Origin of the sequence: Fluctibacter halophilus (assembly GCF_020687825.1) — a bacterium.
Taxonomy (GTDB): Bacteria; Pseudomonadota; Gammaproteobacteria; order Enterobacterales; family Alteromonadaceae; genus Fluctibacter; species Fluctibacter halophilus.
The window spans coordinates 173,015-288,357 of the sequence record NZ_JAJEWP010000002.1 but is presented as its reverse complement, the minus strand read 5'-3'; the positions used below and the strand labels follow the sequence as shown (position 1 = coordinate 288,357).

Genomic DNA, 115,343 nt, shown 5'->3' with positions numbered 1-115,343 from the left:
TCAACGAAAAGACACGATTTTTCAACCAACACGGTTTTTGCATATTTACCATGATTAAGAAGGCGGCCAACCTGGCCAACTATCGCTATCAAAATTTCTATTTGTCGGAGTGGTTCGACGAATAGACCTTCCTTCGTCTGTTCTGCAGTCAACAGCGCTGCACCTATGGATTTGTTGCCCGTTCTATTGACGACGCAACGACATAACCTTCTGAAAAAACTATAAAAAATGTCTTTCTGCTGTGCAGGGGACGAAGGAAATCATGATGAAACTGACCCAAATTGCGTCTGCTGTCGCCCTGTGCGTCGGCGTACTTCCTGCTGCCGTCATGGCCCAAGCTCAAACCGCTGAAGAACAATCCGTCGAAGTGATCGACGTCACCGGCACCTACATCAAAGGTGTCGACCTTGAAGGTGCCCAGCCACTGACCATACTCGATGCTGAGTCCATCAGCCGTAGTGGAGCCAGCACACTGGCGGAGTTGATGAGCACAGTATCCCAGACCCGCGGTGGCACCAGCTCCTTTGACACCGCACAGTCAGGTGCCACCTCGACCTCAACACCCGCCGGTCAGGCCGCCGCCTCCCTGCGAGGTATGGGCCCCGCGTCGACCCTGACCCTGATCAATGGCCGCCGTATAGCCGCCAGCTCATTTGCCGCCGGAACGCAGAACTTTGTCGACATCAACAGCATTCCCCTGGCCGCCATTGAACGGGTTGAAATTCTGGCTACCGGTGCATCGGCAACCTACGGTGCGGATGCGGTGGCGGGTGTCATCAACTACATCCTCAAAGATGATTATGACGGTGCCGAAATCAACCTGAGCTATGGCAACTCCACCGCCAGTTCAGACGAAGGGAAGTGGTCAATCAACGCCTTGTGGGGCGGTGAAGTGGCAGATGGGCATCTGATGCTGTTCGCTGACTACTTTGACCGTAACGCCTTTAAAGCCACCGATCGCGCGTACCTGCCCGGACGTACGTTGGTCAACAGTTACTCCTATCTGCCCGCTGGCACACCGAATATTTACTACTATTCAGACCGGGACGGTCTTGAGCGCCCCAGCCCGGATTGCCAGAGCCCATTGGTAGAAACCGAATATGGCGAAACCATCTGTCCCTACTACGGCTATCAGCACGACTACCTGCAAACACCGACCGAAAATCTGTCTGCAGGCTTGTCGTACACCCGCGATATCGGCGACATCACCTGGCAAACTGACCTGTTTTATTCCACCAGCGATGCGGTAGCCTACTCAACACCGGCTCCGATCAACCAGATTGATGACAGCGAAGGGCCGTTTACCCACGAATTTTCATTGGACATTTACCCCGCTGAAATACGCGATCCGCTGCTGGACAATCTGTACATCGACCCGTTCACCACCCCTGCTGGTCGCACCCTGTATGGCTTTCAGTTTGACGCCCGATTTGCCACCCCACGTACGGTTGAAATAGAAACCGACAACGTGCGCCTGGTTACCGGCCTGTCCGGCGTTTATCGGGACTGGGATTGGCAAACCGCCATCACCCTGTCGCGCTCAGAGTCCAGCCAACGTGCCACCCAGGGCATTTACAATCGCTATAAATACCATGCAGCCATTGCCGGAGAGCTGTGCGCCGACGGTAGCATTGCCGACTACAACACAACGACCGATGCCCTGACCTGTAACAGCGGCGATCCATTGGCAATGTACAACCCATTTTTACAGGGCGATGCACAGAATGATGCCCTGCTGGCATTAACTCAGGAAGTGCCGACCCGTGAAGGCGAAAGCACCGTGTACGGTTGGGACATTCGCGCCAGCGGCGACTGGTTCGAGTTCAATGGCGAGATGGTCAAAGCGGCGGTTGGTGCCGAAGTGCGCCGAGAGGAAATCACCGACGTGCCCTCTCTCAATGCCCGCGCCCGGTTCGAAAATGACTACCTGGTCGACGTGTTTGGTTTCGGTTCCAGCCTGTCTGAAGCCAAGCGCCAGCAATGGGGCGTGTTCGGGGAAGTGTTTGTGCCCCTCAGTGACCAGCTACAGCTGCAGCTCGCCGGCCGTTATGATGATTACGATGATTTCGGTGACACCTTCAACCCGAAAGTTGCCCTGACCTACCGTCCCAGCGACGATTTGGTGTTGCGCGCTTCATGGGCAACGTCTTTCCGGGCACCATCTTTGACCCAGGCAGGGGTGCAGTTGCGTACCACCACCGCCAGTTATGACTGTACCAGCGATCAGACCATCAATGATCTGTTCTGCGGCGGTAGCGGCGGCGTGTTTGGTAACAACGTCTTGGAGCTGGGTAACCCCGCCCTTAAGCCGGAAGAATCTGAATCCATCAGTGTCGGCTTTGGCTATAGCCCCACCAAAAATACCACCATTACAGTGGATTACTGGGCGTTTGATCATGACGACATCGTCGATACGGACATGACCGCGGTAATGATCCGAGCCCTGGATGATGCCAGTTTGCGCCATTGTGGTCTGGTACCGGAAGGGGCACTGGGGATCTCATTTGACGAGGCCACTTGTGATTACACCGATGCCAACGGCCTGACCCTGTTGGATGATGGCGTCAACCTGGTCGAGATCCGGGATCAATACGCGCTGGACTACGGGCGCCTGGATGATGATGGCAACGTCGAGGCAGGCGACAACCGCTTTGACTTGTACCGCGACCACGTCCTGCAACTGGAAAACCCTGGTCAGCAGGAAGTCCGGGGGATCGATTATCACCTCGAACACCGCTTCGAACTGGCAGCCAGCGATCTGACCCTGACCCTCAGTGGCACCCACTACGTTTCCTTTGAACGCAATGTGCCGGGATTGAATGAGATTGAAGAATTGGCCGGCCAGTTCCGCTATCCCAAAGACATCGCCAACGCCAGTGTATTCTGGGACACCGATGACTACTATGTGGGACTGACGGCGCTGTACACCAGCGGCTATGCCGACGAAATTGATCGCCTGCGCGGTCGGGAGTTCGATGAACTCGACGCCATGGGAGCGCTGGACAGCGATGGCCAACGGGACGTCAGCAGTTGGACCACACTGCGCGCCAGTGCCGGTTACTTCTGGGATAAGGCCGCTGTGCGTGTGACCATTGATAATCTGCTGGATCGGGATCCTCCGCTGGTATACGGCAGCGCACGGGGATTCGATGCCTACAATCACGACGCTAACGGTACATACGTTTCCGCCACCTTTACCTACTCTTTCGAGTGATCTCTTTGACAAGGTAAAGCGCCCACTCCATGCTGGAGTGGGCAGTCCTTCTTTTTTGAGCGAGAACGTCTATGAACCACAGCAATCCGGCCCCCAGCCGGATCCCTGATGCTTTTGTCATTCTGTTTTTTGTGATCCTGCTGGCTACGGCGCTAACCTATTGGGTCCCTGCCGGTCAGTTCGACGTCCAGACTGTCACGTCGACCCAGGGCGACACCAGCATCAGTCGCCAGCAATTGGTCCCCGGCAGTTTTAGTTATGCAGAGACAGACGCCCCCGGCGCCCCGGTGTTTGCCGATGATGGCTCGACCGGTATGCTCAACTATGCCTTCGAGGGCCTGGTATCGGGGGATAAATGGGGCTCCGCGGTTGGTGTGATTGCCTTCATCCTGATTGTCGGCGGTGCCTTTGGCATCGTGATGAAAACCGGTGCAGTCCACAATGGCATACTGGCGTTGATCCAACGCACCCAAAAAGCCGATGCGGTGATCCTGCCGCTGATGTTTGTGCTGTTTTCACTCGGCGGCGCGGTTTTCGGTATGGGTGAAGAAGCCATCGCGTTTTGTATCGTGCTGGTACCGGTGGTGATCGCATTGGGTTATGACAGCATTACCGCAGTCTTGATCACCTATGTGGCCACCCAGATCGGTTTTGCCACCTCATGGATGAACCCTTTTTCAGTCGCTATTGCACAGGGTATTGCCGATGTTCCGCTATTTTCCGGGCAGGGTTTCCGTGCAGTAACTTGGGCTGTGTTTACCGCATTGGGACTGGCTTACACCCTGCGCTACGCGGCGCAGATACGCCGTCAGCCACAGCAGTCTCTGAGCCATGCCAGCGATGCCCACTTCCGCCAACAACAACAGGCCATCAAGCCTGCCTTCACAGCGTTGGACAGCGCGATTTTGCTGACCTTTGCCGCGGGGATCGGTTGGGTGATCTGGGGCGTCACCGTGCATCAATACTATATTCCACAAATCGCCAGTCAGTTTTTCACTGTCGGCATCCTGTGCGGGGCGCTGGCCTGTCTGGGCAAAAGACTGACGTTAAACGGCTGTTCCGAAGCATTCCAACAAGGTGCCAAAGAGCTGCTCCCGGCTGCCCTGATTGTTGGCATGGCCAAAGGGATCATCTTGATCCTTGGCGGCACCGACGCAGCCACGCCCTCCGTGCTCAATACATTGCTGCACCATGCCAGCAGTATGATGGACGGTGCCGGTGCGATGGCCAGTGCTTCACTGATGCTGGTGTTCCAGTCGGTGTTTAATTTCTTTGTCGCCTCCGGCTCAGGACAGGCCGCCATCACCATGCCACTGATGGCGCCATTGTCGGATCTGGTCGGTGTTTCCCGTCAGGTTGCTATCCTCGCCTTTCAGTTGGGCGACGGCCTGAGCAACATCGTGATCCCAACCTCAGCGTCATTGATTGGATGCCTTGGGGTCGCCCGACTGGACTGGTCGATTTGGATCCGGTTCGCCTGGAAGTTATTTGCCCTGCTGTTTATCAGCGCTATGGTCACCATGTGGGTGGCCGTTTCAACAGGATTACAATGATGAGTATTACGCTGATCCGCGGGGCACAGGTCTTTGCCCCACAACCGCTGGGCGTACAGGATGTTCTGATTGCCGGCAGCCGCATTGCCGCTATCGGCCCCAGCATTGATCTCCACGGCGAGCCTGTGCAGATTGTCGACGCCACGAATTTTCTGCTGTTACCCGGCCTGGTTGATAGCCTGGTGCACTTTGCCGGCGGTGGCGGCGAAGGAGGGTTTCATACCCGTACCCCCGAAATGCATCTGAGTGAAGCAACCCTGGGCGGTGTCACCACCCTGATAGGTGCGCTGGGCACCGATGCCACCACCCGTAGCCTGCCAGACCTGCTGGCTAAGGCCAGAGGGTTGGACAACGAAGGTCTCAGCACTTACTGCTATGCGGGTTCATACCATCTTCCGGCATGCACTTTCAGCGGCAGTATTACCGATGATCTGGTGTTGATCGACAAATGCATTGGTATTGGTGAAATTGCCATTGCTGATCATCGCGGCGCCCAGCTGTCGGCTGCTGAACTGGCCCGCGCGGCGTCGCAAGCCAGGGTTGGCGGCATGTTGGCCGGAAAATCCGGTATGGTCAGTATTCACGTCGGTGACGGCGACAGCAGATTGCAGTTATTGCACGAGGTGGTGGATAACAGTGAACTGCCGCCAAGCCAATTCTATCCTACCCACATTAACCGTAACCAGACCTTGCTGGATGCGGGGATTGTCTGGTGTCGCCGGGGTGGACTGATTGACATGACCACCAGTACCAACGAAGCCTTCATTGCAGAGGGAGAAATTCCCGCCGCTGCAGCCATCGCCCAATGCCTCGCCAAGGGCGTCGACGTGCGCCAGTTGAGCATGAGTTCGGACGGCAATGCCAGTCTGCCGGTGTTTGATCAACACGGTGAACTTATCGGTTTGGAAGTCGGCCGTACTGCCAGCCTGTACGACGCGTTTACAGAGCTGGTGCAACAACATGATGTGGCGATAGAAACCGCCATTCAGGTGGTCAGCACCTCCCCTGCCCGACACCTGAAACTGGCTTCAAAAGGCCAGATAACGGTAGACGCCGATGCCGATGTGTTGCTGGTCAATCCCGACACGCTGGCAATTGACAGTGTTTTCGCCCGCGGCAAGTGCCTGGTGCGCAATGGACAGGCCCTGCGCCGTGGCACCTTTGAGACCCTTTGACCCCTTTCCTGTTGGTGCGTTTATTGGGGGCGTTAGCCCCCTTTTTTATGCGCTTGGCGCTGTTGATAGAGTTTGATAAATATGCTCGCCAGATTGCTCAGGTTGAACACCGTACCAAACACCGACCCTACCGCGACGGCATACACTAACCCCAGCCCTTCGGCGAGAATAAACCAGCGGCGTATGGCATCCGCCTGGGTCAGCACAATGGAACCCACAGTGAAGATCAGGGCCGATGCATAAGCAACAAAAATCAGTGGACCATGGGCCAGCCACCACCATTCATAGGCGAAGAAACCCAGATTCAGGGCAACAAACCCCCATACGACACTGACATGCTGGGTGCGTAAGGCAACCAGGTTGCGCAGGGCAGCCAGCCAGCACGCCACCCCTGCCGCCATGGCATCAATCAACAGGAAGTGGCTGCCCAGGCACATCAGGGCCAGCGCCGACACGGCGCGGTAGCGGTTTACGGTCGGTTGTCGATAACCGACAAAATTGAGTAATACTGCCAGCCCTGCCAGCGCTTCTGCGGCCACATTCATTGCTCAGTTCACACTCCCTCAATCAGTCAGCGCCGTTCGACGCCGCCCCCTCATGATGACCGGCCAGGGGGGATAAATTCAAGCGTTGTTGCTGCAGCCAATCGGCAACCGTTTGCACGTAATTGTCAGGCAGAATGTGTCCCCCAGTGGCCACATGAAACCGATTGTGGCGACCAGGAATGGCCTCAAATACCGCGCGGCTATCCTCAACGTCAGCGTGCTCGTCATCATCCGCGACGATCATCAGTACCTTGGCCTGCTGAATCTTAGCAACCGCGTTTTTAGGCGCAACCACGGCCATGGTGTCATCCAGATAAGGCGGTACAATCGACACAACACCGGTGATGCGTGGGTCATGACCCGCCAACAGTAAACTCATCTGCGCCCCCATACTGTAGCCGGTCGCCACCAGGTGACCCAGGTCGAACCGTGGATCAACCGCCAGCGCATTGATCAGCAAGCGGTAGTCTTTGACAGTTCCCACGATCATGTCCTCGTACGCGGCGCGATCCCCCCACAGGTGCAGGTTGCGCATGATTTTAAACAAATCCATGTCAGGATCCTTGCGCTCACCGTGATAGCGGGCGTCCAAAGCAATCACGGCATAGCCCAGCCGGTTGGCGTGCTCGGTGATGTCATTCACATGGGTCAGGGTTGGGCTGCCACGCAGACTGTCAGTCCACCAGCGGGGATAGCTTCGTCCCATGGCATGCAGCCCCAACATGACCGGATAAGGGCCCGTTGCATCGGTCGGCAGGCTGATTTGTCCGACGACTTTCTGCCCATCATAGCTGTCAAAAGACAACGCGAAAGCCCCCGCTTCCAGTGGCTCAAGGTGCAAGGTCGGTACACGGTTGTCCATCCCGTAGCGCTGCGCCAGTTGCTCGGATGAAACGACCTGTGTTTTAAGGCTGAAAATGCCATACCACAAGGCCCCAAGCACTAATCCAAAGGCAACAACAATGTAAAAAACACGTTTGGCGGTTTGCATGACGATACTCCATTTCAAGGTTTAATCTGCCTGATACATGAGGCAATTCAGTGTGATAGAGTCTAACCTCCGCCATGTAACCGCCATGTAACCTGGGTAAAATGGCATGTAAAACGGGGTTACATTCGGGTTACCCTGCACAGGTATAGTGACACGGGTACAACACGGCAAACCCATCCCCCAAGATTGGGATTTGCACCACCCAACCAAAACAAACACAGGTTAACCAAACGACAACATGACCCATGTGCTTATCGTCGAAGACGACATTGATATTGCCGAAGGATTGGCCGACACCCTCGAGCCCCTTGGCTACACACTGGATTTTGCCTACCGTGGCGACCATGCCCTGCAACTGCTGGAACAGAACCGCTATGATTTGCTGATCCTTGACATAAACCTGCCTGGTCAGGATGGTTTGTCCGTGTGCCAGAGCCTCAAACTGTCGTCGCCGCTGGCGTGTGTACCCGTACTGATGATCACGGCCAATAACAGTGAACAGGACAAACTGGACGGTTTTTCCCACGGTGCGTGGGACTACCTGACCAAACCCTTTTCAATGGCGGAATTGGCGGCAAGGGTCAGCGTATTGTCTCAACGTAGCCAGTTGCCCGGTGATGAACGAAAATTTGGCGACCTGTCAGTCAATGCCAACAAAACCGCCGCCTTTGTGAACGGCAATCCCCTACCCATCCACAGCACCGGGATCGCACTGCTCAACGAATTGATCCGCCAGGCACCGCAACCCGCATCAAGCGCCCAGTTGTGTCGCGCGCTGTGGCCCGACGAAACACCGCAGAGCGATCCCTTGCGAGCCAATATTTACCGTGTCCGCAAAGCGCTGCAAACTGCCGGCAGCAATGTCTCGGTGGCAACGGTTAAAGGCATTGGCTATCAATTGGAACAGGTGAGCTGAGATGGCCAGGAGCCTTAATCAGAAACTGCATCGCGCCATGCTGATGTTGGTGTTGGGTATGACGGTGGTGTTTGCCGCACTGTCACTGGTCAGTCTGTTTGTGGTGGAAGACAATTTTTTCGATCATGAACTGGCCCGCCAGGCTGACCACATTACCAATGCACACCCCGTACTCGTGAACGGTCAGGAAATCAGTCAAGACATGGTGTTTTATCGCAACGTCGAACAATCCCCTTTTGCCGATGTTGTCACGCCGGGACGACTCACCTACGAACTGGCGCGGGACAGTGAATACTATCATTTGCGCGTGGTTCCCCTGCCGGACACAACATCAGCATTGTTGGCATTCAGGGTAACCGAACGAATGCTGGTCAATCGCAGTCTGCCAGAACTGGCCACGGTGTACACCTTGATATTTCTGGTGGTTGCGGGCATCGCTGTACTGATTGCCCGCCGCCTGTCACGCAATGTGTTAACCCCGTTTAATCGCCTGGTCGATGCGGTTAAGGCCCCACACACCAGTGGTCGTGTCAATGAACTGGAGATGGACATCGCTGAGCAGGATCTGCACGCCGTGATACAAGCCTTGCAGCAAGCCTGGACGGAGCGGGAACAATCGTTGTCGGAGCAATTGGCCTTCAATCGCGGGATCAGCCATGAACTACGCACCCCGCTGCACGTCGCCAAACAAGCGCTGGAACTGCGCCAGACCTATCCACAGCAGGGTGACAAAGCCGACGCCAGGCTGGACAAAGCGTTGCGCCGTATGGAGAACATCAGCAATGCATTCCTGTGGCTGAGCAGCCAAAGCCAATGGACCGACCCAACCGCGCTGAAGCCGGAATTGGATCAGGTGCTGGAGACTTACCACAACGAAATCCAAAAGCGAAACCTGTCCGTTCAGGTACAGGACACGGTCACAACATCGCTGATCTTACCGCCCGATGTCGTAACGGTGGTACTAAGCAACCTGCTGGCCAATGCCTTTTCCCATTGCAATTGTGGCCCCGGTAACCCCGGCACCATCAGCATTAGCGCCACCGAACAGGGCGTGATCGTCAGCAACCCCTTTGATCCCGCATCACCAACGCCGGGCTTTGGTCTGGGCATGCAAATCGTCGAACAGTTACTGGCGCGTTTTGATTATCAGTTGCTGACGCACCGGGAGCAACAGCAGTTTCATGCCACCGTGTGCCCGATAACGATGACTGGATGAGGAGCAACAAAAGGTTATTTTTTTAACCGAAATGACATGACATTGTCACACCGGTGACGTAGGGTTGTTTGGTGGTTTTTTGATCACATAACAATAATAACGAAGAGACGTCTCATGAAAACAACCCCTATTTTGTTTGCTGCAGCCCTGCTCAGCAACACCGCATTCGGCAACCTCCAAAACGGCCATTTCGAAGACTGGACCGGCAATCAACCTGACGGCTGGACCACCATCGACAGTGGCATTTCTGTGCAACCGGATGCGTCAACCGTATACCAGGGCAGCCTGTCTGCACAGGTTTGGGTCAATACAGCGACCCAGGGCAATACCGATTTACGCCAAACCGTCAGTGTCAGTGCCGGGCAGCCACAGACCTTCAGCGTCTGGGTACGCCACACCGAAGGCGGTATCAAAGCGCGCCTTTATGTCGATGGCTACCTGAGCTATTCGGATCCGACGCTGCTTAATCAATGGCAGCAACTCAGCTACACCTACCAGCCCGCCAGCAGTGGCAGCATTGAAGTGGGTCTGCGCTTCTACGATGTCAGCGGGTTTGATGGCAGTGAATTGGTGTGGGTCGATGACTACATGCCACACAACGGCGGCACAGGCGGCGGTGGCACAGGCGGCTGTGCCAGCAACGGGCTGACCTTCAACCTGACCACCGATGACTACGGCAGCGAAACCAGCTGGCAAATCGACGATGGTCAGGCAGTGGTTGCCAGTGGCAGTGGTTATGGCAACAACCAAACTGTCGAAGAGTCTCTGTGCCTGGCAGACGGTAACTATACATTGTCGGTACTGGACAGCTACGGTGACGGCATTTGCTGCAGCTATGGCAACGGCAGCTATTCACTGACGCATGGCAGTACCGTGCTTGCCTCGGGCGGTAGCTTCACCAGCGCCGACATCACGGCATTCAGCCTTGGTGGCGGTGGGTCAACGCCCCCGCTGGACAGTTACTACCAGAGTGCCGAGGGACTCAGCGGTTATGCGCTGAAAACGCAACTGGCAACCATCATTGGTAATCACACGGCCCAGGGCTATGGCGCGCTGTGGACCTTCTATGCCAGTCACGAACTGGATACCACATTTGAGCAGGATGGCAGTATTCTGGACATTTACTCGGAAAACCCCATTGGCAGTGACCCGTATGTGTACACTGCGGTGAGCGATCAATGTGGCACCTATAATAGTGAAGCTGACTGCTACAACCGTGAACATAGTTTTCCCCGTAGCTGGTTTGGTGGTGCCATCGAGCCGATGAATTCAGACGTACACCATATCTTCGCCAGCGACGGCTACGTCAACAGCAAGCGCAGCAGCTTCCCCTATGGCCTGGTCGGCAGCGCCACTTTTACGTCCATGAATGGCTCACGTCTGGGCAGCGCAGCGAGTGGTATTGGATACTCCGGTACCGTGTTTGAACCCATCGATGAGTACAAAGGGGATCTGGCGCGCGCCTACTTCTACATGGCGACCCGCTACCAGAGCCAAATCGGCAGCTGGCAGAACAACAGCAGCTATGGCGATGCGGTCCTCAATGGTTCTTCCGATCAGGTGTTCGAAAACTGGTTCCTGACGCTGCTTAAACAATGGCATGCCCAGGACCCGGTCAGTCAGAAGGAGTTGGATCGCAACGATGCCGCGCATACCTTCCAGGGCAATCGCAACCCCTTCGTAGACCACCCGGAATTTGTCACCCAAATCTGGGGCAACTGATCCGTACGACAACCCGCCAGCATCGGCGGGTTGTCACTTTATACGCCCATCGATTGCGCATTTTCTGCTCCTCACTGCTAGTCTTAACTGATTGAAAACCTTCACAACATTGACTGATCAGGTCAATGAGCTTGATGTACATCAAGGGTACCCATGCCAAGACGCGGTAACGTGAAGTGTATGACGACCATCGGAGCACGCCATGGGGCAAAATTTTGATAGGGATACGTTCAGCGAAGCAGAACGACAGCAGTTCAACGGCCGTTTACAGGCTCAGTTGGCTGCATTGGAAGACGCCATGCAGCACCCGCAATGCTCGGCCGATACGGTGTCACTGGGTGCGGAGCTGGAAATGTACCTGGTGGATGACAACCTGTTACCGATGCCGGTTAACCAGGAAATCCTTAACCACATGGCCCATCCACAACTGCAGGAAGAGCTCAATCGCTTCAATCTCGAGTACAACCTCAGCCCGGTCAGTGCTACCGGGACACCGTTTCAGGCCATGCAGGACGAATTGTCCCCGATCATGACACGGATCAGCGACTATGCAGCCTCCATTAACACCCAAATCGTGCCGATTGGCATTCTGCCCACCCTCAAACCCATACACCTTGAACGCCGCTTTATGAGCGATAAACCCCGTTATCGCGCCCTGACCCGCGAGCTCAGAGTATTGCGGGGGGGTCCCTTTGCTATCCACATTCGTGGCGAAGACTACATCAATATGCACAGTGATGAGGTGACCCTGGAAGGTGCCAACACGTCTTTTCAGGTCCATTTGCGCGTCCCCCGACAACACTTTGTCGCCCAGTACAACGCCGCCCAACTGGTCACCCCGCTTGCCCTTGCCGTGGCGGGCAACTCGCCGTTATTTCTCGGTAAACGCTTGTGGCAGGAAACCCGCATCGCATTGTTCAAACAATCGATAGATCACCGTGCCCGAGGCCTGAGTGAATGGCGACATCCGGCACGGGTGTGTTTCGGGCATGGCTGGATGCGTCACAGCCCGGTAGAGCAGTTCGCTGAAAGTGTGAATCTGTATCCACCTATCCTGCCCTACCTGTCCTCGTCTGATCGGGACGACTTCGCCGAGCTTAACCTGCATCATGGCACCATATGGCGCTGGAACAGGGCGATATTCGATGCCCAGCACGGCCCCCACCTGCGGATTGAATACCGTGCCTTGCCCGCCGGCCCCACCAACATTGATATGATGGCCAATGCAGCGTTCATTATCGGCTTGACCATCGCCCTCAGTCAGCGCATCGATGCGGCCATTCAGGCCCTGCCGTTCAACTATGCCGAGTACAACTTCTACCGCGCAGCACAACACGGATTGGACGCTGAACTCATCTGGCCACAGGTTGGTCAGCATCACCCCCAAACCCGCAAGGCGCGGGACATTGTACAGACGCTATTGGGCGATGCCGCAGACGGATTGAGCAGCATTGGGGTGGTGCGCAGTGAGGTCGACCGTCTTATGCAGGTCATTGAACAACGTGTTGCAAACGGACAGACCGGTGCCCAATGGCAATTGCGCACATTGGCAGGTTACAACCAAACCTTTGACGACGAACAAAGCCTGAAACTGATGCTGACCGACTATGTGCGCCATTGTCGCAGCGGTGAACCGGTGTCTACATGGCGGTGATCACGGTAAGCCCTCTGGTCGAGGGGCAATGGACAGCGCTAAGGATCCCATTAGGCGACTCCTATCATGACTGGCTCGAGCACCTGCCCGGCCCGTGTTATTTTGATCTGCTCGGCTCCCAGCCAGGTCCGTGGCAGGCCATGGTCACACTGTTGCATGGTAATGAACCGTCCGGCCTCAAAGCCCTGCACAAGGTATTGCACAGCAACATTGCGGTGCGTCACACCACCCGGGTTATCATCGCCTCGGTCGAGGCGGCTCGGACCGAACCTCGCTACACCCATCGCATGCCGCCAAATGCACGCGACCTGAATCGCTGCTTTGATGGGCCAATCGAAGATGCGCAAGGGCAGCTCGCAGCGGACATACTTTCCTGTTTGCGCCAGGCGCAACCGAGCTGGATCATTGATGTGCATAACACCTCCGGAAGCGGGCCAGGTTTTTGTGTCAGCACCGCGAATACGCCACACATCCAACATTTGGCCAGCGTGTTCGCTGAACGGTTGATTGTCACCGACATCCGTCTGGGTTCGTTGATGGAACAGTCGCTGGGTTGCCCGATAGTCACCGTTGAAGCCGGCGGCGCCAATGACCCTCACGCCGATTTAAATGCTTATCAGGGCATCGTTTCACTGCTCAGCAATGGATTACCTTATCGACATCAACGCCCCCTTGAAGTGCTGCACCATCCCCGTCGCCTGGAGATCAAACCCCACGTGCGCATCACCTACGCTGAACGCAGAGAGCCGGGGTTCAATATGACGTTTTGTCGCGACATCGAACGGTTTAACCATGGCATCACACCTGCGGGACAAACCCTGGCCTGGCTGGACAGACAGGAACTGAACGACTTGTGTCACCTGGATCGCAGCGACATGGACGTTGGGCAGTTTTTCAGCGCCGCAGAGGGCGTATTGCGCCCCACCCGCGACCTTAAACTGTTTATGATCACCAATCGTGCTGACATCGCCTTGTCAGATTGTTTGTGTTATTTCGTACCGGCCTGACTCAGGCCTCGTGTCGACGCTCAACGTCAATGTCCTTAAAGCCAAGTCGACTGCTGCTTTTTAGCACCGCCAGGCCCATGAGCAGGCGCTGCTGGGACTGCTCAAAAGTCTGCTGGTCGCTCAGATAGCCCGGTTGTTGAGACAACCTCTCCAACCGTTCTGACAACCGTCGGGTATAGCCCTCGGGTTGATTTCCCAACACAGCAAATAAGGGCCGTAGCACCCATCGGCGCAACAGTCGATAACCTTCCCGTATTACACGGTACGCGGGCTTACGCCGCAAACGCAGTTGCCGGTTGAAATCTGCGACGCAAGCCTGAACATCAATTCCCCGGTTGAAATCACTGCCGCGCAACCGACGACTGTTAAACACACTGAAGCGGGTAAACAGGTTATCCAGCCGGGCCAGACGACTGGGCGGTGGCAGTGCTTCTGGCAACACATCAGCCCCCACGCTCAACGCCCAATCATTCCAGGCGAAACGGTGAATATCATGACGACTCCACACCGGGATCCACGGAACCCTGTAAGCGTCAGCGATGACCACGGCTTGCAGTGATTCGGCCAACACCAGGCGGGCACCCGCAATCACATGCACGAAACTGGTGGGCGTAAGACCCGGGTCCACATGGGTAATGCCCGCACGCTGGCATATACGCTGCCAGTTAACACTGTCACGGCCCCGGTGACTGGGAACAAACACCACCGACTGACGGGAAGACGGGATCACCGGTTTGGGCAGTATCTGTGGCAACAAACCGGCAGGGTCAGCCAACACCTTGGTGGCGGGCAAGCCCAGCATTTGGGCGCTCAGCGGACCGCGCACACCGTACACATGAGCCTGTTGCAGCAGAATCTCCTTTGTCGGTGGATCTGCACCGATACCGGCCCCGAACACCACGTTCAGTGCATTTGCCGACAATCCAGCGCGGGTTAGCTGCTGAGCACCACTCAACAGACATACCTCAGGGTTCAGTGGCCACATGGGCCCCAACAGGGCACTCCAGAACCAGGCTCCCACCGGAGAATCGGCTCGATTTGGCTTGGCACCATTGTCCATTGACGGCATTGTCTGGCTTCCTGTCAGCGCGGAGGGACCGTTAAGTGGTGTAATCGAGTCGTGCCTGTGTTTACTCATTCGGGTCTGAGCACAACATGCCTGACAACGGTCACAAGGGGTTAAAATATTAACCGCCTTGATGACGGATCACAATGTTAATCTGAGTCGCTTCAGTACAGTTCGTGAGCAATCAACGCTGGTCGATGCCATCTGTCCCCTAATCTGTTCTGACCAGGATCCAAACGTGCACATCAGCCGTATACAATCAGGGTAACGACAACTACAAGGAAAACCGACCTTGCCTCAAAGCACGACCCTGATGTGGTTTCGGCAGGATTTGCGTTTGCGCGATAATCCAGCCCTGCACTACGCCGCTCAACTCGGCCCTGTTATGGCGCTGTTCATTCAGGACACTGCTGCCCCCGACGGGTTTCACCCCGGCGCCGCCAGTCGTTGGTGGCTGCATCAGTCATTGCATGCCCTGAACCAAAGCTTGAACGATAAACTCCATGTAAAACAAGGTAATGCCACTGACATCATCGTGCAGTTGGTCAAGCAGCAAGGCATCCGACAGGTGGTGTGGAATCGGCAGTATGAACCCTGGCAGATTGACCGCGACACAGCGCTCAAAGCCGCCCTCAAAGCGCTCGGCGTTGAGGTCAAAAGTTTTAACAGCTTGTTGCTGTGGGAACCCTGGAATGTACTGAACAAAAGCGGCGAACCCTACAAGGTGTTTACCCCCTATTACCGCAAAGGCTGCCTGCAACAACCGGCGCCACGTCCGCCGCTCGGCGCCCCTGACGAGCTGCATCTTGAGCACGAACCGTCGCTGGATGACGGCATTGATGCCCTGCAACTGATGCCGCAGATAGATTGGTATGAGGGCATGGCCGATGCCTGGACGCCCGGTGAAGCCGGTGCCAGTGAACGCCTGAGTGCATTTCTGCCCCAACGGGTTGCCGACTACCGTAATCACCGTGACCAGCCCTCGCTGCCTGGCACCAGCCGCCTGTCACCCCATCTGCATTTTGGTGAAATCTCTCCCCATCAGATTTGGTACGCCAGCCTGGGAGCGTTGCACGGCGATTGGGAACAACCCGGGCTCGACACGTTTCTCAGCGAACTGGGCTGGCGAGAGTTCTCCTACTACCTGTTGTACCACTTCAACAACCTGCCACAGACCAACTTTAACCGTCGCTTCGATGCTTTCCAGTGGCGAAATGACCCAACCGGATTACGCGCCTGGCAACGGGGGATGACCGGGATCCCCATCGTCGATGCGGGTATGCGGGAGTTGTGGCACACCGGCTACATGCACAACCGGGTACGCATGGTGGTGGGCTCTTTTCTGGTCAAAAACCTGCTGGTGGATTGGCGCCAGGGAGAACGCTGGTTCTGGGACTGCCTGGTGGATGGCGACCTCGCCGCTAACAGTGCCAGTTGGCAATGGGTGGCGGGCTGTGGTGCAGATGCTGCACCCTACTTTCGGGTTTTTAACCCGGTATTACAGGGCGAGAAGTTTGATGCCAAGGGCGACTATGTGCGGCGCTGGTGTCCGGAGCTATCAAAATTGCCGAACAAATACCTGCATCAACCCTGGCAAGCCAGTGACCAGGTGCTGCGCGACGCCAACCTGACATTGGGTCAGGACTACCCACACCCGATCGTCGATTTAAAAGCATCCCGTCAGCGGGCGCTGGACGCATTTGCGGCATTGAAGGAAACCGCCTGATGGGCAAAACATTGCGTCTGGTATTGGGCGATCAATTGAGCCGTGATTTGGCCAGCCTGCGCGATGCCGACAAACACCATGACATTATCCTGCTGGCCGAAGTGCGTGAAGAAGCGACCTACGTCCAGCACCACAAACAAAAAATCGTGCTGCTGTTCAGCGCCATGCGTCATTTTGCCAACGCCCTCAGGGACGAGGGCTTCACCGTCATTTATCGTCACTATGATGATGCCGACAATCAGGGCAGTCTGTTCGGTGAAGTACAACGTGTGTGCGAGCAGCACCCTGTCGACGCCGTCGCACTTACCCATCCGGGGGAATACCGGCTGCTGCAAGCCATGCAGACCTGGCAATCCAACCTGGATATTCCTGTCACGATACGCGAAGACGACCGTTTCCTGTGCCCGTTGTCTGATTTTGCCGCATGGGCCAGGGATCGTAAGCAACTGCGTATGGAGTTTTTCTACCGGGAGATGCGCAAACGCTGGAATATCCTGATGGATCAGCAGCAACCCGTTGGCGGCAAATGGAACTATGACAGCGCCAACCGTAATCCATTGCCCGAAAACGTGTCAGTGCCTTCGCCGACCCAATTTGCCACAGATGACATCACCCGTGACGTGATGGCGTTGGTGGAAAATCACTTCAGTGATCATTTTGGTCGCCTCGACGGCTTTCATTATGCCGTCACCCGGGCGCAGGCATTAACGGTGCTGGACGAGTTTATCCGCCAGCGGCTGGTGCACTTTGGCGATTATCAGGATGCCATGGCCACCGACCAGCCCTGGCTGTTTCACGCCCACATCAGCTTCTATCTCAATTGTGGTCTGCTGCTGCCCAAGGAAGTGATCGCACAGGTTGAGTCCGTGTATCGGCAGGGTCAGGTACCACTGAACGCCGCCGAAGGATTCATTCGTCAGGTGCTGGGTTGGCGGGAGTATGTGCGTGGACTGTACTGGTTGAAAATGCCCGACTACAAACAACAGAATTACCTGCACGCCAAACGGGCATTGCCGTCGTTTTTCTGGGACGCGGATACTGACATGGCCTGTTTGTCCCAGTGCATCGGCCAGACCCGGGATACGGCTTATGCCCACCACATTCAGCGTTTGATGGTGATCGGTAACTTTTCCCTGCTGGCCGGCTTATCGCCGGATGCCGTGAATGACTGGTATTTGCGTGTCTACGCCGATGCCTATGAATGGGTAGAACTGCCCAATGTGACCGGCATGATACTGTTTGCTGATGGCGGCGTATTGGCCAGCAAACCCTACGCGGCCAGCGGTGCTTACATTCACCGCATGTCCGATTACTGTCAACACTGCCATTACAACGTAAAGCAAAAAAACGGACCACAGGCCTGCCCGTTCAATTACCTGTACTGGCACTTTCTGATGCGCAATCAGCACCAGTTGAGCAACAATCCACGACTGGGCATGCCGTATCGCACATTGGCCAACATGGACGACGACAAAGTGCGTCACATTAACGAGGACGCAGAGCTGTTTTTGTCACGATTGGATCAGGGGGAGCGGGTGTAATGCCGCCGGGCGTCAAGAAGCAACACCTGCCGGAAAAGACCTGTCCGGTGTGTCAGCGGCCTTTTCGCTGGCGTAAAAAGTGGGCTGATCACTGGGAAGCGGTTAAATACTGCTCCCGACGCTGTGCCGGCAATCGCTCATCACTGCCCAATCAAGGTCACTAGCGCCGTAAACTTTCATTTAATCGAATATTATCTGCCATATTTAGCACTTTTTGTTCGATTTACCCTACTCTACACTGTGACGCCTGACTACGGAGGTGTACATGACACTGAACATTTTGCACAGATTACATGCCCGGCCAACCGCCGATGGCGACGGCGTCAACATCAAACGCATCGCCGACTTTTCCGGCCGTCACCTGGATCCGTTTTTGATGATCGATGAAATCCGCTCAAACGATGAAAGTGATTATGTCGGCGGTTTCCCGCCCCATCCTCATCGCGGTATCGAAACCTTTACCTACATGAAAACCGGTGGCTTTGAGCACCGTGACCACATGGGCAACCGCGCAGCCATCGTGGCCGGTGACACCCAGTGGATGAGTACCGGGCGCGGCGTATTGCATTCCGAAATGCCGTTGCCGGATGAAACCCACGGTATTCACGGTTTTCAGATTTGGGTCAATATGGCCGCTGCCGACAAGATGCGTGAACCCCGTTACACTGATAGTCGCGCGCAGGGGAACCCCCAGGCCAGCAATGCACAGGGAGCAACATTGCGCGCCCTGGCCGGTGGCTGGCAATGGCATGATACCCAACTGGAAGCGCCCATCAACGGTCTGTCGGCCAACGCCCGCATTGCCGATCTGATGCTCGATCCCAACGGTCAGGGCCAGCTTGAAAGCCTTGAGGGTGAACGACTTATCCTGTTTGTGTATCAGGGCGAACTGAGCAATCCTGCCCTCATTGAAGGCACCGCCGTGGTGGCTGACAATCCTGATTCAGTGACATTGCAGGCCGGTGCTCAGGGAGCCGGTGTATTGGTGTTCACCGGGTCGCCACTCAACGAACCGGTGGCGCACATGGGACCCTTTGTGATGAACACCGAGCAGGAATTACGACAGGCGGTAATGGATTACCAAGCGGGTAAATTTGGCCGCATGTAGCGGCTTCAGACCTGCCGGGGCCTGCCCGGCAGAGTATGGCGCGCCAGGATCCGACGTCCCTCCTGGCGCACATCTGCCCGCTTGGCAAACGCGAACAGCATATCCCTGACGGCCCGGGCCTGGCGCTCCGGCTCGACCACCGGTTGCGGGTAATCCTCACCAAGGGTCACCCCATGCATGGCCTGCTCCATCGCTGTCATCGTCCAGGGCGATGCCCGCAGTGGCATGGGCAGTGCTGACAGTTCCGGCACCCAATGGGCGATAAACTCACCGTCGGGATCATGATCCAGCGCCTGTTTGACCGGGTTGTATAAACGAATGGTATGGATACCGGTGACAGAGGCCTGCATCTGAAATTGGGGATAGTGAATACCGGGTTCAAAATCGACGAACTGGCGAGCCAGGTGCACGACCCCCTGGCGCCAGTCCACTTGCAACTGATGGCACAGAAAGCTCACCAGCATGGCCCGTAGCCGGAAATTCAGATACCCGGTTGCAATCACACACCGCATCGCCGCATCCACCAAGGGCACCCCGGTGTGACCGGTCTTCCAGCACTGTAGCCGGTGCGCTGCGTCGGCATCAGACAAAAACGGAAACTGCCCATAGGCACGATTGAGAGGACGATGCTGCATGTCACATTCGCTTTCAAATTTCTGAATGAAGTGGCTGTGCCAGCGCAGACGGGATTTCACCGCTTTGAGTGCCTTTGCCCATCCCGGCGCGCGATGGGCGTCAACCGCTTTTACCGTCTGACGCAGGCTGATGTTTCCCCACGCCAGATAAGGCGACAGCCGGGAGCAGGCCCTGCGGCTGGCAACCGGTTTCGAAATGCAGCGGGCATAGTCTTTGCCGCGTCCGGCAAGAAAATCATGCAACGTAAACCAGGCACGTCGCTCGCCGCCGGGTTGCATGTGCTCGTCCCGTTGCAACCACGACTCAGGCGGTGAAAATGCCGGGATATACTCACCGCTCAGCCAGTTGATTTTATCAAGCGCAGGATCAGCCGTGGGTGCGCCCATGCGGGCATACCAGGTCTGTAGCCAGTAACGTCGATGGGTCAGCCCGCGCACCACACCGGCGTAGTCAAATTCCAGCCATGGGATCCCCTGCTCTGCGCACCACGTCGCCACCTGTCGATCCCGTGCAAAGGTATTGGCCAGCCCCACTTCCTGATGTGACAACAAGCGCCCAATCCCCCAATGCCGATGAAGATGCTCGAAAACCTGCACTGCATCGCCTTTAGTAACCCAGACCCGGGTATTGAACGGCGCAAGCTGCTGATCCAGATCCTGCAACGATTGCCAGATAAATCGCCAGTGCCGCAGGGAGTAATGGGGGTCCGCCAATAACATGGGTTCGACAATGAACAGCAGCACCACATTACCACGCCGTGCGGCCTCCAGCAGTGGCGCGTGATCGCGAAGACGCAAATCACGCTTTAACCACACCAGTTGCAGCGGCTGATGTTGCTGTCCCATCAGGATGATGTCACCGGCCAGTCCGACGCATCCACACTGTCACCCTGCAGGTGCCCGGTGGATTGCCAATGGTGTACGTAGGCGCCGTCAGGATCGTATTGTCGGGCCTGCTTTTGCAGATCAAAATGTCGATGCCCGCGAGGATCGGCACCGACGCCGGCCAGGTACTGCCAATTGCCCCAATTGCTGGCAACGTCGTAATCGAGCAATTGTTGTTCGAAATAGGCAGCCCCGTAACGCCAGTCCAGTCCAAGTTCATGCACCAGGGCACTGGCGGCCCATTGGCGGGCTCGATTGGACAGATAGCCTGTCTGGTTCAGCTCACACATTGCCGCATTGACGGTGGCATAAGCGGTACTGCCTGACCGCCAGCGGGCAAAGCGCTCGGCCATGAAGGTCGTCAGTGGCTTGCGCCCGCGCTCGCCGCCAAAGCAAAACAAATCCCCCTGCAACCGCCAGGCGTTCCAGTAAAAAAACTCCCGCCACAACAATTCAAAGTACAGCCACTGGGTGGACGGGTTTTCGCCATAGCGTTGCTCATGGGCAAACAGTTCATCCGCCACCCGCCGCACAGACACACACCCGTTCGCCAACCACGGCGATAATTTACTCGAATAGTCCCACCCCAACAGGCCATTGCGGGTTTCTTTATAGTGCCGCACTGCCCCACTGGCGCCCAGGTAGCGGGACAGATGTTGCAGCGCAGCCGTTTCTCCCCCCTGCCATTGACGGGTCACCGGCGCCTCGGCGCACAACGCCTGTAGCTGCCAGGGCGATGCTGTGGATACACCCTGCGGCAAGTGTGAAGGTACCGACAACGGCGCATGAGGCTGACATGACGAAACCTTGTGTCGAAACGGGGTGAATTGTGATGGCACCTTGTCCGTTGCAAATGGCAGGTCACAACTGTCAAACAGGGAATGCCCCTGCAACTGCAGACAGTCGACCCCGGCCAATGTGTGCTTAAGGCGCTGCCACTGCTGTCGCTCATACACCCCGCAATGGGCATTGCAGGCCAGATGAGTGACCGGAAATTGCTGACACAACCGGGAAATTGCTTCGACCGGTTGCCCTTCAATGACCCACAACCGCTGCCCACGTTCTTGCAGTGCGGTGTTCAGCGCTTCAAGGGATTGACGTAAAAACCGTTGCCGGTGAACACCCATCGGGGCGGCATGGAAATGGGTTGGACGAAACCAGCGAGGATCAATCACATACACACACACCATTGCGTCAACGCAACGGGACAGTGCCGCCAGGGCGGGATTATCATGCAGGCGTAAGTCGTGTCGAAACCACATCACGCCCAGTGAAGAGGTCGCAGGCATACAACCAATATGCACTGAGCCGTGATTCGGATCAGTGCATTAACGGATCACGGTGCGCGACGTCGGCTCCGATTGGGCTTAGACGGTTTTTTGCCACCGTGGGACTGATTGTCGCTAAAGCGGGTTAAGGCCGGTTGAGAGCGGCCTTTGGCAAGCGCCTTGTTACCGGCACGGCGTGCATGGGCTTTGGCCGCTTTGCCGGATTTTTCACCCGGTCGGGGCGGCGGCACCAGGTGCTTACTGCCATTGCCGATCAAATGGGCTTTACCCATGTTTTTCAGCGCTTCACGGATCAACGGCCAGTTGGCTGGATCATGGTAACGCAGCAACGCGCGGTGCAAACGGCGCTGACGCTCGCCTTTGGCCACATCCACGGCTTCACTCTTATGACTGATCTTGTGGATTGGGTTTTTCTGGGTGTGGTACATGGTGGTGGCATTCGCCATCGGCGACGGATAGAAGTTCTGCACCTGATCCAGCTTGAAGTTGTTTTCCTTCAGCCACAACGCCAGATTGAGCATGTCGATGTCCCGGGTTCCCGGATGGGCCGAGATAAAATACGGGATCAGGTATTGCTCTTTGCCCGCCTCTTTGGAGTATTTATCGAACAGCTCTTTGAACCGATGATAGGTGCCCATACCGGGCTTCATCATCTTACTCAACGGGCTTTCTTCGGTATGCTCCGGGGCAATTTTCAGATAGCCGCCCACGTGATGGGTGACCAATTCGCGCACATAATTCGGGTCTTCGATCGCCAGATCATAGCGAACCCCGGAGGCAATCAGGACTTTTTTCACCCCCGGCACGGCACGGGCTTTGCGGTACAGGTTGACCGTCGGGGTCTGGTCGGTGTCCATATGGCCGCATATGTCAGGCCACACGCAGGAGAGTCGTCGACAGGTCTGTTCCGCCTTGGCACTTTTGCACCGCAGTTTGTACATGTTTGCGGTGGGACCACCCAGGTCGGAAATCACGCCGGTAAACCCGGGCACTTTGTCGCGAATTTCTTCAATTTCCCGAATGATCGATTCTTCCGACCGGCTTTGGATCACGCGCCCTTCGTGCTCGGTGATTGAGCAGAAAGTACAGCCACCAAAACAGCCGCGCATGATGTTGACCGAGGTTTTGATCATGTCATAGGCCGGGATCTTGGCTTTGCCATAGCGCGGATGAGGCACCCTGGCGTAAGGCAAGGCAAATACTGCGTCCATTTCCTCGGTTTCCAGCGGAAACGCCGGCGGATTGATCCAGACAAAGCGATCGCCATGCCGTTGCATCAACGCCCGTGCACAACCGGGGTTGGTTTCCTGGTGGAGGATCCGTGACGCGTGTGCGTAATGGGTTTTCTGCGCCCGCACGACATCATAGGGCGGCAACAACACATAGGTTTTTTCCCACGGTTTCTGACGTCGTTCACGAGGATTGAAGGTCTGTACGGTGATAGGCTGTGGCGCGCTATCCTGGCCCTGCTCTTTACCATTGCTGGCGCAGGTCTCTTCCACCATCTGATACGGGTTGGGCAAGGGATCAATTTTACCGATCACATCCACTTCGGTGGAATCAACACCACGCCAATCGGGCAAGGGCTCTTTACGGATAACCGCAGTACCGCGGATATCATGCATCTGATCGATACTCTCCCCCTGGGCAATGCGATGAGCCACTTCCAGCAACGGACGCTCAGCATTCCCATACATCAGCAAGTCTGCTTTGCTGTCAAACAGTACGCTGCGGCGCACTTTGTCAGACCAGTAATCATAGTGGGCGATGCGGCGTAAACTGGCTTCTATCCCGCCAATAATGACCGGCTTTTTATACGCTTCCTTACACCGTTGGGTGTACACGGTCACCGCCCGATCCGGCCGCTTCCCGCCCTCGTTGCCGGGAGTATAAGCGTCGTCGTGGCGCAATTTACGGTCTGCGGTGTAGCGGTTGATCATGGAGTCCATGTTGCCGGCAGTGACACCGAAAAACAGGTTCGGCTCACCCAGTTGCATGAAGTCGTCTTTGCTGTGCCAGTCGGGCTGAGCAATGATACCCACGCGGAATCCCTGGGATTCCAGCACCCGACCAATCACCGCCATGCCGAAACTGGGATGATCCACATAGGCATCACCAGTGACCAGAATGATGTCACAACTGTCCCACCCCAGCGCGTCCATTTCTTTGCGTGACATTGGCAAAAATGGCGCAGTACCAAAGCACTCCGCCCAATATTTAGGATAGGAAAACAGCCCCCGCTCAGCATGCATACGCTGAACCGGTTGACGAACACTCGACATGTGACTCCGCAAGGTAAATAACAGGACCGGCGATTATACCAGAAGCCGGGACAGCAAACAGCCGATTATTCGTCGTCCCGATGGGCGCTGATGTCATAGGCGCCGGGTTTACCACTGATACTGACTTCAATCGGCTGACAACAGACCTGGCAGTCAATGATTTGCTGTTGACCCGGGTCGGCGATGGGATCCACCATCAGGGTGTTGCTGGCCATACAATAAGGGCAGGTAAAGGATAACGGCTCGGTCACACTCATGGATCAGCTCCTTGGCATTGCTTCCCCGAGAGTATAGTGCCAGCCAACCATTGACGTCGACTTTTCACATGCTAACCTGTACAAATAACCAGTATCCAACATGCCGTCGTGAAAACCTTACCGGAAAAGTATTACCTGACCCACTTTGAAGAGTTTCTGGCCTACATTGAGCAGGCCTGCAGCCACTTGCTGGGTGACGCAGAACAGCGCTTTGTTCAGCAGGTGCAAGGATTGTGTGAGGATACCCGCTGCATGCTGGTGCGCACCGCCACCCGAAAGCACCCACTGATCAAAGCCGATACCCTGCAATACGATGAGATCCCGGATTGTCCGGGCGCACTGACACAACTCTGCGATCTGGGTCTGATCCGGAGACCGGATGCTCGGGACTGGCCAACGATCCTGCCGCTGCTGGGTAAGGACGACGTCGCCGAGATGCTCGCCCGGCACCAGTTGGAGCTGCCCCGCAGTGCCCGCAAAGACACACTGATCAGCACCGCCATTGCCCACCTCGACGGTAAAGTGGTTGATCAAGCGCCCTGGCAACAGCGCTACTGGCTGCGTAGCTACGACAGCAGTTGGCGCTTTTTGCTGTTTCTGTATTTTGGTGATTTACGCGGCACGCTGAACAAATTCTCGATGCGCGACCTTGGTGTGATGCGTACCGCCGACAACCAGACCACACACACAAGCGCCCGTTTTTCCAACGCTGAAGAAGCACGCCTTGCCTTTGAATGGTCATTGGCACGCCAGCAGCTCAAAGAGGCTGAGCGGGAAGACCGTGTCAACACGGCGTTGACCTTGTTCGATAGCCTGCACAGTCGCCTGGATACGCCAGCACCGCCCCTGGGCGAACGTGCTCAGCACATTCGCGACCGGTTGATACTGCAACTGGCCGCCACACTGAACCCAGATCACCCCGAACGGGCGCAACGGCTATGGTCGTTCAGCCAACACCCGGATGCGCAGGAAAAGCTGATCCGGGCCCACTACAAAGACGGCCACCGGGACGATGTCGAACAGGCGCTGCAGCGGATCATCGATGATCCTCCCAGTGAGCACCTGCTGCTGTTTGCGGAGGATTTTATGGCGCGCAAATTCCACGGCAAGCGCACCAGTACACTGACCGATATGTTGCGCCAGCATAGCCAGTCGGTTGCCGTGGATGAAATGTACCGCAACCGTGTTGAACAAGGGGTGATCAAACATTACCGCCAGCAAGGAAAAACCGCCTGGCACACTGAAAACAACGTCTGGCTGGCCCTGTTCGGCGTGGTGTTCTGGGATGAACTGCACACCGGCAGTCAAGCCAGCCGCGTCACCGAATTCGACTGGCGGCCCCGGGCCCTGGTGGAAAACACCTTTTATGCCCAGGCGTCCGAAGCCATCGAGCAACGCCTGGCAAGCCTCGATACCCAGGCCGCGCTGAGTCGCTACGTGCAACAACAGGTCACCCGCCACTATGGTACTCCCAGTGGAGTGTTCCGCTGGCATAGCGACATCCTGCAGTGGCTGCACAGCGGCATCGCCCACATCGACATCCGCAGCCTGCATCACATACTGCGGGCCATGAGTCAGGACTACCACAGCTACAGTGATGGGTTTCCCGACCTGATGGTGGTGGACAATGGCCAGGTTCGCTTTGAAGAAGTCAAAGCACCGGGCGACCAGTTGCGTAAGAATCAGTTGATCAGTATTCGATTGCTGCAAAACGCCGCTATCGATGTGCGCATCACCCGGGTTGAATGGACCCTTGATCCCTTACAGCCCTATGTGATTGTGGATGTTGAAACCACCGGTGGAAAAGGAGACAACCATCGCATCACCGAGATTGGCATGGTTAAGGTCATTGATGGTGAGGTGGTGGATAAGTGGCACAGCCTGATCAACCCGCAGCGCAACATTCCACCGTTCATCACCCGTCTGACCGGTATCAGCCAGGAAATGGTCGCGGACGCGCCGACCTTTGCGGAGGTGGCCGATGATGTGTTGGATTTTCTCGATGGGGCGGTATTTGTGGCCCACAATGTCAGTTTCGACTACGGTTTTTTCCGCGCCGAGTTCAACCGCCTGGCGCGCAACTGGTACATGCCACGACTGTGCACCGTGCAAGGCATGCGCAAAGCCGAACCGGGGCTGTCCTCCTACGCGCTGAAAAACCTGTGTGCCCATTTTGACATCCCGTTGACCGATCACCACCGGGCGTTGGCCGATGCACAAGCGACCGCATCTCTATTTCAGCACATTCAGGCCCATCGGCTGGCCACCCATCAACGGGGGCCTTCAGACACCAGCGTGTCATAATGCTGTTGCCATTGGGCCGGTAGCCAATCGACATAGAAACGCACAAAGGCAGCCTGATCCTGCGCCGTGATACGCTCGTTTAGCCGTTGAATAATTTCACGTCCGAGTACCGAATTACGGCAACTGACCGCCGGATGCAACAACGCCGCGGATTGATCGATCAGAAAAAAGCGTAGCCGTTGGGACTGACCGTTGTTGTGCATGTGCCAGCCGAGCTCCGCGGCACTGCCGATGGTGCCATCAAAGCGCTTGGCCAGTAGTAAAGGAATGGATTGCCGTTCACCGTCAATGCCTACCACTCCATCACTATTGGCTGCCAGCAGACCGTCGATATGCGCCCCGTAAACCCGTTTCTTATTCACTCCGATTAACCAGTTTTGTTGCAGGGCGTCAGACAATGACACCCGCTGTTCATCGAGCATGATCCCTGGCAGACGTGGGTCATCTGCGCGGGCGATAAAGCCATTGGCGATGATGCCCAAAATAGGGCGGGAAAAATGCATATAATTGGCCCGCTCAGGGCTGTGCAGCAAGGTCAGGGTGCAGAACTGCTCATCGGTTTTCATCAGTTGTTGAATACGTTGCAAACTCGCGTACTGCTGACGGTGGGTGTACTCAGGAAGGCGTTGTTGGATCAGGGCCTGTGCTTTATCGCAATAACCCTGCTTGTCAGGTGCGCCCGGCATGTGGCAAGGAGGAAATTTAGACGACAGCCACAGTACCGAAGGTTGGGCTTGCACCACCGCGGTCATCCCCAGCAGCATTGCTATACCCCAGCGTTGCATCAATGACGCCCATCGGCCCATGCCTGACTCTCTCGTGTAACCGTCAATAACGTCTAGGCTAGCGGGTGTTCAGGATTTGAGCAATGCTTTAATACAACTGGGGGTGTAGATAAGGGGCCAGCGCCATGATCATCGCCTGCTCGTAAGCGCCTTGTCGGCTCTCCAGACCATTGGTGAACAAACTGATCGCGCCGCCTTTTTGTTTCACATTGGTGGTGCCAAACATTTCATCCATCAATGGACCTAATTCGGCCCCTTGTTGCAGCGCTTCAAACACCGAGGCAGGGAGCGGCAGGTTGGCACTGCGACCGACCACCGTGCGGGTATCGTGGGCAATGACCACATAGGCGAAGGTTGCCGCGCCGTATGCAAACCCGTCAACGCCCCCTTCGATGGCGACATAATAGTCAGCGTCAAAATGTTGCTGGCAAAACACCACCCGATTGCGGGCACCAGTGAGGGTCTCATCGCCATTGAGCGGTTGGTCGGCAACACCGGACGGTGCCGACACGCCCTGAACATCAAGATCAGACTGAGGCCAGGCGGCCTGGAAGGCATTGGCGACCGCCTGCACTTTTACCGGGTTTTTGGAACCCACCACAATGCGCAGTTGCTGGCCGTTTGTAGGTTGTTTGGATACGTCTTGCATAAGAGGATTAACTGGCCTCGTCGGTCATGGCAGACATGACGCGATTGCGGCCGGCCTTTTTGGCCTGATACAGCGCCCGATCGGCCCGTTGAAACAGTCCACTGAAATTGTCACCCCGTTGTAGCTGGGCAACACCGAAGCTGGAGCTGATACGCAAACCGTTGAGCTTTAACTCCTCCAGCCCCATGCGAATACGATCGGCGATGTGCTCAGCGTCTTCTTCAATGGTGCGCGGTAGCAGCAGTACAAATTCATCGCCACCAAAGCGTCCGATCATGTCACTGGGACGCAAACACTGGCGGGCCACATCACTGACCGCCTTGAGAGCATCATCACCGACACTGTGGCCATGTTGATCATTGATCAGCTTAAAGTGATCGATATCGAACACCACCAGCGACAAGGGCAAATCAAAGGTCTGGCTGCGATGGATTTCGGACTCTGCTTTGAGCAACATGTGTTCGCGGGATGCCGTGCGGGTCAATGAATCGGTATCGACTTTGCGGCGTAACTTGCGCACATCGGCAGTCAGCGCCGGCACAGCCACACCAAATAACGCGTTAGCGGCCACCACGTTGATCGCGAACTGATACACCATCACGTATTCCATCAACCCGAGCACATGTACCAGCAGTGCGATCAGAAAGCTGCTGATGGCCAGACTGAGGGTATTAAAAAACGCACTTTCACTGCAGGCGATCCACATGTGGGGCACGGCAAGAAAGAATATCGCAAATGCACTTTCCGGTGCCTGACTGTAGTCAGCCAGCAGCATAGAGGCCACGATCATGGTGACCACGGTCAGTAGCTTAAACTTGTATTCCCGGCTGGGGCGATACTGACGCATGCCCAGGTAGCCATCAAGGCGAAAGTTGGGCTTGGCATGCACCAGCGCCAGCAAAGCGGCGAACAGCGGTGCCAGCACAATCACGCCGGCCATATCGCCGATCCAGAACGGCAGCCAGGTACTCGACAATGCACTTTCGGGCATCATACTGGTGACAATCAGCACACCCAACACCAAAAAGGTCGCTGCCAGCGACACCAACGCCGTCGACACCAGGAAGGTAATAATAAGCTGTGGAAGACTGAGACGGTTACTGCGCGCCAGCCAACTGACCAGACTGGCCCCCAGATAATAGGGCGCTATGTGGGCCACGGAAAACAACCCGCCGGCCAACAGCAGTTGCTCGAGGGACATGCCCAGCTCGTAATACTGCCCGGTCCAGACGGTGATAAGGGTGCCCGCCAGCATCAATGGCAACACCGCACTGAAACCCATGATCAACAACGCGGCGTAGGTCAGCCCGGCAGCAGGAAACCACACACTGGCGTGATCGGTGTACTCCACCAGACGACCCAGCTGCCAGACCATCAACCACATGAGGGCAAGTACCCCACTGCGCAACAGTGTAGAGTTCTTAAACCCGTTCAGAACCTTACGGCGTAAGGCGTCACTTGTTAGCATGTAGTGCTGGCACTCCAGTAAAACACCTGACCGCTGTCGCTACCGCCCAGTATGGCTGTACCATCCGGCGTGATTTGCATCGGCCAATTCATTAGCGTGGTGTCATATTGCCACACTTTTTCGCCGCTGACACCATCATAGAGGTAGAAGTGGCCTGCGCTCTCAGCGGTACTGGCATCACCGGTGCTGGAATAGGGTTCGCCATCGGTGGCGGTGACCTGGGTTGCGTTGCGATCCAGACTGACACCCGGATTCGCCCCCAGGTTCAACAAGCTTTGCCAGCCACTGGGTTGGGAAGCGCTGGTCACCGGCGTAGCAAAACGCCGCACATACAGCACGCCCTGCTGAACATTGGACTGATTGGCGCCAATCGCGGCCACCACATCACCGCTATCGGTACGGGTAATGTCGGCGCCATAGGCCACCGACAATGACAGATTATTCGGTGCCAAAAGCGCTGCGACCTGTTCAGGATTAGCGGCGTCAATCAGCGCGCCCTGACCACTGTGCAATGCGGCAACCCAGTATGTGCCGTCATCCGTGGTTGCCACACGCATGCTACCACTGGGCAATGCGCAATGGCTTTGCACCGTTAGCCCGGTGCTTGTCGATGGGTCGACGGCCAGGCGCATGACCCGTCCTTGGGTAGAGGACGTTGTCGCTTCCCCCTTCCAGCGACGGGCATTGTCGGCGTAATCGATTGCCGACACCAGCATACAGTCACCGCCAGCATCGATGGCACAACTGTTGAGGTACCAAGGGCTACAACTGATACTACCAACACGGGAAGCCTTGTCATCGTCCACCAGGTACAGATAGGCACTGTCACCGGCCACCACCAGCAAGCGCTCACCGTCGGCACTGAAGGCCACCTGATTGACCCGTTCGCTGAAATACTCCACCAGCAACTGCTTACCCGAGGTGCCGTCAAAAATCTGTAAAAATCCCTGCTCTTTGCTCAGTGCCCCGCCAGCCGCGACGGCCCTTGCGGTATCATTCACCGCAACCCAGAACACTCCCTGCTGCGCCTCGTTTTGTGGGATGGGATGCTGCCAGCGCTGACTGCCGTCTCGGTTGTAGGCATACACTGAAAAATGGCCATCGCCGTATTCCTGGGATGTGCCGAACACGCACAGACTGCCATCGGCGCTGATGGCGACCGAATTAACCTGTGTATCAGCGTGTTGAGGAACCTGCCAGCGGGGTTGTTGGGGAATGCTCGTCATTGTGTAGCTCCATGTCATCAAAGGTGGACGCGGACTCATCGGCCAGCAACTGCAGACGGGCAAAATCCCGGTACAGCGGACTGCTTTTGAGTAACGCGTTGTGGGTGCCTTGCGCCACCAATTTTCCGTGCTCCAGCACCAAAATCCGATCGGCATTGACCACGGTGGTCAGCCGGTGAGCGATCACCAGCGTGGTCCGGGTTGCCATTAATTCTTCCAATGCCTGTTTGACGGCATGTTCGCTACTGGCATCCAGCGCACTGGTCGCTTCATCCAGTAACAGAATGGGTCGGTCTGCCAGCATTGCCCGAGCAATGGCAATGCGTTGCTTCTGACCACCCGACAATCTCACCCCCCGCTCACCCAAACCGGTCTCATACCCTTGTGGCAATGCCTGGATAAATTCATCGGCATGGGCGGCCTTGGCCGCGGCAATCACCGCCTGCTGAGATGCCTCTGGGTTGGCGTAGGCAATGTTATCCTGTACCGATGCGGCAAAGATCACCGGCTCCTGAGGAACAAGGGCAAATTGTTGACGCAACGAGGTGAGAGACAATGAAGTACAGGGCTGATCGTCGAGGTAAATCTGCCCTTGCTGCGGGGTATAGAAGCCCAACAACAGTTGAAACAAGGTGCTTTTCCCTGCCCCGCTGGGCCCTACCAACGCCACCCGTTCGCCGGGGTTGATGGTAATATTCAGACCATGAAGTACCGGCAATTCCTTATCACCGGGATAGGTAAAATGAACGTCTTCAAAACGCAATGCCCCTTTTACCGGTTGCGCCACCATACCCTCGCCCCGGCCGTCCAGAAGCGGGTTTTTCTCCGCCAACAAGGCCAGCAGACGTTCACTGGCACCGGCCGCTTTTTGCACTTCACCAATCACTTCACTGAGGGTCGCCACACTGCCACCGGCCATGACCGCATAGAACATGAAGGCGGTGAGTTCACCGGCGCTGACGCTGCCGGACAATACCTGATGAGCGCCCGACCAGGCCACCAAAGTTATGGCTGTAAGGCTGATCACCATCATGCTGGCCATCAACCCGGCGCGGGCACGGATGCGTTGCTGGGCAGCCCCCATGATCCGCTCAATACGATCGGTAAAGGCTTGTCGGTCCCGCGCTTCATGGGTGTAGGCCTGCACCGTATGAATTTCGTGCAAGGTTTCATCCACCTGCGCGCCCATATCCGCAACCCTGTCCTGGCTGTTACTGGCATAGCGCCGTACCCTGTCGCCCAACAGGCGAATGGGCAACAGCACCAACGGCACAGCGATCATCACATACAGCGTCAGACGGGGGCTGGTGATCAGCATCAGCAGCAATGCCCCGATGAAAGTGATAGACGCGCGCAGAGACATGGACAGGCCCATCCCGACGATGTTCTGCAGCAAGGTGGTGTCGCTGGTGAAACGGGAAATGATGTCGCCGGTACGGGTTTGGGCAAAAAAGCTTGGCGGCAACGACAGTAAATGATGATAAACCGCATTGCGGATATCCGCGCTGACCCGTTCACCCAACCAGATCATCCAGTAAAAACGTACAAACGCAGCAATACTGCCCACAATGCCAAGGCCAATAACGACCAACGCATAGAAATTGAGCTGTTCTGGGTTCTGGGCTGAAAAACCCTCATCGACAATGCCTTTGACCCCCTGCCCCAGCGCCAACCAGCACGCGGCCCCCACCAACAGCGCCAGTAGGGCCATCACCACCCGCCATTTGTAAGGGCGCAGATGACCAAACAGCCACGCCATGACGGCGCGGGAAGAGACAGATTGGGAGGCGTTGACAGACATATGCCCTGAAACCGGAACTGAACTGAGACTACCCTAGCAGGTCGGTGTTATGCGGGCAATCCCATTGAGCCTGCCGCAAGGTTCTGGTAGGTTGCGTTGTTTTTCCCAGTATCGGTGACCCCATGCCCATTGTTGAAGGCAATATCCGCAAAATGCACGCCAGCGCTGTCGATGGCCTCGCCTCCTATTCTCTGCCGATTGGCGAGCACAACCTGGCGATCGATCCCTTAATCGGGCAGACCCTGAGCGTACGCTGGAATGGCGATATTCATTGCGTACATTGCAACCGCAAAACCCGTAAAAGCTTCAATCAGGGCTATTGCTATCCTTGTGTGATGAAACTTGCACAGTGCGATACCTGTATCATCAAGCCGGAACAGTGCCACTATGATCAGGGCACCTGCCGGGAGCCTGAATGGGGTGAAGCGCACTGCCTGACCGACCACTTCGTGTACCTGGCCAATACCGGCACGGTTAAAGTGGGCATCACCCGTCATGTCAGCGACGGCATTTCCAGCCGCTGGCTGGATCAGGGTGCGACTCAGGCAATTCCCTTGTTGCGGGTCAAAGACCGCCTGACCAGCGGCCTGGTTGAAACCGCCTGCAAACAACACATCGCCGACAAAACCAATTGGCGCACCATGCTCAAGGGCACGCCGGATGACGTCGATTTGGCCGCGCGCAAACAGGAGCTGCTGGCACTTATCGCGGATGACATTGCAACCATCCAGCAACAGCAAGGGCTGCAAAGTGTTGCCGAGGTCGACGGACCGGCGGTGGCTATCCGCTACCCGGTGAGTCACTACCCGGAGAAAATCAAATCCATTAACCTCGACAAAGACGGCGAGTTTGCAGGACAATTGCAAGGCATCAAGGGCCAATACTGGCTGCTGGATGGCGACCGGGTGATCAACCTGCGCAAATATGCGGGCTACCACCTGCACATCGAATATCAAGGAGCATAACCATGCAACGCATTTGCGGTGTGGAACTGAAAGGCAACGAAGCGATCATTGTATTGATGGCAATGGACAGAGGTTTATGTCAGGTGCCCGATTGTCGGGTGCGCAAAGTGGTGCTGGCCTCCGACGATCCCAAAGGCCTCAAGCACTTTCAGAAAACCTTTGCCAAACTGATGAGTGACTATCAGATCACAGACGTTGTCATCAAACAGCGTGCCACCAAAGGCAAGTTCGCCGGTGGTGCAGTTGGCTTTAAACTGGAAGCCTGTATTCAGCTCATCGACGAGTTAACCGTTTCACTGCTGCACAGCAGCGCCATCGGACAAACCCTCAAACGCCACCCACTGGCGGTTTCACTGGCCGACGCCGGACTGAAAGGCTTCCAGGATGGTGCATTTCAGACCGCTTATGCGGCGCTGATGGGTAGTGCCGAGCCGGATTCAGTGTCATGAGATTAGAGATCTGGTGAATAACATGGGGACCAGGCAGTCCCCTGTGACAAGGACGTCATTGTTCATTCACACCCCCGCGGCCCGTTCTTCGTCCCGCAGGGTCAACACCTCTGCGCCGTCTTCTGTCACCAACACCGTGTGCTCCCATTGAGCCGACAGGGTTTTGTCCCGGGTCACCACGGTCCAGCCGTCCTTTTTGGTCTTGGTCCTGTGGCTGCCCTGATTGATCATCGGCTCGATGGTAAATGTCATCCCGGCTTGCAGACGGATACCGACGCCGGGTGACCCGAAATGGAGAATATCGGGCTTTTCATGCATTTCACGGCCAATCCCGTGACCACAGTACTCCCTGACCACACTGTAGCCCCGTTGCTCGGCATAGGTTTGAATGGCATGGCCGATATCACCGGTGGTTGCCCCCGGTCTGACACAGCGGATCCCCTGCCACATGGCCTCATAACAGGTATCTACCAGCTTACGGGCAATCGGTGTGGTTTGGCCGACCAGATACATTTTGCTGCTGTCAGCAACAAAGCCATTTTTCTCCAGGGTGATGTCAATGTTGACGATGTCGCCTTGCTTCAATCGCTTGGAGGCGCTGGGTATGCCGTGACAAACCACCTCATTGACTGAGCTGTTCAACACGTATGGGTAGTCGTACTGCCCCTTACTGGCGGGCCGTGCCTGCAGCGTGTCAGTAATATAGGTCTCAACAAAATCGTTCAGTTCCAGCGTACTGCTCCCCACCTCAACCCGTTCATCCAGCGCGGCAAATACCTGCGCCAACAGCTGACCTGCGGTGCGCATCAGGGCTATTTCATCGGCGCTTTTGAGGATAATGTCACTCATTGACTAACTTCACCGATGCCACCTTCTGGTTACGCATCTCCCGGCTCAGGATTTGTTCGTAGGTCAGGTTGGGATTTTGCTCAGCCAGGCGACCGATTTTCATCCAGAATTCCGCCTGTGAATTGATTGAGCGCTCCATCACAACGCTGTTTTTGCGCACATCCTCGTGCAGTTCATCGGAAATTTTGACAATACCCATAACATACTCAAAAAGAACAATTTGATACAATATGCTACATATTGCTACAAAATGCAATTTTTAACTGTCATGAATACCTGCGGTCACGGTTATCCGGCTGCCTTGTTGCTGGCGGATATGCTGACCAGTAACCAGCGACCGTCACGCTTGGACCACACCTGCGTTCCACCACCGGCCGCGGTGAATTTATCGCCGCTGTGCAGCGTGCCACGCTGGCGGTATTCATTGACCAGGATCACCGTATAGGCATCAATCACCGACAGGCTTATCCGGGTAAAGATCAGTTCATCAATGGATTTCACCGCTCCAAACCCCTGCTCGATCAGTGGCCGCAAGTCATCTACCGATGTCCAGACGCTGCCATCGGCGTTCAGACCGACAAACTTTTGTGCATCGACAAGACGAAAATAGGCGTCGGCATTCAGCGCAATGGCCGCCGCTTTCAAGGCTGAGAAGGCCTCAGTGACCTCGTTTTTGATGGTCGCCACTTCGGCGTCGGATAGCAGTTGATCGTGGGCAGTGGTGCTTAAAGAGAACAGCAGACAAAGCGTGCCTGCACACAGTCCTTTGATGTTCATTCAGAAGTGTCCTTGGTTAGAAGCGTGTGTCTGTTAAATACGGGTATAACGAATTTCCATCGAGGTTTGCCACTGTTCAGGCTGGCGGGCAAGTTGAATGGTCATCTGGTACTCGTTGGCATTATCCACGTTGATCAGTGAACGCTTGAACAATGGCTTGCCACTGTGGGGGTCGGTCAGCTCACCGCGCATATCCCAGCACCAGTCGTTAAATGTGCCTCGCTCCACCTGCAGCATGGTACTCACACTGTCTATCCAGACAATTTCAAATACCTTGCTGACCGTGTTATAGCCCCAATAACCTTCGCCATTGAAGGCCGGTTGGCCGGGAGCCATCGGGCTGGCCTGAAAATGCTGGTGCAAGTAGCGGCCATCAAACAACAAACGGTTATGCATCGTGCCCTGGCCACGCAACGGTTGCTCCTGGCCCATGAACATCTCCATCTCGGCGCTGAATTCTCCGGCCAGACGGTGCAACAGTCGGTGCTCCTCTGTTATGGGCATACCGGCTGGGGTTTGATCATTCATCGTTATCAACTCCGTTTGGGGTGAGCAGCCCGCGTTGGCTCGTCAGCCGGTGCAGGCTCGGTTTTAACTGCGGCGAGCGCGGGAGCACCACGGCCGCGGGCAACACAGACCTGATTTTTACCGCCATGTTTGGCGTCATACATGGCATTATCCGCGCAGTCGATGAGGTGCTCCAGAGGGCTTAACGCCCGACTGGCAACGCCAATACTGACCGTAAGAGGCACACGTTTGCCCTGATAGCGTAACGGATTTTCCTCCACCAGGCGACGCATACGCTCCGCCACCTGATGAGCGCTGGCCAGGTTGGTGTCCGGCATCAGCAGTGAAAACTCTTCCCCACCAGTACGGGCCAGACAATCCTGTTGTCGTGTTGCCATTGCCATGGTTTGCACGCAGTGTTTAAGGGCTTCATCACCGACCAGATGGCCATAGGAGTCATTAATTTGTTTGAAGTTGTCCAGATCAATCACCAGCACACTGAAGTCCTGGGCGCGGCGCTTGGCATCCGCATCGACCAGCGCCAGTTGACGCTGAAACGCCCGGTAATTTAACAGGTCGGTCAGACCATCATAGTCGGCCTGGTACTGGATACGCTGGATCATGCGCCACAGCACCTGCCCCACCAGGGCAATGTTAAAAAACACCGCCGCGGCGATGAAAAACCACAAAATGCTGACACCGAAAATCTCATCATTGTGGGTGAAATACACCGGCCGGACATTCGACAGTTGGGTGATCACGCGGATCCCGTTCAGGCCAATCGCAAGCACAAACGGCCACCCCAGCAACAATGACCGGACCAGTCCTACCCGTTTGCGGTTGGCGGCCACGATATCCCGGGCGATAAAGTAAAACAGCGCACTGCTGAACACCGAAAAGGTCAGTGCAAACCAATAAGCGGAACTGAGCTGGCCGGGGATCACCGGGTACACCAACAATACGGTCATCGCCAGCAGCCCGTAGTGATACAGCCTAAGCGGCTGATGGTACAGGGTTCGGACCCCGAGACTGAACAGGGAAAAGCCCACCAGGGTAATGATGTCTGCCAAATTCCAAATCAGAAAGCCGGAGCGACCGAAGCGAGCGGCCATCAGCATACAGGACACAATGAACAATAAATTGGCGGAGAAAAACAGCAGCGATGCCCGGCGGGCTATACGCAGATAAACCAGCATCAACCACGACGCACTGGCGGTCGCCAGTACCATGATTATGAATGAAAAGATGACTTCGCGCGCTTCAACCATCGCTGTCAAACTGCTAGTTGTTTATAAATCACACGATTACTATACCTGATAATCCGCGGATGACCACTTAGACATTGGATTGATTTTACCGCATTAAAAAGGGGCCGCCCGGCCCCTTTATGACATGTCAGGTATCAGTTACTGACCTGTAGCATGTATTCTGCCACGGCCAGACGGGTCTCCTCGTCCAGGTAATTCTGCGGTGGCATTTGCGGATAGTCATCACGCTTTTTGACCGGATCAGCGATGTAGTCCGCCAGACCTTGGGGATTGTCCATGTACAAAGCCTGAATAACCTGTACCGGTGGACCAATCATACGACCGGAATAGGTGTGGCAACCGGTGCAGATCCCCAGGTAGGCAATTTTGCCCCGTTCACTGGGATCAATCTCGCGGGGCGGCACCGGCGCATCGAGCAGATAGTCATCAATGTCGTCGGTGTGGGTCACATCACACTCGGCCCAGTCACTGACCCCAACGGTAACGTACTGATGGCGGTTGATGATGCAGCTGTCGCGGGAAACACCCACCCGCACGATATCCGGATTACCCTGTTTAAATTCGGTCAGCATCAGGGCTTTGGCCTCATCGATAGTGTCGTAGCCGTTATTCAGCATCAGGTTGTTAAGGATTTTGACCCGATCCGGCGCAGGATCCGATTCCGGATCGATGGTGGTATTGGGCGCGTTATTGTGATCGGTAATGATGATGCCGGCGGTCTTGTTGTCGCGGATAATGTTGTCTTCAATCACCACATCGTCGGCGGCCATGATCAGAATGCCCGTCCCAGCCGGAATGCCCGACACCGTCGAGCCGGGAATGGCAAAATTGGCGGTGTTGTTATCAACAATAAAATTATTGCGGATGATCACATCATAGGTGGTTTTGATTGGCAGTCCCGGGGTGATGAACGCCAGGATCCCGCCGGTGTTATGGTGCACGTAGTTGTTTTCAACGATGGCGTGACGGCTGTTTTCAATTTCAATCCCGGCCACCGAATCAAACACTTCATTGTGCGCCACGTGCACATTGTCACTCATGCCCACGTAAATGGCAGCATCTTCAATGCCTGAAATGATATTGTCTTCGACCACGCCGTTTTTTCCCAATTGCGGAAAAATCCCGTACACCCCGGTGTCGATGATCAGGTTGTTGCGGATGACGAAGTTGTTGCCCGCCTGCCCCATGATCCCGTTACCTTTGTACCCTGTGATTTTAAGGTTCTCCACCACCACCCCATTGCCGGAATACAACACCGCATCATTGAGCTTTTTTTGCCCATCCAGAGTTGGCCAGCGTCCTTGTTCGATAACCCCCACCAGGTGTATGTCATCTTTGTCGATGTACACCGTTTCATGATAGGTGCCTGGCTGGATCTGAATCGTGTCTCCTGCTGATGCGGCTTTGACCGCCGCCATGATGCTGTCCCCATCATTGACAATGTGCACCTGGCCCTGTGCTCTGGCCTGAGCGCCGCTGCCCTGATTATCCTGGTCTGCCTGCTTGTCGTAGCCGCCGGCATAGCCCGCGCCGCCCTGACTCAAGGTAATGGTAGGCGCAGGCGTGCGGGTAGTCCCCATTTGCCAACCGATCAAAAACGCAATCACGGCGCCCGCTGCGGTAAAAACGAGTCCTTTGTTCATGTTATTTCCCCGTCTGAGTGTGTGTTTGTGGTGCGCGGTAATCGGCATCCACCGGTGGCAGTCCCGACGGCACGGCGACTGGCACCGGTGGCATGAGACTTTCATCATCCAGCGCGCCCAAAAAGGTCACGATGGCATCCAATTCATCATCAGTCAGTTGCGGATCCCAGATATGCCAATGGATCTGCAGCGACTCTTCGGGCGGTACCGCATGGCCCCGCCCCTTATTGTAAAATTCCACCGCATCGCGCAACCCGGCAAAATTACCGGCATGCATGTAAGGTGCGGTTTTGGTCACATTGCGCAAGGTCGGCACTTTGAATCCACCGCGCAATTTGGCCGCATTGAACGGCACCTGGGCGCCCGGATCCAAGGGTTGACCCGGCGCTTCCGGCACACCAATCACGGCAATTTGATTGTTGGTAAACAATGGGGGCTGATGACATTCAGCACAGCGCGCCACAAAAGACCGGAACACGTTCAGGCCCTCAATTTCCCGCTCGCTGAGCGCCTGATGATAACCATGGGCATACTGGTCGTAACGGCTGTTGAGCGATACCAGGGTGCTCTGAAAGGCCGCCAGCGCCGTCATTACGTCAGCCAGGTTTGGTGATTCAGCGTGCGGAAACGCGGCCTTAAACAGAGCCGGATAAATCTCACTGTTGGCCAGATCTGACAGCAGTTGCTGTGGCGTGTTACCCATCTCATTGGGGTCGAATAACGGACCGGCGGCCTGCTGCTCAAGGCTGTCGGCACGGGCATCCCAGAACAGGTGATCAAGAAAGCCCACATTCCACAGTGACGGCGCCGATCGTTTGACCGGTTTACCGGTTACTCCGATACTGTGCGCCCTGCCATCCGCCAGGCCCTTGTCCGGGCGATGACAACTGGCACAGGACAACTGGTGGTTGCCTGACAACAGCGGATCAAAAAACAGCCATTTTCCCAATCCTATCTGGGCCGGGGTAAACCCATCCCGATGCGCAGGTAACGCCGTTTGGGTACCGCCAACGCCGCGGTTCTGCACCGAGTCGTAAAACTGATACAGCGACACCAGATAGCAACGTCCGTCATCCCGCAGCTCAAAGCTCGGCGGGCAGGTTTGAGGCAAAGAAAAAGTGGCTGCCTGGGCGTCCCCTACGTAACGCGAACAGGCGGCCACGACCAACAGCAGGAAAGTGCAGGTTGGGTTAAAACGCATCGTCTTGTCGTTGTTGAATGAACAGCAAAATATCGCGCAATTCCTCGTCAGACACGGTGTTGGCCATCATCGCCATTTGCCGGCCTAACCGATCATCCGGGTGACTACCACGAATACCGTTGCGAAACTTGTCCATTTGGGTCATCACGTACGCCACCGACAGCCCTTGCAAACGTGGCGCATGAAAGGTGGGATTACCTTCTCCCTGCGCGCCATGACAGGCACCACACTTGCCCTGGTAATACCGTTCACCGTTCATAAAACTGCCCTCTTCAACCCGGGCGGTAGAGACAGGCGCAAGGGAGGCCAGCCATGCCACCAGTTCGGTCTGGTCATCGGGCGCTAACCCACTGACACTGGCCGCCATGATTGCACCCTGGGTATCTTCCGGGTGACTACCGCGGGCACCTCGACGAAAGTCATTCAGTTGTTTGTCGAGATACCAGTCATACTGACCGGCCAACGCCGGTGCCTGCAGGGTGTCATTACCCTGGGCGCGATCACCATGGCATGCAGCACATTGGGTGTAGGTGGTTGTGCCACTGTCTGGTGTCGCCTGTGCCCGCCATGCAGCGCAACACAGCAGTACAAGTGCAGACAGGGTAACGGCAATCCGTAACGGCATGGCATTCTCATCGTTGTGTATGATGGAAGCACTTTACGCAGTGGCGGCGCAGACCGTCATACGCATTGCTGAAAAAAGCTGACGAATTCTGAAATGAGTTGGCTTTTTCAGCTATTCGTCGGTGTTATTCGCCGATTTGCACCGCACTGCTGCGGTATTCACTGGGGGTAACACCGTAAGTTTGTTTAAAGGCTTTATTGAACGAACTCAGACTACGGTAACCACAGTCCAGTGCCAGGGTCAGGATCGGGGTGCGACTGTGTTGAGGTTCACGTAAGCGCAGCGCAACATCCTTGATGCGATAGTGATTCAGAAAGTCATTAAAATTGCGGTAGGCCATCTCGCCGTTGATCACCTGACGCAGGCGATACTCGTGAATGCCCAAGGTACGGGACAAAATGCTGATGGTCAGGCCTTCCTGACGGTACAACAAATCGTTTTCCATCGCCGCGATCACCCGTTGCAATTCCGCCGAGGCTTCGGGCGCAGGTGCTTGGCGGGTCGCCGTTGTACTGGTCCCCTTGGCAGCATCAAACAGGGTGTTTTCACGCAACGCGAAAAACCAGAAATTGATCCCGGTTAGCAGCACACTCAGGCCCACGTATTTGGCCGTTGTCAGTCCGTGCCATTCAATGCCCAGCACCTGTTCGACCACTATGATCATGAACAGATAGCTGGCCACCAGTCCAATCACACCGGCTCGCATGTAGCGCCGTTCCTGAACCAGATCATCCTGCCAGTGGCGCAGCGCCACCAACAGCGCATGGCAAATCAGTACCAGCTCCAACGCCATGGCACCGTACACCACCAGACCATACAACGAAGGAAATTGACGCAAGTCGGCGTTAAACGCCAGTTGCAGTAACGTCGAGGACAACGGGATCAACAAGGTCAGAGACGCCACCGCCCACTGCCAGGGTTTGATCACCTGGCGGTCGGCAAATACGCACAGTGACACCAGCCAAAACACCCCGGGTAGCGCATTACCGCCAATATAGGCCACCCACCACAACACCGACATGTGGGTCTGGATCCCGGCGACGTCAGTCAGCACATAGGCGGCCCCACACCCCAGCAAGGCGATGAACAATCCGATCGCCCGATTGGTGGCCGCGCGGGGAAACAGCAACAACATGCCGGTCACCAGCTGGGCAAACGCGAAGTGGCTGAAAAAGGTTTCCAATGAGGTCACTGTGGTCTGTCTTAACGAAGTGGTATTGGCCAACCTTACCACTGAGGTAAAAGTCAGCTCAACCGGATTGACCGGCGAATTCGCCGGCCAATCGGTTTGATAGGATTAAAAGGTGATTTTCAGGTCGACACCAACTTCTCTTCCGCGGTTGACCCGACCAAAGGGAGTGCCCAGGATTGCCGCGGTGCGGCCGCTGATCCCTTCAACATAACGCTCGTCCAACAAGTTCTTGGCCCAGATCCCCAGGGTGTATTTGTCGTCTTCGCTGGAAAAAGCCACCCGGGCATTGAGATCTTTACGGTCGGCAAAATAGGCATCCACCGCGCGTTTGTAGGACTCCAGATCCGGATCCTGGTCGCGGATATTCTCCACAAACACATAGTCCACGAACACATTGACCTGGGCGAAATCCACATCCGGATACCAGTTGGCCGACAGGGTGTAGTTGGTGCTGGCATCAAAGGATTCGTTGCGCGCGTCCACCAATACACCTTCGGCATTGTAGAACGCAGGCGTTTCCACATCGGTGCTGCGAATTTCAGACACCGCTGACAAGATCAGGTTGGGGGTGGCCTGCCAGCGCAGGTCAATCTCCAGGCCGTCAATGCTGCGGTTCTCGTTGATGATACTGGGCACTGCCTGGCTGTTGCCCGGCGGTTTTGACTCCACCGAAATCTGGAAATTGTCCAGTTCGGTGCGGTATACGGTCAGGTTCATCACCAGCTGGTCGGCCAATACCGCCTTATAGCCCACTTCAAAGTTGGTGGTATCTTCCGGCTCAAAGGCTTGCTGTCCCTGGCTCTGATCAATGGGCACCAGCGAGTCAAAACCACCGGATTTGTAGCCCGTCGAATAGGACACAAACAACATCTGGTCGTCATCAATCTCAAAGCTGGTCACCAGGCGTCCGGTGACCTTGCTCCAGCTGTCGGATGCGGCCAGGTCCACTTGGGGGAACAATGCATTAGAAACCCCGGGCCGCACTGACGCGAAGCTTGTCGGCGGGATATACCAGGTAAAGTCCTTCTGATCATGGGAATAGCGTAAACCGCCAATCACATGCCAGCGATCGGTGACCGCAAAATCCACGTCGGCAAACACACCCCAGTTGGTGAAATCACCGGTATTGAAAATGTTTTCCTGCCAGAACTGGCCGGAGTAACTGGGCCCGAAAATTTCCGCCACGCCCAGCTCCTGTGACACGATGTCATAGGTCAGGTCACCGGTGGCTCGTACTATGTCACCGTCGAGCGGTAAACCGCCCAGGCCGATGGCGGCCATGATGTCGCCCCCCACGCCCAGCGCATTCAGGGCGCCGGCCCATTGATCGGCATTCCACATGTGATCCATTGGCAGGCCGAAAGAGTCCAGGGTCTGCTGTACCGCTGCATCGAAGGTCACTCCGGGACCAAACACCGCTTCAGCCGCGGCATCTGAAGTACCACCGAGCATTTGTGCAAGCTGCGCAGATACGCCCTGTGTGAGCTGACCGTTGAGCTCGGCCGTGGTCAGGCGGGCCAGCGTATCGGCGGTCAGGTTCAGCTCGGTCTGCTGACTGACATCCTCTTTCGAGTAAGACACCCCGGTGACCACGTTGACCCGCTCACCGCTGTAATTCAGCTGCCATTCGGTGTAGAAGATGTCCGAGTCTTCGTTATTGGAGGTATCGAAATAACGGGTGATGTCGGCGGTACCGTCTTCGTCCTCGCGGTTGACTGTCTCCCATTGGCGATGACTGACCACCCCTTTCATTGACCAGCGCTGATCAAAGGTGTGCCACAGTTTGGCGGTCCAGGCCGTCATGTCACGGGATTCAACGCCATTGCGCACATCGTTTTGTGCCGCCGATGCAAAGGGATCCGTACCGCCCTGGTAAGCCCATTCACTTAGCCCAACCGCCATTGGTGGCGCCTGTTCCAGGTCATCCACCTCCAGCGCCAGTTGCAGTTGGGTTGCGTCGCTGGGCTCCCAGCGCAGGGCAATACGGGCAGCTTTGTGATCACGGGCGCCCAAGTCGTAGGGCTCGCTGTCATTCCAGTCCGGCGATGACAGATTGTTGATAAAGCCGTCCTGCTCCGTGGTCAGTGCGTTGACCCGCACAAACACCTGGTCGCTTAACGCCTTGTTAAACATGCCTTCGGCGCGCATCAGGTAATCGGTACCGGCGGTCAGGCGCACAAACCCTTCGTCATAGGCACCGGGCTCGTTAGGGATCACGCTGACCACCCCCATCGCGGCGTTGCGGCCAAACAATGTGCCCTGCGGGCCTTTGAGGACTTCGACCCGCTGAATATCGGAAAACAACACGTTCTGCGCGGCGCGGGGCATGTACACATCATCATAAAATGATGCAGAGGACGGGTCACCTCCGACGGTAATGCCGGGGCTGGAAATGCCGCGGATCTGCACACCCGCCTGGGTCATGCTGCTGTCATCAAACGAGAACCCAGGAATGTACTTGTCCACATCCGACAGCAGTACCGCGTTGTTCTTTTCAATCACATCGGCACTGACCGTGCTGACCGTGACCGGTACTTTCATCACGTTCTGGGTACGCTTCTGGGCGGTCACTTCGATGACTTCCAAGGCGTTGTGGGCCGGTACCGTCTCATCGGTCTGTGCCACGGCAGTGGCGCTCCAGTATAGGCTCCCCATCGCCAGGGCCATGGACAAGGTTAATCGAGACAACGTCGTGGGGTGACCCGGGTGTGCAGCGGCGTCTTTGGCAAGCATGGGCAGTTCCTTGTTGTGTGTTTTTGACGAACATTCTTGTACTTGTGCCACGAGTATAAAGAGCCAATCACAGCGCTGACTTACGTAATGCTGCAAATGGCTGACGAATTTATTCGCGGGGCTGACGTATTTTTGCAAATCCCTTGCCTGACAAGGTGTTCAGGCCCATACAACCGATCACATTTTTTTAACAACCGTCAGACACCGCGCTCGTCGCCAGCGGTTCAATTCCTCCTGAAGGTCGGGTAGAAAGATAAAATCGACGTTCTACAGGATGTAACCAAGCCAAGTGCCCACGTCATCGCTGCTGTTTTTATTTACACATTGGTCAGTGCCAACCGCGAGCGGAATGCAGTGCTGGCAATAGCCTGACTCAGTCGGTGGGTTCCTGCAGGCCACTGCGCGCCACGATATCGGTGTCAAAGCCGTCAATGGTTTGCTGATTGCGGTTTATCCAGTAACGCTCGATGCCGTCAGGGCCCTGTTTGTCTGACCATTTGGCCAAATCATCCCGGTCAGCCACATAGTCAAAATAGGGTACCGACATGCCACAGGAGGTTTGCACCGTCTCGATGTGCTGAACGAAGATCTGCCGCGATGCCACACTGGCTGGAAACAAATCCACGTATTCCTGCCACTGGGCATCGCCACGGTGCAGTGCAGTGGCCTTGCCGTAAGTACGCAGGATCATGGGCGGCCCTTCAAAGGCACAAAACATCACCGTCATCCGTGGGTCAAGCTGCACATGACCCGCCGACTCATTGCCACTGCCGGTCAGGTTGAGCCAGATCAGCGTGTTGGCATCGAGCACCCGCAGAGAATCGCCCCCTTTGGGCGACACATTCACACTGCCCTGCGGCCCCGCTGTGGCGACAAAATACAACTTCTGCCGTTGAATAAAATCGATGTGCTGTTTGGTTAAGTGCTCGAATCGTTTGCCCATGAGGGTTCCTTTTAAATGAGTCCGTTGCTCTTCGTCAGGTCCGGTGTTCAGGGTCGGTCAGAGAAGCGAGAATGGCGCAGTCGGGATCGTCATCGCCCCGACAATCCGCTTCCAGCGCCGACAATGTTTTTTCCAGTTGTTGCAGTTCGGTGATCCGCTGGCGGATCGCCTGTCGGTGTCGCTCAGCGAGGGCTTTCACGTCTTTGCTGGCCCGGGTTGGATCGGCCCAGAGTTGCAGCAATGCGTCGATTTCACGCAGTGAAAAGCCCAGGTAACGGGCTTGTCTGATCAAGGTCAGTTGCTGCACCTGATGGCAGTCGTACAACCGGTACCCTGCGTCACTGCGGTGTGCATCACGCACCAGTCCCCGGGCTTCATAATGACGGATCTGCTTGGCCGACAGACCGGTCTGCTCAGCCGCTTCACCGATGGTCAGCCAATCAGTCATGTTCGCCTCCGGAGACACGCCAGCGCTGCAACAGCAACGCATTGAAGACCACCAGCACGCTGGAAAAGGCCATTGCGCCGCCGGCAATCAGCGGACTGAGGTAACCCAGTGCCGCCAATGGAATGCCAAGGGTATTGAAAATAAACGCCCAGAACAGATTCTGACGTATTTTACGCACCGTCAACCGTGCGATGGTCAACGCATCAGCCACCAGCGCCGGGTCGGCACGCATCAGGGTAATGGCCGACGCGCTCATCGCCACGTCCGTGCCACTGGCCATGGCAATCCCCAAATCGGCCTGCGCCAGCGCCGGCGCATCATTAATACCATCGCCGACCATGGCAACCTCAAAGCCTTGTTGCTGCATCTCCTTGACCGCCGCAATCTTGTCTTCGGGCAGCAATTCAGCGCGCACATCATCCACCCCCAGCTCCCGTGCCACCGCCTTGGCACTGTCTCGGTTGTCGCCGGTCAGCATGGCGACCTTAATATTTGCTTTCGCCAGCGTTTCAATGGCACGGTGTGCCGAGTCTTTAATGGTATCGACAAACGCCAGAATACCCACCAGCTGATAATCATCGCCCTCGCCTCTGGCCACATAGGACACCGTAGCTCCGGCAGGTACCGACAGATTATCAGGGATCCCGATGTGCAATTCCTGTATCCAGCGCTCACTGCCGAGCAACGCCGTCTGGCCCTCTGCGGTCTTCCCCTGAATACCACGACCCGCCTGGGTTTTCGGCTCATTGATGTCAACCGGAGTGACGCCTTTTTCCTCGGCACAATCTAGCACTGCCGTGGCGAGGGGATGTTCGCTGTGTTGCTGTAAGCCGGCCGCAAGCGCCAGCAATGCCTCGGATTTACCGTCCACCGCTGTCCAGTCCACGAGGCGGGGCTTACCTTCTGTCAGTGTGCCGGTCTTATCAAACAACACCCAGTCGATGTGCAGGGCCTGTTCGAGCGCTTTGGCATCCTTGACCAGAATGCCGGCCCGGGCGGCACTGCCGGTACCCGCCATGATGGCGGCCGGCGTGGCCAGCCCCAACGCACACGGACAGGCAATCACCAGCACCGCCACGGCATTGAGGATCCCGGTAGTCCAGTCACCGGTCATCAAGCCCCAGCCCAACAAGGTCAACAAGGCAATGGCCAGTACCACGGGTACAAACACGGCACTGACTTTGTCCACCAGGGCCTGCACCGGCGCCTTTTCACCCTGGGCTTCACTGACCAGACGTATGATCGCCGACAAGGTCGACTCTGCGCCAATGCGGGTTACCCTGACCGTCAGGGCACCATCGAGGTTGTAAGCCCCGCCGGTGACCGGGTCATCTTTTTGCTTGCTCACCGGCGCACTTTCACCGGTCAGCAACGCCTCGTCCAGATGACTGCGTCCTTCGAGAATGACACCATCGCAGGGCACTTGTTCGCCGGGCTTGATGGATACCTTGTCATCCACCTGCACATCGTTGATGGCTACCTGTTGCCACGCACCGTCACGCCACACGCGGGCCTGTTCAGGGCGCAGCTTTTCCAGCGCCCGCAAGGCTTCGGTGGTACGACGCTTGGCCCGGTGTTCGAGGAATTTGCCCAGTAAAACCAACGTGATCACCGCGCTGGAGGATTCAAAATACACGGCCGCATCAGCCGCACCGGGAAGCAACGTATGATAAACCGACAAACCGTAGGCAGCCGTGGTGCCCAGCGCCACCAGCACATCCATATTGCCCACACCGGCCTTGAGCGACGACCAGGCTCCGCGGTAGAAACGGCTGCCGGCGATAAACTGTACCGGCGTGGCCAGTATCCACTGCCACAATGGCGGCAACATGGCATCCATTTGAAAGATGGCCAGCACCATTGGGGCCACCAGAGGTACGGTAAACACCGCTGCCAACACCAGCAAACCATCAACACCTGGCTTTATTGTGGTATCCGACGATTGCTCAGGCGCCTGAGGCGTTCCAGCCAGGGCATAACCCGCCGCGCTTAATTGTTGCCCGACAACCTCGGCCGAGATGCCTTGAGTACTGATCAGCGTGAGTTGCTCAGTGGCCAGATTGACACTGGCTTTCAATACGTCGGGCAGTGCTGAAAACGCCTTTTCAATACGCCCGGCGCAGGAACCACAGTGCATGCCTTCGACCGCAAATTGCTGATGCTGCACGGTGGCCGGATAACCCGTGGTCCGAAGGGTTTGCAAGACACTTTCAATGTCAAAGTCGCCCTGTACCGACACCTGCTCGGTGGCCAGGTTGACAGCCACCTCTTTTACGCCGTCAAGGGGCTGCAGGGCGCGTTCAATTCGCGCCACACAGGATGCGCAGCTCATACCGCTGACCGGTAAATGTACTGTTGAAGACATGATCACTCTCCGTTCATTGTTGGACCATGGCCAAACATAAAGGTTACCACAAGGGTAAGGTCAAGGGTCTTTATGCCGCGTTTGCCAATTGTCTCTGGGCTGCGGTTACTTGCCCTGTCCTGCCTGACGTTGGTCGCATTCCCTCTGGGCCGGTAACATCGCCTGCCGTACAGTGCGATCTTTTCATGTTAAGGATAAACCATGACACTTTTACGCGGCATATTATGCGCCACGGTATTGTTCAGCAGCGCAACGATGGCGCAAGATACACTGACCAATCACTGTGACAACACCTGCCAGACCACGCAAATCAACCAGTATTATCAGCACATCAGCCGCATCCTGATGGCTGGCTCCAGCGCCGAGGACGTAGACAGGTTCCTTGGCGGCCTGCACGACGACGTGCGCTATGTGCACGCCGAGTACAGCGCCGATTTCGACAAAGCAATCTGGCGCCGCGCCTTCCTTCGTCAACTCGACAAAGGCCGTTACACCAACAGCAGCGATGCCACGCCTACCATCAACCGCATCATTCACGGCTTCAACACCGCGGCAGTGGAAGTGGTCAGCCGCTACAATGACGATGACAGTGGCGAGCTGCTCACTTCCCCTCCGCGACTGGCGATCTTCACCTTTGAAGACGGCAAAATTGTCGCCATTCGGGACCACTGGTATCACCTCGCGGAGCAATAGGGCAGCGGCTGTGTTGTTGCTCAGTGCAGCTTGAAGCGGGCGCCGACAATGTTGCCGATTTTGCGGTTGAGCAACACCAATACCCCCTTCAGCCAGCCGTGTACGGCAAACTGGTGCAGGTTGTACAACGATATATACATCAAACGGGCAATGTGACCTTCGATGAACATACTGCTGTTGGTCAGCTTGCCCATCAGACTGCCTACCGTGCTGTAGCGGCTCAGGTGCACCAGTGAGCCATAGTCGGTGTAGTGATAACTCAGCAGCGGTTTTCCCTGAACCTGACGACGCAGGTTGTTCGCCACCGTGGTCGCCATCTGATGAGCAGACTGGGCTCTCGGTGGTACCCAGCTGCCATCCGCCTGTTCGAAGCCGCAACAGTCGCCAATGGCCCAGATGGTGTCATAACGGGTACTTTGCAACGTCGGGGTGACCCGGATCTGCTGGGCCCGGTTGATGTCAAACAAGTCCATCGCGGCCAGAAAATCCGGCGCCTTGACCCCAGCCGCCCATACCATCAGGTCAGCAGCCAGCACCTCACCGGCTGCGGTCACAAACCCCTGTTCCGTCGCTTCACTGACCCGGGTATTTTCCAGCACATCAACACCGATACGGGTCAGGGCATGTTTGGCTTTGGCCGCGATCCGCGCCGGCAATGCCGGCAATATCCGCGGGCCGGCTTCAATCAGGGTCAATTTCAAACGCTTGGCCGACATCATCGGCATGCCGTAATGACGGGCCAGATTGGCCACATGGTGCAATTGTGCCGCCAGTTCCGTGCCGGTGGCACCACCACCGACGATGGCGACCTGCAGGGCTTTATCCGGATCGCCTAACTGGTGCAGACGCAGGAGTTGATTGAGCAGCGCTTTGTGAAAACGTTCAGCCTGTGGCAAGGCATCCAGCAGATAACAATGCTGACTGACGCCCGGCGTGCCAAAGTCATTACTGACACTGCCAATCGCCAGTACCAGCTCATCATAATCCAGTTCGCGACTGGGCAGAATTTCCCGTCCCTGATCATCGAGCAACGGGTCAAGGGTTATGGTGTTGTGCTCAGGGTCGATGGCCGACAGATTGCCCCACTGAAAGGTATAGCCGTGGCGGGCGGCATGCATGGCATACTCCACGCCGTCAGACGTTTTGTCGATAACCCCGGCCGCCACTTCATGCAGCAACGGCTTCCACACATGGGTGCGGCTGCGGTCCACCAACACAATACGGGCCAGATTTTTACGTCCCAGGGTTTTGCTCAGTCGGGTAACCAGTTCAAGGCCACCTGCGCCTCCTCCAACGATCACGATGGTTTTCATACAAGGTCCTGATGATAATGAATAAACCGGTGGGCTTTGAGCGACAAAAAGAGAGCGGTTCGCCAGGCTGGCGAAGGACAACAAGCAAGGTGTGAAGCAGGAAAAGGTACACCGTCGTCGCTATTTGGGAAGCTATGGCCTCAGTATGCCAGACTGGCGCTTCATCGTCCACGCACAAGCCGCTTTTCACCCCCGATGAAAGCCATCAATCCGATCCTCGGTCTTAACCGTACTACACTGATATCTCACGTCATTTGCTAAGGATGCACCATGCCATTACTGACTCGACGCCGCCTCGCGGCTTTCACCGCCATGGCCCTGTTTACAACCGCCAGCCAGGCCAATGAGGATCTGACCCAGGCGCCGGATAACATCACCGCGGTGGATATGATCAACCTGTTTGAACAGCTCAACGGGCCGCAGCCGGGATTCCGAAAAGGCCATGCCAAAGGGGTTTGTGCCGCCGGTATGTTTACGCCGACGGAACAGGCAAATGCGCGGTTCGACAGCCCATTGTTTGATCAACCCAGTGCGTTCATTGCCCGCTTTTCCATGGGCGGTGGCAACCCACATGCCGATGAAAGCTCCCGCTCGGCGCGGGGTGTGGCACTGCAGTTTCAATTGCCCGAAGGGGCCAGGCATCAAATCGCCGGGCTGACCACGCCGGTGTTTGCCGGCAAAACCCCGGAGCAGTTTTTCGGCTTGTTGCGGGTGATGCACGCCATGCGCACGGGCAAGGCCGATGACAGTACACTTAAAGGCTATTTCGCCAATAACCCTGAAGCCGCCGCAGCAGCGGGCTGGTTGCAACAACATGCACCAGGGGCCGAGTACACCTCGACACGCTATTTCGGTGTACACACCTTTTACGCCAACGACGAAGCCGGTGATCGGGTCAAATTCCGCTGGACACTGGAACCCCAGGACGGCGAGACCCTGTTGACGGAAGAACAGATGAACGCCCTGCCGGACACCTTTCTGGCCGAGCGTCTGGCCAAACGCCTGGGTGACAGCGCAGTGACGTACGATTGGTACTGGGTAATCGGTGAGGAACAAGACCCGGACATTGACCCGTCCAAAGCCTGGCCCGACGACCGCCTGCGCATCAAGGTCGGTACAGTGACCTTCGACAACGCCGACACCGAGGCCTGCGAACCGGTCAACTTTGACCCCAATGTGGTGGCCAGTGGCATCATGCCCAGCGATGATCCGGTGCTGCGCATGCGCTCTGCCGCTTATGCCATCTCCTTTGGCAAGCGGCTTTCAGGGCAATAGCGGAAAATAAGGCGGGTTGGGAGGTTAACTCAGCCCGCCGTTATCCGGTCACTTCCCGTCGGCGTACCGGCCCAACCCGGGCTTCCACGTCGGTGCGCAGTACCGGACACAAGCCGAGCATAAACAGCACTTCCACAGTGACAAACAACGGCCCAATCAACAGGCCGATCAGGTCGTCCACAAATGCTGGCTTTTTGCCTTCATAGTAGTGACCGATAAACTGCACAATCCAGCCACCTACGAACAAACCGATCCCGGTGCTCAGCCACTGCAAGGTGGAGCCTTTTGCCACAGCATGGGCACCGACCAGTCCCAGCCCCATCAATATGCCCATAATGGCAGCAAAGCGTAGGCTCAGACGGGCATAAAACAGCAAGGTAGCGACAAAACACAGCGTGGCAGGGGTCAGACTAAACCCGAACAGTTCAAACCCGGGGCGCGATAACAGTACCATCACGGCGAACACGATCACCGGCACCCCGATCAGATGGGTGGCGATGTTACGCGGATCGCGGTGATAGGCGGCATAGTTAGCCAGGTGCTCAACAAAGGTCATAACGGGTCTCCTCGAATCTTGGTGACCTCAATGTAGCAAAGCCCGCAACCGCACTTTGTCAACTAAGTGACATTTCAATTCGAAAATCCGTCCTTTTGGTGCAGGCAAAAAAAAAAACGGGCCACCAGGCCCGCTTTTGCAATCGCTTCAGGGCTTAGCCCTGCTGTACGGTCTGGTCAATCTGACCAAAGATGGACTTGCCGTCAGCATCGAACATTTCGATCTGAATGCGGTCACCAAACTGCATGAACGGCGTGCTTGGCTTGCCGTCCTGGATGGTTTCGATCATACGGATTTCGGCAATACAGCTATAGCCGACACCGCCCTCTTTGACCGGCTTTCCGGGGCCGCCATCGAGCTTGTTGGACACGGTACCTGAACCAATGATCGTACCGGCACACAGTGGGCGGGTACGTGCAGCGTGGGCCACCAGACGACCAAAATCAAAGGTCATGTCAACGCCCGCTTCGGGCTTGCCGAACATGTCGCCGTTTAGGTGAGACACCAGTGGCAAATGCACTTTACCGGCTTCCCAGGCACTGCCCAACGCATCCGGCGTGACACACACCGGTGAGAATGCACTGGAAGGCTTGGACTGGAAGAAACCAAAGCCCTTGGCCAGTTCACCGGGGATCAGGCCACGCAACGATACATCGTTGACCAGCATGATCAGTTTGATGTGGCCCAGCGCGTCTTCCGGCGACACGCCCATCGGCACATCATCGGTGATCACGGCAATCTCGGCTTCAAAATCGATACCAAAGCCTTCGCTTTGCGGCATGACAATCGGCGCACGAGGGGCCAGGAAGCTGTCGGAACCGCCCTGATACATCAGAGGATCAGTCCAGAAACTTTCAGGCATTTCCGCGTTACGGGCTTTACGCACCAGCTCTACGTGGTTGACGTAGGCGCTGCCGTCGGCCCATTGAAAGGCGCGAGGCAGGGGTGAAGCGACCGCGGTCTGATCAAACGCCTGCCCTTCGACGTCGCCGCTTTCCAGCTTGGCATGCAAGGCTGCCAGCTTGGGCGCCGTTTCGGCCCAGTTGTCCAGTGCCTGTTGCAGTGTGTTGGCAATACCGTCGGCAGTCACCATTTTGCTCAGGTCATTGCTGACCACCACGAGTTGGCCGTCACGGCCGGCGTTTACACTTGCCAGTTTCATTCATTCGCTCCTTTAAATGCTTCGCCACTGTGTAACCAGTCGGCGTGTTTCGGTGCTTTTTTGGTGCGTGACCATTCTTCGAGCATGTCTTCTGCAACCCGCTTCAGCTCTTTGTGCATGCCGGGCGTAGCGGTGTTCGCCGCCAGTTCAATACGATGCCCGTTAGGGTCAAAGAAATAAATCGATTTGAAGATGGTGTGGTCCGTCGGCCCCAACACGTCAATGCCGTGGGACTCCAGACGGGCTTTGGTTTCCAGCAGTTCTTCCATGCTTTCCACTTCAAACGCAATGTGCTGAACCCATGCCGGCGTGTTCTCATCCCGGCCCATTTCCGGAGAATTGGGGATTTCAAAGAACGCCAACACGTTACCCATGCCTGCATCAAGGAACACGTGCATGTAAGGATCAGGCTCTTTGGTCGAAGGCACTTCGTTTTCGGCGATGGCCAGCTGAAACTCCATGCCCAGCAGGTCACGGTAGAAGGCTACCGTTTCCTTGGCATCTTTGCAGCGGTACGCCACATGGTGAATACGTTTGATCGCCATTAGGCCACCTCACCTTCTTTTTTGATCACGCCACGGTTCAATTGGTCGCGCTCAATAGATTCAAACAGGGCTTTGAAGTTCCCTTCACCGAAGCCATCGTCTTCTTTACGCTGGATAAACTCGAAGAACACCGGGCCCAACATGGTTTCAGAGAAAATCTGCAGCAACAGACGAGGTTGACCGCCTTCGGTGGTGCCGTCAAGCAGAATGCCACGGGACTGCAGTTCACCGACAGGTTCACCGTGACCCGGCAAACGCTCTTCCAGCATCTGGTAATAGGTTTCGGGCGGCGCGGTCATGAACTTCATGCCTTGTTTCTTCAGGCGATCCCAGCAGGCCACCAAATCGTCACAGGCAAACGCAATGTGCTGGATACCTTCACCGTTGTACTGCATCAGGAACTCTTCAATCTGACCGCCACCGCCGGCCGCTTCTTCGTTGAGCGGGATACGGATCTTGCCATCCGGCGCAGTCATCGCCTTGGACAACAGGCCGGTGTACTCACCTTTGATGTCGAAGTAACGGATTTCACGGAAGTTGAACAAATTGGTGTAGTAGTTCGCCCAGTATTCCATGCGACCACGGTAAACGTTGTGGGTCAGGTGATCCAGGGTGTGGAAACCACAACCTTCAGGGTGACGATCCACGCCTTCAAGCCAGTTGAAGTCGATGTCGTAAATGCTTTCGCCTTCTTTGTAACGGTCGATCAGGTACAGGGTAGCACCACCGATCCCTTTGATTGCCGGCAAGCGCAGCTCCATCGGACCGGTGTGGATTTCAACCGGCTGCGCACCTTTTTTCAGTACTTCGCTATAGGCAAACTGGGCATTCTTAACCCGAAACGCCATGCCGCAGGCAGAAGGGCCGTGTTCTTCGGCATAGTAAGACGCATGGCTGTTCTTTTCATAGTTGGTGATGAAATTAATATCGCCCTGGCGCCACAACTCAACGTCTTTTGACTTGTGCACCGCCACTTTAGAGAAACCCATGGCTTCAAACACCGGCTCCAGAATACCTTTCTCAGGTGCGGTAAATTCAACAAATTCAAAGCCGTCCAGGCCCATCGGGTTTTCAAACAAATCAGCCATCATTATCCCCTTATCTACGTCGTTGTTCAGGGTGGTTAAAGCGCGAACAGCGGCCTCAACCCCAATTAGTTGCAATGGCAACCAATTTAGTTGCAACAGCAACTAATGTCAAATACCCTCATCATCAGGCCTGAAAAAGTGGAAAGAAAAAAGGACAGTGCATGGCAAACAAACCGATCCTGAAACTGGAGCGCTTCCTGCCCTACCGGTTATCCATTGTCTCCAACAAAGTCAGTAGCATCATTGCCGACACCTATAAAGACAAGTTCGCCATCTCCATCACCGAGTGGCGCATCATGGCGGTACTGGGTGAATACCCGGATATTTCCGCCGACGAGATCTCGGCCAAAACCCAGATTGAAAAGTCGATCCTGAGCCGCTCAGTGAGCAAATTGCTTAAACGCAACCTGATAGAACGGGACATGGCCGAGGATGACCGCCGTCGCTCCATGATCCGCCTGTCGGCTACCGGTAAGTCGGTGTATGACGAGATAGTGCCCTTGTCTTACCAATATGAAGACGCCCTGCTGGAGTGTTTCAGCGAAGAAGAACAGGCCCAGTTCAGTCACCTGATCGACCGACTGTATGAACACGCCGGAAACCTGTAAGGCACAACTCGGGCTGTACGATAAATACCCAGTGGGGTATGGTAGGATTTCTGTGCGTTCAGGTGTGGTTGGATGAAAGGCGATATTGCGGTAGAAGCAGACTGGCAGGCGTTGCTGTACGGTATCTCGGATACGCTGTTGCTGGTATCTGAAGATGGATTAATCCGCTGGACCAACGGCAAAAGCGACATGCTGGGCTACACAGAAAAGGCCTTACTCAATCAATCGGTCAATATACTGCTACCCGAGTCCCTGCGCACCCGGCACACCGACTGGCTAAAAGGGTATTTCAAAAACCCCAGCCAGCGAATGATGGCCGATGGTCGTCAGTTCCGTGCCCGTACCCATCAGGGCAATATCATTGAAGTGAACATCGAACTGACGCCGATCACTTTCGAAGGCGCGTTGCATGTGCTGGTGACCCTACGGGAAAGCCATCAGGATACCTACCTGCACAATAAACTGCTGCATGCCGAGCGACTACTGAAAGACTCCCAGGCGATTGCCAAGCTGGGCACCTGGGATTGGGACATCAGCGATGGCAGCCTGCAATGGTCTGATCAAATCTACACCATGTTCGGCATCTCAAAACAGGACTTTGGCGCCAGCTATGACGCCTTCCTGCAATTTGTCCATCCCGACGATCGACACAAACTGGAAGCTGCCGTTGAAGCCGCGATGGAAAAAGACCGCCCTTACGCGGTGAATCATCGCATCATCCGCGCCGACGGCACCATCAGACACATCGCCGAGCGGGCCCGACTGTACCGCGATGGCAACGGCACACCGGTGCGTATGTTGGGCACCGCCCAGGACATCACCGATGATTACCTGCAAAAGCAGCAACTGGAACAGGCCAATCAACAAATCCATCAGCACCAGCAACAGTTACAACAGCTGGCCTACTACGACGGACTGACCGGGCTGCCCAATCGCAATTTCTTCATCAAACATCTGGATGAACGGATTGCCGCAGCCGATAGCCCCGCAAAGCCATTTGCGCTGCTGTACCTGGACATTGACGGCTTCAAGGAAATCAACGACTCCCAGGGCCACGATGAAGGCGACAACATTCTGCAGGAACTGGCCAAACGCATCATCGGCATCATCCCTGACGATACCCTGGTAGCACGTCTGGGCGGGGACGAATTCGCCGTGCTGCTGGACGATGACATCGATGCCAGCGCAGAACGGATCCTGAGCGAACTGAAGCTGCAGAAACACTACGGCAATTTCAGTGTGCGCCTGTCTGCCAGTCTCGGCATTGCCTTGTACCCACAGGATGGTGACACTGCGCTGGAACTGCTCAAAAAAGCCGACATCGCCATGTATGCGGCCAAGAAGTACGGTAAGAGCACCATCCGCCACTACGATCCGGCCATTGCCGCCCGTCAGGTGGATCGCCTGCAGCGCATCTCCGATCTGGAAAAGGCCGTCGCCGAACAACAATTTGAAGTGCATTACCAACCCAAGCTATCCACTCGCAGGAGCCACGCCCTGCATGTTGAAGCGCTGGTACGCTGGCACCATCCCAGCGAAGGTTATATCGCCCCTACCGCGTTTATCTCGATTGCCGAAGAAACCGGCATGATCGTCGATATCGGCGATCAGGTGCTCACCGCCGCGTGCAAACTGATTGCCAACCAGCGCAAGTCTGGCGCCCCAGCCCTGCGGGTAGCCGTCAACCTGTCGGTGCAGCAATTGTATGATGCCAATCTGCTCAAGCGCTTTGAGGACATCCTTTCAAGACACGGTGTGCATGCCAGTGAACTGGAGTTTGAAGTCACCGAAAGTGCCTTTATCAACAATGTCGACGCTGCCAAAGGCGTACTGTCGGCACTCAAATCCGCCGGCGCCAGCATTGCGGTGGATGATTTTGGCACTGGCTATTCGTCACTGAGTTATCTGGCCAAATTGCCTATCGACACGGTCAAGATTGACCGCGCCTTTGTACAGGGCGTACCGTCCGACAGTGACAATGCCACCCTGTGTAAAGCGATTGCCTCCCTGGCCCATAGCCTGCGGATGTCGGTGGTGGCCGAAGGGGTGGAGACCAAACAGCAGGCGTCGTTCCTGTCGGGGCTGGATTGCGACCAGTTACAAGGCTACTACTTCGCCAAACCGATGTGCGAGAGCGACTTGCTCGACTACGTGAACAGCGGCGACTGGCAACAGGTAACCCTGGATTAACCTCACCAGCGACCTCTTTTACATCACACTACGCGTTTTTTTGCACCGTTTTCATCGTTTTTCCGGTCTGTGACGTAATCAGGTTCCATGTTTCACATATTCATTCAGGAGTCAGCCTTACATGCTCAACATGGATTTTTCCCAGCGGGTGGTGATCGAGACGGCCAACGCATCCTGGCAACCCAGCCCGATGGCCGGCGTCGAGCGCAAACCGCTGGAGCGGGAAGAGCGCGAATCCGGGCGGGCCACCAGCATTGTGCGCTATGCCCCCGGCGCCGCCTTCAACACACACCAGCACCCGGCCGGTGAGGAGATTTTTGTCCTCGACGGTGTATTTTCCGATGAGCACGGTAACTTCGGTGCAGGCACGTACTTGCGCAACCCGCCCGGCAGCCAGCATGCGCCGTTCAGCAAGCCGGGCTGTATCTTGTTTGTAAAGTTATGCCATTTCGATCCCAGAGACACCGAGACGGTCAGGGTGGATACCACCAACACGGCTTGGCTACCCGGTCAGGGCAACCTGCAGGTAATGCCCTTGCACAGCTTTGAAGGCCAGCACACCGCGCTGGTCAAATGGCCCGCCGGTGAAACCTTTACCCCCCACCGCCACTTCGGCGGCGAGGAAATTCTGGTGTTATCCGGCACCTTTATCGACGAGCATGGCTGCTATCCACCCCATACCTGGTTGCGCAGTCCTCACGGTAGCGCCCATCACCCGCGGGTCGAGGAAGACACCGTTATTCTGGTTAAAACCGGCCATCTGCCGCTGGATTGAGGCGCCTGTGATGCTTCAGGGTTGGCCCGACACGGGTAGCGCCGGGTTCGATTGAGACGGCTGGATTAACCGGTCGATGCGCGGCAGTAACCATTGTTCCAGTGCAATCCAACCGTCTTCGACCTGCATCATCGCCACTACCTGTACCTTGCGTTTGGGGTCACTCCAGAACAGCGTGCCGCCCTGCCCGGCCCAGAAAAAGCTGCCTTTGGCACGCCAAGGCGTGTCTTTTTCCTGTACCCCAAGGCCATAACCAAACCCGGCATCGGGGTACACCCGCGGCAGAAACTGGGTATCCAGACCGGTGGTGTATGAGGTCAGCAACGCGTCCACCGACGCCTCAGACAGGATTTGCTGCCCGTTGAAGCGCCCGCCACTGGCCAGCATGGTCACAAAGTGGGCGTAATCCTGAGCGGTCGACACCAGACCGCCACCGCCCGACATCAGCGTCGGCTTGTCCAGGTAGTCACTGTCTTCGCCAGCTTCGATAAACGCGATGTTGTCGGCACTGAAGGTTTTGGCTTCCTCAAAGGTGCTGACTTCATGCTCATAGGCATCCACCAGCCGGTGGGTATCCTCTGGCGCCACAACAAAGCCGGTATCGTGCATCGCCAGCGGGGTCAACACATGGCGGCGCAGGTATTCGTCGAAGGGCAGACCGGAAACTTTTTCCACCAGCGCGCCCTGAATGTCGCTGGCAATGCTGTAGCGCCAGCGCGTCCCCGGGGCGAAAAACAACTCGATACCCGAGACATCATCCACCAATTCATCCAGGGTATTGCCACGACTCAGCGGATTGGCCAGCAAATAGCGCAGGCCAGCCCAACTGTCGAAACCGCCGCCGTAATCAAACCCGGCGGTGTGGCTGAGTAGCTGATGCACCGTGACAGTCTGCGCGGTGCCATCCACTTCGAACGGGTCGAACTTGGGTAGATAAGTACGTATATCCTCGTCCAGTTTAATCCTGCCCTGCTCTGCCAGTTGCATCACCGCCACCGCGGTGATCGGCTTGGTCATGGAAAAGATCCGGAACAGGTGCTCGCGGGTCATGGCGGTGTTCGCTTCGGTATTGACCTCGCCATGGGCGTCAAAATGCACCACTTCGCCATCATGCTGCACCCACAACACCATGCCGGGCAGGTCATGCTGGTCAAGGAAGTGATCGATCTCGCTGCTCAGCGAGGTAGTGGCCAATACAGGCACGCTGAACAGCGCAGTCAGGCCAAGCAGGGTTTGTCGTAATCGGCACATGGGCTCTCCTTTCGTTCAGACATTCACGCCTGTACCCTGCCAGTACCGGGGTAACCCCAAGGTAACCGCCACCAATAAATTTCTGTGATGAAAGGCTATCAGCACAAAACACTACCAATTGCTAAAAAATCGGTTATGATAATTCCACTTGGTTTCAATTTGGAACCATAAAACCAGTCAAAAGGAAATTCACAATGTTCAGTCATATTATGCTCGGCGCCAATGATGTGGCCGCCTCCAAAGCCTTCTACGATGCCACTCTGGGTGCACTGGGTTACAAGCCCGGTGTCATGGATGAAAAAGGCCGTTGTTTCTACATGACCGAGACCGGAGTGTTCGCACTGACCTCACCGATCAACGGAGAACCGGCCTGTCACGGCAACGGCTCAACCATCGGTTTCAGCGCCAAAGATCCGGACATGGTCGATGCCTGGCACAAAGCCGGTCTGGCCAACGGCGGTACTGAATGTGAGGATCCGCCGGGGATCCGTGAAGGTGCCGGACGCAAACTGTATCTGGCGTACCTGCGTGACCCCAGCGGCAATAAAGTGTGTGCCCTCAAACCGATCAAATGATCGTACCAATCAGGCCCGCCATCGGCGGGCTTTTTTATGCCAGGCGGTCAAGATTGACGTTTGTTTCCCGATTGTTGCCCATTGTTTGCACATTTGCCGCTTATCGTTTGCCCCGTGGACCCCGAAGCCTTTTGCGCTTCGCCAACAGGACAAACGGAGAACAGCATGCAACAACACACACAACTTCTGCTCACCACCTTACTGCTCAGTCTGTACGGCTGTGGTGGCGGCGACACCACCACCGAGAACAATGACACAGCGCTCACCACGCCACCGGTAACGACCCCGGCGCCGACCCTCGACGCCCCTACCGTCAGTGAGCAACCCGACCCACAGACCCAGTTACCCTATGCCCGGATTGCCTTTGCCAGCGAGGGGGCCAGTGGCTACGAATGTCAGCTGGATGACGGGCTGTTTGAACCCTGCGCAAGCCCCCACGACATTTACCCACTGGCGGTGGGCGAGCACACGTTAAGCGTACGCGCCGTGGATGACAATGGTGATGCCAGTGAGGCCAGCCAGATCAATTGGACGGTTAACAGCCTGTTCGATGCCGACGCCGGTATTCACCCGGATCTGGTCGCCACCAACGTGCAACCGGATCCGGTCGCGGCCAACAGCTGGCGCGGCATTCTGCGCATCAACTGCGACTTTGCCCATGCCAGCTACGACGACCCGATTGTGTTTCCGGGCCAGGATGGCGCTGCCCACCTGCACCGCTTTTACGGCAATACCCTGACCGATGAAAACAGCACCACCACCAGCCTGTTTACCGACGGGGAGTCGAGTTGTCAGGGCAATACCCTGAACCGTTCCGCCTATTGGGTACCGACCTTGCTGGCGCCGGCCTATAACCCGGACACCGGCCAGCGTCTGGTGGATGATGACGGCCAGGACGCCTGGAAAGTGGTGCCGGCGGTGGTGGGCAATGACGATGAAGCCCATGAGATCTTTTACTATTCGGCCGGTGTGGACGATCTGGACAGCATTCAACCCATCCCGCTGGGCCTGAAAATGATCGCCGGTGATCACATGGGCCAGCCCGGCAACGAACAGGATACATCCATCGTGCGCTGGCACTGCCAGAGCTGGGAGTCAGACGAGTCCAGTAACCCCCAGTGGAGCACTTCCATCCCGGCATGTGTGGCGCCGGATCGGCTGCGCATGGACATCTTTTTCCCCAGTTGCTGGAACGGTATCGATCTGGATTCGGCCGATCACAAAAGCCACCTCGCCTACCCGGTCAACTACGGTGGCCAATTAGGCACAGCCTGCCCGGAGACCCACCCGGTACCGATCATCCGGGTCAGCTTTCACTATGCGTTCGGGGTCAAACCCGATGTCTATGAGCCTGAGACCCAATCCAGTCAGGGCTGGCAACTGGCCTCCGACATGTACGACGCCAGCAGTGAAACACCCGGCGGCATGTCACTGCACGGCGACTGGTTCAATGCCTGGCATCCCGAAGCGCTGCAAGCGGTACTCGACACCTGCATCAAGCAAGAACTGGACTGCCACGACGGTAATCTGGCCAACGGCTACCGCCTGACCGGCACCCGCCCGGGCACCCAGGAAGAGCCTGCCATCATTAACCGTGGCAAAGGGCTATAACCACCCTATGTCCATTTGCTATCGCGTGATACGACGATAGCTGGAACGAAAGGCCGGCTGCCATGTGGCGCCGGCATCATCACTTTTTTCGATCTGCATAACGCGATGATCGCCCTGATCCAACGGCAGGGTGAGTCGAAAAGCCCGCAGGGTGCTTTCATCGATGGGAAACAAGGTGCCCGACGCCAGGTTGGTCATCACCAGCGCCGCATCTTCCACCTGACCGCTGTAGATGTCCATCACACCCCACACATCATCAATCGCCGCCTTGCGATAGACCTTTCGGTATTGGTCATAGGTCAGGTAGGTCTCCATGTGAAAACCCTGGCCATCGGTATCGAGGGGAATTTCAGCCAGCATCAGGCCTTTCTGGCGCCATTCAATCCGCACCGGGCTTGTCGACATCGGTTGCCAGGTAGCGCCGTTATCGACGGTGATCTCGACGGTCAGCTGCCAGTCCCCCACCAATGGCTCGAGGCGGTCCATCGCCGCCTTTGGTGCCGCAGACGGTGAAGGTGGTGCTTGAGTTTCAGGGGCGGCCGAGGCGCACACCGCACTGAGTAACAACACGGTGACACATAAAAAAGGTTTCATCGCTTTCCCCTGCACAAGATGATGATTTGTTTATGCCATGTTTTTACCACAGTCTCAGCGCAAAAGCGGCCCGATGGCGGTTTGATACGACCAATGTTGCTGACAACCCTACCACACACTGGGACATCCGAGCAGGCTGTGGTAGCGTGAACCCCTTGATTGCCCCTTGGCCTGATACGTTATGGTCACCACGCCAACACTGACAGCATTGTACAAACAGCACGGTCCGCAGCTGCTTGCGACCCTGACCGGGCTGCTGGGCACGCACAATTTCGCCCTGGCCGAAGACGTGTTGCAGGATGCATTCAGCATCGCACTGACCGACTGGCAGGCCAACGGTGTACCCGACAACCCTCAGGCCTGGTTATTAACCACTGCCCGCCACCGCGCCATTGATGCGGTGCGCAAACACAAAACCCACCTGACCTTTGCCCCGGCCCTGACCCATCAGCTGAGCAGCGAATGGAGCGCCGCCTCGGTGCTGGACAACGCCTTTACGCCGCAGCAGATGCACCAGGATCAGCTGCGCATGATGTTTGTGTGTTGCCATCCGAGTATCAAGCCCGCCAATCGGCTGGTGTTTATTCTGCGCCACCTGTGTGGCCTGAGCCTGACGGCCATCAGCCGGGCCCTGCTGCTGCCCGGCGAGACGGTCAAAAAGCGCCTGACTCGCTGCAAGGAGCAGATCAAGCCCCTGTCCTTTGCCCTGCCCGACGAGGATGCCCGCGTGACCGCGATGGACTCGGTACACACCGTGCTGTACCTGCTGTTCAACGAAGGCTTTCATGGCACGGGGGAACAGGCACTGGACTTAAGCCTGTGCCGCGAAGCGGTGGATTTGGTGACCCTGCTGACCGATTCTCCGGCGCTGGTCAATCAGGACACCCTGGGATTGTATGCGTTGATGCACTACCATCTGGCCCGTGCGCCGACACGACTGGACAACGACGGTGCCCTGTTGCCACTGGATCAGCAGGACCGCAGCGCATGGCAGCAGGATAAAATCAGTTTGGCCAACCGGCTACTGAGCGTTGCCGAAACACTGCCACCGGCGGTGGGACGGTTTTATCTGGAAGCCATGATTGCTCGCCAGCATTGCGCGGCAGCCCGGTTTGCTGACACGCCCTGGCCACGCATCGTGCAGTTGTACGATATGCTGTACCGAGTCACCGCTTCACCACTGGCGCGCATCAATCAGGCCATTGCCCTTGGCTACGCCGGGCAGCCGCAGCAGGCGCTGTCATTGATTGATGAGGTACAGGATCATCCCGCCTTACAGCATTCGCCGATGGTCGACGCAACCCGCGCCCACCTGCACGCCAAGCTGGGCGATGCCAAGCAGGCCTACGCGCTGGCCGAAGCGGCCAGAGCCAAAGGGGGTACCGCCAGAGAGCACCAATTGATGATGCAACAGCTGGCGGCCTTGCTGGCTACTCCAGGGTCTGGATCTGACGCACTTCCACGGTGACGTCCGGGTACTCCATGATGGGGCAGTCCTTCACCAGCTCACAGGCTTCTTCCAGTGAACCGGCTTTCACCACCGAGTAACCGCTGACCAGCTCCTTGAACTCACTGGCAGCAATGTCGGTCACCACCCCATCCGGCGTGACGCGCTTACCGGCATAATGCAGCGGGGCGCCGCCGTTGGCCAGCTTGTCTGCCGCCGCCAGCTTGCCCATCCACGCTTCCCAGCGTCCCATGATGGCGCCCATCTCTTCCGGGCTTGTGTTCTCGGCCCAGTCCGGATCGCCGCCCTGATAAATCAACATGTATTCGTTCATGATGTTTCCTTTTGTTGGGGTGCAGCCCAAATGTGCACCTATCACTATGACGGATGAACAAACCCGGCGGGGACATTTTTTTAAACTTTTTTTGCCTGCTTGCTGCCCGGCGGCAAAAATCGGTATGCTGACAGGATATCTGCCCACTCAGGGTCGCCAGCCGACCTCTCAGGATCATGCGAAACCAACTGTCGATTCGTTCCTACAGCACCCGGCCGGTCAGCCATGCCCACGACTTTCACCAGTTGGTGTTGCCCCTGCGCGGCGTGATCAATATCCACGTCGGCGAATTCGAGGGCCGGGTTGCTCCCGGCGAATGCGTGGTGGTCCGGGCCGGGCAGGAACACCGTTTCACCGCCGAGCGGGAAGCCCGCTTTGTGGTCGCCGACATGGACACCCTGCCCGACAACCTGACGACTTCACAACGGGTGGTGTTTGCCATCAGCGCGGCGCTGGTGCGCTACCTGACGTTTGTGCAGACCCAGTTACAGCACCAGTTGCACCCGCAGTTGGAACAATCCATGTACCAGACGTTTTTCTGGCTGCTGTCGGAGCAAGCCCTGCGCCCCAAGGTGGATGATCGCATCAATGGGGTACTGGCCCACATCGAGCAGCACCTGGCCGAGCCGTTGCGCATCAGCCAACTGGCGGCGGTGGCGTGCCTGAGTGACACCCAGTTTAAAAAGGTCTTCAAGCAACAGACCGGTGTCACGGTGATGCAGTACATCACCGCCCTGCGCATGGACAAGGCCCAGGCCCTGCTGACCCACACCGACTACCCGTTGCACATTATCGGTGAACAGGTGGGCTACCCCGAACCGGCGGCGTTCAGCCGCGCATTTTCCCGTCAGGTGGGGCTACCACCGACCCGCTTTAAGCGCTGACAACAGTCTGCTGTGCCAACAAAAGCGTCCGATGGGTTAAAACTCATCGGTTGATCTCGCGCACACTGAAAACCATCTTTTAGCCCAGCGGGAAGTATGTATGCCACAGTCTGTCAGTCACGGTTACGGTTTGCTGGCCATTGCTCTGGCCAGTGTGCTGTGGGGCACCACCGGCACCGCCGCCAGTTTTGCTCCGGGTATTTCGTCCCTGGCCATCGGCGCGTTCGCCATGGGTGGTGGGGGCCTTCTGTTGGTACTCAGTGCCCGGAATCGTCTGCTCGCCGATCTGCCCCGTCTGCGTCAGCATCCCGCGCTGTTGCTGCTCGGCGGTGCTGCCGTGGCCATCTACCCACTGGCATTCTACACCTCCATGCGTCTGGCCGGTGTGGCCATCGGCACCGTCGTATCCATCGCCAGCGCGCCGTTTTTTGCCGCGCTGCTGGAGCGTCTTTTCAGCAAAACCCGCGTGTCGCGCCACTGGCTGTTCAGCTTTGCCCTCGGTGCACTGGGCATTGCCCTGCTGGCCATCGGCAAAGCACCGGACAGCGCCGCAACACACTCTGCCGCGCACACCACATGGGGGGTGCTGCTGGGACTGCTGGCGGCGCTGACCTACGCCAGCTATGCCTGGGCCGCGCGGGGGTTGATCCACCGAGGCGTGTCGTCTCAGTCGGCCATGGCATCGATGTTTGGTCTGGCCGCAGTGGTGCTGTTGCCATCACTGGCCTGGACCGGTGACACCCTGCTGGCCAGTGCCAACAACGCCGCAGTGGCAGTGTACATGGCAATCGTGCCGATGTTTCTCGGCTATGTGCTGTTTGGCCTCGGCCTGCGGGTAGTCGAAGCCAGCCAGGCCACCCTGATCACCCTGATTGAACCCCTGGTGGCCACGGTATTGGCCATCGTGGTGGTGGGCGAAGGGTTCAAAACTGTTGGCTGGCTGGGCATGGCGCTGGTGTTTGTGTGTCTGGTGCTGCAAACCCGCCGCTCGCAGCAACCCCTGCCCCCGGCCACGGTGGCAGACGAAGCCACTGTCAGTTGCCCCTGACCACGACAGTTTTTTACAAATTTTTACCACGGGTCCTGATGCGATCGCATATGATCAGTGCATCACCATCAACACTGAGTACAAAGGAATTACCATGTTCAAGCGATCATCTGTTTCCCGCACCGCTGCCGCACTGGCCGTTGGCGCGGCGTTGACCCTGTCGGGCTGCGCCACCAAAACCACCTCCCAGGTGGTAGAGACCCCCACAGTCGCCAGTTACAACACCGACTACCGGGGCGAAAAAAGCAAACTGGTGGTCGGCCGGTTCGTGAACCGCTCCAACTTCCAGAACGGCATTTTCTCCACCGGCCAGGATCGCCTCGGCAACCAGGCCAAAACCACGCTGATGAGCCATTTGCAGATGACCAACCGTTTCACCGTGCTGGATCGGGATAACCTGCAACTGCTGGAAGACGAAGCCCAGCGCTCCGGTGCCAGCCAAACCCTGGCCGGTGCCCGCTTTGTGATCACCGGTGATGTCACCGAGTTTGGCCGCAAAACCGTTGGCGACAAGCAACTGTTTGGCCTGCTCGGCCGTGGCAGCACTCAGGTGGCGTATGCCAAGATTACCCTCAACGTGGTGGATGTCAGCACCTCGGAAGTGGTGTACTCGGTACAGGGCGCCGGCGAATACAGCCTGTCTGAGCGTGAAGTGGTGGGCTTTGGCAGTACCGCCAGCTATGACGCAACGCTGAACGGCAAGGTGCTGGACTTGGCGGTGCGCGAAGTGGTGAACAAACTGGTCAACGGCATCGAATCCGGCGACTGGGCATTGTGAGCAAGGCAGCACGATGAAAGCATGGACGATACTCGGCTGCGCCGCGCTGTTGCTGGCCGGTTGCAGCCAGACCCCGAAACTGTACTACCACGGGCCATTTAACAAGGTCATGTACAGCTATTTCAACGGCAACGATCTGAGCATCGGTGAGCAGATCACCGTGCTTGAAGACGTGATTGCCCGGGCGATGGCCAAGAACCAGCCGGTGGCTCCGGGGATCCACGCCCACCTCGGCATGCTGTACTTCGAAACCGGCGAAACGGCGCTCGGAGAGCGTCACCTCAACGAAGAAAAGGCGCTGTTCCCGGAGTCGGCCCAGTACATGGATTTTCTGCTCAATGCCCACAAGGATACCTGAGATGTCGAGGATTAAACCCCTGCTGGTGCTCGGCCTGGTCTTGCTGGCCAGTGGTTGTGCCAGCACCCGCCCCAGCCATGATTACACCGCGTTCCAGAACGCCGCGCCCCATTCCATTCTGGTGCTGCCGCCGATAAACCGCAGTCCGGAAATCGTTGCCCCCTATGCCCTGATGGCCCAGGTGATGAAGCCCATCAGTGAAGCGGGCTACTACACCTTTCCGGTCACCCTGGTGGCGCAGACCTTTCGCAACAACGGCCTGACCGTGGCCCAGGATGTACACGCGGTGCCGATCCAGAAGTTGCGCGAGATCTTCGGCGCCGATGCGGCGCTGTACATGAGCATCGAAAACTACGGCACCAGCTATGTGGTGATCGCCAGTGACACCACGGTAACGGTGTCGGCCACCCTGGTGGACCTGCGCGACGGTACCGTGCTGTGGCAGGATCGCGCTAGCGCATCGTCGTCCGAGCAGCGCGGCGACAGCAATGAAAGCAGCTTCCTCGGTATGTTGGTGGAAGCGGCCGTCAATCAGGTGTTTGAAACCCTCACCGACCGCGGCTTCGAGGTCAGCGAAGTGGCCGCCGACCGCCTGCTGTCGGCCGACAAACACAACGGCCTGCTGTACGGCCCACGCTCACCCAAGTACGGTCAGGTGGGGAGTCAGTAACCTGACAAACGGCACTAAAAAACGCGCCGATGGCGCGTTTTTTTATGTCACTATTATCAGGCAAACTCAGCTGCGGTACACCGTCTTGATCAGGTGATAGCCAAACTTGGTTTTGACCGGCCCGTGCACTTCGTACAGGGGCTTCTTGAACACCACGTCATCGAAGGCCTTGACCATATCACCCCGGTTAAACTCGCCCAAATCACCGCCACGCTTTTTCGACGGGCAGATAGAGTGCTTCTTGGCCAGTTGCTGAAAGTTGGCGCCTTTGGCCAGTTGCTGCTTGAGCTTTTCTGCTTCGTCTTTGCTTTTAACCAGAATGTGGTAGGCGCTGGCACGTGGCATGGTGGTTTCCTCTAAACGTAACACCGGCAGTATACCGAAATCGTTACCGCCAATCCTCCTCATAGTCAGCCATTTTACCCCTATTACAGTTCTCACATAAAATCTGTAAGTTATCCAGTTCTAGCTCCAAATCAGGATACTTGGATCGCGGCTTTATATGGTCAACGTGCAAATCCGCACCGTAGCGCGCACTTGCTCCACATGCAACACACCTGCGCCCGTAAAAGTCGAGCGCTTCCATACGTAACTTTCGCCAAGCTTGCGAGTTATAAAATCCCGCTTTTGTTTTTTTCTTGAGTGGGTTGTATGGAACGTCTATAGCTTTGTGAAACGTTCGTGGCAAGTCATCAGGATCGCAATACATTGCCATTCGGAAGGGGTCGCTATCGGCACCTTCAAGGTATTTGTATACCTCTCTGAAAGCGACTCTTGGAGACTGATAACTACGAGTATATTCGGAGTCCTTCATTCTGAAAATGACTTTTACTTTGGACATTCAATCTTCTCACCATTCCGTGGTTGGTAAATTTTTATACCACACCTCAATGGTTCGCGAAAGGGTTCCAAAAGATTGAAACTAGTCGCTTTCTCCAAACTGCGACTTTTTGCTGCGCAGACAGTCGGTCAGGTAGGCCATCAGGGTTTTGATCCGCGCCACGTCGCGGTAGTCGGGATGGGTCAGCACCCAGATGTCCATCAACGGCGCATTGGGCTGGTCGCCCACCACCGTCAGTTCGGCAAACTGGGTGGCAATGTAATGGGCGCCGCGAATCAGTCCAAAGCCGTTTGCTGCGGCCTGATGACGCAACACCAGATCGTCGATGGTCAGCCCCACCGGCACATCCGGAAACGGGCTGTGCTGTATCCACTGCGCGGGATCACCGGTGTTGGGGTCGACAATCCAGCGCCGTTTGTCCGGTGGGGTTTCAGCCAGGTAACGGGGATTGGCGTAGTAGTTCACCGTGATCGGAAACAACCGGTGGCCGACCAGGTGTTCACTGGGGGTGTTGGACACCCTGACCACCACGTCGGCTTCACAGTCATCCAGGTCCACCGCCTGGTAATTCGAGCTGATATTGAGCGCAATGCCCGGGTGCAGTTGCTGAAACGCGCACAGTTCATCGAGCAGCGCATACTGCAACAGCGCCGGTGGCACCGACACCCTGATGGCCCCGCTCAGGTCCAGTTGCATGGCCCGTTCGATACGCTGGTTGTGTTTTACCAGTGCTTCCATCTCCAGCGCCACACCGAGCAATGCCTCGCCGAGGGGGGTTAGCTGAAAACCTTTGGGGGTAGCCTCGGCCACCGGTGCGCCGAATTTGTTATCCAGCGCCACGAGGCGCCGGGATACCGTGGTGTGGTTGACCGCCAGTTGCGCGGCGGCATGGCGCAGCGACTTGCCACGGTGAAGGGCCAGGATCAGCCGGTAATCATCCCAATTCTCCACGGCAGTTACTCAGCAAAGACTTCGCCTTGTGGCGGGCTGTCGGGGGTATGCACCGCAAATGCGCCGATGCGCCATTGGTCAGCCAGTTTCGATACAAAATAAGTCGCGCCAACCCGGTTGTGCACCGAGCCATCGTCGCGGTAACGCACCGCCACATTGCTGACCACCGCCATGTTTTCCCCCAGCGGTTTCACCGACACCGATTCCCAGTTCACCGAGGCAACGCCCTGCCCTTTGAGGCGATCCAGAAACCCCTGCACCTGATCATACAGCACAGCAGAGGTCACCACATTGGGCGAACCGCTGGGCGACATCAGCATCACCTGAGCATGGTACAGGTCCGGCTCACGGTTGAGCTCGCCGTGCTGAATGTAGTGGTTGTATTTTTCCATGTAATTGGCAAACAGGCGCTGGATCAGCGCATCATCGTCGGCTGCTGCGTGGGCCGGCAACAACGCCGCCAGCAGGCAGATAAACAGGCTCAACAGGGCTTGCAAGGGGAAGTGCTTCATCAGGTTGACCTCAATGTCATCGCAAACAGTGATTGGATGCTAACACACCACTTGTGGCCACCGTTGGCGAATTATCGGTTTATATCGTTGCTCTGACGCAACACTACTCCGTCGCAGGCCGGGTTTCACGAACAGTGCGCCAAGGGGGCCAAAATGCGCTAGAATAGCGGCTTTTCAACCTTCGAGGAAAAGCCGACGTGGCATTACAGTGGTTTCCGGGGCATATGCACAAAGCCCTGAAAGAAATAAAGGAGTCGCTCAATCAGGTAGACATTCTGATTGAGGTGTTGGATGCGCGCATTCCCTATTCCAGTGAAAACCCTGAAATTGCCAAGATCCGTGGCAATACGCCATGCCTGAAGATCCTCAACAAGTTTGATCTGGCCGACCCCGAGATCACTGCCCGCTGGCAGGCACACCTGGAAAGTGAGCGTGGCGTGACCACCATCACCACCTCCAGCGACAAGCCCGCCGAGAGCCGTAAGATCATGGATCTGGTGCGCCGCATCTGCGCCGACAAAGAGGCGTCGGTGAAAGCCATCAACGCCATGATCACCGGCATTCCCAATGTGGGCAAGTCCACCCTGATCAACATCCTCGCCCAGCGCACCATTGCCAAGACCGGCAATGAGCCGGCGGTGACCAAAGCCCAGCAACGGATCAACCTGGGTAACGGCATCGTGCTGCACGATACCCCCGGAGTGCTGTGGCCGAAACAGGAAAACCCCAACTCCATTTATCGTCTGGCCGCCTCCGGGGCAGTCAAAAACACCGCGATGGAATACGACGACGTGGGTTTCTATGCCGCCGATTATCTGATCAAGGCCTATCCTGAGGTGATGCAACGCCACTACAAGCTGGACGAACTGCCGGACACCGAACTGGCATTCCTCGAAGCGGCGGCCCGCAAACGCGGCGCGATCATGACCGGTGGCCGGGTGAACCTGCACAAGATCTGTGAAATTCTGCTCAACGAGCTGCAATCGGGCAAGCTCGGCCGTATCAGTCTGGAAACCCCGGAAATGCTGGTGCAGGAAGAAATTGAGATGGCCGAAGCGGCCAAGAAAAAAGCCGAGGACAAGGCCAAACGCAAGCAGCGCTTTAAAGAAGGCTCACTGACGCCGGACAAGAAAGATCGCAAGGAAAAGCGCACCGAAAAGCGCGAAGAGCAAAGCCGGCGGATGAAAAAAGGCCGGCGCTGAGGCTAGCCTTTAAAGCCCTTGCCGACCAGATAGACTTCGCGGGAACGGGGCCGTGAGGCGGCCGGTTTGCGCACAATCACCTTGTTGAACGACGACTTCACATCCTTGACGTACTCGTCATAGCCCACGCCCTGAAACACCTTGGCGCAGAAACTGCCGCCCGGCTTCAACACGTTGCGCGCCATGTCCAGCGCCAGTTCCACCAGGTACATGGAGCCGTACTGATCGGTGCTTTTCACCCCACTGAGGTTCGGCGCCATGTCGGAGATCACCGTATCCACCGGATCACCGCCCAGCGCGTCGAGGATTTCCTCGTACACCGACGCCTCGGTAAAATCGCCCTGAATGAAGGTGACGCCGATGATGCTGTCCATGGGCAGAATGTCCGAGGCGATCACCCGCCCCTTGTCGCCCACCACCGGCGCGACAATCTGTGACCAGCCACCGGGGGCCGAGCCCAGATCCATCACCACACTGCCGGGGCCGTACAGCTTGTCTTTCTCGTTGATTTCGATCAGCTTGTAGCTGGCGCGGGAGCGATAACCGTCAATCTGTGCCTTCTTCACGTAAGGATCGTTGACGTGTTCATCCATCCATTTCTTGCTGGTTTTTGATCGGGCCATGAAGTGAGTCTGCTGTTGGTATCGCTAAAACGGCGAGTATTGTAAACTTGCGAGCCTGAATTGCAAAACCCTAACCGATGGACAGGCTCGCCACGATGAAGCTAACCGATGTCAAAAAACTGCATCAGAAGAAATACCGCAACCAGTTGGGCCACTACCTGGTGGAAGGCGAGCACCTGATCCTGGAGCTGCAAAAGGCCATCAGCAACCCGGCGGAAGCCCAGCGTATCACCCTGTACGTGACGGAAGAACATGCCGACTGGGCCCGCCAGTTAGGTAGCGGTTTTCGACTCGAAGTGGTCAATGACAAGCAGATGGCCCAGCTGAGTGACACCCAGACGCCCCAGGGCATGCTGGCCTGTGTGCCCTTGCCGGATCTTTCTGCTCATCAATCCGCCCCACAGCCGGGCGAGAAGTGCATTTACCTGCATGAGGTGCAGGACCCCGGTAACTTGGGCACCATTATCCGTACCCTGGCCTGGTTTGGCGGCTTTCGCCTGCTGCTCAGCCCCAACAGTGTTGACCCGTTCAACCCCAAAGTGGTGCGCGCCAGCATGGGGGCGATTTTTCATTTGCCGATAGAGGTGGATGTGGCGTTGGCAGACTTGCCCCAGCGGTTTACCCGCTTTGCCTATCTGGATCTGCATGGCACGCCGGTCAACACCCCGGCGTTTGCCGATTATGACTGCTACCTGTTTGGCAATGAGGCACGGGGGGTGCCCCTTGCGTCAGTGACGGCCATCAACGGCAATGCCTTTACCATTCCCGGCAGCGGCGCCATCGATTCCCTGAATCTGGCCAACTCGGTCGGGATCTGTGCCTATCAGCTGTCGCTGTAGCGCACAGCGACACACGCGCAGGCGTTAGCGCCCGGCGCTGCTGGCCACAAACTCGTCGTAGGTGCCGTCAAAGAAATTCAGTTTCTGATCGGCAATCTCGATCACCTGGGTGGCCAGTGAGGCGATGAACTCGTGGTCGTGGCTGACGAAGATGATGGTGCCGTCAAACTGCAACAAGGCATGGTTAAGGGCCTCGATCGACTCCATGTCGAGGTGGTTGGTGGGCTCATCCAGCACCAGCACGTTGATGTCCTGCAACATCAGCTTGCCGAACAACAGACGGTTCTTCTCACCACCGGAACACACCCGCACTTTCTTGTTGAAGTCATCGGCGCTGAACAGCAGACGGCCCAGCATGGCCTTGACCTGCAGGTCGTCGTGTTTGGGGCCGCGCCACAGCGACATCCATTCAAACAGGGTCCAGTCGCCGTCAAAGTCACGGCTGCTGTCCTGAGGGATATAACCAATCGCGGCGTTCTCCGCCCATTTGATCCGCCCTTCGTTGGCTTCAAGCTCATTGATCAGGCATTTCAGCAAGGTGGTTTTGCCCGCACCGTTTTCACCGATGATGGCCAGGCGCGACCCGGCTTCGAGCAACACGTTGCCGTCACTGAACAGCGGCAGATTGGGATAACCGTGTCCTACCCCGTCCAGCGTGATCGCCAGACGGTGCAGTTTCTTGTGCTGTTTGAACTGAATGTACGGACGGCGGCGGCTGGAGGCCTTGATCTCGGCCAGCTCGATTTTTTCCAGGCGGCGTGCCCGCGAGGTGGCCTGCTTGGCTTTCGACGCGTTGGCCGAGAAGCGTGCCACAAAGGCCTGCAGGTCTTCGATTTCCGCCGACTTCTTGGCATTTTCATGCTGCAACTGTTCCTGAATTTGCGCCGCAGCGGCAACAAAATCATCGTAGTTGCCGGGGAAAATGCGCAGATCCTGATAATCAATGTCGGCCATGTGGGTACACACCGAATTGAGGAAATGGCGGTCGTGGGAAATGATCAGCATGGTGGACTTGCGCTTGTTCAGCTCTTCGGCCAGCCAGTGGATGGTGTAGATATCCAGGTTGTTGGTCGGCTCATCGAGCAGCAACACATCCGGGTCGGCAAACAGCGCCTGGGCCAACAACACCCGCACCTTGCGACCGGGGGCCACTTCTTTCATCAGGCCAAAATGGTATTTTTCTTCAATGCCGGCGGCGGTGAGGATATCCCCGGCGCGGGCCTCGGCGGTGTACCCGTCCATTTCGGCAAACTGCACTTCCAGATCGGCCACCCGCATGCCCTCTTCTTCGCTCATGTCGGCCTTGGCGTAGATGGCATCGCGCTCCTGCTTGATTTCCCACAGTGCGGTGTCACCCATGATCACCGCGTCGACCACCGACATCTCTTCGTAGGCAAACTGATCCTGGTTCAGGATCCCCAGCTTGGTGCCGGGGGCCAGCGATACGTTGCCCGCGGTGGGCGTTTGCTTGCCGCTCAGAATGCGCATAAAGGTGGACTTGCCGCAGCCGTTGGCACCGATCAGACCGTAGCGGTTACCGTTGGAAAATTTGGCGGAAATGTTTTCAAACAGCGGTTGAGAACCAAACTGCATGGTGATGTTGGCGGCACTGATCAAAGGGAAACTCTCGAATATTGGCGGTTGTCAGACACAGCGCGGACGCTGAAGGCCGCGCAGTATAGCAGACAAACCCGTCCACCTCACCCAAAGAAAAGGCAGAGGGATCAGGCAGTTTTCTTCGAGTGTTTCACCGCGTTGTGCAGTTGCCTGAGTTCCTGCTCGGTCAGGTTGCGCCACTCACCGGGGCGCAGTTTGCCCAGCTGAATGTGCATGATGCGGGTGCGCTTGAGTTTGGTGACTTCGTAGCCGAGGAATTCGCACATGCGGCGGATTTGCCGGTTGAGCCCCTGGGTGAGGATGATGCTGAACTGGCACTTGCCCCGCGCCGTTACTTTGCAGGGTTTGGTCACCGTGCCCAGAATGGGCACGCCGCGGGCCATCTTGTTCAGAAAGCGTTCGCTGATCGGCTGGTTGACGGTGACGATGTATTCTTTGTCGTGGGCATTCTCGGCGCGCAGCACCTTGTTGACGATGTCGCCGTCACTGGTGAGCAAAATCAGCCCTTCGGAGGGTTTGTCCAACCGGCCAATGGGGAAGATGCGCTCTTTGTGGCCCACCGCATCGATGATATTGCCCTTCACATGCCGCTCGGTGGTACAGGTGATGCCGATGGGCTTGTGGTAGGCAATGTAAATGCGGTCGGATTTATCCTCGGCCACGCCGCCGACGGTCTTACCGTCCAGCTTGACCACATCGCCGGGCTGCACCTTGGTGCCCAGCTCCGGCAGCTTGCCGTTGATGGTCACCCGCTGCTGCTCAATGAATTTATCCGCCTCCCGGCGTGAACACACGCCGGTATCGCTGAGGTATTTGTTTAATCGCTTGGGTGCTTGTGTACTCATCATTAACCCGTCGACGCGCCGCCCGACGCACTGTTGAAATCGTCAAATTAAGGGGGAAGTTTACAGGTTATTTTCGTACTGCCATAGGCCCGTTCAACTTCATAGTGACTCTAAGGGGCCTAGGTTAAGTTTGTGCCTGTAGGGGGACGTTGAAAAGATGATCGTACTCTGTCAACAAAAAGCAGACGTTCAACACCCAAATAACGGACAAAAACACGTAGGCTACAATACCAAGCGCAGCGCAGGGAGCCCACGTGCTATTATCACAACGAGCTTGCGAGCGAATTAATACGATGGTTAGGTGTCATACCCTGATACTTGCATCATCCTCGTAACAAAGAAAGTTAACTACAGCAGCTTTTTGGGCTGTGTTTATTTTTTTGAAATCTAGAGCAAATGCCTGATTTGGCGCTAAAAACTCACCGTTGATTTTACATTTTTCTTGTTCACATCTACCGACTTTGTCAGGAGCTCTCGCGGGAAAAGCGATAACAGTTTCTCCCTGTTTATTCACATCTAGTTTTTTGTTTGGTAATGCTGACTCTTGATATTGCACTATTTGTTCTACGAAACTGTAGACGTTGCTATATGAAATCTTAAAACCTGCACATGGTCCATCTCCACCGTTATACACAACAACTCTAGTAGTTAGATTATCAATAACTTCTGACGAAACAACTAAATCAGGAGTTTTGGGATTACTTAAAAGAGCTAACGACGAAAAAACAATTGCGACTATTACTCCTACAGAACTTATGTGATCCTTGAACTTAACTAGAAATGACATATGTTTCGTCCCTGATACCAAACCTTGAATCAGCCGCCGCATCAGCGGTTGGCTTGATTGACCTGCTAGTACGATTTTGTTCGACAATGACTGATTCTTCAATTTCTAGATGCCGCATACCATAACCACCAAAGGCTTATTCGTTAGGCAATCTAAATTTTTTGCTTTTCGGGAACTCAAAACTTCCCAAGATAACAGCAAAAGTAATCAGGCCTCCGATTAAAGTAAGCTTTCCAGTCAAAATATAACCTACTATTGACGCCACAGCCATAATTGGCAAATTATTTACCCTCTGAAACGGTTCGTTTTTCACTTTTGGGAGAACATCTCTCGTAACGCAATGACATAAGATTCCTGTTAATAGGGCAAATACCCTTGCTTATTTATCTAATTTATATAAATTAGATAAATCACAATCAAAAAGAAGAATAGTCTTATGAATGAGCAAGCGATCTTCGACCATATAAAACAAGCATTAGATGATGCGCCACGCAATCAGTACACCACTGAGTTGCATCTGCAAATGATCAAGTACGCTGATAGCTTGAAAAGTATGACTGCCAGAGAGTTTTGCGAAGGCGTTGGCCTTAAACCTAGCTTTGGTACTGAATTTTCTAAAATGCGTAATCTCACTCACCGTTTAAAAGCCGCAGGCTTAAACACTGACTTGCTCTAACCGCTCAGGCACAAGGACTTAAAGGAACACACATGGCAATTAAAAAGACAGAACTTTATTCATCATTATGGGCAAGCTGTGACGAACTGCGTGGCGGCATGGATGCCAGCCAGTATAAAGACTACGTGCTGACAATGCTTTTCATGAAGTACGTCAGCGATAAATACAAAGGCGACCCATACGGCATGATTGTCGTGCCAGAAGGTGCAAGCTATGACGATATGATAGCCGCTAAAAATGACAAAGAAATTGGCGAAAAAATTAATAAAATCATTGCCTCCCTTGCCGAAGAAAATGACCTTAAAGGTGTGATAGACGTTGCCGATTTCAACGATGAAGAAAAACTCGGTAAAGGCAAAGAAATGGTAGACCGTCTAACCAAGTTAGTCGGTATTTTCCAAGGCTTAGATTTAACGTCTAATCGCGCAGGCGGTGATGACCTATTAGGTGATGCTTACGAATATCTAATGCGTCATTTCGCGACAGAATCAGGTAAATCTAAAGGCCAATTTTATACGCCTTCGGAAGTGTCACAAATTCTGGCCAAAGTGGTGGGAATTAAAGAAGACACACCTCAAGATGCCACCGCTTACGACCCTACTTGCGGCTCAGGTTCATTGTTGTTAAAAGCCAGCGATCAAGCGGAGCGTGGTTTAACCCTATACGGACAAGAGATGGATAACGCCACCAGCGCACTTGCCCGTATGAACATGATCTTACATAACAACACCACGGCTAAGATCTGGAAAGGTAATACACTTTCTGACCCACAATGGAAAGATACCCCTAACCAATTAAAAACCTTTGATTTTGCGGTTGCCAATCCACCATTTTCGAATAAAAACTGGACCAATGGCCTAAACCCGGAAGCTGATATTTATAACCGTTTTACTTGGGGCATTCCACCAGAAAAAAACGGTGACTACACCTTCTTACTACACATTATCAAAAGCTTAAAAAGCACTGGTAAAGGCGCGGTGATCTTGCCGCATGGCGTACTGTTCCGTGGCAATGCTGAAGCCACTATTCGTGAAAACCTCATCAAACAAGGTTACATCAAAGGCATTATTGGTTTACCTGCCAACTTATTCTACGGCACGGGTATTCCTGCCTGTATTATCGTGATTGATAAAGAGCACGCGCAAAAAGCAGTTACGAGCTTTAACGAAGGTGATGAAACACTACCAACGGTATCAGGCCGCCCAATCTTTATGATTGATGCCAGCAAAGGCTTCATTAAGGATGGCAACAAAAACCGACTACGCAGCCAAGACATTCATAAAATTGTTGATGTGTTTAACAAAGGCTTAGAGCTTGAGCGTTATAGCCGCTTAGTAGAAATTGATGAAATTGCCGCTAACGACTACAACCTTAATATCCCGCGTTATATCGACTCATCTGAGCCAGAAGACTTACACGATTTAAGCGCTCACCTGCAAGGTGGCATTCCAAACCGTGACATTGATGCCCTTGAGCATTACTGGCAGGTATTCCCAAGCATTCGTGCCACTCTTTTCAAGCCTGAGCGTGAAGGCTACAGCCATGCACTGGTTGAAGCAAGCCAAGTTAAAAGCACCATTTTGGCTCACCAAGATTTTAAAGACTTTGCTGCTCGTAGCCTATTGCCATTTAAACAGTGGATACCAGAAGCAAAACTTAAAGAGATAAAAGTAGGCGATAACCCGAAAAACTTTATCTTTAACGTTTCAGAAAACTTGCTAAATAGCTATGCCAATAGTGACTTATTAAGTAAATACGATATTTACCAAATCCTTATGGATTACTGGGCTGATACCATGCAGGACGATGTGTATGTATTGGTACAGGACGATTGGCAAGCGGGTTATACCCTTCGTGAGTTAGTTGCTGCCAAGGGCGAAAAGCTCAAAGAAACGCCTGACTTAATTATCAATAAGAAAAAGTACAAAGCCGAGATTATCCCACCTAGCTTAATCGTTGCCCGTTATTTTGCTGACGAACAAGCGCAAGTTGATGCCCTGCAAGCCAAACAAGATGATGCCACGCAAGCACTTGAAAGCTACCTTGAAGAACATGGTGATGAAGATGGCTTATTGGTTGACGCCCTTAATGACAAAGACAAAATCACCAAAGCCAGCGTTGCTGCAAGAGCAAAACTCGCAACCGATGTTGATGAAGTTAAAGCACTGAAACAAGCAACCAAATTGTTTAACGCTGAAACGGCTGCGAAAAAAGCGGTTAAAGAAGCACAAGAAGCTTTGGACTTAAGCGTATTCAACCAATATCCAAAACTTACTATTGATGAAATAAAAACCCTGATTGTCGATGATAAATGGCTAGCAACACTTCAAGCCAATATAGTTGCTGAAATTGAACGTGTTACCCAGCAAATGGCAAACCGAGTTAAGCAATTAGAAGAGCGCTACAGCACGCCATTACCAACTCTTACTAAATCAGTTGATGACCTTAGCGATAAAGTCGCAGGCCATTTAAAAGCAATGGGCTTGGAGTGGTAGCAATGAGTGCATTAGAACAAGCAATTCCTGAAGGATATAGACAAACTGAAGTGGGTGTTATTCCTGCCAATTGGAAGGTTTCAAGGTTAGATGAATTAATTAGCTTCAAAAATGGAGCCGCTCATGAAGATTGCATTAATGAGTATGGAGACTTCGTTTTAGTTAATTCAAAATTCATTTCAACAGAAGGTAAAGTTCGTAAAGGATCGAGTGAGTGCAGACAAGCGGCCTTCAAAAACGATTTATTGATGGTTATGAGTGATGTTCCAAATGGAAAAGCAATTGCTAAATGCTTTTTGGTAGACCAAGACAATGTCTATACAGTTAATCAACGAATTTGTGTATTAACACCGAATCATGACGTTTCACCATTCTTTCTGCTTAAAACTTTGAGTCGAAATCCATATTATTTGGCTTTTGATGATGGCGCAAAACAAACAAACCTAAGAAAAGAAGATGTTCTTTCATGCCTTTTAGTCAAGCCGCCTATAAAAGAACAAACCGCCATTGCCAATGCCTTGTCCGATGTGGATGCGCTATTTACGGAATTGGAAAAGCTGATCGCGAAAAAACAAGCGATTAAAACCGCCACCATGCAGCAACTGCTGACAGGAAAAACCCGTTTACCGCAATTCGCCACTTACACCGAAGGCGAAAAGCAAGGCCAGCTAAAAGGCACAAAACCCAGTGAACTAGGTGAAATCCCTGAGGATTGGGAGGTGGTTACTTTTGGTGAATTATTCGAGCAATCTATATCCAGAAAGTCCTTAAAAGCAGATATGACAACTACCTTCGTTGGTATGCAAGATGTTAGTGAAAGTGCTCGCCTGATTAAGCAGACTCCTGTCATTGTTAGTAAAGTAAAGTCTGGTTTTACATATTTTGAACGTCATGATGTATTAGTTGCCAAAATTACTCCTTGTTTTGAGAATGGAAAAGGTTGCCATACTAAGAAACTAGATACGGAACATGGCTTCGGTAGTACTGAATTTCATGTGCTGAGAGCAAAGTTAAATGCAGATTCAGACTTTATTTATTTTTGGACAACAAGAGATATATTTCGACAAGAGTTGGAAAGTGAAATGGTCGGAAGCGCTGGACATCGCAGAGTTCCATTTTCAGCGCTCCAAAACTATAAGATTCCATGCCCTGATTCAAAAGAAGAACAAACCGCTATCGCCACTATCCTCTCGGATATGGATAACGAAATCCAAACCCTTGAACAGCGCTTGGCGAAAACTCGCCAAATCAAACAAGGCATGATGCAAGAGCTACTCACAGGCCGCACCCGATTGCCATTAGATAAAGGTTAAATGAGAAAAGGAATTCAACTATGACACCAACAAGAAGTTACTACCGCATTATGGCAGGCCAAGCCTGCAAATACGCGCAACAGTGTTTTGAGCAAGGTTTTATCGGTGGCGACTGGGGCATTGAAGGTGATTTAACCAATGACCTAGGCGATAACTGGCGCGACTTCAATCGCCAGTACATCCCTGTATTTCTAGAGGCCAATCCTGACAAAACCAAAATAGGCGCAGGCTTAGCGTGCGGTATGTTACATACCATTTGTAAAGGTATGACTAAAGGCGACATCGTATTTTGTCCTAACGGTAACGGGATCTATTATGTAGGCGAAGTCATTTCCGATTACTACTATGCTGCGGGTGAGGTATTACCCCATAGACGAAAAATAAAATGGCTAGAACAAGGCATTAGCCGAGAAGAAATGTCGCAGCCATTAAAAAACTCAGCGGGTTCTGTCGGCACGGTGAGTAACATTACCAAATATGCTGAGGAGCTTGAAGCGTTATTAGATGGGAAAAAGCCACCTGCATTAACTCACAGTGATGAGTCTGTTGAAGACCCAAGTGTATTTGCGTTAGAGAAGCATCTAGAAGATTTCTTAGTCGCCAATTGGCAATATACCGAATTAGGTCAGGACTATGATATTTACACCGAAGACGGTGAACTTGTAGGCCAACAATATCCCTCAGACACTGGCCCCATTGACATATTAGCGATCAGTAAAAACAAACAAACTTTGCTGGTTGTTGAGCTAAAACGAGGCAGAGCAAGTGATAACGTTGTTGGACAAATCCAGCGTTATATGGGCTATGTAAAGCATGAATTGTGTGAAGAAGGACAAAAAGTTAAGGGTATTATTATCGCCCTTGAAGATGACTTGAAATTACGCAGAGCCTTAAGTGTGACAGATAACATTGAGTTTTATCGCTATCAGGTCAGCTTCAAATTGCTCAATTCATCAAGTGAGTTTTAGGAAGTCACATTTATGGCAGAGCACTATTATTTAGGTTGGGATGTCGGTGGCTGGAATTGCGCTAGAAACCGTAATAGCCGCGATGCTTTAGTGATCCTCAATAGTAAAAATCAAATTGTTGGCACGCCTTGGCGTGGAAACTTATCGCCAACCATTAATTCAGCAAACAGCCAAGTTGACTTTATTACTTCACTATTTTCGCTCTGCAAAACTGAATACACAGGTGGTCACATTACCTTGGCAATAGACACGCCCCTTGGATTTAGTGAGCATTTTTATGACTTATTGACAGGGAAATTTGTAGATTGTGATACCGCTAACGCGCTAAACCCTTATCTATTTAGGTATACAGAGCGCTTTTTAGCCGAGTGGGGCTACACGCCTCTCTCCCCTATTAAAGATATGATTGGCAGTCAGGCTACAAAAGGTATGCACACCTTGGCTAAATTTGTGCCTGACATAAAACAAGCAGGTGTGTGGAAAAGTGACAACATCACCGCAATTGAAGCTTATCCATCTCCCTGTGCTCAGTCTGCCATTATTGAAAAATTACAAAAAAGTGCGGGGCTTGAGTGGAGTATCAACGAAATTGGTGAAGAACAGTTAGTCGATCACCGCTTACCAACACAAGATCATATTGATGCATTTACCTGTGCATTAGTTGCCAAATTATTTGTTGAGCAGGCTGAAATGCTTAGGTTCCCTAATGAGCTAGCACCACTTCGAGAGGGATGGATTTTTCTTCCCACAGATTGCTTTAACGAAAAGAACAGAAAAGACCACTTTTTAATTAGTGAAGAATTACAAGGATGAAGCCATGAGTAATGTCGGCCAATTAGAACGTAAAACCCAAAATCGCGTGGTTAAGTTTTTTAAAGAACAACTTGATTACGATGACCTTGGTAATTGGGAATACCGTGAAGGTAACAGCAATATTGAAAAAGACTTGCTGACAAAATGGCTTAAAGGTCGTGGTATTTCTGATGCTCTGATTACACGTACATTACGCCAACTCGATACTGCCGCAGCCCTTGGCGAAGGTAAAAAACTCTTCGATGCAAACAAAGATGTTTATCGCCTTCTGCGCTATGGCGTAAAAGAAAAAGAAGGTGCAGGTGAACTAAACCAAACCGTTTGGCTAATTGACTGGAAAAAACCAGAAGCTAATGACTTTGCCATTGCTGAAGAAGTCACTGTTAAAGGTGAATTGAAAAAACGCCCTGATATAGTGATTTATGTTAATGGCATCGCACTTGGTGTCATTGAATTAAAGCGCTCTTCGGTGTCAGTAAGTGAGGGTATTCGCCAAAACTTAGACAATCAGAAAAAAGCCTTTATCCGTAACTTCTTTACCACTATGCAGCTCGTAATGGCGGGTAACGATACTCAAGGTGTCCGCTACGGCACCATTGAAACGTCTGAAAAATACTACCTTGAATGGAAAGAATGCACAGGTAAAGAAAACCCCAACCCACTACCAGCAGGCGATATAAAAACAGAGAACTTACTCGACACTCATATCGCACAATTATGTGATAAAAGGCGATTCCTACAACTGATTCACGACTTTATAGTTTTTGATGCTGGGGTAAAGAAAACATGCCGACACAACCAATACTTCGGCATCCAAGCGGCACAGAAACACGTTCAAACGCACGATGATGGCATTATCTGGCACACGCAAGGTTCAGGCAAAAGCTTAACTATGGTTTGGCTTGCCAAGTGGATACGCGAAAATGTGACAGATTCACGAGTGCTAATTGTTACTGACCGAACCGAATTAGACGAACAAATAGAAAAAGTATTTTCTGGTGTTGATGAAGAGATATATCGCACAAAAAGCGGACGGGATTTGGTTGCCACGCTTAATCAACCCAATCCTTGGTTATTCTGTTCACTCGTGCATAAGTTTGGTCGAAATGGCGAAGCAGTTACGGAAGAAGACGATGACGAAGCAACAAAAGACTACCTTGAAGCATTGACCAAAAACCTACCAAGTGACTTCGCTGCGAAGGGTAACTTATTTGTGTTTGTCGATGAATGTCATCGAACTCAATCGGGCAAGCTGCACGAAGCAATGAAGGCAATTTTACCTGAAGCCATGTTTATTGGCTTTACAGGTACGCCACTGATGAAAAAGGACAAAAAGAAGTCCTTAGAAGTCTTTGGTCCATATATTCACACCTACAAATTTGACGAAGCGGTAAGTGACGGTGTTGTTCTCGATCTGCGTTATGAAGCAAGAGATATTGATCAGCACTTAACCTCAGAGAAAAAAGTAGACCAATGGTTTGAAGCTAAAACTAAAGGCTTATCTAACCTTGCTAAGATGCAACTCAAACAAAAATGGGGCACCATGCAAAAAGTGCTTTCTAGCAAATCTCGTTTAGAGCAAATTGTTAGCGACATTTTAATGGATATGGAAATCAAACCTGCGCTGATGTCCGGTAGAGGCAACGCCATGCTTGTGTGCGCTAGCGTCCATCAAGCATGTGTTGTTTATGATTTGTTCAGTAAGACTGACCTTGCAGGAAAGTGTGCAGTAGTAACCAGTTATCAGCCAGTCGCAGGCGCTATAAAAGGCGAAGAATCTGGTGAGGGGTTAACTGAAAAGCTGTTTAAGTATGACACCTATCGCAAGATGTTAGCTGAGTATTTTGAGCAAAGCGAAGAAGAAGCTGCTAAGCGTGTTGAAGAGTTCGAAAAAGCCGTTAAGAAACGTTTTATTGAAGAACCGGGGCAAATGCGCCTGCTGATCGTTGTAGATAAGCTACTCACTGGCTTCGATGCGCCTTCTGCCACTTATCTTTATATCGATAAAAAAATGGCTGATCACAACCTCTTTCAAACCATTTGTCGAGTAAACCGACTTGATGGGGAGGACAAGGAATACGGCTACATTATCGACTACAAAGATCTGTTCCGTTCTTTAGACAAAGCTATCAAAGACTACACTGCCGAAGCGTTTGATGGTTATGACCAAGATGATGTAGCTGGCTTGTTGAAAGATCGTTTGCAGGAGTCAAAATCAGATTTAGTAACCGCATTGGAAGCAGTCAGAGCGTTATGTGAGCCTGTCAAAGCGCCGAGAGATACTAAAGATTTTATCCATTATTTTTGTGGTGAATCTGGTGTTGAACTAAAGGATGAAAATGAGCGCACTGAAAAAGAGGCATTGCGTTTAACTCTATATCAATCAGTCGCTAAACTGATTCGTGCATACACTAACCTTGCAAATGAAATGGAGCAAGCTGGTTACACCTTTGAAGAAGCTGAGAATATTAAGAAAGAAGTCGCGTACTTCGAAAAGGTTCGTGACGAAGTAAAACTTGCCAGTGGCGACTTACTCGAAATGAAACGTTTTGAGCCTGCCATGCGTCATCTATTGGACATGTATATTCGAGCTGATGACAGTGAGTTACTGATGGATTTTGAAGAGTTAGGCTTAATCGATTTAGTTGTAAACAACAATGGTAAAGGCTTAGAAGATTTACCTGAAGGCTTACGTGATAATGAAGACGCAATGGCAGAAGCCATTGAAAATAACGTCAGAAAAACTATTGTTGATGAAAACCCAGTAAACCCTAAATACTTTGACAGCATGGCAACGTTGCTCGATGAGATCATTAAGCAGCGAAGAGAACAGGCTATTAGCTATCAAGAGTATCTGGAGCAAATTAGAGCACTAGCAAAGAAAGTAGTAAATCCAACAGAAAATACTACTCAAAACTATCCTGCGTCTGTTGATACACCAGCCAAACAAGCAATTTACGATAACTTCGGTAACGATGAGGTACTTACAACTAAAATTGATACCGCAGTTCGTTATACCAAGAAAGCTGATTGGCTTGGTGATCGGTTTAAAGAACGTGAGATAGCCAATGCAGTGCGAGAGGAAGCGGCAGGTTATGACATTAATATTGTTGATGTTATGGATCTAATTAAAGCTCAGAAGGAATACCATTAGTGCGCCATACTAAAAGCAATGCTCAGAGCGTTGAAGTAGTTCGCATTGGTGACATTGATGTAGAGCTAAATCGCAGAGCCATTAAAAACATCCACTTAAGCGTACTACCGCCCAACGGCAAAGTACGCTTGTCTATCCCCAACGATACAAGTGAGCAAAAAATCAGGCTAGCTATTGTTAACAAACTTGCATGGATTAAGAAACAGCAAGCTGATTTTGCAGGGCAAGAACGCCAATCAATTCGTGAAATGGTGAATGGTGAATGCCATTATCTCTGGGGTAAGAAATACCGATTAAAGCTTGTTGAGCCTCAAGGCAAGTACACGGTTACCGCAAAAGGAAATGGTAGTTTAGTACTAGCAGTTTCAGAAAATACGTCAGCCGACAATAAACTCAAACTGCTTAACCGTTTCTATCGAGATGAAATGCAACGCTCACTTGAAAAAATGTTACCTTTATGGGAAAAAAAACTAGGTGTAAATGCTGGCTCTCTCAATATCAAAAAGATGAAAACCAAATGGGGAAGCTGCAATATTCAAGCTAAGCGCATCTGGCTAAACCTCGAACTTGCTAAGAAACCACCAGAATGCATGGAGTTCATCCTTGCCCATGAATTAGTTCATTTACTAGAGCGCCACCACAATGACAGATTCCGCTCTCTCATGGACAAGCATATGCCTAATTGGCGTGAACGCAGAGACTTGCTTAATAGCTTGCCTTTGGCTTACGAAGGTTGGAGTTATTAATCAGCTTTTACGCTTGTAGTTCCCTTAAAGCCTCATCGAGCAAGTTAGTAAAATCCTCATTCTCTAGAACTAATACATGATCAATTTGATCCATGAGTTCTTTAAACCTATTTAGCACCGAAGGTTCTTTTTTATCCATGAACCCGTTAAATAATACAGACCTCATCAAGACTTGATAAGAAGGCTTAAGAACATCAACTTCTTTAAAATTCCTTATATTCCGAAGCGCAATTTCTAGACAATACCTTTTAAACTTATCGTCAACTTTATCAGTTTCGATTATTTGCCAAATAATCTGCCCGACTGACAATATTGCACTTTTTAATATAGAGCCATTATCGTGCTGTAAACTTATATGGTTGAAACGGATAGCTTCACAACCATCAACATTTTGAAACTCTTCAATCCAATCAAAATTTATATCAATTAGTCTATATAGATAATAGTGATATGGAGTAGGCCATTCTCGGTCTAAATCAACATCAGGAGTTGGGGCAAGTTTTTCGATAATGCACTTTGAAAACGATGGGAAATAATATAACCACATATGCCAATTTAATTTTTGGTGCATTGCCTCAAGAATCATTACTTCAAAGAAATGAAAACCACACTCAATAATGCTGCTTTGTCTTTCTGTTTCATCAAAACTACCAAACGAGCTATTGCTTCTTTGAACGATATGCTCATCTTCAGCCAGAAGTAATCTAATTTTGTCTCCAACTGGTTTATAAACACCTAGCTTTTCACTAACAGTTACATCTGAAAACAAATAATGAGCCAAAGGATAATGCTGTGGAATATCGAAACGATTGCCCATTCTTATAGTTTGAATGTTAGCCATTTCGTAATAAAACTGGCTACCTTTGTTTTCCATCAGCGCAGAGATAAATAAAGTCAAAAATTGTTCTTTTATCGAGAAGTTTTGTCGGAGTAACTTAATACCAAATTTAGGTTTCGAAATGGCAATATAACTGACAAGTTCATCTGATGTTAATGTCTGATTTACAATTGCTCTGGCATCATCATTGTTATCTTCAACTAATTTAAATAATGATGTTAAATGATTATCTAACAGGTGCACCACCTCATCATACTTCTTTTCAAACAAGAGCCTTTCAACTAGATCTGAAAACTTCGTGATGTTTTTCAGGTTCACCTTAGCAATTTTTAGTCGAATTACTATAAACGCGGTTAAGAGTAAGAAAACTAAATAGGTAGCGCTCTTTTCATCGAAGCCCCAACGCCAATGACCCAGAGGTAGTAAAAGATTAAATTCTTTTAGGATTGGAGCGAAGGCAATGTAATGTACAAATAGAAGTGAGAATGTTATCACGCTCTTGTCGAGCCAGTTTATTTTGAATGAAATACTTAGCTTGGTTTGCGGTTTGAGTAAAGATATAACCGCAACACCTAAACCTAGTATTGCTAAAAGTATGCTGAAATCCATTTGTCTTAATTCTTATATTTAAAAGTTCAATATAGCGGATTCAGAATCGTGAATCCAAAATGCAACCACAAAAAAGCGGATCATTAAGATCCGCTTTTCAATTTTCTCTTTAAACTGAATTAACCAACTTAATTACATGACCGCAACAGATGTCTACTCTTCCATATACGTCTCAATCGACGGGCAGGAGCAGATCAGGTTGCGGTCGCCGTATACGTCGTCGATACGGTTAACGCTGGGCCAGAACTTGTTGCGGCGCACTGCTTCTACCGGATACGCGGCGGTGTTGCGATCGTAGCTGCGGTTCCAGTCGGCGTCGCAGATGTCGGCCAGGGTGTGGGGGGCGTTGTGCAGCGGGTTGTCGGTGGCATCCCACTCGCCGCTTTCCACTTTGGCCATCTCTTCACGGATGCAGATCATGGCTTCGCAGAAGCGATCCAGCTCGGCCTTGCTCTCGGACTCGGTGGGCTCGATCATCAGCGTACCGGCTACCGGGAAGCTCATGGTCGGGGCGTGGAAACCGTAGTCGTTGAGGCGCTTGGCCACGTCCAGTTCGGTCACACCGGAGGCTTCCTTGAGCGGACGCAGGTCGATGATGCACTCGTGGGCCACACGGCCGTTACGGCCTTTGTACAGCACATCGAAGTGACCTTCGAGTTTCTTGGCCACGTAGTTGGCGTTCAGAATGGCCACTTCGGTGGCTTTCTTCAGGCCTTCGCTGCCCATCATCTTGATGTACATGTAGCTGATCGGCAGGATTGACGCACTGCCCCACGGCGCCGCAGACACCGCCCCTTCGTCTTTACCGGCAGTCTCCACGTTCACCACCGCGTGATTGGGCAGGAACGGTGCCAGGTGGCTTTTCACACCGATAGGGCCCATGCCGGGGCCGCCACCGCCGTGAGGGATACAGAAAGTCTTGTGCAGGTTCAGGTGGGATACGTCAGAGCCGATGTGGCCCGGCGAGGTAATGCCCACCTGGGCGTTCATGTTGGCACCGTCGAGGTACACCTGCCCGCCGTGGCTGTGCACGATGTCACAGATTTCACGGATGGTTTCTTCGTACACCCCGTGGGTGGACGGATAGGTCACCATGATGCACGACAAACGGTCAGACACTTCTTCGGCCTTCTTGCGCAGGTCGTTCAGATCCACGTTACCGTTCTTGTCACAGGCAACCACCACCACGTTCAGGCTGACCATCTGTGCCGACGCCGGGTTGGTACCGTGGGCAGAGCTTGGGATCAGACACACGTCGCGGTGACCTTCGCCACGGCTCTCGTGATAACGCTTGATGGCGATAAGGCCGGCGTACTCACCCTGGGCACCGGAGTTGGGTTGCATCGACAGCGCGTCGTAACCGGTGACGTTGAGCAACCAGTCGCTCAGCTCGCCGATCATCTGCTGATAACCTGCGGCCTGTTCAACCGGCGCGAAGGGGTGCAGTTTGCCAAACTCAGGCCAGGTCACCGGGATCATCTCGGCGGTGGCGTTGAGTTTCATGGTGCACGAGCCCAGTGAAATCATCGAGTGGTTGAGGGCCAAATCCTTGTCTTCCAGGGATTTGATGTAACGCAGCATCTCGGTTTCGCTGTGGTACTGGTTAAACACCTCGTGGGTCAGGATGTCGCTGGTACGGTTCAATTCGGCCGGAATCGACGGCGTACCGCTGGCCACCAGTTGCTGATCCAGCGCATCGATATTAACACCGTGGTTGTCACCCAGCAGCACGCTGAACAGGCTGTTCAGATCATCGCGGTTGGTGGTTTCATCCAGGCTGATCCCCACAGCACCATCGAGGTCACGACGCAGGTTCAGACCGGCATCGGCAGCACGCTTCAGGACTGCAGCTTTGTCGTCCACCTTGACGGTCAGGGTGTCAAAATAGTGCTCGTGGGCCAGTGCAAGACCTGCCCCTTTGACGCCCGCGGCCAGAATGTCGGTCATGCGGTGAATGCGGGTGGCAATGGTCTTCAGGCCTTGCGGGCCGTGGTACACGGCATAGAAGCTGGCCATGTTAGCCAGCAGCACCTGTGCGGTACAGATGTTGGAGTTGGCCTTCTCACGGCGGATGTGTTGTTCACGGGTTTGCAGCGCCATGCGCAGGGCCGGACGACCACGGGTGTCTTTGGACACACCGATGATACGGCCGGGCAAGGAGCGCTTGTAAGCGTCACGGGTGGCGAAAAACGCCGCGTGTGGGCCACCGTAGCCCATGGGTACGCCGAAACGCTGGGCGCTGCCCAGTACCACGTCGGCACCCATTTCACCGGGTGATTTCAACAGCACCAGGCTCATGATGTCGGCCGCGACCGCAACCACCGCCTTGGTGTCTTTGATCGCAGCGATAAGGTCGGTCAGGTCGCGCACTTCGCCGGTGGTACCGGGGTATTGCAGCAACGCACCGAAGATGTCGTGATTGACGGCGTCATCCGCCTTGCCGGTGATGATGTCAAAACCGAACTGCTCGGCACGGGTTTTCACCACGTCGAGGGTTTGCGGGTGCACATCGTCGGCGACGAAAAAGGCGTTGGCTTTCTTGTTCTTTGACACACGCTTGGCCAGACCCATGGCTTCGGCCGCAGCAGTGGCTTCATCCAGCAACGACGCCGAGGCCAGCTCCAGACCGGTCAGGTCGATGGTCACCTGCTGGAAGTTCAGCAGCGCTTCCAGACGGCCCTGGGCGATTTCCGGCTGGTACGGGGTGTACGCGGTGTACCAACCCGGGTTTTCCAGCACGTTACGCAGAATGACGTTGGGCGTGTGGGTATCGCTGTAGCCCATACCGATGAACGAACGGTTGATCACGTTCTTCTCGGCCACTGCCTTCAGGTACGCCAGTGCGTCGGCTTCGGTCTGGCTCTCGCCGATGTTGAGGCCTTCGGGCAGGCGAATGCCCTGGGGCACGGTTTGTTCAATCAGGTCATCCAGTGACGTTGCGCCCACGGCTTCCAGCATGGCGTTCATTTCGTCTTGACCCGGGCCGATGTGGCGACGGATAAAGTCTTGCTTCTGTTCCAGTTGGGACAGGGAATAATTCGCGTGTGACATAGGGTATCAAGCCTGCAATCTGTCTGTAGGGAATGTGTCCTTGTTAAGGACAAAAAAGGGGCAGCCGTGCGCTACCCCTGCTGATCTTCAATCAGTCTTCGTCGATGCTGTTTTCGTAGCCTTCGGCGTCCAGCAGGTTATCCACTTCGCTGGGATCGTCGGCTTTGATTTTGAACATCCAGCCGTCGCCGAACGCATCGGAGTTGACCAGCTCAGGGCTGTCTTCCAGATCTTCGTTCACGGCAACGATTTCACCGCCGATTGGCGCGTACACATCAGAGGCGGCTTTGACCGACTCGGCCACGGCCACGTCGTCACCGGCGCTGACGTTATCGCCCACGTCCGGCAATTCAACAAACACCATGTCGCCCAGCAATTCCTGTGCGTGCTCGGTGATCCCTACGGTGAAAACACCGTCACCTTCGGGGCGAACCCATTCGTGAGTAGACGCGTAACGCAGATCAGTTGGGATGTTGCTCATAGTCTTTCCTACCTTTAAAACCTTATTGGGTCAGCGCACCGACCCGCTTTCTAATGGGTTGCGGGCCGGCACAAAGGCCGACCCGCAATGGTGTTGTTTTTACAGAACGCTTTTGCCGTTACGGACAAAGCTGGGCTTGACAATCTTTACTGTAACCCACTTTTTGCGCATTTCCACTTCGGCAGTGGCATCACTGGTGGCCGGGATGCGCGCCATGGCAATACTGTGGCCCAGGGTTGGTGAGAAGGTACCCGAGGTGATCACACCTTCGCCTTCGCTGACCTTGACTTTCAGGCCGCTGCGCAGCACGCCTTTTTCGGTCATCACCAGCCCGACCAGCTTGTCGGTGCCCGACGCTTTCTGGGTCTCCAGTGCCTTGCGACCGACGAAATCACGCTCGGCCGGCTCCCAGGTGATGGTCCAGCCCATGTTGGCCGCCAAGGGCGAAATGGTTTCGTCCATGTCCTGACCGTACAGGTTCATGCCCGCTTCCAGGCGCAGGGTATCCCGTGCGCCCAGGCCACAGGGACGCACACCGGCGTCGAGCAGCTTCTGCCAGAAATCACCGGCCTGATCGGCAGGTACCATGATTTCGTAGCCCGCTTCACCGGTGTAGCCGGTGGTGGCGATGAACAGGTCTTCGGCCTGCACGCCGAAAAACGGCTTCATGCCGGCAACGGCTTCCTGCTGCGCGGCAGAGAACAGGCTGTTGGCCTTTTCTTTGGCGTTGGGGCCCTGCACCGCAATCATGGCGAATTCAGGACGCTCGGTGATGGTCACGTCAAAGCCGTCGGCCTTGCCCATCAACCAGTTCATGTCTTTTTCGCGGGTCGCGGAGTTAACCACCAGACGGTAATTCTCGGCGTCGAAGTGATACACGATGAGGTCGTCGACCACGCCGCCGGTTTCGTTCAGCATGCCGCTGTACAGGGCTTTGCCTTTGTCCTGCAGCTTGGCCACGTCGTTGGCCAGCAGGTAACGCAGGTAATCTTTAGCCTGGGCACCGGTCACATCCACGATGGTCATGTGCGACACGTCAAACATGCCCGCATCCTGGCGCACCGCGTGATGCTCTTCAATCTGGGAGCCGTAATTGATTGGCATTTCCCAGCCGTGGAAGTCGACCATCTTGGCGCCGGCTTCGATGTGCTTGGCATGCAATACCGTTTTGTTGGTCATGCGTAGGGTCTCGGTAGTGTTATAAAAGTGGCCAAAGTATAGAAAGGCGCCCCGGCAGGCTCAAATTGGAAATGTTTATACTTACATTTACTTTTTAAATGTATTAAATTCTAACCATCAGGTTAACTAATCATTTCATAAGGCCCGTGCGTGAAACAGTTGTCTCTGGATGCCCTGCGCACCCTGGTCACCGTGGTGGACGTGGGCGGCTTTGCCCGCGCCGGTGAATTGCTCGGCCGCTCCCAACCGGCGATCAGTCTGCAGCTCAAGCGCCTGGAAGATCAGCTCGGCCGCAAACTGTTCAACAAGGTCGGCCAGCGTCAGGTGATCAACCCGGACGGCGAGGCGGTGTACCGGCAGGCCAAATCCATGCTGGCGATCAACGACGACCTGTTCCGCCAGTTCGAACAATCCTCCCTGCGCGGTCGGTTGCGCCTGGGGATTCCCAGTGAGTTTGCTTCCACCTTGTTGCCCAGTGTGGTGGGCGAGTTCAGTCAGCTGTACCCCGACGTATCGTTGGAAGTGACCTCGGCGCTGAGCCGTAACCTGCTGCACGACGACACCCGCGACCAGTTCGACCTTATTCTGGCCCTGGCGCCGCCCAACCAGCCCACCAAGGGCGAGGTGGTGCTGGAAGACAAGCTGGTGTGGGTGGGCGACAAACGTCAGGCCCTGCCCGACAGCCAGGTCTCCCTGGTGCTGGCGCCCCACGGCTGTGTGTACCGCTCCAAGGTGATTGAACAGCTCAAGCAGCAAACCACCGCCTGGCGCATCACCTACACCAATGCCGATCTGTACGGCCTGATTGCGGCCATCCGTCAGGGTCTGGGCGTCACCGCACTGGCCCGCTCCAGTGTGCCGCCGGAGCTGGACCTCATTCGCCACCGTAACCTGCCGGATCTCGGCCACGTGAACATCTGCCTGTTTAATCAGGATACCCAACACCCGGAGGTCAGCCGCACGCTGGCCGATTACATCAAAGGACGACTTGCACGATGATCCCCCTGAACATGCCTGTACTGGAAACCCCGCGCCTGATCCTGCGCCCCTTCACCGAAGACGATGCGCCGGCCCTGCATGAGGTAAACCGCCTGCCCGAAGTGATGCGTTTCATTGCACCGGTGGAGCAGTCGGTGGACGACACCCTCGCCTACCTGAAACAAGGGCCGTTAGCGGATTACGCGAAATACGGCTACGGCCGTCATGCCCTGATCGACAAAGCCAGCGGCACCCTGATTGGCTTTTGCGGGCTAAAGTACCTGCCGGATCTGGACGATGTGGACATCGGCTATCGCATGTTGCCCGAGTATTGGGGACAGGGGCTGGCCACCGAAGCCAGTGAAGTGCTGATGGACTATGCCAGAAACACCCTCGGCCTGACGCGGGTGATCGCCCTGGCGCTGCCGGATAACCACGGCTCCATCGCGGTGATGAAGAAGCTCGGTCTGGTGTACGAAGGCACGGTGGAATACCTGAATGATATCTGCGCCCTGTACGCCTGGAATGCTAGCGACGACTAGCCCGTCTGCACATCCGGGCAGTCTGTCGAGTGTCACTGGGATTTTGCCCGACAGTGTATTAGGCTGGCCACAAACGATAAAACGGAACCGACCATGAAACTGTTACGTACCCTGCTACTGCTCAGCCTGACCTCTACCCTGGTGCTGGCCAAACCCGGCGCTAAAGCGCCCGACCGTGCAAGCGATGAGGGCCAGGGCCCCTATTCCCGCCTGATCCTGCGCGGCGTTACCGTGATCAGCGGCGAAGGTGCACCGCCTCAAGGCCCGATGGACATCGTGATTGAAAACGACACCATCACCCGCATGGTCAGTGTCGGCCACCCGGATGTCCCCATTCTGCCCGACGGTCGCCCTGACGCCGGCCCCGGCGATACCGAGCTGGATCTGACCGGTAAATACGTGCTGCCCGGCTTTATCGACATGCACGGCCATATCGGCGGCTCGGCCGATGACATCCCGGCCGAATACGTGTTCAAGCTGTGGCTCGGCCACGGCATCACCACCGTGCGCGAGCCCGGCAGCTTCAATGGGCTTGACTGGGTGATGGATCACGTCAAGCGCAGCAACAAAAACACCATTGTGGCACCGCGCATCGTTCCCTACCTGGGCTTTGGCATGGGCAGCGACGACCCTATCGCCACCCCCGAGCAGGCACGTAAATGGATAAAACAGGCCGCCCGACAGGGGGCCAAAGGCGTGAAGTTTTTCGGTGCGCGACCGGCGATCATGGCCGCCGCGCTGGATGAAGCCAAGAAGCAGGGCCTGGGCACCATGATGCACCACGCCCAGCTTAACGTGATGGGCACCAATGCGCTGGACTCCGCCCGCCAGGGACTGACCACCATGGAACACTGGTACGGCTTACCTGAAGCCCTGTTTGAGGACAAGGTGCTGCAACACTACCCGGCCAACTACAACTACAACAACGAATACCACCGTTTCAGTGAAGCCGGCCGTTTGTGGTTGCAGGCCGCCGAACCGGGCAGTGATAAATGGAACGCAGTGCGAGACGAGCTGATTGGGCTGGATTTTACCATCGACCCCACCCTGACCATCTACGAGGCCAGCCGCGATTTGATGCGCGAGCGCCATGCACCGTGGCACAAAGAATATACCCTGCCTACCCTGTGGGATTTCTTTACCCCGAGTCGCTATGCCCACGGCTCGTACTGGTTTGACTGGACCACTGCCGATGAAATCGCCTGGAAACACAATTTCCAGCGCTGGATGACCTTCCTGAATGACTATAAAAACCACGGCGGCCGTGTCACCACCGGCTCCGACAGTGGCTATATCTACAAGATCTACGGCTTTGGCTATATCCGTGAGTTGGAGCTGTTACAGGAAGCCGGCTTTACGCCGCTGGAAGTGATCCAGGCGGCGACCTTAAACGGCGCCGAAGCATTGGGCATGCAAGACAGCATCGGCTCGCTGGCGGTGGGTAAGAAAGCCGACATGGTGGTGCTGGGCCACAACCCGTTGCAGAACTTCAAGGTGTTGTACGGCATCGGCCACTACCGCCTGAATGACGACAACCAGCCGGTGCGTGTCGGTGGCGTAGAGTACACCCTCAAAGACGGCATCGTGTACGACGCCAAGGCCCTGCTTGAGGACGTACGGGCAATTGTCGATGCCGCCAAGGCGTACGACTGAAGCCACTTGCGCTGACAAATAACAAAAAACCGCCCTCAAGGGCGGTTTTTTGTTATCTGGCCAACAGCTGAAACATTACAGCGTCCAGTTGGCGAAGGCCTCGGAGGCCACAAACCCTTCATACTCCGGGTTGGCATGGAACATGTCTTTGCTCAGCGCAATGCCCTGGCCCTGCACGCCCTTGAGGGCCAGTACCACGTCGTCAAAACGCTGCTGTTGCAGCAACAGCTGGATCAGCACCCAATAGCTTTGCAAAAACGCCGGTTCATTGTCGATAGCCCGTTGCAGAGACTGTTCGGCATTGTCCGGCTCACCGGCGGCGATATACAGGTTGGCTTTGATCATCATCAGCGGGCCGTCGGCACCGAAGCGCTCAATCAGTTTGTCGGTGATGTTCATGGCCTGTTGCACATCCCCTTGCAGGTAATAGTAATCCAGCAGCATAAAGTGGGTGGAGGGATCATCACCGTGGTATTTGGCCAGCTCACCGAGCTGAAACACGTAGGCATCGTCGCGATACAGCTTGCCGATCTGTAGCGCCAGGTCGATGATCACCCGCTCATGGCGCACCGATTCCGGCAACCCTGTCAGCAGCTCATAGGCGGCTTTAAAGTCGCCCTGCATACGGTGCTCCACCAGCTGACCAAAGCTTTTCACCAGTTCTTCATCGATGGCGGTTTCCCCGGCCAGACGCTTCAGCCAGTTGTTCTGGTCCGGCAGCATCAGGCGGGTGGCCTGCAGCATCTGCTCGCTCTGCCACTTGCCGCTCGAGGCGATGTAAAAATCAGCGATATCACCGTCGACATCACGGGTCGGTGCTTCAAAGTCGAAAAACATGTACTCGAAGCCACCGTTTTCGATGTCCAGTCTCACCAACGGCCGGGATTCGCCCTCGGCTTCAACAAACCCACGAAAATGTGCCTGCATGGCACCTTGCTGCATGGCCATCATTGCCCCGCCAATCATCTGACTGCGGGCCTGCTCAGAGCCGAAACCTTCCATGTAACCCTCGCGGATCTCCGGGTCGGTGAAGGCCTCATCCACAATCCGCTGGCCCAGGGCTTGCATGTTCATCAGTTGTCCTACGGCGTCCAGATCACGGGCATTGACCGCATCCACAAAGGCCTGGCTGATGGCCTGCTGCTGTTCGCGGTCGTAACTTTGCTGGGCCGCGGCCGGTAGCGCCATGGTCAGCAGCATCAGTCCTTGCAGGCACCAACGGTGCAGCCTTGTTGTGACAATTGTTGTTTTCATCCGTGTTCCCTTGTGTGTGATTGTGGCCCGTTGGGGGTGAAGTGTGGCCTGGTCAGGTCAGGCACTTCTGCCCCCATCCCCATCGCCTGTTTGATCAGGGCGGACTTGACCCCCGGTAAACGGTTCACCGCCGACAGGCCAAGCCCCCTGAGCAGTTTGAGCGGCGCCAGGGCCGTACCAAACAGCTGTTTAAAGCCCTCCATCGCGGCAATCATTTCCACCGCGGCGGTTTTACGCTGCCGTTCATAGGGGCGCAAATAACGTAAACGGCCGATGTCTTTGCCAGCCTGATACGTGTCGGTCAGCGACTGGGCCAGCACCGCCACATCCTGCAAGCCGAGATTGACGCCCTGCCCGGCCAGTGGATGAATACTGTGCGCCGCATCCCCCACCAGCACCAGACGCTCGGCGGCCCATTGGCGCACAAACCGCATGGTCAGCGGGAAACCGCTGCGCGGGGTATCGAGGCTGCACAGCCCGAGGCGCAGATCAAAGGTGCTGGCCAGTGCCTGACAAAAGGCCTCGTCATCCAGCGCCATCAACGCTTCAGCCTTGTCGGTATTCACCGACCACACGATGCTGCACAGATGGGGGTCCTGCATAGGCAGAAACGCCAGAGGCCCGTCCGGCGTGAAAACCTGACGAGCGGTGTCATTGTGAGGCTGCTGGGTGCGCACATTGGCCACGATAGCGGTATGTTCATAATCCCAGAATGTCATCGGCAGCGCGCCCTGCTGGCGCACCTGAGAGTGCACACCGTCGGCGCCAACCACCAGACGACAGGCCAGTAACTGGCCGTTATCCAGGCTGATCACCGATTGCTGTTCACCGTGATGCAGGTTGGTGATTTTCACCGGCGCAATCAACCGCGCGCCGGCCTGCTCGCAGCGCTGCCACAGCGGGTAGCGGATGGCGGCGTTTTCGATGATGTGACCAAGATGCGTCTGGTGGACGCTGTCGGCGCTGAAATCAATGTTGGCGAAACTGTCCTGCTCCCACACGCTCATGTGCTGATAGGGCGCGGCATGTTCGGCAATGGCATCCCACACGCCGAGGCGGCGGAACAGGTTTTCAGACAAGTGACTGATGGCACTGACCCGGCTTTGGGGCTTGTTGGCATCGGGCGCCCCGGCTACCTGGGTGTCCAGCACGGCGATGCGCATGCCACTGGGCGCGAGGGCTGCGGCCAGGGATAACCCCACCATGCCGCCGCCGACGATCACCACGTCATAATTATCCATTAGTGTGTATATCCCATTGCGCGCCAGGCCAGCGGGTCACGCAGGCCAGCGCATAGATTCATTGTTACCAGTCCCAGATTACGCCCCATCACCAGCGGCAGGTGGGTATTGGAAAACAGCCGCACCAGTGCGTCAGTCACCGACACCGTGGTGTGCTGATCGCCCCGACGTGCTTGCTGATACGCCGACAACGGGGCAAAACTGCCGATGTCCTGCTGCTGTTGCACAGAGTTGGTAATGCTGTTGAGCAGGGCATCGATATCCCGAAGGCCGAGGTTCAGTCCCTGTCCGGCAATGGGGTGCAGGGTTTGCGCCGCATTACCAATCACCACCGCGCGGTGGCTGAAGACCTGATCGGCCACCTGCAACTGCAGCGGGTACACGTGCCGTTCACTGACACCGAGGATACGCCCGACCCGATAGCCCAATTGTGCCTGCAGGGCGCGGCAAAAACCCGCTTCGTCCATCGCCTGCATCGCCAGAGCCTGTTCCGGCGGCAGGGTCCACACCAGCGAGTGGCAGTGGGCACGGTTGTCGGCCAGGGATGGCATCGGCAACAGCGCCAGCGGCCCGTTGACGGTAAAGCGCTCAAACGCCCAGTGCTGATGGGGAGCACTGGAGTGGACATTGGCGATCAGCGCATGCTGACCGTAGTCCTCACGACGACAGGTGAGCCCCACAGCAGCACGGGTCGGCGACTGGCCACCCTCGGCCACCACCAGCAAACGGCCGTTGGCTGTTTTGCTGTTATTGGTGGTCACGGTGACCGCAGCATCTGTGCGTTCAACGGTGGTCACCTGCTGGCCCTGCCACCAGGCAAAGCGCTGTTGCTGCTCAGGTGTCAGTGCGTTTACGCTGTCGCGCAACAGGCGCCCCAGTTGGTGCAATTCGATTACCCGGCCCAGTTCGTTCAGACCATACTCATCGGCATGCAGCTCGCACTGGCCGAGGTGGCCCTGATCGGTAACCTGAATGTGCGCAATGGCACTGCCACTGCTAGCCACGCCCCTGACACCGGCCTGCTCCAGCAGGGCCACAGAACGGGCCGCCAGTGCCACACTGCGGGCATCGAAACCCGGATGGGCATCGGTGTTTTCAGCGGCCACCGCGTCAATCAGGGTGACCCTAAGCGGTGTGTGGCGCAGCAGCGCCAGAGCCAGCACCATACCTGTGGTGCCGCCCCCGGAGATGACAATATCGGTGTCGTGGCTCACGTCAGTCCTTCGCTTCGGCCATCAGGCGTTCAATCTCATCCACGGCTTTAGGCACGCCGTCGGTGATCACCCGATGGCCATCGGCGGTGATCACCACGTTATCTTCAATACGGATACCGATCCCGCGCCAGCGTGGATCAACCTCGGCATCCGGGGCGATGTACAGGCCCGGCTCTACGGTCAGCACCATGCCTGCTTGCAGGGGGCGATCCTGCCCATCCACTTTATACGCACCGACATCATGCACATCCAGCCCCAGCCAGTGTCCCAGGCCATGCATGAAAAACTGCCGGTAGGTCTGACGGCCGATGTTGTCCTGCACATCCCCGTGCAGCAAGCCCAGTTCAATCAGGCCAGTGGTGAGTACCTCGATAGCTTTGTCGGTGGCTTGCTTTAAGGTATTGCCCGGCTTGAGCAATGCCATCGACGCCAGTTGGGCATCCAATACCCATTGATACAGCGCTTTTTGTTCGGGACTGAAGCGGCCATTGACCGGAAAGGTTCGGGTGATGTCGGCGGCATAACCGGCCAGTTCAGCGCCGGCATCAATCAACACCAGATCGCCGTCGGTCAGAGCATCGCTGTTTTCGGTGTAATGCAAAATGCAGGCGTTATCGCCACTGCCGACGATGGTGCCATAGGCCGGCCCGGCGGCGCCGCCCATGGCAAAGGTGTGGTGCAGTTCGCCAGCCAGTTGGTATTCGTGTTTGCCCGGCGCACAGAAGCGCATCGCCCGCACGTGGGCTTCGGCACTGAGTTGGGCAGCGCGTTCCATCACGGCAATTTCCCCGTCAGATTTAAACAGCCGCATCTCATGCACCAGCGGTCGCCAGTCAATCAACGACTGGGGTGCCAGACGGCTTTGTTTGGGCGCCTGACGCAAGGCGTTGAGGGCGTCCATCACTACCGCATCGGCGTGTTCATTGTCGCCCAGCGCCACATACAGGTGGCGGTGGCCGTCCATAAAGGTAAACAGGATCTCGTCCAGATCGCTGATACTCAGCGCCAGATCAACGCCGAATTGTTCCGCGGCCTGTTCAGGTCCGATACGGCGCCCATGCCAGATTTCTGCCATCGGATCTTTGTCCAGACACAGCAATACCGTGGCTGCGTCCTGGTGGCGCGGATGATTGCTCAGTAACAGCCAGGCGTCAGGCTCGGGAAAACCGGTCAGGTAGTGAAAATCACTGTGTTGGCGAAACGGGTATTCGGTGTCGTTGCTGCGGGTCACGAGACGTCCGGCTGGCATCACCAGCAAACTGTCAGGGGCCAGCTTGTCGAGCAGTGCACGACGACGGGCAGCAAATTCTGCTGTTGCAATCATACCGCCGTTTCCTCAGTGCATGGTCTTGGGAGTCTGTTGCTCACTGGCGGCAGAGCGCCCCAGCTCGTTGAAACATAACAGACAGGTCATGCGTACGTACTCGGCCACCTCAAACAAGGCCTGTTCTGCCTCTTCGTCGGCGGGCATGTCTTCATCCATACGGGAAATCTCGGCAAAATCGTTCAGCCCTTCTTTCACATCCTCGGAGCAGCGGGTCAAATCCGCCTGGTGCAGACCGAAACCGAGCATGAACCCCTGTACCCAATGGATCAGGGCGCGGCCACGGTCATTGATCGGTGCGGCATCGTCCGGCAAACACAGGGCCAGGGCGAAATCGGTGTCGAGCATCTGCTGGCAGGTCAGATCAAACAGGTTGACGATGGCACTTTTTACCGCCGGGTCGAAAGGCTCGTTCTGGTTTACCACATCAGACAGCGGCTCCAGCCAGTCACGGGTTTCCAGCGGCATACCGCCAGACAGCATGCCACACAGGATCCCCTGTATTTCGGCCGCATCGGAGCTGATATTGTGTTGTTGCAATAAGGTAGAAAGGGTCTCAAAGCTGAGCGCGTTAGATGAAGTCAATGGCTTGTCTCTTCACTGTTGAACCGAGGTGTTTCACTGCTGCCCATGCTACCACTGTCGGCGGCCCTTGCCCATATCTGACTTGAACCCATCCAAGCCAGCACGGTATAGTCGCCAGACCATTCACTCACGTTCTCGCGCCCATGTCGTCGAGTCACATGCAAACCATCCGTTTACTGGGCAAGCCCTACCGGGTGCGATGCCCTGCAGGTCAGGAGCAGGCACTACAGCGCAGTGCTCAACTCTTGAACGAACGGTTGCAACAGACCCAACGCAAGGCTGGTTTAACCGCCCGAGAAGATATTATAATGATGACCGCGTTGAACATGTGTCATCAGGAATTGTCTACAGACAACGACGAGTCATCCGATTAACGGCTGATCCGTGGTACACTAACCTCGCAGTTACTATCAATGCCTCCTGGGGTGTTTGCCAGTGCAGTCATGTCCCTGGCCGATGCTTTAATCTAAGGAAACTGACTCCACTGCTTTTGTGCAAGCTCGGCACTGTACCGAGAAGCCTGCGGCAGTGATGATGTTTCCGCCCTGAACTTTTCGGTTCACGGGCGAACGCTGTACAGCGGCACTTTGGGAGGCACCCTTTCTTCACACTGTCAGTTTTTTTAACGCCTTCCCGTTCCCTCTGGTTATCAATAATATTAACTTACTGATTTAAATAATTTTTATTCCATGGTTTAATTTTTGCTTTGTTTTGCCGATATGGCTTTGGGAACCGAAGAACTGGCCGACGTGTGTCGCCCGGATTGAACAATAATGATGACAATGAACGACAATCCAGCCACCAAAGAACTGATATTTGAATCCACAGCGCCCCTGCGGGATGCATTGGACAACCGTGTCTACTGGCAGTGGGACAAGCACTACAATGCGCTGTTGGCAGAATTTTCGGTGGACCACGAGCAGCAGGTGCTGATGACGGTGAAGCAGTTTTTCAAACGCCAGTGGGACAACAAAACCATTCGACAGGCTCCGCCGGAAGTGCGCCATCGCGCCCATGATTTCGCCCGTCTGGATAAAAAGCAGTTACTGATGGTCAGCGACGAACCCGGCTGCCAGGACATCATGCTGGCATGGTGGCCATGGGGACATGGCGCCACCATCTCAATGCGCATTTTCCGCGCCGATGACACCCCCTATGAACCCCCCTCAGGTGTAATGGCAACGATCAAATCCTGGTTTAGCCACTGACCTGCACGAAAATAAAACCTGACCCATTGGTCAGGTTTTTACCTTGTGGCGGTTCTCTTTTTCCAGTCGATATGTTAAACAAGCGGTATCCAGAATTATGTCGGTCGACGAACGCCAGGGAAAACACCAACCGTTTGCCCGTCAACGCCGTTTATCTCGACTAGACTTCAACAAGTTTGCTTTGGAAACATCCTATTATGGCAGTGATTAATTTCGGGTCGATCAACATCGATCACGTGTACCAGGTGGATCATTTTGTGCAGCCCGGTGAAACCCTGGCCTCCACCGACTACCAACAGCTGTTGGGCGGCAAAGGTGCCAACCAGTCTATCGCGCTGGCCAAGGCCGGTACCAATGTGCGCCACGTGGGCAAAATTCACGAGTCCGACGCCCAGTTCAAACAGGCCATGATCAAACACGGCATCGACTGTAAGTTTGTCGATTGCACCGACATCCCGACCGGCCACGCCATCATTCAGGTCACCCCCAGTGGCGAGAACGCCATCGTGTTGTTCGGCGGTGCCAATCAGGCCATCGATGACAAAGACATTCTGCGTGCGCTGGATGATGCCCAGCCAAACGACTGGGTATTGACCCAGAACGAAACCAGTAACATCGATGCCGTCCTCAGTCAGGCGCGGGAAAAATCCCTCAAAGTAGCCTTTAACCCGGCGCCGATGACCGAGTCGGTCAAATCCCTGCCCCACGACTGCATCGATTTGCTGATCGTGAACGAAGTCGAGGCGGCGGAAATCTCCGGCTGCAGCGACCTTGCCGACATTGAAGCCTATTTCCGCAAAGACTGGGCCCATGCCGAAGTTATCATTACCCTGGGTAAGGCCGGCGTGCGCATGCTACGCGGTGAAGAGACCCTGGAAATGCCCGCCTTTGTGGTGGAAGCCGTGGATACCACCGCCGCAGGCGATACCTTCATCGGCTTCTTTTTGTCCGAATACACCTACCGTGGTTCGGCGGAACATGCCTTGCGACGCGCCTGTGCAGCCTCTGCACTGGCGGTCACCCGAGTGGGCGCAGCCCAATCCATTCCCGATGCACAAGACGTCGATGCCTTCTTACAACGCCAGTAACGGCGCCTAACACAACGAGTTTATTATGACCCATAAAATCATTCTTGATACGGACCCAGGCATCGATGATGCAATGGCGATCTTCTTTGCTTTTCAGTCGCCGGATATCGAGGTGCTCGGTTTAACCACCGTCTACGGTAACGTGCCAGTGACCATGTCAGCCCGCAACGCCCGTACCTTGTGTGACTTCGCCGGACAGGACATTCCGGTCACCCAGGGTGTTGGCATGCCGTGGGTAGGCCCGGAGTCCACCTACGCTCACTTTGTGCACGGCGATGACGGCTTCGGCAACATAGGCTTTCCGGCATCCGACACACCGTTGGACCCGCGCAGTTCGGCGCAATTTATCGTTGATATGGCACGCCAGCACCCCGGTGAAATCACCCTGGTCGCCATCGGCCCGTTGGGCAACCTGGCACTGGCATTGCGCCTTGAGCCTAACCTGCCCAAACTGGTCAAGGGCGTTGCCATTATGGGTGGTGCCGCGTTTGTACCGGGCAATGTGACCCCGGTAGCCGAAGCCAACATCTGGAACGATGCCCACGCGGCAGAGATTGTGTTCGGTGCTGACTGGGATCTGACCATGTTTGGTCTGGACGTGACCAACGCAGTACCGTTCACACCGGACTTCCTCGACACCCTGGCCGAAAAGAACCCTAAACTGGGTGGCTTCGTGAAAGAATCCGCACAGTTCTATATGGACTTCTACTCGCAAAACCGTGACGACCGTGTGTGCTTTTTCCACGATGCGATGCCCCTGGCCTGGTTGATCAAACCGGAGTTATTCCGACTGACCCGTGGCCACGCCCGGGTAGCAACGGATCCCCTTAACCGCGGTCAGACCATGGTCGCGCCAGAGGGTACTACCGCCAGCCCATTGTGGTTGGAAGCGCAGCAAATCAACGTCGCCACCGATGTGGATCACGACGCCCTGCGCGAGTTGTACATCAGTACCTACGGCCTGTAAGTCTCCGGCCGCCGGCGCTGTCGGCGGCCTCTGTGCACTGCACATTTTACCTTCCGGTCAGTTTGAACTACGTTTTAGTGACAAGCCGACAACCCTAGCATCCAAAGGACATGGAATCAGCCCGACTACCCGACGATGAAGCACAGCGCCTTGCCGCATTGTATTCCTACGATGTGTTGGACAGCGAAGCAGAAAAAGACTTCGATGACCTGACTCGCCTGGCGTCGGACATCTGCCAGACACCTATCTCCCTGATCAGCCTGGTGGACCCGGACCGACAGTGGTTTAAATCCAAGGTTGGCCTGGACGCGGATGAAACCTCCCGGGACATCGCCTTTTGTGCTCACGCGATCTTGCAAAACGAGGTGTTCGAGGTCCAAGACACGCTGCAGGACCCGCGCTTTCGTGACAACCCCTTGGTAACCGACAACCCCAATATCCGGTTTTACGCCGGCACCCCCCTGATCACACCCAGCGGACATGCCATCGGCACCTTGTGTGCCATCGACAACAAGCCCCGACAGCTGTCGGCATTCCAGCGCGAGGCGCTGGCCATTCTGGGGCGGCAGGTCATCTCGCAACTGGAGCTACGCCGTCGTCACCACCAACAAAAACAGGCCCTGCGCCATTACCAGGAATATCTATCCGACATCAGCCATGAGCTACGCACCCCACTCAATGCCATCATTGGTCTGAGTCAGCTGTTGCTGGAGCCGAAAACTGCAGACGGGTTGCCATCCCAGGTACAAAAACACCTGGAAAGCATTGAGTACAGTGGCCAGCGGCTGTTGAGTCTGGTCGATACGGTACTGGAGTTGCAACGCATTGATGCCAAGAAAATGCCGGTGCAGTGGACCAGCATCGAGCTAAAGTCCTGGACCGAAAAGCTGCACGGCATGTTGATGCCGTCTCTGGCGCGTAAGCAACTGGTACTGAATGTGCACGTTGATCCGGCGGTGCCTGACACCGTGACCAGCGATGAAGCCAAACTCAGCCAGATAGCCCTGAACCTGCTCAACAATGCGATCAAATTCAGTCCCCAGGGCGGGCACATCGAATTGCAGTGTTACGCCGGCAGCGACTATTGGGACATGGTGGTTAAAGATCAGGGGCCGGGCTTGAGTGCCGAGCAACAGGCCCGTCTGTTCAACCGGTTTGAGCAGGTCAGCAAGCAGACCCACCGCGAAGGTACTGGCCTGGGATTGGTGATTTGTCGCGCACTGGCCGAATTGCTTGGCGGCAACATTCAGGTCAGCAGTCAACCTGGCGCAGGCTGTCTGTTCCGGGTTCGCCTGCCCTACCCTGATGATGTCGACGTCGGCGCGGCACGGTCCGCTCAAACTGATTTTAAACCGGCATTTCAGACCGAGCTGCCGCTGTTGGTGGTGGAAGACAACCCCATCAACCAGGAAGTGATCAATGCCATTCTGAACAGCCTGGGCCTTGAATGTGACATGATCATCGAAGCGGAACAGGCGCTGGATATGCTGTCCAACAAGCGTTATGCGCTGGTAATGATGGACATGCACTTGCCGGGCATGGATGGGCTGTCCGGTACCCGGGCCATCCACCAGCACTTTCCGGACATTCCGGTGGTGTTGCTGACGGCCGATGTGTTTCTGGATCCAAGCCAGGATGGCGACGTACTGTTCCAGGGCCATTTGACAAAGCCGGTGGATAAAAATACTTTAGTGGCGACGTTAAACCAACTGATCCCAGCCACCGGTGACTGACTCCCGAAACGCCCTGCGCCAACGCTTCAGAACTGCCCGCCGTGAATTGTCTGCTGCACAACAGCAACAAGCCGCACAAGCAGTGTGCCAACAACTGTTGCAAAGCCCGCTGTTAAAGGACGCCCGACGCATCGGTGCGTACCTGAGCAACGACGGCGAAGTGGATTTAAGCCCCTTTATTCAACACCTGTGGCAGCAGGGACACTCGGTGTATTTACCGGTACTGCACCCGGTGTGTCAGGGCCATTTGCTGTTTCTGGACTATCACCCACAAACCGACATGGTGGCGAATCGCTTCGGTATTCCCGAACCGCAATTACGCTGTCAGGCGATTTGCCCGACCCATGCCTTGGACGTCATCCTCACGCCACTGGTGGCCTTCGACCGGCAAGGCGGCAGATTAGGCATGGGCGGTGGTTACTACGATCGCACACTGGCCGGAGTGGATACCGAACAATCCCGTTTTATCGGTATTGCCCACGATTGTCAGCAAGCCGATGCATTGCCGATGGCAGCATGGGACATCCCGATGGCCGCCATTGTTACCCCTAGCCAGATCATCACCACCACGGGCGCATTGGCCTGATCCCCTGCAGGGAGTTATACTCTATGTCCCTACACTCCTCACCAACAAGAATCAGTGACATGAATCAGGATCAGAAAAAACAACAGGTTGCAGAAGCCGCGTTGGCCTATGTAAAAGACGATACCATTGTCGGCGTCGGCACCGGCTCCACGGTGAATTACTTCATCGACGCGCTGGCCAGTAAAAAAGATCGCATTGTGGGAGCGGTGTCCAGCTCTGAAGCATCAACGTTACGCCTCAAGCAGCACGGTATTGAAGTGTTTGAACTAAACAGCGTGGATCAGCTGGATGTGTACATTGATGGTGCCGATGAAATCACCGAGCACATGCACATGATCAAAGGCGGTGGCGCGGCCCTGACCCGCGAAAAAATCGTTGCTGCTGTGGCCAAGTCTTTTGTGTGTATCGTCGATGACAGCAAACTGGTACCGGTCCTGGGTCACTTCCCGCTACCGGTTGAGGTGATCCCGATGGCCCGCTCCTATGTGGCCCGAGAGCTGGCCAAGCTCGGTGGCGACCCGGTTTACCGTCAGGGCGTGGTCACCGACAACGGCAACGTGATCCTCGATGTACACAACCTGCACATTCTGGAGCCCATGGCACTGGAAGCGAAAATCAATGCCATCGTCGGTGTGGTCACCAACGGATTGTTTGCCCAACGGGGCGCCGATGTCGCCCTGATCGCAACCGATAACGGCGTGATCACCAAACAAGGCTAAATTTTGCTTTTCTCCGCACCGGAGTTCTGCTATTTTCAGTGGCAAATAGACGTCCAGATGTCTTTTGCCATTCATCTCACACAGGAAATCGGTCAATCTCATGAGCAAAGTGTCGCTACCCAAAGACAAAATCAAAATTCTGTTACTCGAAGGTGTACATGCCTCAGCATTGGAAACCCTGAAGTCCAACGGCTATACCAACATCGAGTACCTTAAAACGTCTTTGCCTGAAGAGGAATTGATCGAAAAAGTCGCTGACGTGCACTTCATCGGCCTGCGTTCACGCACCCAGATCACCGAAGCGGTGGTCAGTGCGGCGAAAAAGCTGGTTGCCGTGGGCTGTTTCTGTATCGGGACCAATCAGGTCGATTTGGCCGCCACACAGAAGCGCGGTATTCCGGTGTTCAACGCACCGTTTTCCAATACCCGTTCGGTGGCTGAGCTGGTACTCGGCCAGCTGATCCTGCTGCTGCGGGGCATTCCGCGCAAAAATGCCATGGCCCATCGGGGAGAGTGGCTGAAAAGTGCCGAAGGCTCTTACGAAGCGCGCGGCAAAACCCTGGGCATCATTGGCTACGGCCATATCGGCACTCAACTCAGCATCCTGGCCGAACATCTCGGCATGCAGGTGCAGTTCTACGACATCGAGGACAAGCTGGTACTGGGTAACGCAACCCAGATCAAGAGCCTGCAACAATTGCTCGCCACCTCCGATGTGATCAGTCTGCACGTGCCCGAAACGCCACAAACCCAGAACATGATTGGCGAACGTGAGCTGTCGCAGATGAAAGATGGCGCCATCCTGATGAACGCGGCCCGTGGCACGGTGATCGATATCGACGCACTGGTCAACGCACTGCGCAGCGGCAAACTCAACGGCGCAGCCATCGATGTGTTCCCGGTCGAGCCCAAATCCAACCAGGAAGAATTCGTCTCGCCGTTGCGTGAATTTGACAACGTGATCCTGACCCCGCATGTGGGCGGCAGCACCCAGGAAGCCCAGCAAAATATCGGCATCGAAGTCGCCGGTAAGCTGGCCAAGTACAGTGACAACGGCTCGACCTTGTCGGCGGTTAACTTCCCCGAAGTGTCCCTGCCGGATCACCCCGGTCGGTCACGGTTACTGCACATTCACCAGAACCGTCCCGGCGTGCTGACCCAGATTAACCAGGCGTTTGCTGAAAAGGGCATCAACATTGCCGCTCAGTACCTGCAAACCAGTGCTGACATTGGTTACGTGGTCATTGATGTGGACTCGGACGATGCCGATGACGCGTTCGAGCAACTGACCCAGATTGACGGGACGATCAAAACCCGGATCCTGCACTGATATGCAAACGCCCGCACCTGCGGGCGTTTTTGATTGGGCTGAAAGAAAAAACCGCGGGCGCATTTCTGATAGGGTAAATAAAAACGGATGTGGCACCCTGTCACCATCCGATCCAATAAGGGGATACACATGATGTGGCGTGTGCTCAGCAGCATTTTCGGTGTACTGGCATTACCGGCAGCAGCCGCAACCCTGTCCGTGCAGGTACTCGATAACCAGGGCGTCCCGCTGCCACAAGCGGTGGTCTATGCAACCCCCCTTGATACACCGCGACCCGACACACCGGCCGCCCCCGCGGTGATGGATCAAATCGACAAACAATTCGTGCCCCACATTCTGGTGGTGCAGCGCGGTAGCGAAGTGGCGTTTCCCAACTCCGACTCCATCAAGCACCACGTGTATTCGTTTTCACCGGCAAAGACCTTTGAACTACGCCTTTATTCCGGTACAGACGCCGCACCGGTTGCCTTTGATCAACATGGTACCGTTGAGATGGGCTGTAACATCCATGACTGGATGTTGGGTTACGTCAAGGTGGTCGACACGCCCTACTTTGCCAAAGCCGACCGCCAGGGCAGTGTAACGCTCGATATTCCGGCAGGACGCTACCAGGTCAACCTGTGGCACCCCCGCATTCAGGACAATGAAGAAACCCTGGTACGTACGCTGGACGTGACCGACAGCAGCCAGTGGACACACACCCTCAGCGAGGATCTGCTGCGCGACCTCAGCGGCTATGAGAAAACCACGGAGACCTTCAATGACTACTAAGTGTCGGCTTATCTTCGCAGGATTGGCCTTGTTGTTGAGCTCGCTGGTAGCAAACGTTCAGGCTGCCGAATGGCAGGGCCTCATTCAGCTTGGCGCACAACACAGCACGGGTGACACCAGCTTTATTGACAGTGGCACCGGCCTGTTACGCTACAGTGAGGACGATAACCCACTGCAACTGTATCAGGCGGTGCTCAACGTCCGACAGGACATTGGCAGCGCCTGGTCCGTCGACATCACCGCCAACGGCTATACCGACGGTGATCAGAAACTGGGCCTGACCCAGGCCCAGTTGGAATACAAACCACTGATGGCAGGCCCGGTCAAATGGCGTGGACGGGCGGGTTTTTTCTACCCGCGCATGTCGCTGGAAAATGTCGATGTGGGCTGGTTATCGCCCTACACCTACACCAACTCCTACATCAATAGCTGGATCGGTGAGGAACTGCGGATTCCCGGTCTCGAATTGACCCTGTATCGTCCCGGACGTGCGGTGCGTAGCCCCTGGTCCTGGGAGCTTCATGTCGGTGCATACCGGGGCAACGACCCCCTGGGTACGGTGATTTCCTGGCGCGGTTTCGGGTTACATGACCGTCAGACGCTGAACAATGATCGGCTGAATTTTGCCCCCTACCCATCGGTCACCAGCTATTACGGCCTGTGGCACCCGGCCTGGGTCGAGCCTTTCCATGAGATTGACGGGCGCACCGGATTTTACGTTGGTGCCCATCTGGCGTATTTCAACCAAAGCGAACTGCGCTATTACTACTACGACAACAATGCCAACCCCAATGCGGTTAACGACCAGCGATTGTATGCCTGGGATACCCGTTTCCACAGCCTCGCCTGGCAGCACGATTTCAGCAACGGCACACGTCTGATTGGGCAATGGATGTCGGGCAGTACACTGATGGGACAACGCTATGTGTATGCCGACTTCGACAGCGTCTATATCATGCTGACCCAGCGATTTGGTGATGGTCGCCTGTCGGTGCGTTGGGAACGTGTTGAGGTGGATGAGGATGACGTGCGTCCGGACGATCCCAACGACAGCGACGGCCATGCCTGGACCCTGGCCTGGCGTCAGGATATTAGTGAACACTGGCAATGGGGCGTCGAGTGGCAACACAACACGAGTCGCGCGGCCAATCGCCCGATGCTGGATGTTTCGAGTCAGCAAGACAGCAACGCAGCACGGCTGACCGTGCAATACCGAATAGGAGCGCAGTAGTGGCCAGTGGCTTAAACCACCTGACATTGACCGTCAGCAATCTCGATCGCGCCCTGACATTTTATACCCAAGTACTGGGGTTTAAACCCCATGCGCGCTGGGACAATGGCGCATACCTCAGTCAGGACAGTCTGTGGCTATGTCTGAGCAAAGGCACCAGTCAGCCGGCCAAGGATTATTCCCACATTGCCCTGAGCGTCACCGCAGAAGGGTTTGAGTTGCAATGCAACAAGTTACGACTGGCCAATGCCCCACAGTGGCAGGACAACAGCAGTGAAGGACAGTCGTATTACTTTCTGGATCCCGACGGTCATAAACTCGAGATCCATGTCGGTGATTTGCAAAGCCGCCTGCAGTCCCTGCGCACGGCATCGTACGCAGGCTTACAGTGGTTGTGACACATGGCATAGGGCCATGGCCCCATGCAGCGTGAAGGCTTACAGGAAGGTGTAGACCAGCGTCACAGCGGTCTGGGTATCAAGGTTCTCGGTGCCATCCGCGACGTCAGTGTTGTGATCCAGTGTCAGGGACAACTTCATCGCCAATGAGCCATTGATTTGCGCCGACAGGCTGGTTTCAGATTTTGACTTGGTATTGTCAGAACCCACCTCAGTGCTCAGCAACTGCTTGAAGGTCGCGCTGTCAGAAATCTTCCATTGGTAGTCCAACGCCGCCCGCACAATCATGCCGCTGACCGATTCGCCTTCCTCAGTTTTGGCATAGGAATAACCCGGACCGATGCTGTATTCAAACTTGCTGGTTTTGTCGCCCCACAACTTCTGGCTCCAACCCACTGCCAGGGTCGACTGGTAGTCATAGCTGCTGAAGCGGTCATCTTCATACGAGCCGAACACGAACAGCCGGTGGTCGGGGTTTTCCAGTTTGTAGTTACCCTGGCCTGACAGGAAGTATTTCTGTGCCGTGGTCTGACTGTCTTCTTCACCATTGTCCAGCGCCACTTCATCTTTCTTGTACAGGGCTTCGGCGACGAAATCGTTACTCCAGCTCTCCAGCTCCTGGTGCGCAGCCAAACGACCTTTGACCGAGGTGGTTTCGGTATTACCGGTCGTCACAATCAGGCCGAACTCGCCGTCCATGGTGAACGGTTTGGTTTCATCCTGTGCATAGGCAGAGGTTGCACACAGCAAGGCAGTTGCAATCAACGTTTTTTTCATAGCTTTCTTTCCATTTATCCTTTAAAGGCCTTGGCCTGATTGGCGTTTGTGATGCTCAGTAAGCGTGTACAGTCTACCCCATCTACCGCCGGGGCAACGAAGTTGTGACTGCTACACACACTCAGAAAAAGTTATATACCAGTGTTACCGCCGTTTCCGTGTCCAGTGAACTGCCCACATGCTGTGGCCGGGTATTGTGGATCATGTTGAGCGACAGCTTCATCGCCAACGCACCGTTAATACGTGCCGCCAGAGATGTTTCTGATACCGAACGGGAAAAATCAGTGTCTGTCTCGGTGCTGAAAAACTGTCGGAAGGTGGATGTCTCGGTCAGCTTTTTTTCATATTCCAATGCGGCCCTGACAATCAACCCCATCTGGTCGTCACCGTCACTGCCATCATCGACCCGAGACACCGCGTAGCCGGGCCCCACACTGTAGCGTAACTCACTGTCTTTGGTGTCCCACACCTGGGTGCTCCAACCCACCGCCATCGCAGCCTGGTAATCATAGCCATTGAAGCGATCGTCTTCGTACTCACCGTAGATGAACAGGCGATGATTGGGATCTTCCAACTTGTATTCCGACTGGGTGGAGAGAAACACCCGCTGCGCGCTGGTAAAGCTCTCCGAACTGCCGTCTTCCAGGTCGCGGTCATTGCGTTTATACAGGAAATTGACGGTGTACTGATGATGCCAGTCCAGCAGGTTGTGCTTGGCATTGACCTTGCCGGTCAGGGTGGTTCCCTGAGTATTACCGGTGGCTTCGAGTATGCCCAGCTCTCCGGTCATGGTGAAGGTTTTGACCTGCTCTCCGTAAATCGGCGTATCCGACAGGAACAGATCATCAATGGCATCCAGTTGAGCATAAGTATTACTGGCAAATGCGCAGCAAAGGATCAGCAGCGTTTTCTTCATTCAGGCAATCAGGCGTTGGTTGGCGTTGCAAAATCAGCAGTTTACCCGACCAGCACGCAAAGTTCAGCCCTGCAAGGCGCATTTTTTGCAGAAGATATGCAATTTGATACCTGTGTATCAGCGCAACTTACTGATGCGCCTCTATCACGAAGAAGGCGCCATGATCGCCAGCATCTTATTGGCTTCCAGTGTGGTGAAGTGGATGGCATCATCCAGTGACTCATCATCCAGACCGGCACTGTTGAGCACCAACGGGTTGACCAGGTCCTGCACCTGATACATGCCATCACTCACCACTGCTGCGGCGGCGCGAATGGCGGTAAACAGAATGGCAATTTCTTTGTTGGTCAATGCTTTACTTTCGTTGTGCAGGTTTTCCACTGCATAATGCAGCTGCACAGGCAATTGCCAGGCCTTGAGGATTTCAGCGCTGCACTGGGCATAGGTAAAGCCCAGCACCTGTTGTTGCTTTTGCCAGGGTGACACTTGCTTGGAGTACTCAGCACAGGCTTTGGCGGCCTCAGGCTGATGCTTGGCCACCACCAATTCACCCAGGTTATGCAACAACCCTAACAGGAAGAAGCGCTCGCTGCCGCGTACCCGGGATTGCTTGGCCAGATGCTTGGCGATAAGGCCTGCGTACATGCTGAGTTTCCAGAACCGCTGTAGGTCCACATCGTCATTGGAGAAGTGACTGAACGCACTGCTGGCGGTTTCTGCCATGACCAGATTATACAAGGCTTCCCCACCGATCACATTGACCGCTTTGGTGATGCTGTCAACCTGTGACCGGAAACGAAATAACGGACTGTTGGCCAGCTTCAGCAACTTCGAGGTGAGCGACGGATCAGTACTGACCACCGTGGCGATGTCTTCAATCGCCGAATTGTCGTCATCCAGCATACGACGGATGGTCAGACACACGTCTGGCAGAACGAAGGATTCAGATGCTTTCTCAGCGTACTCAGTCAGTTGCATAGAAATGATCAGGGCTTGTACAAAAATTGAGTGGCTGATTATAACTGAGGCAAACAAAAAATGCGGCCTTTTTTGTTGCCCGGTTTGTGCACAGAAAGTGTTGATTTTTTGTGCCATTTAACGTAACACGAAGTATTCCTTACCGGCATTCACCACTGCCAAATACGTACCTTGCAGAGGAACCTGATGACGTCACCGTTGCAACTGCCGCCCAGACTGAACGCCTTATTGGAAAGCCGTGCCATGCTTGAACTGGGCCTCAGTGGCGTGCTGATGCCGCTGCTCAAAACCGCACCACAGGGCGACGGTCATCCGGTCATGGTGATCCCTGGTTTCACCACCACCGACGTGGTAACCCTGCCGATGCGACAATACCTGAAGCAATTGGGCTACCGTGTGGAAGGTTGGCAATTGGGGGCCAACACCGGCCGAGATCTGCGCGCTGGCTATCCATACATTTCCGATCGGCTACTTAATCGTTTCCTGCAGTTTCGGTTTGAGCAGGCCCGTCCGGTCAGCCTGATCGGCTGGAGCCTGGGCGGCTTGCTGGCACGGGAAATCGCCCGCCTGGTGCC

At 55.0% G+C, this 115,343-nt stretch carries 106 protein-coding genes and 1 other RNA gene (1 of these 107 cut by a window edge); 53 read left to right on the top strand and 54 right to left on the bottom strand.

Translation table 11 applies throughout. The annotated features are described in order from the left end of the window. Positions 1-262 precede the first annotated feature (262 nt). The 3 genes from LJ739_RS10035 to iadA all read left to right on the top strand — a co-directional run bounded on the left by LJ739_RS10035 (position 263) and on the right by iadA (position 5,942). Positions 263-3,214 (top strand): TonB-dependent receptor domain-containing protein, encoded by a 2,952-nt coding sequence (locus tag LJ739_RS10035; RefSeq protein ID WP_229160071.1) that lies wholly within the window; start codon positions 263-265, stop codon positions 3,212-3,214. Positions 3,215-3,285: 71 nt separating this feature from the next. Continuing rightward, a complete protein-coding gene (gene yfcC / locus LJ739_RS10030; RefSeq protein ID WP_229160069.1) occupies positions 3,286-4,767 on the top strand; it encodes a putative basic amino acid antiporter YfcC in 1,482 nt (493 codons plus the stop codon). Next, a complete protein-coding gene (gene iadA / locus LJ739_RS10025; RefSeq protein WP_229160067.1) occupies positions 4,764-5,942 on the top strand; it encodes a beta-aspartyl-peptidase in 1,179 nt (392 codons plus the stop codon). The genes yfcC and iadA overlap by 4 nt, the downstream gene beginning before the upstream one ends. A gap of 32 nt (positions 5,943-5,974) precedes the next feature. On the opposite strand, the gene LJ739_RS10020 is transcribed toward iadA, so the two are convergent. Together LJ739_RS10020 and LJ739_RS10015 are read right to left on the bottom strand one after the other, a co-directional pair. After that, positions 5,975-6,487: a YgjV family protein gene (locus LJ739_RS10020; protein ID WP_229160065.1), complete on the bottom strand. Its 513-nt coding sequence runs from the start codon at positions 6,485-6,487 to the stop codon at positions 5,975-5,977. Positions 6,488-6,509: 22 nt separating this feature from the next. Continuing rightward, positions 6,510-7,478, bottom strand: a complete 969-nt coding sequence (locus tag LJ739_RS10015) for a dienelactone hydrolase family protein (protein WP_229160063.1) — start codon at positions 7,476-7,478, stop codon at positions 6,510-6,512. A 238-nt stretch (positions 7,479-7,716) separates the two neighbouring features. Here LJ739_RS10015 and LJ739_RS10010 point away from each other — a divergent pair, with 238 nt between their 5' ends. The 5 genes from LJ739_RS10010 to LJ739_RS09990 all read left to right on the top strand — a co-directional run bounded on the left by LJ739_RS10010 (position 7,717) and on the right by LJ739_RS09990 (position 13,993). Beyond that, positions 7,717-8,394, top strand: a complete 678-nt coding sequence (locus LJ739_RS10010; RefSeq protein WP_229160061.1) for a response regulator transcription factor — start codon at positions 7,717-7,719, stop codon at positions 8,392-8,394. A gap of 1 nt (position 8,395) precedes the next feature. Further along, a complete protein-coding gene (locus LJ739_RS10005; protein WP_229160058.1) occupies positions 8,396-9,610 on the top strand; it encodes a sensor histidine kinase in 1,215 nt (404 codons plus the stop codon). A gap of 114 nt (positions 9,611-9,724) precedes the next feature. Next, positions 9,725-11,332: an endonuclease gene (locus tag LJ739_RS10000; protein WP_229160056.1), complete on the top strand. Its 1,608-nt coding sequence runs from the start codon at positions 9,725-9,727 to the stop codon at positions 11,330-11,332. A 202-nt stretch (positions 11,333-11,534) separates the two neighbouring features. Next, a complete protein-coding gene (locus tag LJ739_RS09995; RefSeq protein WP_229160054.1) occupies positions 11,535-12,986 on the top strand; it encodes a glutamate--cysteine ligase family protein in 1,452 nt (483 codons plus the stop codon). Beyond that, positions 12,977-13,993, top strand: a complete 1,017-nt coding sequence (locus LJ739_RS09990) for a M14 family metallopeptidase (RefSeq protein ID WP_229160052.1) — start codon at positions 12,977-12,979, stop codon at positions 13,991-13,993. The genes LJ739_RS09995 and LJ739_RS09990 overlap by 10 nt, the downstream gene beginning before the upstream one ends. A gap of 1 nt (position 13,994) precedes the next feature. Here the strand turns inward: LJ739_RS09990 and LJ739_RS09985 are convergent, their stop codons facing one another. Beyond that, positions 13,995-15,062, bottom strand: a complete 1,068-nt coding sequence (locus LJ739_RS09985) for a polysaccharide pyruvyl transferase family protein (protein WP_229160050.1) — start codon at positions 15,060-15,062, stop codon at positions 13,995-13,997. Between the two features lie 289 nt (positions 15,063-15,351). Between LJ739_RS09985 and LJ739_RS09980 the strand changes: the two genes are divergently transcribed. The 4 genes from LJ739_RS09980 (at position 15,352) to LJ739_RS09965 (ending at position 19,434) form a co-directional block, all read left to right on the top strand. Continuing rightward, complete coding sequence (locus LJ739_RS09980) at positions 15,352-16,785, top strand: cryptochrome/photolyase family protein (RefSeq protein ID WP_407646769.1); 1,434 nt, start codon at positions 15,352-15,354, stop codon at positions 16,783-16,785. Then, positions 16,785-18,326: a cryptochrome/photolyase family protein gene (locus LJ739_RS09975; protein ID WP_229160048.1), complete on the top strand. Its 1,542-nt coding sequence runs from the start codon at positions 16,785-16,787 to the stop codon at positions 18,324-18,326. Before LJ739_RS09980 ends, LJ739_RS09975 begins: the two co-directional genes overlap by 1 nt. Beyond that, entirely contained in the window at positions 18,326-18,490 is a 165-nt protein-coding gene (locus LJ739_RS09970; protein ID WP_229160046.1) for a DUF2256 domain-containing protein, read from the top strand. Before LJ739_RS09975 ends, LJ739_RS09970 begins: the two co-directional genes overlap by 1 nt. Before the next feature lie 107 nt (positions 18,491-18,597). Beyond that, the gene (locus LJ739_RS09965) at positions 18,598-19,434 is read left to right on the top strand and encodes a pirin family protein (RefSeq protein ID WP_407646778.1); all 837 of its coding nucleotides are present in this window, start codon (positions 18,598-18,600) and stop codon (positions 19,432-19,434) included. Positions 19,435-19,439: 5 nt separating this feature from the next. Here LJ739_RS09965 and LJ739_RS09960 read toward each other — a convergent pair whose 3' ends face one another. The 4 genes from LJ739_RS09960 to LJ739_RS09945 all read right to left on the bottom strand — a co-directional run bounded on the left by LJ739_RS09960 (position 19,440) and on the right by LJ739_RS09945 (position 24,782). Further along, positions 19,440-20,915 (bottom strand): FAD-binding domain-containing protein, encoded by a 1,476-nt coding sequence (locus tag LJ739_RS09960; protein ID WP_229160041.1) that lies wholly within the window; start codon positions 20,913-20,915, stop codon positions 19,440-19,442. Further along, positions 20,915-22,243: a DASH family cryptochrome gene (locus tag LJ739_RS09955; RefSeq protein ID WP_229160040.1), complete on the bottom strand. Its 1,329-nt coding sequence runs from the start codon at positions 22,241-22,243 to the stop codon at positions 20,915-20,917. The genes LJ739_RS09960 and LJ739_RS09955 overlap by 1 nt, the downstream gene beginning before the upstream one ends. Before the next feature lie 47 nt (positions 22,244-22,290). Beyond that, positions 22,291-24,525 (bottom strand): YgiQ family radical SAM protein, encoded by a 2,235-nt coding sequence (locus LJ739_RS09950; RefSeq protein WP_229160037.1) that lies wholly within the window; start codon positions 24,523-24,525, stop codon positions 22,291-22,293. 65 nt (positions 24,526-24,590) lie between these two features. Next, on the bottom strand, positions 24,591-24,782 hold the full coding sequence (locus LJ739_RS09945; protein ID WP_229160028.1) for a CPXCG motif-containing cysteine-rich protein: 192 nt from the start codon (positions 24,780-24,782) through the stop codon (positions 24,591-24,593). Positions 24,783-24,890: 108 nt separating this feature from the next. Between LJ739_RS09945 and LJ739_RS19130 the strand changes: the two genes are divergently transcribed. Beyond that, on the top strand, positions 24,891-27,086 hold the full coding sequence (locus LJ739_RS19130) for an exonuclease domain-containing protein (RefSeq protein WP_229160026.1): 2,196 nt from the start codon (positions 24,891-24,893) through the stop codon (positions 27,084-27,086). Here the strand turns inward: LJ739_RS19130 and LJ739_RS09935 are convergent. From LJ739_RS09935 to LJ739_RS09915, 5 genes are all read right to left on the bottom strand, one after another. Further along, positions 27,053-27,892 carry a hypothetical protein gene (locus tag LJ739_RS09935; RefSeq protein WP_229160024.1) on the bottom strand — a complete coding sequence of 280 codons (840 nt, stop codon included), beginning with the start codon at positions 27,890-27,892 and terminating at the stop codon, positions 27,053-27,055. The two genes, LJ739_RS19130 and LJ739_RS09935, sit on opposite strands and share 34 nt — an antisense overlap. A gap of 67 nt (positions 27,893-27,959) precedes the next feature. Next, positions 27,960-28,520: an inosine/xanthosine triphosphatase gene (gene yjjX, locus LJ739_RS09930; protein ID WP_229160022.1), complete on the bottom strand. Its 561-nt coding sequence runs from the start codon at positions 28,518-28,520 to the stop codon at positions 27,960-27,962. Between the two features lie 7 nt (positions 28,521-28,527). Continuing rightward, the gene (locus LJ739_RS09925) at positions 28,528-29,988 is read right to left on the bottom strand and encodes a GGDEF domain-containing protein (protein ID WP_229160021.1); all 1,461 of its coding nucleotides are present in this window, start codon (positions 29,986-29,988) and stop codon (positions 28,528-28,530) included. Continuing rightward, positions 29,982-31,214, bottom strand: coding sequence for a WD40 repeat domain-containing protein (locus tag LJ739_RS09920; RefSeq protein WP_229160019.1), 1,233 nt, complete (start codon positions 31,212-31,214; stop codon positions 29,982-29,984). Before LJ739_RS09920 ends, LJ739_RS09925 begins: the two co-directional genes overlap by 7 nt. Further along, on the bottom strand, positions 31,165-33,015 hold the full coding sequence (locus LJ739_RS09915; RefSeq protein WP_229160016.1) for an ABC transporter transmembrane domain-containing protein: 1,851 nt from the start codon (positions 33,013-33,015) through the stop codon (positions 31,165-31,167). The genes LJ739_RS09920 and LJ739_RS09915 overlap by 50 nt, the downstream gene beginning before the upstream one ends. A gap of 122 nt (positions 33,016-33,137) precedes the next feature. On the opposite strand from LJ739_RS09915, the gene LJ739_RS09910 reads away from it, so the two are divergent. Both LJ739_RS09910 and LJ739_RS09905 read left to right on the top strand, forming a co-directional pair. Continuing rightward, positions 33,138-33,980, top strand: coding sequence for a DUF2797 domain-containing protein (locus LJ739_RS09910; RefSeq protein ID WP_229160014.1), 843 nt, complete (start codon positions 33,138-33,140; stop codon positions 33,978-33,980). 2 nt (positions 33,981-33,982) lie between these two features. Beyond that, positions 33,983-34,429 carry a DUF3010 family protein gene (locus LJ739_RS09905; protein ID WP_229160012.1) on the top strand — a complete coding sequence of 149 codons (447 nt, stop codon included), beginning with the start codon at positions 33,983-33,985 and terminating at the stop codon, positions 34,427-34,429. Between the two features lie 66 nt (positions 34,430-34,495). Here the strand turns inward: LJ739_RS09905 and map are convergent, their stop codons facing one another. From map to LJ739_RS09840, 13 genes are all read right to left on the bottom strand, one after another. Then, complete coding sequence (gene map / locus LJ739_RS09900; protein WP_229160010.1) at positions 34,496-35,278, bottom strand: type I methionyl aminopeptidase; 783 nt, start codon at positions 35,276-35,278, stop codon at positions 34,496-34,498. Next, positions 35,271-35,477, bottom strand: coding sequence for a ParD-like family protein (locus LJ739_RS09895; RefSeq protein WP_229160008.1), 207 nt, complete (start codon positions 35,475-35,477; stop codon positions 35,271-35,273). The genes map and LJ739_RS09895 overlap by 8 nt, the downstream gene beginning before the upstream one ends. Positions 35,478-35,566: 89 nt before the next feature. Then, a complete protein-coding gene (locus tag LJ739_RS09890; protein WP_229160006.1) occupies positions 35,567-36,055 on the bottom strand; it encodes a DUF4440 domain-containing protein in 489 nt (162 codons plus the stop codon). A gap of 33 nt (positions 36,056-36,088) precedes the next feature. Next, positions 36,089-36,583, bottom strand: coding sequence for a DUF1579 family protein (locus LJ739_RS09885; RefSeq protein ID WP_229160004.1), 495 nt, complete (start codon positions 36,581-36,583; stop codon positions 36,089-36,091). A gap of 5 nt (positions 36,584-36,588) precedes the next feature. Beyond that, complete coding sequence (locus LJ739_RS09880) at positions 36,589-37,830, bottom strand: GGDEF domain-containing protein (RefSeq protein ID WP_229160002.1); 1,242 nt, start codon at positions 37,828-37,830, stop codon at positions 36,589-36,591. Positions 37,831-37,964: 134 nt separating this feature from the next. Further along, entirely contained in the window at positions 37,965-39,473 is a 1,509-nt protein-coding gene (locus LJ739_RS09875; protein WP_229160000.1) for a parallel beta-helix domain-containing protein, read from the bottom strand. Between the two features lies 1 nt (position 39,474). Then, on the bottom strand, positions 39,475-40,674 hold the full coding sequence (locus tag LJ739_RS09870; RefSeq protein ID WP_229159998.1) for a cytochrome-c peroxidase: 1,200 nt from the start codon (positions 40,672-40,674) through the stop codon (positions 39,475-39,477). Next, on the bottom strand, positions 40,664-41,299 hold the full coding sequence (locus LJ739_RS09865) for a c-type cytochrome (RefSeq protein WP_229159996.1): 636 nt from the start codon (positions 41,297-41,299) through the stop codon (positions 40,664-40,666). The genes LJ739_RS09870 and LJ739_RS09865 overlap by 11 nt, the downstream gene beginning before the upstream one ends. Before the next feature lie 124 nt (positions 41,300-41,423). Continuing rightward, the gene (locus LJ739_RS09860) at positions 41,424-42,491 is read right to left on the bottom strand and encodes a helix-turn-helix transcriptional regulator (RefSeq protein WP_229159994.1); all 1,068 of its coding nucleotides are present in this window, start codon (positions 42,489-42,491) and stop codon (positions 41,424-41,426) included. Positions 42,492-42,596: 105 nt separating this feature from the next. After that, on the bottom strand, positions 42,597-45,224 hold the full coding sequence (locus LJ739_RS09855) for a TonB-dependent receptor (protein WP_229159992.1): 2,628 nt from the start codon (positions 45,222-45,224) through the stop codon (positions 42,597-42,599). A gap of 373 nt (positions 45,225-45,597) precedes the next feature. Then, entirely contained in the window at positions 45,598-46,167 is a 570-nt protein-coding gene (locus LJ739_RS09850) for a pyridoxamine 5'-phosphate oxidase family protein (protein WP_229159990.1), read from the bottom strand. A 34-nt stretch (positions 46,168-46,201) separates the two neighbouring features. Next, on the bottom strand, positions 46,202-46,615 hold the full coding sequence (gene cueR / locus LJ739_RS09845) for a Cu(I)-responsive transcriptional regulator (protein ID WP_229159988.1): 414 nt from the start codon (positions 46,613-46,615) through the stop codon (positions 46,202-46,204). Next, on the bottom strand, positions 46,608-48,980 hold the full coding sequence (locus tag LJ739_RS09840; RefSeq protein ID WP_229159981.1) for a heavy metal translocating P-type ATPase: 2,373 nt from the start codon (positions 48,978-48,980) through the stop codon (positions 46,608-46,610). Before LJ739_RS09840 ends, cueR begins: the two co-directional genes overlap by 8 nt. A gap of 201 nt (positions 48,981-49,181) precedes the next feature. Here LJ739_RS09840 and LJ739_RS09835 point away from each other — a divergent pair, with 201 nt between their 5' ends. Continuing rightward, a complete protein-coding gene (locus LJ739_RS09835) occupies positions 49,182-49,673 on the top strand; it encodes a nuclear transport factor 2 family protein (protein ID WP_229159980.1) in 492 nt (163 codons plus the stop codon). Positions 49,674-49,693: 20 nt separating this feature from the next. Here LJ739_RS09835 and LJ739_RS09830 read toward each other — a convergent pair whose 3' ends face one another. Continuing rightward, complete coding sequence (locus LJ739_RS09830; RefSeq protein WP_229159979.1) at positions 49,694-50,986, bottom strand: NAD(P)/FAD-dependent oxidoreductase; 1,293 nt, start codon at positions 50,984-50,986, stop codon at positions 49,694-49,696. Between the two features lie 270 nt (positions 50,987-51,256). Between LJ739_RS09830 and LJ739_RS09825 the strand changes: the two genes are divergently transcribed. Further along, positions 51,257-52,261 (top strand): catalase family peroxidase, encoded by a 1,005-nt coding sequence (locus LJ739_RS09825; protein ID WP_229159978.1) that lies wholly within the window; start codon positions 51,257-51,259, stop codon positions 52,259-52,261. Between the two features lie 40 nt (positions 52,262-52,301). On the opposite strand, the gene LJ739_RS09820 is transcribed toward LJ739_RS09825, so the two are convergent. The 4 genes from LJ739_RS09820 to hppD form a co-directional block, all read right to left on the bottom strand. Next, the gene (locus LJ739_RS09820) at positions 52,302-52,817 is read right to left on the bottom strand and encodes an Mpo1 family 2-hydroxy fatty acid dioxygenase (RefSeq protein WP_229159976.1); all 516 of its coding nucleotides are present in this window, start codon (positions 52,815-52,817) and stop codon (positions 52,302-52,304) included. A 154-nt stretch (positions 52,818-52,971) separates the two neighbouring features. After that, positions 52,972-53,979: a fumarylacetoacetate hydrolase family protein gene (locus LJ739_RS09815; protein WP_229159974.1), complete on the bottom strand. Its 1,008-nt coding sequence runs from the start codon at positions 53,977-53,979 to the stop codon at positions 52,972-52,974. After that, on the bottom strand, positions 53,976-54,524 hold the full coding sequence (locus LJ739_RS09810; protein ID WP_229159972.1) for a VOC family protein: 549 nt from the start codon (positions 54,522-54,524) through the stop codon (positions 53,976-53,978). The genes LJ739_RS09815 and LJ739_RS09810 overlap by 4 nt, the downstream gene beginning before the upstream one ends. Next, complete coding sequence (hppD, locus tag LJ739_RS09805; protein WP_229159970.1) at positions 54,524-55,612, bottom strand: 4-hydroxyphenylpyruvate dioxygenase; 1,089 nt, start codon at positions 55,610-55,612, stop codon at positions 54,524-54,526. The genes LJ739_RS09810 and hppD overlap by 1 nt, the downstream gene beginning before the upstream one ends. A 161-nt stretch (positions 55,613-55,773) precedes the next feature. On the opposite strand from hppD, the gene LJ739_RS09800 reads away from it, so the two are divergent. From LJ739_RS09800 to LJ739_RS09790, 3 genes are all read left to right on the top strand, one after another. Further along, on the top strand, positions 55,774-56,220 hold the full coding sequence (locus tag LJ739_RS09800) for a MarR family winged helix-turn-helix transcriptional regulator (RefSeq protein ID WP_229159968.1): 447 nt from the start codon (positions 55,774-55,776) through the stop codon (positions 56,218-56,220). Positions 56,221-56,292: 72 nt separating this feature from the next. Continuing rightward, a complete protein-coding gene (locus LJ739_RS09795) occupies positions 56,293-58,410 on the top strand; it encodes a sensor domain-containing protein (protein WP_229159967.1) in 2,118 nt (705 codons plus the stop codon). A gap of 121 nt (positions 58,411-58,531) precedes the next feature. Next, positions 58,532-59,185 (top strand): cupin domain-containing protein, encoded by a 654-nt coding sequence (locus tag LJ739_RS09790; RefSeq protein WP_229159965.1) that lies wholly within the window; start codon positions 58,532-58,534, stop codon positions 59,183-59,185. A 15-nt stretch (positions 59,186-59,200) separates the two neighbouring features. On the opposite strand, the gene LJ739_RS09785 is transcribed toward LJ739_RS09790, so the two are convergent. After that, a complete protein-coding gene (locus LJ739_RS09785; protein ID WP_229159963.1) occupies positions 59,201-60,436 on the bottom strand; it encodes a serine hydrolase domain-containing protein in 1,236 nt (411 codons plus the stop codon). A gap of 194 nt (positions 60,437-60,630) precedes the next feature. On the opposite strand from LJ739_RS09785, the gene LJ739_RS09780 reads away from it, so the two are divergent. Both LJ739_RS09780 and LJ739_RS09775 read left to right on the top strand, forming a co-directional pair. Beyond that, positions 60,631-61,011 (top strand): VOC family protein, encoded by a 381-nt coding sequence (locus LJ739_RS09780; protein ID WP_229159961.1) that lies wholly within the window; start codon positions 60,631-60,633, stop codon positions 61,009-61,011. Between the two features lie 165 nt (positions 61,012-61,176). After that, the gene (locus tag LJ739_RS09775) at positions 61,177-62,622 is read left to right on the top strand and encodes a DUF1996 domain-containing protein (RefSeq protein WP_229159959.1); all 1,446 of its coding nucleotides are present in this window, start codon (positions 61,177-61,179) and stop codon (positions 62,620-62,622) included. Between the two features lie 18 nt (positions 62,623-62,640). Here the strand turns inward: LJ739_RS09775 and LJ739_RS09770 are convergent, their stop codons facing one another. Next, on the bottom strand, positions 62,641-63,216 hold the full coding sequence (locus LJ739_RS09770) for a DUF1579 family protein (protein ID WP_229159957.1): 576 nt from the start codon (positions 63,214-63,216) through the stop codon (positions 62,641-62,643). Between the two features lie 181 nt (positions 63,217-63,397). Here LJ739_RS09770 and LJ739_RS09765 point away from each other — a divergent pair, with 181 nt between their 5' ends. Continuing rightward, complete coding sequence (locus LJ739_RS09765) at positions 63,398-64,684, top strand: RNA polymerase sigma factor (RefSeq protein WP_229159955.1); 1,287 nt, start codon at positions 63,398-63,400, stop codon at positions 64,682-64,684. On the opposite strand, the gene LJ739_RS09760 is transcribed toward LJ739_RS09765, so the two are convergent. Further along, positions 64,647-64,997 carry a YciI family protein gene (locus LJ739_RS09760; RefSeq protein ID WP_229159952.1) on the bottom strand — a complete coding sequence of 117 codons (351 nt, stop codon included), beginning with the start codon at positions 64,995-64,997 and terminating at the stop codon, positions 64,647-64,649. The genes LJ739_RS09765 and LJ739_RS09760 overlap by 38 nt on opposite strands. Before the next feature lie 176 nt (positions 64,998-65,173). Here LJ739_RS09760 and LJ739_RS09755 point away from each other — a divergent pair, with 176 nt between their 5' ends. The 5 genes from LJ739_RS09755 (at position 65,174) to LJ739_RS09735 (ending at position 68,735) form a co-directional block, all read left to right on the top strand. Then, positions 65,174-65,881 carry an AraC family transcriptional regulator gene (locus tag LJ739_RS09755; RefSeq protein ID WP_229159950.1) on the top strand — a complete coding sequence of 236 codons (708 nt, stop codon included), beginning with the start codon at positions 65,174-65,176 and terminating at the stop codon, positions 65,879-65,881. Between the two features lie 100 nt (positions 65,882-65,981). Beyond that, positions 65,982-66,929: a DMT family transporter gene (locus LJ739_RS09750; RefSeq protein ID WP_229159949.1), complete on the top strand. Its 948-nt coding sequence runs from the start codon at positions 65,982-65,984 to the stop codon at positions 66,927-66,929. A gap of 94 nt (positions 66,930-67,023) precedes the next feature. Next, positions 67,024-67,707 carry a CsgG/HfaB family protein gene (locus LJ739_RS09745; RefSeq protein ID WP_229159947.1) on the top strand — a complete coding sequence of 228 codons (684 nt, stop codon included), beginning with the start codon at positions 67,024-67,026 and terminating at the stop codon, positions 67,705-67,707. A gap of 13 nt (positions 67,708-67,720) precedes the next feature. Beyond that, a complete protein-coding gene (locus LJ739_RS09740) occupies positions 67,721-68,065 on the top strand; it encodes a DUF4810 domain-containing protein (RefSeq protein ID WP_229159945.1) in 345 nt (114 codons plus the stop codon). Between the two features lies 1 nt (position 68,066). After that, a complete protein-coding gene (locus tag LJ739_RS09735; RefSeq protein ID WP_229160677.1) occupies positions 68,067-68,735 on the top strand; it encodes a DUF799 domain-containing protein in 669 nt (222 codons plus the stop codon). A gap of 66 nt (positions 68,736-68,801) precedes the next feature. On the opposite strand, the gene LJ739_RS09730 is transcribed toward LJ739_RS09735, so the two are convergent. The 4 genes from LJ739_RS09730 to LJ739_RS09715 all read right to left on the bottom strand — a co-directional run bounded on the left by LJ739_RS09730 (position 68,802) and on the right by LJ739_RS09715 (position 71,039). Beyond that, entirely contained in the window at positions 68,802-69,080 is a 279-nt protein-coding gene (locus LJ739_RS09730; RefSeq protein WP_229159943.1) for a peptidylprolyl isomerase, read from the bottom strand. A gap of 43 nt (positions 69,081-69,123) precedes the next feature. Beyond that, positions 69,124-69,576, bottom strand: a complete 453-nt coding sequence (locus LJ739_RS09725; RefSeq protein ID WP_229159942.1) for an HNH endonuclease — start codon at positions 69,574-69,576, stop codon at positions 69,124-69,126. Positions 69,577-69,657: 81 nt separating this feature from the next. After that, entirely contained in the window at positions 69,658-70,527 is an 870-nt protein-coding gene (locus LJ739_RS09720) for a LysR family transcriptional regulator (protein WP_229159941.1), read from the bottom strand. Positions 70,528-70,532: 5 nt separating this feature from the next. Further along, positions 70,533-71,039 carry a hypothetical protein gene (locus tag LJ739_RS09715; protein ID WP_229159940.1) on the bottom strand — a complete coding sequence of 169 codons (507 nt, stop codon included), beginning with the start codon at positions 71,037-71,039 and terminating at the stop codon, positions 70,533-70,535. Between the two features lie 197 nt (positions 71,040-71,236). On the opposite strand from LJ739_RS09715, the gene ylqF reads away from it, so the two are divergent. After that, complete coding sequence (ylqF, locus tag LJ739_RS09710) at positions 71,237-72,241, top strand: ribosome biogenesis GTPase YlqF (protein WP_229159939.1); 1,005 nt, start codon at positions 71,237-71,239, stop codon at positions 72,239-72,241. 2 nt (positions 72,242-72,243) lie between these two features. Here ylqF and rlmE read toward each other — a convergent pair whose 3' ends face one another. Next, complete coding sequence (gene rlmE, locus LJ739_RS09705; RefSeq protein WP_229159938.1) at positions 72,244-72,864, bottom strand: 23S rRNA (uridine(2552)-2'-O)-methyltransferase RlmE; 621 nt, start codon at positions 72,862-72,864, stop codon at positions 72,244-72,246. A 95-nt stretch (positions 72,865-72,959) separates the two neighbouring features. On the opposite strand from rlmE, the gene LJ739_RS09700 reads away from it, so the two are divergent. Beyond that, on the top strand, positions 72,960-73,703 hold the full coding sequence (locus LJ739_RS09700; protein ID WP_229159937.1) for a TrmH family RNA methyltransferase: 744 nt from the start codon (positions 72,960-72,962) through the stop codon (positions 73,701-73,703). A 24-nt stretch (positions 73,704-73,727) separates the two neighbouring features. On the opposite strand, the gene LJ739_RS09695 is transcribed toward LJ739_RS09700, so the two are convergent. From LJ739_RS09695 to LJ739_RS09685, 3 genes are all read right to left on the bottom strand, one after another. Next, the gene (locus LJ739_RS09695; RefSeq protein WP_229159934.1) at positions 73,728-75,320 is read right to left on the bottom strand and encodes an ABC-F family ATPase; all 1,593 of its coding nucleotides are present in this window, start codon (positions 75,318-75,320) and stop codon (positions 73,728-73,730) included. Between the two features lie 107 nt (positions 75,321-75,427). Then, a complete protein-coding gene (gene rluF / locus LJ739_RS09690) occupies positions 75,428-76,165 on the bottom strand; it encodes a 23S rRNA pseudouridine(2604) synthase RluF (RefSeq protein ID WP_229159932.1) in 738 nt (245 codons plus the stop codon). A 304-nt stretch (positions 76,166-76,469) separates the two neighbouring features. Beyond that, positions 76,470-77,039 carry a hypothetical protein gene (locus tag LJ739_RS09685; RefSeq protein ID WP_229159930.1) on the bottom strand — a complete coding sequence of 190 codons (570 nt, stop codon included), beginning with the start codon at positions 77,037-77,039 and terminating at the stop codon, positions 76,470-76,472. A 349-nt stretch (positions 77,040-77,388) separates the two neighbouring features. Here LJ739_RS09685 and LJ739_RS09680 point away from each other — a divergent pair, with 349 nt between their 5' ends. The 7 genes from LJ739_RS09680 to LJ739_RS09650 are packed head-to-tail and all read left to right on the top strand — an operon-like array spanning position 77,389 to position 87,117. After that, positions 77,389-77,628 (top strand): HTH-like domain-containing protein, encoded by a 240-nt coding sequence (locus LJ739_RS09680; RefSeq protein WP_229159928.1) that lies wholly within the window; start codon positions 77,389-77,391, stop codon positions 77,626-77,628. Positions 77,629-77,660: 32 nt separating this feature from the next. Next, positions 77,661-80,123 carry a type I restriction-modification system subunit M gene (locus LJ739_RS09675; protein WP_229159926.1) on the top strand — a complete coding sequence of 821 codons (2,463 nt, stop codon included), beginning with the start codon at positions 77,661-77,663 and terminating at the stop codon, positions 80,121-80,123. Between the two features lie 2 nt (positions 80,124-80,125). Further along, a complete protein-coding gene (locus tag LJ739_RS09670) occupies positions 80,126-81,436 on the top strand; it encodes a restriction endonuclease subunit S (protein WP_229159923.1) in 1,311 nt (436 codons plus the stop codon). A 20-nt stretch (positions 81,437-81,456) separates the two neighbouring features. Continuing rightward, entirely contained in the window at positions 81,457-82,404 is a 948-nt protein-coding gene (locus tag LJ739_RS09665; RefSeq protein ID WP_229159921.1) for an endonuclease NucS domain-containing protein, read from the top strand. Positions 82,405-82,416: 12 nt separating this feature from the next. Beyond that, positions 82,417-83,217, top strand: a complete 801-nt coding sequence (locus LJ739_RS09660) for a hypothetical protein (RefSeq protein ID WP_229159919.1) — start codon at positions 82,417-82,419, stop codon at positions 83,215-83,217. A 4-nt stretch (positions 83,218-83,221) separates the two neighbouring features. Next, a complete protein-coding gene (locus tag LJ739_RS09655) occupies positions 83,222-86,371 on the top strand; it encodes a type I restriction endonuclease subunit R (RefSeq protein ID WP_229159917.1) in 3,150 nt (1,049 codons plus the stop codon). Then, on the top strand, positions 86,371-87,117 hold the full coding sequence (locus tag LJ739_RS09650; protein ID WP_229159915.1) for a M48 family metallopeptidase: 747 nt from the start codon (positions 86,371-86,373) through the stop codon (positions 87,115-87,117). Before LJ739_RS09655 ends, LJ739_RS09650 begins: the two co-directional genes overlap by 1 nt. A gap of 7 nt (positions 87,118-87,124) precedes the next feature. Here LJ739_RS09650 and LJ739_RS09645 read toward each other — a convergent pair whose 3' ends face one another. The 4 genes from LJ739_RS09645 to gcvT all read right to left on the bottom strand — a co-directional run bounded on the left by LJ739_RS09645 (position 87,125) and on the right by gcvT (position 93,275). Next, positions 87,125-88,564, bottom strand: coding sequence for a hypothetical protein (locus tag LJ739_RS09645; protein ID WP_229159913.1), 1,440 nt, complete (start codon positions 88,562-88,564; stop codon positions 87,125-87,127). 153 nt (positions 88,565-88,717) lie between these two features. Next, positions 88,718-91,615, bottom strand: a complete 2,898-nt coding sequence (gcvP, locus tag LJ739_RS09640) for an aminomethyl-transferring glycine dehydrogenase (RefSeq protein ID WP_229159911.1) — start codon at positions 91,613-91,615, stop codon at positions 88,718-88,720. 91 nt (positions 91,616-91,706) lie between these two features. Continuing rightward, the gene (gene gcvH, locus LJ739_RS09635) at positions 91,707-92,096 is read right to left on the bottom strand and encodes a glycine cleavage system protein GcvH (protein WP_229159903.1); all 390 of its coding nucleotides are present in this window, start codon (positions 92,094-92,096) and stop codon (positions 91,707-91,709) included. Between the two features lie 99 nt (positions 92,097-92,195). Then, positions 92,196-93,275 (bottom strand): glycine cleavage system aminomethyltransferase GcvT, encoded by a 1,080-nt coding sequence (gcvT, locus tag LJ739_RS09630; RefSeq protein WP_229159901.1) that lies wholly within the window; start codon positions 93,273-93,275, stop codon positions 92,196-92,198. 150 nt (positions 93,276-93,425) lie between these two features. Here gcvT and LJ739_RS09625 point away from each other — a divergent pair, with 150 nt between their 5' ends. The 3 genes from LJ739_RS09625 to LJ739_RS09615 all read left to right on the top strand — a co-directional run bounded on the left by LJ739_RS09625 (position 93,426) and on the right by LJ739_RS09615 (position 96,448). Continuing rightward, positions 93,426-94,274, top strand: coding sequence for a LysR family transcriptional regulator (locus LJ739_RS09625; RefSeq protein WP_229159899.1), 849 nt, complete (start codon positions 93,426-93,428; stop codon positions 94,272-94,274). Then, entirely contained in the window at positions 94,271-94,795 is a 525-nt protein-coding gene (locus LJ739_RS09620) for a GNAT family N-acetyltransferase (protein WP_229159898.1), read from the top strand. The genes LJ739_RS09625 and LJ739_RS09620 overlap by 4 nt, the downstream gene beginning before the upstream one ends. A gap of 93 nt (positions 94,796-94,888) precedes the next feature. After that, positions 94,889-96,448: an amidohydrolase family protein gene (locus LJ739_RS09615; RefSeq protein WP_229159896.1), complete on the top strand. Its 1,560-nt coding sequence runs from the start codon at positions 94,889-94,891 to the stop codon at positions 96,446-96,448. Between the two features lie 75 nt (positions 96,449-96,523). Here LJ739_RS09615 and LJ739_RS09610 read toward each other — a convergent pair whose 3' ends face one another. From LJ739_RS09610 to LJ739_RS19055, 6 genes are read right to left on the bottom strand one after another with little or no spacing between them, the layout of a single operon-like run. Beyond that, a complete protein-coding gene (locus LJ739_RS09610; protein ID WP_229159894.1) occupies positions 96,524-97,702 on the bottom strand; it encodes a tetratricopeptide repeat protein in 1,179 nt (392 codons plus the stop codon). Next, positions 97,699-98,943 carry an FAD-dependent monooxygenase gene (locus LJ739_RS09605; protein ID WP_229159892.1) on the bottom strand — a complete coding sequence of 415 codons (1,245 nt, stop codon included), beginning with the start codon at positions 98,941-98,943 and terminating at the stop codon, positions 97,699-97,701. Before LJ739_RS09605 ends, LJ739_RS09610 begins: the two co-directional genes overlap by 4 nt. Beyond that, on the bottom strand, positions 98,943-100,157 hold the full coding sequence (gene ubiH / locus LJ739_RS09600; RefSeq protein ID WP_229159889.1) for a 2-octaprenyl-6-methoxyphenyl hydroxylase: 1,215 nt from the start codon (positions 100,155-100,157) through the stop codon (positions 98,943-98,945). The genes LJ739_RS09605 and ubiH overlap by 1 nt, the downstream gene beginning before the upstream one ends. A gap of 1 nt (position 100,158) precedes the next feature. Next, positions 100,159-101,481, bottom strand: a complete 1,323-nt coding sequence (gene pepP, locus LJ739_RS09595) for a Xaa-Pro aminopeptidase (protein WP_229159883.1) — start codon at positions 101,479-101,481, stop codon at positions 100,159-100,161. A gap of 12 nt (positions 101,482-101,493) precedes the next feature. Beyond that, complete coding sequence (locus LJ739_RS09590; RefSeq protein ID WP_229159881.1) at positions 101,494-102,066, bottom strand: UPF0149 family protein; 573 nt, start codon at positions 102,064-102,066, stop codon at positions 101,494-101,496. After that, positions 102,063-102,197 (bottom strand): hypothetical protein, encoded by a 135-nt coding sequence (locus LJ739_RS19055; protein ID WP_267494292.1) that lies wholly within the window; start codon positions 102,195-102,197, stop codon positions 102,063-102,065. Before LJ739_RS19055 ends, LJ739_RS09590 begins: the two co-directional genes overlap by 4 nt. Before the next feature lie 27 nt (positions 102,198-102,224). Here LJ739_RS19055 and LJ739_RS09585 point away from each other — a divergent pair, with 27 nt between their 5' ends. The 12 genes from LJ739_RS09585 to LJ739_RS09530 all read left to right on the top strand — a co-directional run bounded on the left by LJ739_RS09585 (position 102,225) and on the right by LJ739_RS09530 (position 112,097). Next, on the top strand, positions 102,225-102,440 hold the full coding sequence (locus LJ739_RS09585; protein ID WP_229159879.1) for a cell division protein ZapA: 216 nt from the start codon (positions 102,225-102,227) through the stop codon (positions 102,438-102,440). A gap of 40 nt (positions 102,441-102,480) precedes the next feature. Further along, positions 102,481-102,664, top strand: a non-coding RNA gene (gene ssrS / locus LJ739_RS09580) — 6S RNA. Positions 102,665-102,848: 184 nt separating this feature from the next. Beyond that, positions 102,849-103,274 carry a hypothetical protein gene (locus LJ739_RS09575; protein ID WP_229159876.1) on the top strand — a complete coding sequence of 142 codons (426 nt, stop codon included), beginning with the start codon at positions 102,849-102,851 and terminating at the stop codon, positions 103,272-103,274. A 197-nt stretch (positions 103,275-103,471) separates the two neighbouring features. Then, a complete protein-coding gene (locus LJ739_RS09570) occupies positions 103,472-104,362 on the top strand; it encodes a ribokinase (RefSeq protein ID WP_229159869.1) in 891 nt (296 codons plus the stop codon). Between the two features lie 25 nt (positions 104,363-104,387). Continuing rightward, positions 104,388-105,329, top strand: coding sequence for a nucleoside hydrolase (locus tag LJ739_RS09565; RefSeq protein ID WP_229159862.1), 942 nt, complete (start codon positions 104,388-104,390; stop codon positions 105,327-105,329). Between the two features lie 110 nt (positions 105,330-105,439). After that, complete coding sequence (locus LJ739_RS09560) at positions 105,440-107,062, top strand: hybrid sensor histidine kinase/response regulator (RefSeq protein WP_229159860.1); 1,623 nt, start codon at positions 105,440-105,442, stop codon at positions 107,060-107,062. Further along, on the top strand, positions 107,055-107,648 hold the full coding sequence (locus LJ739_RS09555; RefSeq protein ID WP_229159858.1) for a 5-formyltetrahydrofolate cyclo-ligase: 594 nt from the start codon (positions 107,055-107,057) through the stop codon (positions 107,646-107,648). Before LJ739_RS09560 ends, LJ739_RS09555 begins: the two co-directional genes overlap by 8 nt. Positions 107,649-107,707: 59 nt before the next feature. Further along, positions 107,708-108,367 (top strand): ribose-5-phosphate isomerase RpiA, encoded by a 660-nt coding sequence (gene rpiA, locus LJ739_RS09550; RefSeq protein WP_229159856.1) that lies wholly within the window; start codon positions 107,708-107,710, stop codon positions 108,365-108,367. Between the two features lie 100 nt (positions 108,368-108,467). Further along, positions 108,468-109,697, top strand: a complete 1,230-nt coding sequence (serA, locus tag LJ739_RS09545) for a phosphoglycerate dehydrogenase (RefSeq protein ID WP_229159854.1) — start codon at positions 108,468-108,470, stop codon at positions 109,695-109,697. A 129-nt stretch (positions 109,698-109,826) separates the two neighbouring features. Then, complete coding sequence (locus LJ739_RS09540; protein WP_229159851.1) at positions 109,827-110,468, top strand: methylamine utilization protein; 642 nt, start codon at positions 109,827-109,829, stop codon at positions 110,466-110,468. After that, positions 110,458-111,699 carry a hypothetical protein gene (locus LJ739_RS09535; protein WP_229159849.1) on the top strand — a complete coding sequence of 414 codons (1,242 nt, stop codon included), beginning with the start codon at positions 110,458-110,460 and terminating at the stop codon, positions 111,697-111,699. Before LJ739_RS09540 ends, LJ739_RS09535 begins: the two co-directional genes overlap by 11 nt. Continuing rightward, positions 111,699-112,097 (top strand): fosfomycin resistance glutathione transferase, encoded by a 399-nt coding sequence (locus LJ739_RS09530; protein WP_229159846.1) that lies wholly within the window; start codon positions 111,699-111,701, stop codon positions 112,095-112,097. The genes LJ739_RS09535 and LJ739_RS09530 overlap by 1 nt, the downstream gene beginning before the upstream one ends. 39 nt (positions 112,098-112,136) lie before the next feature. Here LJ739_RS09530 and LJ739_RS09525 read toward each other — a convergent pair whose 3' ends face one another. The 3 genes from LJ739_RS09525 to LJ739_RS09515 all read right to left on the bottom strand — a co-directional run bounded on the left by LJ739_RS09525 (position 112,137) and on the right by LJ739_RS09515 (position 114,768). Then, complete coding sequence (locus tag LJ739_RS09525) at positions 112,137-112,874, bottom strand: DUF481 domain-containing protein (RefSeq protein ID WP_229159844.1); 738 nt, start codon at positions 112,872-112,874, stop codon at positions 112,137-112,139. Positions 112,875-112,995: 121 nt separating this feature from the next. Continuing rightward, positions 112,996-113,790 (bottom strand): DUF481 domain-containing protein, encoded by a 795-nt coding sequence (locus tag LJ739_RS09520; RefSeq protein ID WP_229159842.1) that lies wholly within the window; start codon positions 113,788-113,790, stop codon positions 112,996-112,998. A 144-nt stretch (positions 113,791-113,934) separates the two neighbouring features. Then, entirely contained in the window at positions 113,935-114,768 is an 834-nt protein-coding gene (locus LJ739_RS09515) for an HDOD domain-containing protein (protein WP_229159840.1), read from the bottom strand. A gap of 186 nt (positions 114,769-114,954) precedes the next feature. On the opposite strand from LJ739_RS09515, the gene LJ739_RS09510 reads away from it, so the two are divergent. Beyond that, positions 114,955-115,343 carry the beginning of an esterase/lipase family protein gene (locus LJ739_RS09510; RefSeq protein ID WP_229159838.1) on the top strand. It continues 403 nt past the right edge of the window, so 389 of the gene's 792 nt are visible here — the first part of the coding sequence; its start codon is at positions 114,955-114,957; its stop codon lies off the right edge, out of view.

Excerpts from the sequence above, each read along its gene's own strand:
- LJ739_RS09715 (WP_229159940.1), bottom strand. The coding sequence starts at position 71,039 with ATGAAGCACTTCCCCTTGCAAGCCCTGTTGAGCCTGTTTATCTGCCTG.
- pepP (WP_229159883.1), bottom strand. The coding sequence starts at position 101,481 with ATGATTGCAACAGCAGAATTTGCTGCCCGTCGTCGTGCACTGCTCGAC.
- LJ739_RS09840 (WP_229159981.1), bottom strand. The coding sequence starts at position 48,980 with ATGTCTTCAACAGTACATTTACCGGTCAGCGGTATGAGCTGCGCATCC.
- LJ739_RS09985 (WP_229160050.1), bottom strand. The coding sequence starts at position 15,062 with ATGCCGTCAATGGACAATGGTGCCAAGCCAAATCGAGCCGATTCTCCG.
- LJ739_RS09620 (WP_229159898.1), top strand. The coding sequence starts at position 94,271 with ATGATCCCCCTGAACATGCCTGTACTGGAAACCCCGCGCCTGATCCTG.
- LJ739_RS09605 (WP_229159892.1), bottom strand. The coding sequence starts at position 98,943 with ATGGATAATTATGACGTGGTGATCGTCGGCGGCGGCATGGTGGGGTTA.
- LJ739_RS09755 (WP_229159950.1), top strand. The coding sequence starts at position 65,174 with ATGCGAAACCAACTGTCGATTCGTTCCTACAGCACCCGGCCGGTCAGC.
- LJ739_RS09875 (WP_229160000.1), bottom strand. The coding sequence starts at position 39,473 with ATGAACAAAGGACTCGTTTTTACCGCAGCGGGCGCCGTGATTGCGTTT.
- LJ739_RS09560 (WP_229159860.1), top strand. The coding sequence starts at position 105,440 with ATGGAATCAGCCCGACTACCCGACGATGAAGCACAGCGCCTTGCCGCA.
- LJ739_RS09915 (WP_229160016.1), bottom strand. The coding sequence starts at position 33,015 with ATGTCTGTCAACGCCTCCCAATCTGTCTCTTCCCGCGCCGTCATGGCG.
- LJ739_RS09815 (WP_229159974.1), bottom strand. The coding sequence starts at position 53,979 with ATGAAACTGGCAAGTGTAAACGCCGGCCGTGACGGCCAACTCGTGGTG.
- LJ739_RS09945 (WP_229160028.1), bottom strand. The coding sequence starts at position 24,782 with ATGAGTGTGACCGAGCCGTTATCCTTTACCTGCCCTTATTGTATGGCC.
- LJ739_RS09750 (WP_229159949.1), top strand. The coding sequence starts at position 65,982 with ATGCCACAGTCTGTCAGTCACGGTTACGGTTTGCTGGCCATTGCTCTG.
- LJ739_RS09855 (WP_229159992.1), bottom strand. The coding sequence starts at position 45,224 with ATGCTTGCCAAAGACGCCGCTGCACACCCGGGTCACCCCACGACGTTG.
- LJ739_RS09740 (WP_229159945.1), top strand. The coding sequence starts at position 67,721 with ATGAAAGCATGGACGATACTCGGCTGCGCCGCGCTGTTGCTGGCCGGT.
- LJ739_RS09825 (WP_229159978.1), top strand. The coding sequence starts at position 51,257 with ATGCCATTACTGACTCGACGCCGCCTCGCGGCTTTCACCGCCATGGCC.
- LJ739_RS09735 (WP_229160677.1), top strand. The coding sequence starts at position 68,067 with ATGTCGAGGATTAAACCCCTGCTGGTGCTCGGCCTGGTCTTGCTGGCC.
- LJ739_RS09725 (WP_229159942.1), bottom strand. The coding sequence starts at position 69,576 with ATGTCCAAAGTAAAAGTCATTTTCAGAATGAAGGACTCCGAATATACT.
- LJ739_RS09730 (WP_229159943.1), bottom strand. The coding sequence starts at position 69,080 with ATGCCACGTGCCAGCGCCTACCACATTCTGGTTAAAAGCAAAGACGAA.
- LJ739_RS09770 (WP_229159957.1), bottom strand. The coding sequence starts at position 63,216 with ATGAAACCTTTTTTATGTGTCACCGTGTTGTTACTCAGTGCGGTGTGC.
- LJ739_RS09975 (WP_229160048.1), top strand. The coding sequence starts at position 16,785 with ATGGGCAAAACATTGCGTCTGGTATTGGGCGATCAATTGAGCCGTGAT.
- LJ739_RS09800 (WP_229159968.1), top strand. The coding sequence starts at position 55,774 with ATGGCAAACAAACCGATCCTGAAACTGGAGCGCTTCCTGCCCTACCGG.
- rpiA (WP_229159856.1), top strand. The coding sequence starts at position 107,708 with ATGAATCAGGATCAGAAAAAACAACAGGTTGCAGAAGCCGCGTTGGCC.
- LJ739_RS09835 (WP_229159980.1), top strand. The coding sequence starts at position 49,182 with ATGACACTTTTACGCGGCATATTATGCGCCACGGTATTGTTCAGCAGC.
- LJ739_RS09655 (WP_229159917.1), top strand. The coding sequence starts at position 83,222 with ATGAGTAATGTCGGCCAATTAGAACGTAAAACCCAAAATCGCGTGGTT.
- LJ739_RS10010 (WP_229160061.1), top strand. The coding sequence starts at position 7,717 with ATGACCCATGTGCTTATCGTCGAAGACGACATTGATATTGCCGAAGGA.
- LJ739_RS09535 (WP_229159849.1), top strand. The coding sequence starts at position 110,458 with ATGACTACTAAGTGTCGGCTTATCTTCGCAGGATTGGCCTTGTTGTTG.
- yjjX (WP_229160022.1), bottom strand. The coding sequence starts at position 28,520 with ATGCAAGACGTATCCAAACAACCTACAAACGGCCAGCAACTGCGCATT.
- LJ739_RS09880 (WP_229160002.1), bottom strand. The coding sequence starts at position 37,830 with ATGGTTGAAGCGCGCGAAGTCATCTTTTCATTCATAATCATGGTACTG.
- LJ739_RS09865 (WP_229159996.1), bottom strand. The coding sequence starts at position 41,299 with ATGCCGTTACGGATTGCCGTTACCCTGTCTGCACTTGTACTGCTGTGT.
- LJ739_RS09660 (WP_229159919.1), top strand. The coding sequence starts at position 82,417 with ATGGCAGAGCACTATTATTTAGGTTGGGATGTCGGTGGCTGGAATTGC.
- LJ739_RS09515 (WP_229159840.1), bottom strand. The coding sequence starts at position 114,768 with ATGCAACTGACTGAGTACGCTGAGAAAGCATCTGAATCCTTCGTTCTG.
- LJ739_RS09645 (WP_229159913.1), bottom strand. The coding sequence starts at position 88,564 with ATGGATTTCAGCATACTTTTAGCAATACTAGGTTTAGGTGTTGCGGTT.
- LJ739_RS09890 (WP_229160006.1), bottom strand. The coding sequence starts at position 36,055 with ATGAACATCAAAGGACTGTGTGCAGGCACGCTTTGTCTGCTGTTCTCT.
- LJ739_RS10035 (WP_229160071.1), top strand. The coding sequence starts at position 263 with ATGATGAAACTGACCCAAATTGCGTCTGCTGTCGCCCTGTGCGTCGGC.
- LJ739_RS09675 (WP_229159926.1), top strand. The coding sequence starts at position 77,661 with ATGGCAATTAAAAAGACAGAACTTTATTCATCATTATGGGCAAGCTGT.
- LJ739_RS09990 (WP_229160052.1), top strand. The coding sequence starts at position 12,977 with ATGGCGGTGATCACGGTAAGCCCTCTGGTCGAGGGGCAATGGACAGCG.
- LJ739_RS09785 (WP_229159963.1), bottom strand. The coding sequence starts at position 60,436 with ATGTGCCGATTACGACAAACCCTGCTTGGCCTGACTGCGCTGTTCAGC.
- LJ739_RS09910 (WP_229160014.1), top strand. The coding sequence starts at position 33,138 with ATGCCCATTGTTGAAGGCAATATCCGCAAAATGCACGCCAGCGCTGTC.
- LJ739_RS09920 (WP_229160019.1), bottom strand. The coding sequence starts at position 31,214 with ATGACGAGCATTCCCCAACAACCCCGCTGGCAGGTTCCTCAACACGCT.
- LJ739_RS09850 (WP_229159990.1), bottom strand. The coding sequence starts at position 46,167 with ATGGGCAAACGATTCGAGCACTTAACCAAACAGCACATCGATTTTATT.
- yfcC (WP_229160069.1), top strand. The coding sequence starts at position 3,286 with ATGAACCACAGCAATCCGGCCCCCAGCCGGATCCCTGATGCTTTTGTC.
- rluF (WP_229159932.1), bottom strand. The coding sequence starts at position 76,165 with ATGAGTACACAAGCACCCAAGCGATTAAACAAATACCTCAGCGATACC.
- LJ739_RS09700 (WP_229159937.1), top strand. The coding sequence starts at position 72,960 with ATGAAGCTAACCGATGTCAAAAAACTGCATCAGAAGAAATACCGCAAC.
- LJ739_RS09895 (WP_229160008.1), bottom strand. The coding sequence starts at position 35,477 with ATGGGTATTGTCAAAATTTCCGATGAACTGCACGAGGATGTGCGCAAA.
- LJ739_RS09585 (WP_229159879.1), top strand. The coding sequence starts at position 102,225 with ATGCAAACCATCCGTTTACTGGGCAAGCCCTACCGGGTGCGATGCCCT.
- LJ739_RS10005 (WP_229160058.1), top strand. The coding sequence starts at position 8,396 with ATGGCCAGGAGCCTTAATCAGAAACTGCATCGCGCCATGCTGATGTTG.
- LJ739_RS09810 (WP_229159972.1), bottom strand. The coding sequence starts at position 54,524 with ATGGCGATCAAACGTATTCACCATGTGGCGTACCGCTGCAAAGATGCC.
- iadA (WP_229160067.1), top strand. The coding sequence starts at position 4,764 with ATGATGAGTATTACGCTGATCCGCGGGGCACAGGTCTTTGCCCCACAA.
- LJ739_RS09905 (WP_229160012.1), top strand. The coding sequence starts at position 33,983 with ATGCAACGCATTTGCGGTGTGGAACTGAAAGGCAACGAAGCGATCATT.
- serA (WP_229159854.1), top strand. The coding sequence starts at position 108,468 with ATGAGCAAAGTGTCGCTACCCAAAGACAAAATCAAAATTCTGTTACTC.
- LJ739_RS09540 (WP_229159851.1), top strand. The coding sequence starts at position 109,827 with ATGATGTGGCGTGTGCTCAGCAGCATTTTCGGTGTACTGGCATTACCG.
- rlmE (WP_229159938.1), bottom strand. The coding sequence starts at position 72,864 with ATGGCCCGATCAAAAACCAGCAAGAAATGGATGGATGAACACGTCAAC.
- LJ739_RS09525 (WP_229159844.1), bottom strand. The coding sequence starts at position 112,874 with ATGAAAAAAACGTTGATTGCAACTGCCTTGCTGTGTGCAACCTCTGCC.
- LJ739_RS09995 (WP_229160054.1), top strand. The coding sequence starts at position 11,535 with ATGGGGCAAAATTTTGATAGGGATACGTTCAGCGAAGCAGAACGACAG.
- LJ739_RS09665 (WP_229159921.1), top strand. The coding sequence starts at position 81,457 with ATGACACCAACAAGAAGTTACTACCGCATTATGGCAGGCCAAGCCTGC.
- map (WP_229160010.1), bottom strand. The coding sequence starts at position 35,278 with ATGAGTGACATTATCCTCAAAAGCGCCGATGAAATAGCCCTGATGCGC.
- LJ739_RS09790 (WP_229159965.1), top strand. The coding sequence starts at position 58,532 with ATGCTCAACATGGATTTTTCCCAGCGGGTGGTGATCGAGACGGCCAAC.
- LJ739_RS09520 (WP_229159842.1), bottom strand. The coding sequence starts at position 113,790 with ATGAAGAAAACGCTGCTGATCCTTTGCTGCGCATTTGCCAGTAATACT.
- LJ739_RS09775 (WP_229159959.1), top strand. The coding sequence starts at position 61,177 with ATGCAACAACACACACAACTTCTGCTCACCACCTTACTGCTCAGTCTG.
- LJ739_RS09830 (WP_229159979.1), bottom strand. The coding sequence starts at position 50,986 with ATGAAAACCATCGTGATCGTTGGAGGAGGCGCAGGTGGCCTTGAACTG.
- hppD (WP_229159970.1), bottom strand. The coding sequence starts at position 55,612 with ATGGCTGATTTGTTTGAAAACCCGATGGGCCTGGACGGCTTTGAATTT.
- gcvH (WP_229159903.1), bottom strand. The coding sequence starts at position 92,096 with ATGAGCAACATCCCAACTGATCTGCGTTACGCGTCTACTCACGAATGG.
- LJ739_RS09680 (WP_229159928.1), top strand. The coding sequence starts at position 77,389 with ATGAATGAGCAAGCGATCTTCGACCATATAAAACAAGCATTAGATGAT.
- LJ739_RS09795 (WP_229159967.1), top strand. The coding sequence starts at position 56,293 with ATGAAAGGCGATATTGCGGTAGAAGCAGACTGGCAGGCGTTGCTGTAC.
- LJ739_RS09925 (WP_229160021.1), bottom strand. The coding sequence starts at position 29,988 with ATGCTAACAAGTGACGCCTTACGCCGTAAGGTTCTGAACGGGTTTAAG.
- LJ739_RS09960 (WP_229160041.1), bottom strand. The coding sequence starts at position 20,915 with ATGGGACAGCAACATCAGCCGCTGCAACTGGTGTGGTTAAAGCGTGAT.
- LJ739_RS10000 (WP_229160056.1), top strand. The coding sequence starts at position 9,725 with ATGAAAACAACCCCTATTTTGTTTGCTGCAGCCCTGCTCAGCAACACC.
- LJ739_RS10015 (WP_229160063.1), bottom strand. The coding sequence starts at position 7,478 with ATGCAAACCGCCAAACGTGTTTTTTACATTGTTGTTGCCTTTGGATTA.
- gcvT (WP_229159901.1), bottom strand. The coding sequence starts at position 93,275 with ATGACCAACAAAACGGTATTGCATGCCAAGCACATCGAAGCCGGCGCC.
- LJ739_RS09610 (WP_229159894.1), bottom strand. The coding sequence starts at position 97,702 with ATGAAAACAACAATTGTCACAACAAGGCTGCACCGTTGGTGCCTGCAA.
- LJ739_RS09765 (WP_229159955.1), top strand. The coding sequence starts at position 63,398 with ATGGTCACCACGCCAACACTGACAGCATTGTACAAACAGCACGGTCCG.
- LJ739_RS09615 (WP_229159896.1), top strand. The coding sequence starts at position 94,889 with ATGAAACTGTTACGTACCCTGCTACTGCTCAGCCTGACCTCTACCCTG.
- LJ739_RS09565 (WP_229159862.1), top strand. The coding sequence starts at position 104,388 with ATGACCCATAAAATCATTCTTGATACGGACCCAGGCATCGATGATGCA.
- LJ739_RS09820 (WP_229159976.1), bottom strand. The coding sequence starts at position 52,817 with ATGACCTTTGTTGAGCACCTGGCTAACTATGCCGCCTATCACCGCGAT.
- LJ739_RS09575 (WP_229159876.1), top strand. The coding sequence starts at position 102,849 with ATGAACGACAATCCAGCCACCAAAGAACTGATATTTGAATCCACAGCG.
- cueR (WP_229159988.1), bottom strand. The coding sequence starts at position 46,615 with ATGACTGATTGGCTGACCATCGGTGAAGCGGCTGAGCAGACCGGTCTG.
- LJ739_RS09670 (WP_229159923.1), top strand. The coding sequence starts at position 80,126 with ATGAGTGCATTAGAACAAGCAATTCCTGAAGGATATAGACAAACTGAA.
- LJ739_RS09870 (WP_229159998.1), bottom strand. The coding sequence starts at position 40,674 with ATGCGTTTTAACCCAACCTGCACTTTCCTGCTGTTGGTCGTGGCCGCC.
- LJ739_RS09970 (WP_229160046.1), top strand. The coding sequence starts at position 18,326 with ATGCCGCCGGGCGTCAAGAAGCAACACCTGCCGGAAAAGACCTGTCCG.
- gcvP (WP_229159911.1), bottom strand. The coding sequence starts at position 91,615 with ATGTCACACGCGAATTATTCCCTGTCCCAACTGGAACAGAAGCAAGAC.
- LJ739_RS09780 (WP_229159961.1), top strand. The coding sequence starts at position 60,631 with ATGTTCAGTCATATTATGCTCGGCGCCAATGATGTGGCCGCCTCCAAA.
- LJ739_RS09885 (WP_229160004.1), bottom strand. The coding sequence starts at position 36,583 with ATGAATGATCAAACCCCAGCCGGTATGCCCATAACAGAGGAGCACCGA.
- LJ739_RS09760 (WP_229159952.1), bottom strand. The coding sequence starts at position 64,997 with ATGAACGAATACATGTTGATTTATCAGGGCGGCGATCCGGACTGGGCC.
- LJ739_RS09570 (WP_229159869.1), top strand. The coding sequence starts at position 103,472 with ATGGCAGTGATTAATTTCGGGTCGATCAACATCGATCACGTGTACCAG.
- LJ739_RS09955 (WP_229160040.1), bottom strand. The coding sequence starts at position 22,243 with ATGCCTGCGACCTCTTCACTGGGCGTGATGTGGTTTCGACACGACTTA.
- LJ739_RS09950 (WP_229160037.1), bottom strand. The coding sequence starts at position 24,525 with ATGTCGAGTGTTCGTCAACCGGTTCAGCGTATGCATGCTGAGCGGGGG.
- LJ739_RS10020 (WP_229160065.1), bottom strand. The coding sequence starts at position 6,487 with ATGAATGTGGCCGCAGAAGCGCTGGCAGGGCTGGCAGTATTACTCAAT.
- LJ739_RS09935 (WP_229160024.1), bottom strand. The coding sequence starts at position 27,892 with ATGGGCCGATGGGCGTCATTGATGCAACGCTGGGGTATAGCAATGCTG.
- LJ739_RS09745 (WP_229159947.1), top strand. The coding sequence starts at position 67,024 with ATGTTCAAGCGATCATCTGTTTCCCGCACCGCTGCCGCACTGGCCGTT.